Source organism: Halomonas beimenensis (assembly GCF_002549795.1).
Lineage (GTDB): Bacteria > Pseudomonadota > Gammaproteobacteria > Pseudomonadales > Halomonadaceae > Halomonas > Halomonas beimenensis.
Genome location: NZ_CP021435.1, coordinates 1,112,624 through 1,225,509, shown reverse-complemented (window position 1 = coordinate 1,225,509; position 112,886 = coordinate 1,112,624). Strand labels below are relative to the sequence as shown.

At 69.3% G+C, this 112,886-nt stretch carries 96 protein-coding genes, 6 tRNA genes and 1 riboswitch (1 of these 103 cut by a window edge); of the genes, 35 read left to right on the top strand and 67 right to left on the bottom strand.

The window, feature by feature from the left end; genetic code table 11:
• Window positions 1-217 precede the first annotated feature (217 nt).
• Window positions 218-1,255: a rod shape-determining protein gene (locus BEI_RS05800; RefSeq protein WP_016854442.1), complete on the bottom strand. Its 1,038-nt coding sequence runs from the start codon at window positions 1,253-1,255 to the stop codon at window positions 218-220.
• A gap of 170 nt (window positions 1,256-1,425) precedes the next feature.
• Between BEI_RS05800 and gatC the strand changes: the two genes are divergently transcribed.
• From gatC to BEI_RS05775, 5 genes are all read left to right on the top strand, one after another.
• On the top strand, window positions 1,426-1,713 hold the full coding sequence (gene gatC / locus BEI_RS05795) for an Asp-tRNA(Asn)/Glu-tRNA(Gln) amidotransferase subunit GatC (RefSeq protein WP_097788620.1): 288 nt from the start codon (window positions 1,426-1,428) through the stop codon (window positions 1,711-1,713).
• 46 nt (window positions 1,714-1,759) lie between these two features.
• Window positions 1,760-3,220 carry an Asp-tRNA(Asn)/Glu-tRNA(Gln) amidotransferase subunit GatA gene (gene gatA / locus BEI_RS05790; protein ID WP_097788619.1) on the top strand — a complete coding sequence of 487 codons (1,461 nt, stop codon included), beginning with the start codon at window positions 1,760-1,762 and terminating at the stop codon, window positions 3,218-3,220.
• On the top strand, window positions 3,220-4,674 hold the full coding sequence (gatB, locus tag BEI_RS05785) for an Asp-tRNA(Asn)/Glu-tRNA(Gln) amidotransferase subunit GatB (protein WP_097788618.1): 1,455 nt from the start codon (window positions 3,220-3,222) through the stop codon (window positions 4,672-4,674). Before gatA ends, gatB begins: the two co-directional genes overlap by 1 nt.
• A 52-nt stretch (window positions 4,675-4,726) precedes the next feature.
• Entirely contained in the window at window positions 4,727-5,278 is a 552-nt protein-coding gene (locus tag BEI_RS05780; RefSeq protein ID WP_097788617.1) for a cupin domain-containing protein, read from the top strand.
• 169 nt (window positions 5,279-5,447) lie between these two features.
• Complete coding sequence (locus tag BEI_RS05775; RefSeq protein ID WP_097788616.1) at window positions 5,448-5,993, top strand: hypothetical protein; 546 nt, start codon at window positions 5,448-5,450, stop codon at window positions 5,991-5,993.
• A gap of 78 nt (window positions 5,994-6,071) precedes the next feature.
• On the opposite strand, the gene BEI_RS05770 is transcribed toward BEI_RS05775, so the two are convergent.
• Entirely contained in the window at window positions 6,072-6,251 is a 180-nt protein-coding gene (locus tag BEI_RS05770; RefSeq protein WP_097788615.1) for a DUF6435 family protein, read from the bottom strand.
• Window positions 6,252-6,401: 150 nt separating this feature from the next.
• Here BEI_RS05770 and BEI_RS05765 point away from each other — a divergent pair, with 150 nt between their 5' ends.
• Both BEI_RS05765 and BEI_RS05760 read left to right on the top strand, forming a co-directional pair.
• The gene (locus tag BEI_RS05765; RefSeq protein ID WP_097788614.1) at window positions 6,402-6,602 is read left to right on the top strand and encodes a 2-hydroxymuconate tautomerase; all 201 of its coding nucleotides are present in this window, start codon (window positions 6,402-6,404) and stop codon (window positions 6,600-6,602) included.
• A 346-nt stretch (window positions 6,603-6,948) separates the two neighbouring features.
• Window positions 6,949-8,649: a methyl-accepting chemotaxis protein gene (locus BEI_RS05760; RefSeq protein ID WP_097788613.1), complete on the top strand. Its 1,701-nt coding sequence runs from the start codon at window positions 6,949-6,951 to the stop codon at window positions 8,647-8,649.
• Window positions 8,650-8,714: 65 nt separating this feature from the next.
• Here BEI_RS05760 and BEI_RS05755 read toward each other — a convergent pair whose 3' ends face one another.
• The 3 genes from BEI_RS05755 to BEI_RS05745 are packed head-to-tail and all read right to left on the bottom strand — an operon-like array spanning window position 8,715 to window position 12,422.
• Window positions 8,715-10,223, bottom strand: a complete 1,509-nt coding sequence (locus tag BEI_RS05755) for an aldehyde dehydrogenase (RefSeq protein WP_097788612.1) — start codon at window positions 10,221-10,223, stop codon at window positions 8,715-8,717.
• The gene (locus BEI_RS05750) at window positions 10,220-11,617 is read right to left on the bottom strand and encodes an aspartate aminotransferase family protein (protein ID WP_097788611.1); all 1,398 of its coding nucleotides are present in this window, start codon (window positions 11,615-11,617) and stop codon (window positions 10,220-10,222) included. The genes BEI_RS05755 and BEI_RS05750 overlap by 4 nt, the downstream gene beginning before the upstream one ends.
• Window positions 11,618-11,642: 25 nt before the next feature.
• Window positions 11,643-12,422 carry a gamma-glutamyl-gamma-aminobutyrate hydrolase family protein gene (locus BEI_RS05745; RefSeq protein WP_097788610.1) on the bottom strand — a complete coding sequence of 260 codons (780 nt, stop codon included), beginning with the start codon at window positions 12,420-12,422 and terminating at the stop codon, window positions 11,643-11,645.
• Between the two features lie 255 nt (window positions 12,423-12,677).
• Here BEI_RS05745 and BEI_RS05740 point away from each other — a divergent pair, with 255 nt between their 5' ends.
• Together BEI_RS05740 and BEI_RS05735 are read left to right on the top strand one after the other, a co-directional pair.
• Window positions 12,678-14,054, top strand: coding sequence for a glutamine synthetase family protein (locus BEI_RS05740; RefSeq protein ID WP_097788609.1), 1,377 nt, complete (start codon window positions 12,678-12,680; stop codon window positions 14,052-14,054).
• 161 nt (window positions 14,055-14,215) lie between these two features.
• Complete coding sequence (locus BEI_RS05735) at window positions 14,216-15,706, top strand: Na+/H+ antiporter NhaC family protein (protein WP_097788608.1); 1,491 nt, start codon at window positions 14,216-14,218, stop codon at window positions 15,704-15,706.
• Window positions 15,707-15,755: 49 nt separating this feature from the next.
• Here BEI_RS05735 and BEI_RS05730 read toward each other — a convergent pair whose 3' ends face one another.
• Window positions 15,756-16,817 (bottom strand): substrate-binding domain-containing protein, encoded by a 1,062-nt coding sequence (locus tag BEI_RS05730; protein WP_097788607.1) that lies wholly within the window; start codon window positions 16,815-16,817, stop codon window positions 15,756-15,758.
• 129 nt (window positions 16,818-16,946) lie between these two features.
• Here BEI_RS05730 and BEI_RS05725 point away from each other — a divergent pair, with 129 nt between their 5' ends.
• The 5 genes from BEI_RS05725 to BEI_RS05705 are packed head-to-tail and all read left to right on the top strand — an operon-like array spanning window position 16,947 to window position 22,989.
• Entirely contained in the window at window positions 16,947-17,441 is a 495-nt protein-coding gene (locus tag BEI_RS05725; protein ID WP_097788606.1) for a formate dehydrogenase subunit gamma, read from the top strand.
• Window positions 17,438-18,988, top strand: coding sequence for a formate dehydrogenase beta subunit (locus tag BEI_RS05720; RefSeq protein WP_097788605.1), 1,551 nt, complete (start codon window positions 17,438-17,440; stop codon window positions 18,986-18,988). Before BEI_RS05725 ends, BEI_RS05720 begins: the two co-directional genes overlap by 4 nt.
• Window positions 18,989-18,990: 2 nt before the next feature.
• A complete protein-coding gene (fdhF, locus tag BEI_RS05715) occupies window positions 18,991-21,879 on the top strand; it encodes a formate dehydrogenase subunit alpha (protein WP_097788604.1) in 2,889 nt (962 codons plus the stop codon).
• Entirely contained in the window at window positions 21,876-22,745 is an 870-nt protein-coding gene (fdhD, locus tag BEI_RS05710) for a formate dehydrogenase accessory sulfurtransferase FdhD (protein WP_097788603.1), read from the top strand. The genes fdhF and fdhD overlap by 4 nt, the downstream gene beginning before the upstream one ends.
• Window positions 22,746-22,755: 10 nt before the next feature.
• Window positions 22,756-22,989 carry a formate dehydrogenase subunit delta gene (locus tag BEI_RS05705; RefSeq protein WP_097788602.1) on the top strand — a complete coding sequence of 78 codons (234 nt, stop codon included), beginning with the start codon at window positions 22,756-22,758 and terminating at the stop codon, window positions 22,987-22,989.
• Between the two features lie 61 nt (window positions 22,990-23,050).
• Here BEI_RS05705 and BEI_RS05700 read toward each other — a convergent pair whose 3' ends face one another.
• Entirely contained in the window at window positions 23,051-23,599 is a 549-nt protein-coding gene (locus BEI_RS05700) for a glycine zipper 2TM domain-containing protein (RefSeq protein ID WP_097788601.1), read from the bottom strand.
• Window positions 23,600-24,055: 456 nt separating this feature from the next.
• On the opposite strand from BEI_RS05700, the gene BEI_RS05695 reads away from it, so the two are divergent.
• A complete protein-coding gene (locus tag BEI_RS05695) occupies window positions 24,056-26,623 on the top strand; it encodes a GcvT family protein (protein WP_097788600.1) in 2,568 nt (855 codons plus the stop codon).
• A gap of 21 nt (window positions 26,624-26,644) precedes the next feature.
• On the opposite strand, the gene BEI_RS05690 is transcribed toward BEI_RS05695, so the two are convergent.
• From BEI_RS05690 to BEI_RS05655, 8 genes are all read right to left on the bottom strand, one after another.
• Complete coding sequence (locus BEI_RS05690) at window positions 26,645-27,937, bottom strand: NAD(P)/FAD-dependent oxidoreductase (RefSeq protein WP_097788599.1); 1,293 nt, start codon at window positions 27,935-27,937, stop codon at window positions 26,645-26,647.
• Window positions 27,938-28,104: 167 nt separating this feature from the next.
• The gene (locus BEI_RS05685; protein WP_097788598.1) at window positions 28,105-29,472 is read right to left on the bottom strand and encodes a glutamine synthetase family protein; all 1,368 of its coding nucleotides are present in this window, start codon (window positions 29,470-29,472) and stop codon (window positions 28,105-28,107) included.
• 54 nt (window positions 29,473-29,526) lie between these two features.
• The gene (locus BEI_RS05680; RefSeq protein WP_097788597.1) at window positions 29,527-30,591 is read right to left on the bottom strand and encodes an ABC transporter substrate-binding protein; all 1,065 of its coding nucleotides are present in this window, start codon (window positions 30,589-30,591) and stop codon (window positions 29,527-29,529) included.
• A 41-nt stretch (window positions 30,592-30,632) separates the two neighbouring features.
• Window positions 30,633-31,430: an ABC transporter permease gene (locus BEI_RS05675; protein WP_097788596.1), complete on the bottom strand. Its 798-nt coding sequence runs from the start codon at window positions 31,428-31,430 to the stop codon at window positions 30,633-30,635.
• Window positions 31,427-32,350, bottom strand: a complete 924-nt coding sequence (locus BEI_RS05670) for an ABC transporter permease (RefSeq protein WP_097788595.1) — start codon at window positions 32,348-32,350, stop codon at window positions 31,427-31,429. The genes BEI_RS05675 and BEI_RS05670 overlap by 4 nt, the downstream gene beginning before the upstream one ends.
• Before the next feature lie 10 nt (window positions 32,351-32,360).
• Window positions 32,361-33,491: an ABC transporter ATP-binding protein gene (locus BEI_RS05665; protein ID WP_097788594.1), complete on the bottom strand. Its 1,131-nt coding sequence runs from the start codon at window positions 33,489-33,491 to the stop codon at window positions 32,361-32,363.
• Between the two features lie 32 nt (window positions 33,492-33,523).
• Window positions 33,524-34,813 carry an NAD(P)/FAD-dependent oxidoreductase gene (locus tag BEI_RS05660; RefSeq protein WP_097788593.1) on the bottom strand — a complete coding sequence of 430 codons (1,290 nt, stop codon included), beginning with the start codon at window positions 34,811-34,813 and terminating at the stop codon, window positions 33,524-33,526.
• Between the two features lie 501 nt (window positions 34,814-35,314).
• On the bottom strand, window positions 35,315-35,848 hold the full coding sequence (locus BEI_RS05655; protein ID WP_097788592.1) for an ester cyclase: 534 nt from the start codon (window positions 35,846-35,848) through the stop codon (window positions 35,315-35,317).
• Window positions 35,849-36,046: 198 nt separating this feature from the next.
• Between BEI_RS05655 and BEI_RS05650 the strand changes: the two genes are divergently transcribed.
• Entirely contained in the window at window positions 36,047-36,898 is an 852-nt protein-coding gene (locus BEI_RS05650) for a helix-turn-helix domain-containing protein (RefSeq protein ID WP_193765164.1), read from the top strand.
• Between the two features lie 25 nt (window positions 36,899-36,923).
• On the opposite strand, the gene BEI_RS05645 is transcribed toward BEI_RS05650, so the two are convergent.
• From BEI_RS05645 to tdh, 5 genes are all read right to left on the bottom strand, one after another.
• The gene (locus BEI_RS05645) at window positions 36,924-37,922 is read right to left on the bottom strand and encodes a nuclear transport factor 2 family protein (protein WP_097788591.1); all 999 of its coding nucleotides are present in this window, start codon (window positions 37,920-37,922) and stop codon (window positions 36,924-36,926) included.
• 217 nt (window positions 37,923-38,139) lie between these two features.
• Entirely contained in the window at window positions 38,140-38,949 is an 810-nt protein-coding gene (gene dkgB, locus BEI_RS05640) for a 2,5-didehydrogluconate reductase DkgB (protein WP_097788590.1), read from the bottom strand.
• 85 nt (window positions 38,950-39,034) lie between these two features.
• Window positions 39,035-40,042 (bottom strand): ester cyclase, encoded by a 1,008-nt coding sequence (locus BEI_RS05635; protein ID WP_193765163.1) that lies wholly within the window; start codon window positions 40,040-40,042, stop codon window positions 39,035-39,037.
• Window positions 40,043-40,346: 304 nt separating this feature from the next.
• Window positions 40,347-41,540: a glycine C-acetyltransferase gene (locus tag BEI_RS05630; RefSeq protein WP_097788588.1), complete on the bottom strand. Its 1,194-nt coding sequence runs from the start codon at window positions 41,538-41,540 to the stop codon at window positions 40,347-40,349.
• A 149-nt stretch (window positions 41,541-41,689) separates the two neighbouring features.
• Window positions 41,690-42,715: an L-threonine 3-dehydrogenase gene (gene tdh / locus BEI_RS05625; protein ID WP_097788587.1), complete on the bottom strand. Its 1,026-nt coding sequence runs from the start codon at window positions 42,713-42,715 to the stop codon at window positions 41,690-41,692.
• A gap of 145 nt (window positions 42,716-42,860) precedes the next feature.
• Here tdh and BEI_RS05620 point away from each other — a divergent pair, with 145 nt between their 5' ends.
• A complete protein-coding gene (locus tag BEI_RS05620; RefSeq protein WP_227644595.1) occupies window positions 42,861-43,442 on the top strand; it encodes a helix-turn-helix domain-containing protein in 582 nt (193 codons plus the stop codon).
• Here the strand turns inward: BEI_RS05620 and BEI_RS05615 are convergent.
• From BEI_RS05615 to hemA, 21 genes are all read right to left on the bottom strand, one after another.
• A complete protein-coding gene (locus tag BEI_RS05615) occupies window positions 43,433-44,449 on the bottom strand; it encodes a nuclear transport factor 2 family protein (RefSeq protein WP_097788586.1) in 1,017 nt (338 codons plus the stop codon). The two genes, BEI_RS05620 and BEI_RS05615, sit on opposite strands and share 10 nt — an antisense overlap.
• 113 nt (window positions 44,450-44,562) lie before the next feature.
• Window positions 44,563-45,639, bottom strand: coding sequence for a porin (locus BEI_RS05610; RefSeq protein ID WP_193765162.1), 1,077 nt, complete (start codon window positions 45,637-45,639; stop codon window positions 44,563-44,565).
• 179 nt (window positions 45,640-45,818) lie between these two features.
• Complete coding sequence (locus BEI_RS05605; protein ID WP_097788584.1) at window positions 45,819-46,520, bottom strand: RraA family protein; 702 nt, start codon at window positions 46,518-46,520, stop codon at window positions 45,819-45,821.
• A complete protein-coding gene (locus BEI_RS05600) occupies window positions 46,517-47,254 on the bottom strand; it encodes an alpha/beta fold hydrolase (RefSeq protein WP_097788583.1) in 738 nt (245 codons plus the stop codon). The genes BEI_RS05605 and BEI_RS05600 overlap by 4 nt, the downstream gene beginning before the upstream one ends.
• A 17-nt stretch (window positions 47,255-47,271) precedes the next feature.
• Window positions 47,272-48,285: a cupin domain-containing protein gene (locus BEI_RS05595; RefSeq protein ID WP_097788582.1), complete on the bottom strand. Its 1,014-nt coding sequence runs from the start codon at window positions 48,283-48,285 to the stop codon at window positions 47,272-47,274.
• A gap of 144 nt (window positions 48,286-48,429) precedes the next feature.
• On the bottom strand, window positions 48,430-49,485 hold the full coding sequence (locus BEI_RS05590) for an ester cyclase (protein ID WP_227644593.1): 1,056 nt from the start codon (window positions 49,483-49,485) through the stop codon (window positions 48,430-48,432).
• A 132-nt stretch (window positions 49,486-49,617) separates the two neighbouring features.
• Window positions 49,618-50,538 (bottom strand): carbohydrate ABC transporter permease, encoded by a 921-nt coding sequence (locus tag BEI_RS05585; RefSeq protein WP_097788581.1) that lies wholly within the window; start codon window positions 50,536-50,538, stop codon window positions 49,618-49,620.
• 10 nt (window positions 50,539-50,548) lie between these two features.
• Window positions 50,549-51,580, bottom strand: coding sequence for a carbohydrate ABC transporter permease (locus BEI_RS05580; RefSeq protein WP_097788580.1), 1,032 nt, complete (start codon window positions 51,578-51,580; stop codon window positions 50,549-50,551).
• 70 nt (window positions 51,581-51,650) lie between these two features.
• Complete coding sequence (locus BEI_RS05575) at window positions 51,651-52,889, bottom strand: ABC transporter substrate-binding protein (protein ID WP_097788579.1); 1,239 nt, start codon at window positions 52,887-52,889, stop codon at window positions 51,651-51,653.
• Between the two features lie 44 nt (window positions 52,890-52,933).
• Window positions 52,934-54,034: an ABC transporter ATP-binding protein gene (locus BEI_RS05570; RefSeq protein ID WP_097788578.1), complete on the bottom strand. Its 1,101-nt coding sequence runs from the start codon at window positions 54,032-54,034 to the stop codon at window positions 52,934-52,936.
• 452 nt (window positions 54,035-54,486) lie between these two features.
• Window positions 54,487-55,449 carry a nuclear transport factor 2 family protein gene (locus BEI_RS05565; RefSeq protein ID WP_097788577.1) on the bottom strand — a complete coding sequence of 321 codons (963 nt, stop codon included), beginning with the start codon at window positions 55,447-55,449 and terminating at the stop codon, window positions 54,487-54,489.
• 18 nt (window positions 55,450-55,467) lie between these two features.
• The gene (locus BEI_RS05560) at window positions 55,468-56,220 is read right to left on the bottom strand and encodes an SDR family NAD(P)-dependent oxidoreductase (RefSeq protein WP_097788576.1); all 753 of its coding nucleotides are present in this window, start codon (window positions 56,218-56,220) and stop codon (window positions 55,468-55,470) included.
• A 24-nt stretch (window positions 56,221-56,244) separates the two neighbouring features.
• Window positions 56,245-57,555, bottom strand: coding sequence for a histidinol dehydrogenase (gene hisD / locus BEI_RS05555; protein ID WP_097788575.1), 1,311 nt, complete (start codon window positions 57,553-57,555; stop codon window positions 56,245-56,247).
• A 165-nt stretch (window positions 57,556-57,720) separates the two neighbouring features.
• Window positions 57,721-59,328 carry a sodium:solute symporter family transporter gene (locus BEI_RS05550; RefSeq protein ID WP_097788574.1) on the bottom strand — a complete coding sequence of 536 codons (1,608 nt, stop codon included), beginning with the start codon at window positions 59,326-59,328 and terminating at the stop codon, window positions 57,721-57,723.
• Window positions 59,329-59,545: 217 nt separating this feature from the next.
• Window positions 59,546-60,577 carry a LacI family DNA-binding transcriptional regulator gene (locus tag BEI_RS05545; RefSeq protein WP_097788573.1) on the bottom strand — a complete coding sequence of 344 codons (1,032 nt, stop codon included), beginning with the start codon at window positions 60,575-60,577 and terminating at the stop codon, window positions 59,546-59,548.
• Between the two features lie 61 nt (window positions 60,578-60,638).
• Window positions 60,639-61,553, bottom strand: coding sequence for a LysR family transcriptional regulator (locus BEI_RS05540; protein WP_097788572.1), 915 nt, complete (start codon window positions 61,551-61,553; stop codon window positions 60,639-60,641).
• Window positions 61,554-61,556: 3 nt separating this feature from the next.
• Entirely contained in the window at window positions 61,557-62,303 is a 747-nt protein-coding gene (locus BEI_RS05535) for a HesA/MoeB/ThiF family protein (protein WP_097788571.1), read from the bottom strand.
• A 5-nt stretch (window positions 62,304-62,308) separates the two neighbouring features.
• A complete protein-coding gene (locus BEI_RS05530; RefSeq protein WP_097788570.1) occupies window positions 62,309-62,809 on the bottom strand; it encodes an Lrp/AsnC ligand binding domain-containing protein in 501 nt (166 codons plus the stop codon).
• Window positions 62,810-63,015: 206 nt separating this feature from the next.
• Window positions 63,016-63,846: a peptide chain release factor N(5)-glutamine methyltransferase gene (gene prmC, locus BEI_RS05525; protein WP_097788569.1), complete on the bottom strand. Its 831-nt coding sequence runs from the start codon at window positions 63,844-63,846 to the stop codon at window positions 63,016-63,018.
• Entirely contained in the window at window positions 63,846-64,937 is a 1,092-nt protein-coding gene (gene prfA, locus BEI_RS05520) for a peptide chain release factor 1 (RefSeq protein ID WP_097788568.1), read from the bottom strand. The genes prmC and prfA overlap by 1 nt, the downstream gene beginning before the upstream one ends.
• Window positions 64,938-64,947: 10 nt before the next feature.
• Window positions 64,948-66,216: a glutamyl-tRNA reductase gene (hemA, locus tag BEI_RS05515; protein WP_097788567.1), complete on the bottom strand. Its 1,269-nt coding sequence runs from the start codon at window positions 66,214-66,216 to the stop codon at window positions 64,948-64,950.
• 192 nt (window positions 66,217-66,408) lie between these two features.
• Between hemA and BEI_RS05510 the strand changes: the two genes are divergently transcribed.
• The 9 genes from BEI_RS05510 (at window position 66,409) to BEI_RS05470 (ending at window position 73,862) form a co-directional block, all read left to right on the top strand.
• A complete protein-coding gene (locus BEI_RS05510; RefSeq protein WP_227644592.1) occupies window positions 66,409-68,127 on the top strand; it encodes a tetratricopeptide repeat protein in 1,719 nt (572 codons plus the stop codon).
• A 22-nt stretch (window positions 68,128-68,149) separates the two neighbouring features.
• Window positions 68,150-68,770: a lipoprotein insertase outer membrane protein LolB gene (gene lolB, locus BEI_RS05505; RefSeq protein WP_097788565.1), complete on the top strand. Its 621-nt coding sequence runs from the start codon at window positions 68,150-68,152 to the stop codon at window positions 68,768-68,770.
• On the top strand, window positions 68,763-69,620 hold the full coding sequence (gene ispE / locus BEI_RS05500) for a 4-(cytidine 5'-diphospho)-2-C-methyl-D-erythritol kinase (RefSeq protein ID WP_097788564.1): 858 nt from the start codon (window positions 68,763-68,765) through the stop codon (window positions 69,618-69,620). The genes lolB and ispE overlap by 8 nt, the downstream gene beginning before the upstream one ends.
• 48 nt (window positions 69,621-69,668) lie before the next feature.
• Window positions 69,669-69,743, top strand: a tRNA-Gln gene (locus BEI_RS05495).
• A 61-nt stretch (window positions 69,744-69,804) separates the two neighbouring features.
• Window positions 69,805-70,746, top strand: a complete 942-nt coding sequence (locus tag BEI_RS05490) for a ribose-phosphate pyrophosphokinase (RefSeq protein ID WP_193765161.1) — start codon at window positions 69,805-69,807, stop codon at window positions 70,744-70,746.
• A gap of 127 nt (window positions 70,747-70,873) precedes the next feature.
• Entirely contained in the window at window positions 70,874-71,527 is a 654-nt protein-coding gene (locus BEI_RS05485; RefSeq protein ID WP_097788562.1) for a 50S ribosomal protein L25/general stress protein Ctc, read from the top strand.
• 160 nt (window positions 71,528-71,687) lie between these two features.
• Window positions 71,688-72,272, top strand: a complete 585-nt coding sequence (pth, locus tag BEI_RS05480) for an aminoacyl-tRNA hydrolase (RefSeq protein WP_097788561.1) — start codon at window positions 71,688-71,690, stop codon at window positions 72,270-72,272.
• A 366-nt stretch (window positions 72,273-72,638) separates the two neighbouring features.
• Window positions 72,639-73,730, top strand: a complete 1,092-nt coding sequence (gene ychF / locus BEI_RS05475) for a redox-regulated ATPase YchF (RefSeq protein ID WP_097788560.1) — start codon at window positions 72,639-72,641, stop codon at window positions 73,728-73,730.
• A gap of 55 nt (window positions 73,731-73,785) precedes the next feature.
• Window positions 73,786-73,862: transfer RNA gene (locus BEI_RS05470), tRNA-Met, on the top strand.
• 195 nt (window positions 73,863-74,057) lie between these two features.
• Here BEI_RS05470 and BEI_RS05465 read toward each other — a convergent pair.
• A complete protein-coding gene (locus BEI_RS05465; RefSeq protein ID WP_097788559.1) occupies window positions 74,058-75,356 on the bottom strand; it encodes a M18 family aminopeptidase in 1,299 nt (432 codons plus the stop codon).
• Between the two features lie 139 nt (window positions 75,357-75,495).
• On the opposite strand from BEI_RS05465, the gene BEI_RS05460 reads away from it, so the two are divergent.
• Complete coding sequence (locus BEI_RS05460; RefSeq protein WP_097788558.1) at window positions 75,496-77,550, top strand: carboxy terminal-processing peptidase; 2,055 nt, start codon at window positions 75,496-75,498, stop codon at window positions 77,548-77,550.
• Between the two features lie 57 nt (window positions 77,551-77,607).
• Here BEI_RS05460 and mapR read toward each other — a convergent pair whose 3' ends face one another.
• On the bottom strand, window positions 77,608-79,020 hold the full coding sequence (gene mapR, locus BEI_RS05455) for a GntR family transcriptional regulator MpaR (RefSeq protein ID WP_097791009.1): 1,413 nt from the start codon (window positions 79,018-79,020) through the stop codon (window positions 77,608-77,610).
• Window positions 79,021-79,242: 222 nt separating this feature from the next.
• Between mapR and ccoG the strand changes: the two genes are divergently transcribed.
• Entirely contained in the window at window positions 79,243-80,664 is a 1,422-nt protein-coding gene (gene ccoG, locus BEI_RS05450; protein WP_097788557.1) for a cytochrome c oxidase accessory protein CcoG, read from the top strand.
• A gap of 245 nt (window positions 80,665-80,909) precedes the next feature.
• Here the strand turns inward: ccoG and BEI_RS05445 are convergent.
• The 5 genes from BEI_RS05445 to BEI_RS05425 all read right to left on the bottom strand — a co-directional run bounded on the left by BEI_RS05445 (window position 80,910) and on the right by BEI_RS05425 (window position 82,463).
• Window positions 80,910-80,985: transfer RNA gene (locus BEI_RS05445), tRNA-Asn, on the bottom strand.
• 36 nt (window positions 80,986-81,021) lie between these two features.
• Window positions 81,022-81,097, bottom strand: a tRNA-Asn gene (locus BEI_RS05440).
• 45 nt (window positions 81,098-81,142) lie between these two features.
• A tRNA-Asn gene (locus BEI_RS05435) sits at window positions 81,143-81,218 on the bottom strand.
• A 135-nt stretch (window positions 81,219-81,353) separates the two neighbouring features.
• Window positions 81,354-81,430: transfer RNA gene (locus tag BEI_RS05430), tRNA-Met, on the bottom strand.
• Between the two features lie 88 nt (window positions 81,431-81,518).
• Window positions 81,519-82,463 carry a choline ABC transporter substrate-binding protein gene (locus BEI_RS05425; protein ID WP_097788556.1) on the bottom strand — a complete coding sequence of 315 codons (945 nt, stop codon included), beginning with the start codon at window positions 82,461-82,463 and terminating at the stop codon, window positions 81,519-81,521.
• A gap of 168 nt (window positions 82,464-82,631) precedes the next feature.
• On the opposite strand from BEI_RS05425, the gene betI reads away from it, so the two are divergent.
• The 5 genes from betI to BEI_RS05400 all read left to right on the top strand — a co-directional run bounded on the left by betI (window position 82,632) and on the right by BEI_RS05400 (window position 90,571).
• Window positions 82,632-83,261: a transcriptional regulator BetI gene (betI, locus tag BEI_RS05420; RefSeq protein ID WP_193765160.1), complete on the top strand. Its 630-nt coding sequence runs from the start codon at window positions 82,632-82,634 to the stop codon at window positions 83,259-83,261.
• 11 nt (window positions 83,262-83,272) lie between these two features.
• On the top strand, window positions 83,273-84,739 hold the full coding sequence (gene betB / locus BEI_RS05415) for a betaine-aldehyde dehydrogenase (protein WP_097788554.1): 1,467 nt from the start codon (window positions 83,273-83,275) through the stop codon (window positions 84,737-84,739).
• 357 nt (window positions 84,740-85,096) lie between these two features.
• Window positions 85,097-86,788, top strand: a complete 1,692-nt coding sequence (betA, locus tag BEI_RS05410) for a choline dehydrogenase (protein WP_097788553.1) — start codon at window positions 85,097-85,099, stop codon at window positions 86,786-86,788.
• Between the two features lie 140 nt (window positions 86,789-86,928).
• Window positions 86,929-89,376, top strand: coding sequence for an acyl-CoA dehydrogenase (locus BEI_RS05405; RefSeq protein ID WP_097788552.1), 2,448 nt, complete (start codon window positions 86,929-86,931; stop codon window positions 89,374-89,376).
• A 175-nt stretch (window positions 89,377-89,551) separates the two neighbouring features.
• Complete coding sequence (locus BEI_RS05400; RefSeq protein ID WP_097788551.1) at window positions 89,552-90,571, top strand: C45 family autoproteolytic acyltransferase/hydrolase; 1,020 nt, start codon at window positions 89,552-89,554, stop codon at window positions 90,569-90,571.
• 69 nt (window positions 90,572-90,640) lie between these two features.
• Here the strand turns inward: BEI_RS05400 and BEI_RS05395 are convergent, their stop codons facing one another.
• The 4 genes from BEI_RS05395 to BEI_RS05380 form a co-directional block, all read right to left on the bottom strand.
• Window positions 90,641-92,488: an SLC13 family permease gene (locus BEI_RS05395; protein WP_097788550.1), complete on the bottom strand. Its 1,848-nt coding sequence runs from the start codon at window positions 92,486-92,488 to the stop codon at window positions 90,641-90,643.
• Window positions 92,489-92,613: 125 nt separating this feature from the next.
• Window positions 92,614-93,420: an enoyl-CoA hydratase-related protein gene (locus BEI_RS05390; protein ID WP_097788549.1), complete on the bottom strand. Its 807-nt coding sequence runs from the start codon at window positions 93,418-93,420 to the stop codon at window positions 92,614-92,616.
• On the bottom strand, window positions 93,417-95,603 hold the full coding sequence (locus BEI_RS05385) for an acetate--CoA ligase family protein (RefSeq protein WP_097788548.1): 2,187 nt from the start codon (window positions 95,601-95,603) through the stop codon (window positions 93,417-93,419). Before BEI_RS05385 ends, BEI_RS05390 begins: the two co-directional genes overlap by 4 nt.
• Window positions 95,604-95,654: 51 nt before the next feature.
• Window positions 95,655-96,461 (bottom strand): enoyl-CoA hydratase/isomerase family protein, encoded by an 807-nt coding sequence (locus BEI_RS05380; RefSeq protein WP_097788547.1) that lies wholly within the window; start codon window positions 96,459-96,461, stop codon window positions 95,655-95,657.
• Window positions 96,462-96,681: 220 nt separating this feature from the next.
• Here BEI_RS05380 and BEI_RS05375 point away from each other — a divergent pair, with 220 nt between their 5' ends.
• Window positions 96,682-97,599, top strand: coding sequence for a MurR/RpiR family transcriptional regulator (locus BEI_RS05375; protein ID WP_227644591.1), 918 nt, complete (start codon window positions 96,682-96,684; stop codon window positions 97,597-97,599).
• 177 nt (window positions 97,600-97,776) lie between these two features.
• Here the strand turns inward: BEI_RS05375 and BEI_RS05365 are convergent, their stop codons facing one another.
• From BEI_RS05365 to BEI_RS05355, 3 genes are all read right to left on the bottom strand, one after another.
• Entirely contained in the window at window positions 97,777-98,763 is a 987-nt protein-coding gene (locus BEI_RS05365) for an NADPH:quinone reductase (RefSeq protein WP_097788544.1), read from the bottom strand.
• Window positions 98,764-98,935: 172 nt separating this feature from the next.
• Window positions 98,936-99,508, bottom strand: a complete 573-nt coding sequence (locus BEI_RS05360) for a hypothetical protein (protein ID WP_097788543.1) — start codon at window positions 99,506-99,508, stop codon at window positions 98,936-98,938.
• A 68-nt stretch (window positions 99,509-99,576) separates the two neighbouring features.
• A complete protein-coding gene (locus tag BEI_RS05355) occupies window positions 99,577-100,386 on the bottom strand; it encodes a C40 family peptidase (protein ID WP_097788542.1) in 810 nt (269 codons plus the stop codon).
• Between the two features lie 175 nt (window positions 100,387-100,561).
• On the opposite strand from BEI_RS05355, the gene BEI_RS05350 reads away from it, so the two are divergent.
• Entirely contained in the window at window positions 100,562-101,332 is a 771-nt protein-coding gene (locus tag BEI_RS05350) for a glycerophosphodiester phosphodiesterase family protein (protein WP_097788541.1), read from the top strand.
• 162 nt (window positions 101,333-101,494) lie between these two features.
• Here BEI_RS05350 and panP read toward each other — a convergent pair whose 3' ends face one another.
• The 12 genes from panP to cobD all read right to left on the bottom strand — a co-directional run.
• A complete protein-coding gene (gene panP / locus BEI_RS05345; RefSeq protein WP_227644589.1) occupies window positions 101,495-103,315 on the bottom strand; it encodes a pyridoxal-dependent aspartate 1-decarboxylase PanP in 1,821 nt (606 codons plus the stop codon).
• Between the two features lie 314 nt (window positions 103,316-103,629).
• Window positions 103,630-105,069, bottom strand: coding sequence for a cobyric acid synthase (locus BEI_RS05340; protein WP_097791008.1), 1,440 nt, complete (start codon window positions 105,067-105,069; stop codon window positions 103,630-103,632).
• Between the two features lie 11 nt (window positions 105,070-105,080).
• The gene (gene cobO, locus BEI_RS05335) at window positions 105,081-105,695 is read right to left on the bottom strand and encodes a cob(I)yrinic acid a,c-diamide adenosyltransferase (RefSeq protein ID WP_097788540.1); all 615 of its coding nucleotides are present in this window, start codon (window positions 105,693-105,695) and stop codon (window positions 105,081-105,083) included.
• Window positions 105,696-105,724: 29 nt separating this feature from the next.
• Window positions 105,725-106,492: an ABC transporter ATP-binding protein gene (locus tag BEI_RS05330; RefSeq protein WP_097788539.1), complete on the bottom strand. Its 768-nt coding sequence runs from the start codon at window positions 106,490-106,492 to the stop codon at window positions 105,725-105,727.
• Window positions 106,489-107,478, bottom strand: a complete 990-nt coding sequence (locus tag BEI_RS05325) for a FecCD family ABC transporter permease (RefSeq protein WP_097788538.1) — start codon at window positions 107,476-107,478, stop codon at window positions 106,489-106,491. The genes BEI_RS05330 and BEI_RS05325 overlap by 4 nt, the downstream gene beginning before the upstream one ends.
• Complete coding sequence (locus BEI_RS05320; protein WP_097788537.1) at window positions 107,465-108,364, bottom strand: cobalamin-binding protein; 900 nt, start codon at window positions 108,362-108,364, stop codon at window positions 107,465-107,467. Before BEI_RS05320 ends, BEI_RS05325 begins: the two co-directional genes overlap by 14 nt.
• Window positions 108,361-110,205, bottom strand: coding sequence for a TonB-dependent receptor domain-containing protein (locus tag BEI_RS05315; protein ID WP_097788536.1), 1,845 nt, complete (start codon window positions 110,203-110,205; stop codon window positions 108,361-108,363). Before BEI_RS05315 ends, BEI_RS05320 begins: the two co-directional genes overlap by 4 nt.
• 125 nt (window positions 110,206-110,330) lie before the next feature.
• Window positions 110,331-110,549, bottom strand: a riboswitch (cobalamin riboswitch).
• Between the two features lie 20 nt (window positions 110,550-110,569).
• Window positions 110,570-111,022, bottom strand: a complete 453-nt coding sequence (locus tag BEI_RS05310) for a bifunctional adenosylcobinamide kinase/adenosylcobinamide-phosphate guanylyltransferase (RefSeq protein WP_097788535.1) — start codon at window positions 111,020-111,022, stop codon at window positions 110,570-110,572.
• Window positions 110,974-111,612, bottom strand: coding sequence for a histidine phosphatase family protein (locus tag BEI_RS05305; protein WP_097791007.1), 639 nt, complete (start codon window positions 111,610-111,612; stop codon window positions 110,974-110,976). Before BEI_RS05305 ends, BEI_RS05310 begins: the two co-directional genes overlap by 49 nt.
• Window positions 111,564-112,322 carry an adenosylcobinamide-GDP ribazoletransferase gene (gene cobS, locus BEI_RS05300; RefSeq protein WP_097788534.1) on the bottom strand — a complete coding sequence of 253 codons (759 nt, stop codon included), beginning with the start codon at window positions 112,320-112,322 and terminating at the stop codon, window positions 111,564-111,566. The genes BEI_RS05305 and cobS overlap by 49 nt, the downstream gene beginning before the upstream one ends.
• The gene (locus tag BEI_RS05295) at window positions 112,319-112,855 is read right to left on the bottom strand and encodes a bifunctional adenosylcobinamide kinase/adenosylcobinamide-phosphate guanylyltransferase (protein ID WP_097788533.1); all 537 of its coding nucleotides are present in this window, start codon (window positions 112,853-112,855) and stop codon (window positions 112,319-112,321) included. Before BEI_RS05295 ends, cobS begins: the two co-directional genes overlap by 4 nt.
• A protein-coding gene (cobD, locus tag BEI_RS05290; RefSeq protein ID WP_097788532.1) for a threonine-phosphate decarboxylase CobD crosses the window boundary here: on the bottom strand, window positions 112,852-112,886 show its final stretch. Its footprint extends 1,048 nt past the window's final position; 35 of the gene's 1,083 nt are visible here — the last part of the coding sequence; the start codon falls outside the window, past its right edge; its stop codon occupies window positions 112,852-112,854. Before cobD ends, BEI_RS05295 begins: the two co-directional genes overlap by 4 nt.

The window sequence follows — 112,886 nt, the reverse complement described above, 5'->3', positions numbered from 1 at the left end:
GTGCGAGAACAGCGGCTTGATAGCGTTCTCCCCCTCAATTCTCCTTCCGTGCCCCCGCCGACGGAGCCACGCACACCCCAACCATCGCCCCGCCTTTCAGCGTTGGGCGCATGCGGACACCGGCCCCACCGGGCAATGATCGAGGATGCCATGGGATGGGAGACCGAACGCGACATGTCCCAGAGATGTCCCCGCGCCGGCAGAGTTCCGTACCTGACTAGTCGCTGGAGAGCAGTTCGAAGGTATGCTGATCGATCATCTCCAGCGCCTTGCCGCCGCCACGGGCCACGCAGGTCAGCGGATCCTCGGCGACCACCACGGGCAGGCCGGTCTCCTCGGCGATCAGCTTGTCCAGGTCGCGCAGCAGGGCCCCGCCGCCGGTCAGCACCAGGCCGCGCTCGGCGATGTCGGAGGCCAGCTCGGGCGGGGACTGTTCCAGGGCGCTCTTCACCGCCGCGACGATGGAGCCCAGGGTTTCCTGGAGGGCGTCGAGGATCTCGTGGGAGTTCAGGGTGAAGCTGCGCGGGATGCCCTCGGCCAGGTTGCGGCCACGCACGTCGATCTCGCGCAGCTCGCCGCCGGGGTAGGCACAGCCGATCTCTTCCTTGATGCGCTCGGCGGTCGACTCGCCGATCAGGCTGCCGTAGTGACGCCGCACATAGGCGATGATGGCCTCGTCGAAGCGGTCGCCGCCGACGCGGATGGACTCGGAGTAGACCACGCCGTTGAGCGAGATGATGGCGATCTCGCTGGTGCCACCGCCGATGTCGACGACCATGGAGCCCTGGGCCTCCTCCACGGGCAGGCCGGCGCCGATGGCGGCGGCCATGGGCTCCTCGATCAGGAAGACCTCCCGGGCCCCGGCGCCCTCGGCGGATTCCTTGATGGCGCGGCGCTCCACCTGGGTCGACATGCAGGGCACGCAGACCAGCACCCGCGGGCTCGGGGTCAGGAAGGTGCTCTGATGGACCTTGCGGATGAAGTACTGCAGCATCTGCTCGGTCACGGTGAAGTCGGCGATGACGCCGTCCTTCATCGGCCGGATGGCGGTGATGTTGCCGGGCGTTCGTCCCAGCATGCGCTTGGCGTCGGCGCCCACGGCGGCCACGCTGCGCATGTTGCCGGACTGGCGAATCGCCACCACCGACGGCTCGTCGAGCACGATGCCGCGCCCGCGGACGTAGATCAGCGTATTGGCCGTCCCCAGGTCGATCGACAGATCGCTGGAAAACAGCCCCCTCAAACGTTTGAACATGAAGTCGTTACCTAGTGCGGACCGGGAACCCTGTGCGGGGCAAACGGTATCACTGCACCCCCCGCCCGGCAAGCGCAACCCCCTTCCGTCACCGCCTCGATACTGCCCGCCGGGACGCGCTTATGGTAGGATTTTCCGTCTTTTCCCCACCCTTTCGAGGACACCGGATCATGGCGCTTGAACACGCAGACGTTCTCAGGGCCGCCCACCTGGCCCGACTCGGCCTGGACGAGGGTGAAGCCGACCGCTACCTGGGCGACCTGGGGCGCATCCTGGAGATGGTCGACCAGCTCCAGGCGCTCGACACCGACGGCGTCGCCCCCCTGGCCCATCCGCTGGATGCCACCCAGCGCCTGCGCGCCGACGAGGTCACCGAGGCCGACCAGCGCGAAACCTTCCAGCGCTGCGCGCCGGCGGTGGAGAACGGCCTCTACCTGGTGCCGCGCGTCGTCGAATGAGCGCGCCCTCATCGTTACTGGCAAGTCTTCACGGAGCCCCGGGCCCATGCACGACAAGACACTGACCGAGCTCGCCGCCGCGCTGTCCGCCGGCGAGTTTTCCAGCCGCGAGCTCACCGAGCACCTGCTCGCGCGCATCGAGCGCCACGATGGCGCCCTCAACAGCTTTATCACCGTCACCGCCGAGCAGGCCTTGGCGGCGGCAGACGCGGCCGACGCCGCCCGCGCCAGGGGCGAGGCCGGCCCGTTGCCGGGCCTGCCCCTGGCGCTGAAGGACATCTTCTGCACGCGAGGCGTGAAGACCAGCTGCGGCTCGAGGATGCTCGACAACTTCACCGCGCCCTACGACGCCGGCGTGGTGGAAAAGCTCGCCGACGCCGGCACCGTCAGCCTCGGCAAGACCAACATGGACGAGTTCGCCATGGGGTCGTCCAACGAGAACAGCTTCTTTGGGCCGGTGAAAAACCCCTGGGATCTCGGCGCCGTGCCCGGCGGCTCCTCCGGCGGCAGTGCCGCCGCGGTCGCCGCGGGCCTGGTCCCGGCGGCACTCGGCACCGACACCGGCGGCTCGATCCGGCAGCCGGCCGCCTTCTGCGGCATCACCGGCCTCAAGCCCACCTACGGCCGGGTCTCCCGCTACGGCATGATCGCCTACGCCTCGAGCCTCGACCAGGCCGGCCCCATGGCGCGTTCGGCCGCCGACTGCGCCCACCTGCTCGGCGTGCTCGCCGGCCACGACCTGCGCGACTCCACCTCCGTGGCCCGCGGCGTGCCGGACTATGCCGCCGACCTCGACGCCCCCCTCTCGGGGCTCAAGATCGGCCTGCCCAGGGAGTACTTCGGCGACGGCCTCTCCCCCGAAGTGGAAGGCGCGGTGCGCGAGGCGGTCAAGGTCTACGAGTCGCTGGGCGCCTCGGTTCGCGAGGTGAGCCTGCCCCACACCCACTACGCCATCCCGGCCTACTACGTGATCGCCCCCGCCGAGGCCTCCTCCAACCTGTCGCGCTACGACGGCGTGCGCTTCGGCCATCGCTGCGAGGATCCCGCCGACCTCATGGACCTCTACAAGCGCACCCGCGCCGAGGGCTTCGGGGAGGAGGTCAAGCGGCGCATCCTGATCGGCACCCATACCCTGTCCGAGGGCTTCTTCGATGCCTACTACAAGAAGGCCCAGAAGGTCCGCCGGCTGATCCGCCAGGACTTCCTGGACGCCTTCGACGAGGTGGACGTGCTGATGGGCCCCGCCTCGCCGACCCCGGCCTTCGACCTGGGCGCGAAGAAGGATCCGGTGTCCATGTACCTGCAGGACATCTACACCATCGCCATCAACCTGGCGGGCATCCCCGGCATCAGCGTGCCGGCCGGCTTCGCGAACGGCCGCCCGGTGGGGCTGCAGATACTGGGCACCCATTTCGCCGAGGCCCGGCTGCTCAACGTCGCCCACCAGTTCCAGCAGGCCACCGACTGGCACCTGCGCCGTCCCGCCCTCGCCGAGGAGACCGCCTGATGCAATGGGAAACCGTGATCGGCCTGGAAGTCCACGTCCAGCTCGCCACCCGTTCCAAGATCTTCTCCGGCGCCTCCACCGCCTTCGGCGCCGAGCCCAACACCCAGGCCTGCGCCGTGGACCTGGGCCTGCCCGGGGTGCTGCCGGTGCTCAACGAGCAGGCCGTAGCCATGGCCGTGCAGTTCGGCCTGGGCATTCATGCCGAGATCCCCGAGGTCTCGGTGTTCGACCGCAAGAACTACTTCTATCCGGACCTGCCCAAGGGCTACCAGACCAGCCAGATGTATCACCCCATCGTGGGGCCGGGCGAGGTCGAGATCACCCTGGAGGATGGCAGCACCAAGGCCGTGCGCGTCCACCATGCCCACCTCGAGGAGGACGCCGGCAAGTCGCTCCACGAGGACTTCCACGGCATGACCGGCATCGACCTGAACCGGGCCGGCACCCCGCTGCTGGAGATCGTCTCCGAGCCGGACATGCGCTCGGCCAAGGAGGCGGCGGCCTACCTCAAGGCGATCCACTCCATCGTCACCTACCTGGGAATCTCGGACGGCAACATGGCCGAGGGCTCCATGCGCTGCGACGTCAACGTCTCGGTGCGCCCCAGGGGCGAGACGACCTTCGGCACCCGCGCCGAGATCAAGAACGTCAACTCCTTCCGCTTCGTCGAGCGCGCCATCGAGTACGAGGTGGAACGCCAGATCGAGCTGCTCGAGGCCGGTGGCGAGGTGGTCCAGGAGACCCGCCTCTATGACCCGGAGGCCGACGAGACCCGCAGCATGCGCACCAAGGAGGAGGCCAACGACTACCGGTACTTCCCCTGCCCCGACCTGCTGCCGGTGGTCCTCGACCAGGCCTACGTCGACCACCTGCGCGACAACCTGCCGGAGCTGCCCGCCGCCAAGCGCGCCCGCTTCCAGGACGAGCTGGGCCTGTCGGCCTACGACGCCGGGGTGCTCTCGGCGAGCCGCGCCATGGCCGAGTACTTCGAGCGGGTCAAGGCCGTCTGCGGCGACGCCAAGCAGGCCGCCAACTGGGTCCAGGGTGAGCTCTCCGGCGCCCTCAACCGCGAGGGTCTGGCCATCGCCGACAGTCCCGTCTCGGCGGACCAGCTGGGCGAGCTGATCGCTCGGGTCAAGGACGACACCATCAGCGGCAAGGCCGCCAAGCAGGTGTTCCAGGCCCTGTGGCACGGCGAGGGCGAGTCCGCCGACGCCATCATCGAGACCAAGGGCCTCAAGCAGGTCACCGACACCGGCGCCATCGAGGCCATGATCGACCAGGTCATCGCCGACAGCCCCGCCCAGGTGGCCCAGTACCGCGACGCCGAGCCGGAGAAACGCGGCAAGATGATCGGCTACTTCGTCGGCCAGGTGATGAAGGCCTCCCGGGGCACCGCCAACCCCCAGCAGGTCAACGCCCTGCTCAAGGAAAAGCTCGACGCCCTGTGCTGAGCACCGGGGGCGGGCCTTGCCGGCCCGCCCCGTGGATTTCAGAGGACGACCCATGGCAGACGATGTCGGCGCGCGGCTGCGCGCCCTGCGTAACCTGAGAGGCATCTCCCAGCGCGAGCTGGCCAAGCGTTGCGGGGTGACCCATTCCAGCCTGTCGCTCATCGAGCAGGGCAAGGTGAGCCCCTCGGTGAGCTCGCTGAAGAAGATCCTCGACGCCATCCCGATGAGCGTCGGCGACTTCTTCACCATGGACCTGGAAAGTCGCGACCAGGTGTTCTACGCCGCCGAGGACCTGGCCGACGTGGGCGCCGGCGACGTCATCTACAAGCTGGTGGGCGGCAACCGGGCCAGCCGGGCGCTGAACTTCATGGTCGAGACCTACCCCCCCGGCGCCGACACCGGCCGCGAGATGATCGCCCACCAGGGCGAGGAGGCCGGCGTGGTGCTGGAGGGCGAGATCGAGATCACCATCGGCGCCGAGACCCGGGTGCTCGGCCCCGGCGAGGCCTACTACTTCGACACCAACGTGCCCCACCGCTTCCGCAACGTCGGCGAGGCCCCCTGCCGGCTGGTCAGCTGCGCCACCCCCGCGCGCAGCTTCTGAGTTCCCGACGGCAACTGTCGGCGCCTCGAGACAAGGCCTCCCGCTCGGCGTCGCCGCCGGGCGACGCTTTGTCGACGCCTCGTGTTTGGGCCAGGATGAGCACCACGACTCTAGTCCAATCGCATCAGATCGGATGCGACGCCGATCATCCCCCACTCGAGGAGACCCCATGCGCTTACGACTGATCCCTCTCGCCCTCGCCACCAGCCTGATCGCCCTGCCGGCCTTCGCCCAGGAGGACGACGTCGACTCGACCGAGCCTACCGTCGAGGAAAGCCAGCCGGCCGAGATCGAGATCGAGATCGAGATCGAGACCGAAGCCGAGACCGAGACCGAAGCCGAGACCGAGGCCGATAGCACCGGGGACGAGATCGCCGTGGAGGAAAGCGAGGCCGCCACGACCCTGGAAGGCCACCTGGCCGACGTGGAGACTGGAGACATGCCGGCGGCTGCCCAGCCCGGCCTCGAGACCGCCCATGAGGCGGTCACGAGCGGCGGCGTCGGGGTCCACGGCGACACCGTCAGCGACGAGGCCCGTGCCTCGCAGGGCGGCGGCGTCAACGCCAACGCCAGCGCCGGTGAGCGCGGCGCCGCCAGCGCGGCGGGGGGCGATCATGGCGGCGGAGCTGCCGGTAGCGGCGGTGGCAACGGCGGCGGCAGCGGCGGTGGCGCCGGGGGCGGTAATGGAGGAGGCAACGGCGGCGGACGCCGCTGAGACACGCCTTCCTCCATCGTGACCGTCCCGCCGGCCAGTCCGGCTTCCGCGCCCCGGCCCTCGGCGGGGGCGCGGTCGTTACCGCTTGGCTCGCGCCCGGTGTCGCTCGATCTCCCCCCGAATCGCCTCGGCCTGCTCGGTGAGGGCCGCGTTGGCGCGCATGTCACCGTTACGCGCCGCTTCCATGGCTTGTTCCAGCTTGCGTTCGTAGTCCCGCTGCAGGCGTCGCCTGGGGTCCCGCTTCAGCCAGCTCAGCATGAGGATGGCTCCCTTTCGTGGGCGAACCCATAATGTACAATGCCTGCATCGGTTATGTACAAGTCTCATGACGTCGAGGGCTTTGACAGCCCGACCCCGAGCTGGAACCATCATGGACTCAGAAAATATTTCCACATGATGGAGAAAGCCATGCCGATCGTGAACATCCAGCTGATCGAGGGCCGCACTGCCGAGCAGAAGGAAGCCCTGATCGAGAAGGTCACCGCCGCCTGCGTCGAGAGCATCGACTGCACGCCGGAGAGCGTGCGGGTGGTGCTCTCCGACGTGGCCATCCAGGACTTCGGCCTCGCCGGGGAATCCGTGAAGCGGCGTCGCCAATCCCAGGACTGAACCAGCCGCCCCGACCCTCCCGGGTCGGGGCCCTCGCCCCCTTCCCCACCGACCAGGTCGCCAGCCGGCGGATGAGCCGCGACACGCGAGCCGGGCTTGCCTAGCCCCAGATGGCGCGCGACGGAAGCATTCCTGTACAAGGATTTCACGAACGCCCTGAGCGCGTGCGCCCGACCCTCCCGTTCCCCCGCCTTCCTGTCGCAGGCGAGGCAGGAGGCGGGGAAATCCTGGACGTCATAAAATTATTTGTACAAATAATGTACAAATATTAGTCTGGGCTAACGAACGGGAAGCATCCATTCATTTCATGCCCCCTCCCTGCCGCCCCCAACAGGAATGCCATACGATGAACATCTTCAAGGACCGAGTGGCCCGCCTCGGCATCCGCGCCCGCCTCCTCGGCGGCATCTCCGCCGTCCTCTCGCTGATCGTCGTGCTCACCGCCGTCGGCATCGACCAGGTCAACCGCATCGACCGCAACCTCACCACCATCAATGACATCAATGGCGTCAAGATGCGTCATGCCATCGACTGGCGAGGCAGCGTGCACGATCGCGCCATCCTGCTACGCGACCTGACGCTGGTCACCCGACCCGACGAATTGCAGCGCATCCAGGCTCACTTTCGACGCCTGGTCGACGACTACCGGAACGCCAGCCAAGGCATGAGAGAGGTCATCGCCGCCAACGGCGCCAATGAGCAGGAGAATCGCCTGCTCGCCACCATCGAACGCCAGGCGGAGCGGACCGATGCACTGGCAAGCGACATCATCGCCGAACGTGACCGCGGCAACATCGAGGCTGCGCGGCGGATCCTGCTCGCCGAGGCCGGCCCGGCGTTCTTTCAATGGCTCGACGACATCAACGCCTTCATCGACTATCAGGAAGCCGAGACCGCCCGGGACACCGCCGGTGCCCGCGACACCGCCTCGGGCTTCCAGGCGCTGATGCTCGGCCTGTGCCTCGCCGCGCTGCTGATCGGCGGCCTGATCGCTATCTTGCTGTCCCGTCAGCTGCTGCGCGAGCTGGGTGCCGAGCCCCACGAGGTCAAGGCCTTCGCCGAAGCCATCGGTCGCGGCGAGCTTGCCGTCGAAGGGAAGCAGCGCCACGGCGATCGTCACAGCATCATGGCCGCCCAGGTCGCCATGGCTCGCCAGTTGCAGGGCATCGTCGCCCAGGTCCGCGCCGCGGCCGATTCGGTCGCCGGCAACAGCGAGCAGATCGCGGCTGGCAACGGCCACCTCGCCTCACGCACCGAGCAGCAAGCCAGCGCGCTGTCGCAGACCGCCTCGGCCATGGAGGAGCTCAACACGACGGTGGCCCAGAACGCCGACAACGCCGACCGGACCAGCCGCGAGGCCGAAGAGGCGGCGACCACCGCCATCCAGGGCGGCCAGGCCGTCCAGCAGGTGACCCAGACCATGCGCGAGCTGGAGGAAAGCGCCGGCGAGATCGCCGACATCATCTCCACCATCGACGACATCGCCTTCCAGACCAATATCCTGGCGCTCAATGCCTCGGTGGAGGCGGCCCGTGCCGGCGAACACGGCCGCGGCTTCGCCGTCGTGGCCGCCGAGGTACGCACCCTGGCTCAGAACAGCGCCACGGCGGCGCGAGAGGTCAGCGACCGGATCAATCGCAATGCGGAGCGCGTCAAGCACGGCAACGCCCGAGCGGCGGAGGCCAACCAGGCCGCCGAGGAGGTCGTCGCCAGCATCCGCCGGGTCAGCCGGTTCATGCAGGCGGTGAACGAGGCCAGCATGGAGCAGCGTGCAGGGGTCCAGGAAGCGGGGACCGCCGTGACCCAGATGGACCGAGTCACCCAGCAGAATGCTGCCCTGGTGCAGGAAAGCGCCACTGCGGCCGACAACCTGCGCCAGCATGCCGAGCGGCTGATGGCCGCCATGTCGGCCTTCCGGCTACCCGACGCCTCGCACCGCAGCCAGGTGACGGCCCACGACGGGACAGCGCGTCCGGCCGAGCCCTCACCTGCCGTACCGAGTCTTCCGCCCCGCTCACCGCGGGCATCGACACCGGCCTGTGTCTGACCCCCGGTCGCATACCAACGGCGCCCGCTGCTGGAGCGGGCGCCGTCGTCGAGTCAAGCGAGAGGCTAGGGCGCGAGCGTCATCCACACGGTCTTGAGCTCGGAGTACTCCTCCAGCGAGTGGTGGGACTTGTCGCGGCCGTTGCCCGACTGCTTGACGCCGCCGAAGGGCACCGTCTGGTCCATGGCCGCCCAGTTGTTGACGAACACCTGCCCCGACTGCAGCCGCCGGCTCACCCGCATGACGCGGTCGATGTCCTGGCTCCACAGCCCGGCCGCCAGGCCGTAGTCACTGTCGTTGGCGAGACGGATCGCCTCCTCCTCGGTGTCGAAGCCGAACACCGCCAGCACCGGGCCGAAGATCTCCTCGCGGCCGATGGCCATGGCCTCGGTGACGCCGTCGAACACCGTCGGCGGGATGAACAGCCCCTTGCCATCGACCTCGGTGGCCTCGCCGCCGGCGCGCAGGACCGCGCCCTCCTCCACGCCCTGGCGGATATAGGCCAGCACCCGCTCGTACTGGGCCCGGTCGACCATGGCGCCCATGAAACTCTCGGGGTCCAGCGGGTCGCCGGGCTGCATGCGCTCGGCGGCCGCCAGCACCTTCTCGACGAAGGCCTCGCGGATGGCGTCCTCCACCAGCAGCCGCGAGCCGGCGATGCACACCTCGCCCTGGTTGTGGAAGATCGCCGCGGCGGCATGCTCGGCCACCTTGTCCAGGTCCTTGCAGTCGGCGAACACCAGGTTGGGGCTCTTGCCCCCGCACTCCAGGTAGACCCGCTTGAGGTTCGACTGGCCGGCGTACTGCATCAGCTGCTTGCCCACGCCGGTGGAGCCGGTGAAGGCCAGGCAGTCGACGTCCATGGACAGCGCCAGGGCGCGGCCCACGGTGTGCCCGTAGCCCGGCAGCACCTGGAAGACGCCGCGGGGCAGGCCGGCCTCCCGGGCCAGGCTCGCCAGGCGCAGCGCCGACAGCGGCGACTTCTCGGAGGGCTTGAGGATGACGCTGTTGCCGGCGGCCAGGGCCGGGGCGATCTTCCAGGCGGTCATCATCAGCGGGAAGTTCCAGGGCACGATGGAGGCCACCACGCCCAGCGGCTCGCGCAGCACCAGGCCCAGGGCGTCCTCGCCGGTGGGCGCCACCTCGCCGTAGAGCTTGTCGATGGACTCGGCGTGGTGGCGCAGGCAGGCGATGGCCCCGGCCATGTCGCCCAGCGAGCTCGCGATGGGCTTGCCCATGTCCAGGGTGTCGAGCAGCGCCAGCTCGTGCTTGTGCGCTTCCATCAGGTCGGCCAGCCTGAGCAGTGTGCGCTTGCGCCGGCCCGGGGCCAGCCGCGACCAGTCGCCGCCGTCGAAGGCGGCCCGGGCCACCGCCACCGCGCGCTCGGCGTCGGCGTCATCGCAGCTCGCCACCTCGGCGAGCGTCTCGCCGGTGGCCGGGTTGATCGTGGTCAGGGTGGCCCCGCCCTCGGCATCGACGAAGGCATCGTCGATATAGGCACGGGTCTCGAGGGTCAGCGAGGCGGCCAGCGCCTGCCAGTCGGCGCGGGTCGTCGGGCGGCTTGCGCGGCTCATGCGCGAATCTCCTCTCGTTGGGCGGCGTCGGTGGCCGCATGCTTGGCCAGGCGAACGGCGGTCTCGTCCAGGGCCCGGCGCGCCAGGCGCACCAGCTCGTCGATCTCCTGGCGGGTGATCACCAGCGGGGGAGCGATGATCATGGTATCGCCCACCGAGCGCATCACCAGGCCGGCGTCGAAACAGATGTCCCGGCACAGGTTGCCGGCGGCGAGCGACTTGTCGAAGCGGCTGCCGGTAGCCTTGTCGGCGACCAGCTCCAGCGCCCCCATCAGGCCCAGGGAGCGAGCCTCGCCGACCAGGGGATGGTCGGCCAGCTCGGCCCAGCGGCGGGCCAGGTAGGGCCCGACGTCGTCGCGGACGCGTTCCACCACGCCCTCGGCCTCGAGCAGCTCCAGGTTCTTCAGCGCCACCGCGGCACAGGCGGGATGTCCCGAGTAGGTGAAGCCGTGGAAGAACTCGCCGCCCTCCTCGATCAGGGTGTCGGCCACCCGGTCGCCGACGAGGACGCCACCGATGGGCAGGTAGCCGGAGGAGAGCCCCTTGGCGATGGGCATCAGGTCGGGCTCGAGGCCGAAGTGCTGGCTGCCGAACCACTCGCCGAGACGGCCGAAGCCGCAGATCACCTCGTCGGCCACCAGCAGGATGTCATGCTTCGCCAGCACCGCCTTGATCGCCGGCCAGTAGCTCGCCGGCGGCATGATGGCCCCGCCGGCGCCCTGCACCGGCTCGGCGATAAAGGCCGCGACGTTCTCCTCGCCCAGCTCCAGGATCTTCGCCTCCAGGGCCTCGGCACAGGCGCGACCGAAGGCTTCCGGCGACTGGTCACGCCCCTCGCCGAACCAGTAGGGCTGGCGGATGTGAGCGATCTCCGGCACGCAGGGCCCGCCCTGGTCATGCATGGGCGCCATTCCGCCCAGGCTCATCCCCGCCACCGTGGAGCCGTGATAGCCGTTCTCGCGGCCGATGATCCAGCGCTTGCCCGGCTTGCCCTGGAGCGCCCAGTAGCGGCGCACCATGCGCAACACCGTGTCGTTGGCCTCGGAGCCCGAGCCGGTGAAGAAGACGTGGTTCATGTGCGCCGGCGCCAGCTCGCAGAGCTTCTCGGCCAGGCGCACCGCCGGCGGATGGGTGGTCTTGAAGAAGGTGTTGTAGTAGGGCAGTTGCTCGAGCTGCTCCCGCGCGGCCTCCACCAGTTCCTGGCGCCCGTAGCCCAGGTTCACGCACCACAGCCCCGCCATGCCGTCGAGGATGCGGTGGCCCCGGCTGTCGTGGATGTACACGCCCTCGGCCCGGGTGATCACCCGGCTGCCCTCCTCCCCCAGGGCCTTGAAATCGGTGAAGGGGTGGAGGTGGTGGGCACGGTCGCGGGCCTGGCATTCCTGTGTCTGCATGATGGATCTCCGGTGGGGCGGGACGTCAGGCCAGGGCCTGGCGAGAGGCGGTCGCGCCATCGGCCTGGCGGGCGGCACAGGCCTGGGCGAAGGCGGTGAAGAGGGCGTCGTAGAGGGGGTGCTGCCGCGGGCGCCACTCGGGATGCCATTGCACGGCCAGGGTGAAGGCCGGGGCGTCGGTGACCGAGACGGCCTCGATCAGGCCATCCGGCGCCACCGCCTCGGCGGTCAGCCCCTCGCCGAGGCGGTCGATGCCCTGCTGATGCAGGGAATTCACCCGCGCATGGCGCTCGGGATAGAGCGCCGCCAGGCGACCGCCGGGCAGGATCTCCAGGTCATGGCTGGGGGCGTACTGGGTCTCCTTGTCACCGGGCGGCTCGCGATGGTCGAGCCGGCCCGGCACGTTCTGCACCGCCTGGTGGAGGCTGCCGCCGAAGGCCACGTTCAGTTCCTGGAAGCCGCGACAGATCCCCAGCAGGGGCAGCTCGAGGTCCAGGGCCACGGGTATCCAGGCCATCGAAGCGGCGTCGCGATCGCGATCGTCCCGGGTGTTCTCGGGGGCCCGCTCGGCGCCATAGCGATGCGGGGCCACGTTGGTATAGCTGCCGGTGAGCACCAGGCCGTCCAGCCGGGCCAGCAGGCCGGCCACCTCCCGTCCCGTACTCCCTTCCCAGACCGGCAGGATCACCGGATCCAGCCCGTATTCGCGCAGGGCGCTCAGGTACTTGTCGGTGACCATGTGGGCAGGATGCCCCTCCACCTCACGGCGGCAGGCGATTACCCCCACCAGGGGTCGGGTCTGCATGGCAGCCTCCTCGAAAAGCGTGATGACGGGGTTGTTATGCTTTGCTCAACATAGCGCGGTTGATTAATCTTGCCAACCCCGGGCATCGAAGCCGTACACAGTACGATAATATCTTTCTGTTTTTATTGGTTTTAATTTCAAATTCCCAGAAACGGGCTCGCCAAGAGGCGCACCAAATTCGTAAAGGATTTGACAACAAGGCTCGATGATTCAAAGATGACCGACATGTCAATGTCCAAGGAAACAGGTGCCACCATGCCGCCCCTCCCCGTCGACGAAGCCCGAGACTTCCTGGAACGCCACCCGGACATCGCCAGCATCGACCTGCTGATCAGCGACCTCAACGGCGTGATGCGCGGCAAGCGCATCCCGCGGACCAACCTGGAGAAGGTCTATCGTGACGGCGTCAATCTGCCCGCCTCGGTCTTCGCCCTGGATATCCTCGGCAACACGGTGGAGGCGACCGGACTGGGGCTCGAGACCGGCGACGGGGACCGGGTCTGCCGCCCCGTGCCGGGCACCCTGATGCCGAGCCCCTGGCTCCGCAATGGCCGCCAGGCCCAGCTGCTGATGACCATGGAGGACGGCGACGGCTCGCCCTATTTCGCCGATCCGCGCCAGGTGCTGGCCAGGGTGCTCGGACGCCTGGGCCGGACCGGCCTGACCCCGGTGGTCGCCGTGGAGCTGGAGTTCTACCTGGTCGACCGCCAGCGGGACGCGCTGGGGATGGTGCAACCGCCCTGCTCCCCGGCGAGCGGCGAGCGTGCGTCCCAGAGCCAGCTCTACTCGATCAACGAGCTCGACGAATACGCGGACTTCCTCGAGGACATCCATGCCGCGGCCCGCATTCAGGACCTGCCCCTGGACACCGCACTGAAGGAATGCGCCCCGGGGCAGTTCGAGATCAACCTGCTCCACACCGACGATGCGCTGGGGGCCTGCGACAGCGCCGTGCTGCTCAAGCGGCTGATCAAGGGCGTGGCCCTGCAGCATGGCTTCGAGGCCACCTTCATGGCCAAGCCCTACGGCGACGAGGCCGGCAACGGGACCCATGTGCATATCAGCCTGCTCGACGAGGCCGGCCGCAACGTCTTCGCCGCCGAGGACGGCGCCCCCCTGGGGACGCCCGAGCTCCAGCAGGCGGTAGCCGGCCTGCTGGAGATGATGCCCGCCTCCATGGCGCTGTTCGCCCCCAACCTCAACTCCTTCCGCCGCTTCCAGCCGGGGCTCTATGTGCCCATGGCCCCGACCTGGGGCTACGACAACCGCTCGGTGGCGGTACGCATCCCTTCCGGTCCCAACGAGGCCCGTCGCCTCGAGCATCGGGTCGCCGGCGCCGACGCCAACCCCTACCTGCTGGTCGCCAGCCTGCTGGCGGCCATCGACCACGGCCTGCGGCAGCGGCTGACGCCCCCGCCGGCGGTCACCGGCAACGCCTACGACCAGGTCGCCCCCAGCCTGACCAACAGCTGGTGCCAGGCCCTGGACCTGCTCGCGGACAGCGAGGCATTGATCGAGGCCCTGGGGCCGGAGTTCGTGCGGGTCTTCCTCGCCAACCGTCGCGCCGAGCGCGACCAGGCCATGCAGGCCGTCAGCAAGCTGGAGTACGACTGGTACCTGCGCCACGTCTAGGCGCCGGCAGGGCATTCCCCCTCAGCACATAGCGTTCATCGACCGCGGATGGCCCAGGGGCCATCCGCCGGGCCCCGGCGTGCCGGCGCCGCCAACGACAATCACGCCCCGAGGCCCCGTCGGGCCGGCCGCACCTCACAACACCACCAACGGAGGTCGCCATGAGTGCTCCCCACCCCTCGCCCCACCCCTTCGCGCCCTCGTTGCCCGCTCGCGACGGCACCGGCCGCACCCTGCTGCTGGTGCTCGCCGTGCTGGCCACGGTCACGGGCCTGACACTGACCCACGAACCAGGCAGCGACTTCGGCTGGGCCAGCCTGGTCCCCTCGCTGATCGTGCTGGTGGTGGCCATCGCCACCCACCGCACCCTGGAGGCGCTGGCCATCGGGGCCCTGTCCGGACTGATCATGCTGCAGCCGGAGGACTTCGTCGGCGAGCTGGCCGACATCTCGCTGTCGGTGATGATGGACGAGACCATCGCCTGGCTGATCCTGGTCTGCGGCCTGATGGGCGGCTTCATCGCCATGCTGGAGAAGTCCGGCTGCACCCTGAGCTTCAGCCACTTCATGACGCGTCTGGTCAAGACCCGTCGCCAGTCCCTGCTCAGCACCGCGGCGCTGGGCGTGCTGATCTTCATCGACGATTACCTCAATGCCCTGGCCACCTCGGCGGCCATGAAGCGCCTCACCGACCGCTTCGGCGTCTCCCGCGAGAAGCTGGCCTACATCGTCGACTCCACGGCGGCACCGATCTGCATCCTGGTCCCCCTTTCCACCTGGGCGGTGTACTTCGCCGAGCTGCTGGAAACCAACGGCGCCACCGAGGGGCCGGGCATGGGCCTCTACATCGCGTCGATTCCCTTCATGCTCTACGGCTGGGTGGCCATGGGCCTGCTGCTGCTGGTGGCCAGCGGCAAGCTGCCCGACCTGGGCCCGATGAAGGCCGCCGAGGCCCGCGCCCGGGCCGGCCAGCCGATCCCCGACGGCGCCCCGGATGCGTCGCTGGACGAGACGACCCCGAGCCAGTCCCCGTGGCGCGGCGTGTTCAACTTCCTGGCTCCCATGGCGGTGCTGATCGGCGCCAGCGCCTGGTTCGAGATCGACCTGCTCAAGGGCGTCATCGTCGCCACCCTCTTCACCCTGGCGCTCTACCTCGTCCAGCGCCTGGCCACCTTCGCCAGCCTGATGGACGGCATCATGGACGGCTTCCGCACCATGATGCTGCCGCTGGCCATCGTCGCCGTGGGCTTCGTGCTGCGCGAGGTCAACGACCAGCTGGGCATGACGAGCTTCATGATCGACGCTCTCGGCCCCTACCTGACGCCGGCGCTGCTGCCCGCCCTGGTATTCGCGTCCATGGCCGTGGTGGTCTTCGCCACCGGCTCCTCCTGGGGGGTGTTCGTGATCTCGATCCCCATCGTGGTACCCATGGCCCAGCACCTGGGGGCCCCGATGCCGCTGGTGGTGGGGGCCCTGCTGTCGGCCTCGAGCTTCGGCAGCCATGCCTGCTTCTTCTCCGATTCCTCGGTGCTGTCCTCCCAGGGCAGCGGCTGCCTGCCGATGCAGCACGGCCTGACCCAGCTCCCCTATGCGCTGCTCGGCGCCGTGGTCACCGCCGGCGGTTTCCTGGCGCTGGGCTTCGCCCTGACCTGAGGCCTCGTCTCTCCCGCTTCGCGGCGCCGTCGGGCGCCGCGCTTTTTGCTCAGTCAGGCAAGAGCGCCTCCACCCCCTCCACCTCGCCGCAGCGATCGGGCGTATAGCCCGGCAGCGCCGCCACCGCGGACTGGAAGGCCGCGCCTCCCAACACCTCGAGCAGGCGCTGGAGCCTGGGCTCGCCCAGGCTGCGTTGATGGCAGACCAGCAGGTAGTCCTCCAGCGCCAGCGGCACGAAGTCGAGCCCGAAGCGCCGCGCGGCGGCCTCCACCCCGAAGCCCGCGTCCGCCATGCCGGCGGCCACGTAGGCGGCCACCGCCGAGTGGGTGTATTCCTCGAGCTCGTAGCCATGGATCCGCCCGGGCGAAAGGCCGGCCTCGGCCAGCAGGCCGTCCAGCAGGGCTCGGGTGCCCGAGGCCGCCTGGCGATTGATGAAACGGACCTCGCCTCCCGCCAGATCCTCCAGCCCCGAGATGCCCAGCGGATTGCCCGGCGCCACCATCAGCCCCTGGCGACGGGTGATGAAACGCACCACCCGGTGGCTGCGGGGCTTGAGCAGATCGCGGTAGTCCCCGCTCACCCCCCGACCGACCTCGCCATGGGGCAAATGGAAGCCGGCCACGTCGCAGGCCCCGCGGTGCAGCGCCGCCAGGGCCTCCCGGGGGCTGCAGTACTGCAGGTCGAGGCGCAGTTCGTCCAGATGCGCCGGCAGCAGTTCCACGGCATAGCCGTGACTGGCATGCAGCCGCAGCACCGGCTTGACGCCCTCCAGGGTCTGCTGGATGGCCAGGTTGAGCTCCGAGCCCAGGCTCTCCAGCTGGGGCCCCAGGCGGGCGATCACCCGCTGTTCGGCCCACAGCAGCTTCTCGCCCAGCGGCGACAGGCGGGCCCCCCGGCCCCGCTCGAGCTCGACCAGGGCGATGCCGAAGAACTCCCCCCACTTGTTGAGCAGGTTCCAGGCGTGGCGATAGGAGACGCCGACGGTCTCGGCGGCCCGGGTGAGCTTGCCGTACCGATGGACCGCCTCGAGCAGCGCGAAGAGCTTGGGGTCGAGCTGGTTGCCGGCCTCGTCACTGAAGTACCAGGCCGGCGTGATCCGGATCCTTTTCATATGAAGCAAGTTTCATATTTTGCCATCGAGACACCGATGCTAGCGTTACCGCGACCGTGACGCACGCCTCTTCTTTAATATGAACTAGCGTGCATATTTAGCCAGCACCATGACGACCAGGGGGACTCGATGAGCGATTCCCGTGAGTGGACGCCCCAGGCGATCCAGGCCGAGATCGACGCCCTGAAGCACAAGCCCGGCGCCCTGCTGCCGATCCTGCACGCCATCCAGAACCGCTTCGGCTTCGTCCCCGAGGGGGCGGTGCCGATCATCGCCGAGTCCCTGGGCCAGACCCGGGCCGAGGTGCACGGGGTGATCAGCTTCTACCACCATTTTCGCACCACGCCCCCGGGGCGCCACGTGGTCCAGGTCTGCCGTGCCGAGGCCTGCCAGGCGGTGGGCGCTCGCTCACTGGAGAGACACGCCAAGGCCCGCCTGGGCATCGACTACCATCGGACCACCCCCGACCGGGAGATCACCCTGGAGGCGGTCTACTGCCTGGGCAACTGCGCCTGCGGCCCCTCGGTGCGGGTGGACGACCGGGTGCTGGGCCGGGTGACTCCCGAGGCCTTCGACGCCCTGGTCGACGAACTGGGCACCCAGCCCCTGGAGGTGCTCGGATGAGCGTTCGTGTCTATGTGCCCCGTGACACCACCGCCCTCTCCCTGGGGGCCGACGACGTCGCCGAACGGCTCACGCGCGAGGCCGCCGACCGCGGCCTCGCGCTGAGCCTGGTCCGCAACGGCTCCCGTGGCCTGGCCTGGCTCGAGCCCCTGGTCGAGGTCGAGACCGACAACGGTCGGGTCGCCTACGGCCCCGTCGCGCCCGGTGACGTCCCGGCGCTGCTCGATGCCGGCCTGCTCGAGGGCCACGACGGCCACCCGCTGTCCCTGGGCCCGACCGAGGCGATCCCCTACCTGGAACGCCAGCAGCGCCTGACCTTCGCCCGCATCGGGGTCACCGATCCGCTCTGTCTCGACGACTACCGAGCCCACGACGGCTTCCGCGGCCTGGAACGGGCGCTCGACCTGGCGGCTCAGGACATCGTCGAGGAGGTCAAGGCCTCGGGCCTGCGCGGCCGGGGCGGCGCGGCCTTCCCCACCGGCATCAAGTGGCAGACGGTGCTCGACGCCCCGGCGGACCAGAAGTACATCGTCTGCAACGCCGACGAGGGCGACTCCGGCACCTTCGCGGATCGCCTGGCCATGGAGTGCGACCCCTACATGCTGATCGAGGGCATGACGATCGCCGGGCTCGGCGTGGGCGCCACCCAGGGCTACATCTACCTGCGCTCGGAATACCCCCTGGCCCACGAGGTGCTGGAGACGGCCATCGCCCGCGCCGAAGCCGCCGGCTACCTGGGCGACGACATTCGCGGCAGCGGCCGCACCTTCCACCTGGAGGTTCGCCTGGGCGCCGGGGCCTACATCTGCGGCGAGGAGACTTCGCTGCTGGAGAGCCTCGAGGGCAAGCGCGGCCTGGTGCGCTTCAAGCCGCCGCTGCCGGCCATCGAGGGGCTCTTCGGCCGGCCCACGGTGGTCAACAACGTGCTGTCGCTGGCCGCCGTGCCCTTCATCCTCGCCGAGGGCGGCCAGGCCTACGCCGACCATGGCATGGGCCGCTCCCGCGGCACCCTGGCGCTGCAGCTGGCCGGCAACGTCAAGCGCGGCGGCCTGGTGGAGCTGGCCTTCGGCACCACCCTGCGCACGCTGATGGAGGAGTTCGGCGGCGGCACCCTCACCGGGCGCCCGCTGCGCGCGGTGCAGGTCGGCGGCCCGCTGTGTGCCTACCTGCCCGAAAGCCAGTGGGACCTGCCGCTGGACTACGAGGCCTTCGCCGGCGTCGGTGCGGGGGTCGGCCACGGCGGCGTGGTGATGTTCGACGACACCGTCGACATGGCCGAGCAGGCTCGCTTCTCGATGGAGTTCTGCAAGGTGGAGTCCTGCGGCAAGTGCACGCCCTGCCGCATCGGCTCGACCCGCGGCGTCGAGGTCATCGACCGCATCCGCGCGGGCGAGAACCGCGAGGCCAACCTCGCGCTGCTCGGCGAGCTCTGCGAGACCATGGAGGACGGCTCGCTGTGCGCCATGGGCGGCATGACCCCCTTCCCGGTGCAGAGCGCCCTGACCCACTTCCCCGACGACTTCCGGCGCCCGGCGGACGGAGACTGACCATGATCGAACATTTCGACCCCCGACAGCACGGCCGGGACCTCGGCACCCCGGCGCCCGCCGCAGACGGCGCCCCGGTGCGCCTGGAGATCGACGGCGTGGCCATCACCGTGCCCGCGGGCACCTCGGTGCTGCGCGCCGCGGCGCTCGCCGACATCAACATCCCGAAGCTGTGCGCCACCGACAGCCTCGAGGCCTTCGGCTCCTGCCGGCTGTGCGCCGTCCAGGTGGAGGGCCGGCGCGGCACCCCGGCGGCCTGCACCACCCCGGTCGCCGAGGGCATGAGGGTCACCACCCAGAGCGAGCGCCTGGCCCGGCTGCGCCGCAACGTCATGGAGCTCTACATCTCCGACCACCCGCTGGACTGCCTGACCTGCCCGGCCAACGGCGACTGCGAGCTGCAGGACATGGCCGGCGCCGTGGGCCTGCGGGAGGTGCGCTACGGCTTCGAGGGCGAGAACCACCTGGCCGCCGAGTCGGATGATTCCAACCCCTACTTCAGCTTCGACCCCAGCAAGTGCATCGTCTGTTCCCGCTGCGTGCGCGCCTGCGAGGAGGTGCAGGGCACCTTCGCCCTGACCATCGACGGCCGCGGCTTCGACTCGAAAGTCGCAGCAGGACAGGACCAGGCCTTTATGGACTCCGAGTGCGTCTCCTGCGGCGCCTGCGTCCAGGCCTGCCCGACCTCCACGCTGATGGAGAAGAGCGTCATCGAGGCCGGCCAGCCCGAGCACAGCGTGATCACCACCTGCGCCTACTGCGGCGTGGGCTGCTCCTTCGAGGCCCAGATGAAGGGCGACCAGCTGGTGCGCATGGTCCCCTGGAAGGGCGGCGACGCCAACCACGGCCATTCCTGCGTCAAGGGCCGCTTCGCCTTCGGCTATGCCACCCACCCGGACCGCATCACCACGCCGATGATCCGCGAGTCCATCGACCAGCCCTGGCGCGAGGTCGGCTGGGAGGAGGCCATCGCCTTCGCCGCCGAGCGCCTCCGGGCGATCCAGGCCGAGCACGGCCGCGAGAGCGTCGGCGGCATCACCTCCTCGCGCTGCACCAACGAGGAGACCTACCTGGTGCAGAAGCTGATCCGCGCCGCCTTCGGCAACAACAACACCGACACCTGTGCGCGGGTCTGCCACTCGCCCACCGGCTACGGGCTCAAGACCACCCTCGGCGAGTCCGCCGGCACCCAGACCTTCGACTCGGTGATGCAGGCCGACGCCATCATCGTCATCGGCGCCAACCCCACCGATGCCCACCCGGTGTTCGGCTCGCTGATGCGCAAGCGGCTGCGCCAGGGCGCGTCGCTGATCGTCGCCGACCCGCGGCGCATCGACCTGCTCAAGACCCCGCACCTGGCCGATGCCCAGCACCTGCCGCTGCGCCCGGGCACCAACGTGGCGCTGATCAACGCCCTGGCGCATGTCGTCATCGCGGAGGGGTTGGAAGACCAGGACTTCATCGCGGCCCGCTGTGACACCGAGGCCTATCGCGCCTGGCGCGACTTCATCATCGAGGAGCGCCACTCCCCCGAGGCCAGCGAGGCGATCACCGGGGTGCCCGCCGAGGCGGTGCGCCGCGCCGCCCGCACCTATGCGACGGCCGGCAACGGCGCCATCTACTACGGCCTGGGCGTCACCGAGCACAGCCAGGGCTCGACCATGGTGATGGGCATCGCCAACCTGGCCCTGGCCACCGGCAACATCGGCCGCGAGGGCGTGGGGGTGAATCCCCTGCGCGGCCAGAACAACGTCCAGGGCTCCTGCGACATGGGGTCCTTCCCCCACGAGCTCCCGGGCTACCAGCACGTCGCCGACGCCACGGCCCGCGGCCGCTTCGAGGCCGCCTGGGGGGTGACGCTGGACGACGAGCCGGGGCTGCGCATCCCCAACATGTTCGACGCCGCCATCGAGGGCAGCTTCAAGGCGCTCTACGTGCAGGGCGAGGACATCGCCCAGTCCGACCCCAACACCCAGCACGTGGAGGCGGCCCTGTCCTCGCTGGAGTGCCTGATCGTCCAGGACATCTTCCTCAACGAGACCGCCAAGTACGCCCATGTGCTGTTGCCGGGCTCGAGCTTCCTGGAGAAGGACGGCACCTTCACCAACGCCGAGCGGCGCATCAACCGGGTGCGCCGGGTGATGCCGCCGCTGGCCGGCAAGGCCGACTGGGAGGTCACCATCGACCTGGCCCGCGCCCTGGGCTACCCGATGGACTACGCCCATCCGTCCGAGATCATGGACGAGATCGCCCGGCTCACCCCGACCTTCGCCGGGGTCAGCTATGACAAGCTCGAGGAACGCGGCAGCCTGCAGTGGCCCTGTGACGCCGAGCATCCCGACGGCACCCCGACCATGCACGAGGTCGACTTCCCGATCGGTCGCGGGCGCTTCGCCATCACCGAGTACGTGGCCACCGAGGAGCGCGCCAGCCGCCGCTTCCCGCTGCTGCTGACCACCGGGCGCATCCTCTCCCAGTACAACGTCGGCGCCCAGACCCGGCGCACCGACAACCAGGTGTGGCACGACGAGGACGTGCTGGAGCTGCACCCCTCCGACGCCGAGGTGCGCGGCATCCGCGACGGCGACTGGCTGGGCATCACCAGCCGCGCCGGCCAGACGGTGCTGCGCGCCCGGCTCAGCGAGCGCATGCAGCCCGGGGTGGTCTACACCACCTTCCATCACCCAGGCAGCGGCGCCAACGTCATCACCACCGACAGCTCCGACTGGGCCACCAACTGCCCCGAGTACAAGGTCACGGCGGTGCAGGTGGAGAAGGTCAGCCGGCCGTCCGAATGGCAGCGGCGCTTCGACGACTTCGACCGCCGACAGCGACAGCACCTGGCCCAGGCCCGCGACGCGGCGCTCCAGGCGACGGAGGTCGGGACATGAGCCGCCGGCGAGGGACCTCGCGGCAGGACGCGGCCTACGCGACGAAGGGCGCCGCCCTGGCTCGCCGCCCCGTGGAGGTCCGGCGCGGGCCGTCGGGCTGGTACGCCGACGAGGTCGAGGACGTGCTGGCGAGGGAAGTGCCGGTGGCGCTGGTCTACAACGGCATCTCCCATGCGGTGATGATGGCCACGCCCGAGGATCTCGAGGACTTCGCCCTGGGCTTCAGCCTCTCCGAGGGCATCCTCGCGCACCCTCACGAGTGCTATGACCTGGAGGTTCGCGAGCAGGCCCGGGGCCTGGCCGTGCACCTGACGGTCGCCAGCCGGCGGCTGGCGGAGCTCAAGGCCCGCCGCCGCAGCCTCGCGGGACGCACCGGCTGCGGGCTGTGCGGCACCGAGGCCCTGGAGCAGGCGATTCGCCCCATCGCCCGGGTGCGGGCCCCGGCGCTGGCCGACGTCGCCATCCAGCGCGCCCTGGCGGCGCTGGCCGACCATCAGGCGCTGCAGGCGGCCACCGGCGCCACCCATGGGGCCGCCTGGTGCGACGGCGTGGGACGCATCCGCCTGGTCCGCGAGGACGTGGGGCGCCACAACGCCCTGGACAAGCTGATCGGCGCCCTGGCCCGGGAGGGCGGGCCGAGCGAGAGCGGGTTCGCCCTGGTCTCGAGCCGCGCCAGCTACGAGATGGTGCACAAGAGCGCCAGCGCCGGCATCGGTGCCCTGGTGGCCGTCTCCGCGGCCACGGCGCTGGCGGTGGAGCAGGCCCGGGAGGCCGGGCTGCTGCTGGTCGGCTTCGCCCGCCCCGGTCGCCACCTGATCTATCATCGCCCCGACGCCGCACCGCTGGCGGCGCAGGCTCATGCGTGAGGAATCGAGGATGACACTGGATCAAGACGCGCAGCTGGTGCGCATGGTCAACCAGATCGCCGCCAACCTGGGCGGGGGACGCGAGCCGGACGAGGCCGCGGACGGCGTCTGCGACCATCTGGAGAAGTTCTGGGCCCGCCCCATGAAGCGACGGGTGATCGCCTGCCTGGACGAGGCCGACAATGGCCTGGCGCCGCTGGCCCGGCAGGCCGTGGAACCCCTCGCCGAGCGCCAGGCGGGCTGACCCGAGGCAGGAAGGGCCGGCCCGGAGGCCGGCCCTTCGTCATGAGCCCGGTCGAGGGCATTCAGCCCTGGGAGGGCGGCGCCCCCCACTGCGGCTGCCCGTCCACCATCTGCACCCGCTCTCCCTGCGGCCGCTCGTCCAGGCGGGTGGTGTGCACCTGACCGTCGTAACGCCAGCTGACCTCATAGCCCACCGTCTCCTGGTGGCTGTCGGTCACGGTATGACAGCGCCGCTCGGTGGTGGAGACGGTCTGGCCCGCCTCGATGCGCTCCTGGACCTCGCGGCCGGCGAAGCCGCCGCCCACGGCCCCGGCCAGGGTGGCGATCTTCCGGCCGCTGCCGCCGCCGACCTGGTTGCCCAGCAGCCCGCCGACGATGGCACCGGCCGCCGTGCCGACCACCCGATGGGGATCCCGCGTGGGGGCCTGGCGCTGCACCACCACGTCCTCGCAGACCTCGCGGGGGGTCTCCACGGTACGGGTCAGGGGCTCCACTCCGGTGATATCGGCATACTGCGGCTGGCGGCTCTCCTGGATCTGCCAGGCCCCGAAGGCCATGCCACCGAGCCCCAGCACGGCCAGGGCGCCACCTACCACGATCGACTTGCTCATCTGTCACCTCTCCCAGGGCGCCCGGGCGCCCTCGCTGGAATCCATGGGGTCGCCCCAGCCGGCGTGACCCGAGGATGCGACGCGCCGCCCCGGCACCTCCTGTGCCGGGACGAGTGCGGCACAGTATAGGCCGTCACTCCGGGCGCTCCATGCCCGCGCCCCGTGGTTTCACACTTTCTGCGCGGCTGTCGCCGAATCCCAACGCCCTGCCCGAGTCCCCCTCCGCCGCCGGGCCATCCAGCGAAGGCGTCCGACGCCATCCATGGCGTAACCCCCTCTGTGACCTGTCCCCGGCGCCCCTCGCCAGACCCAACTGCGATTTCCCTGATCCGACGCACATGCCCACTGTCGCCATGGCGCATGTCGGGGTCGTCGTCGAGCAGTCCGGGCCCTCGAGGTGCATTACGTTGACAGGAGGGCGACGCGAAACGGGCGCATCGGCGAAGGAGAACGGCCATGGCGACATTCCCCAGGCAAGCGGACGCGGTGATCATCGGCCAGGGCGGCATCGTCGGTGCCTCCGTGGCACACCACCTGATCGAACTGGGCTGGGACAACCTGGTGGGACTCGACAAGTCCTCCATTCCCTCGGACATCGGCTCCACGGCCCATGCCTCGGACTTCTGCTTCATGACCGCCCACGACAGGCTGTCGTGCTACACCACCACCTACAGCCAGCGCTTCTACGAGGCCCTGGGCCATTACGCGCGGATCGGCGGGCTGGAGGTGGCCCGGGTCGACGACGATGCGCGCATGGCGGAGCTGGCCCGCAAGGTCGCCTCGGGCAAGGCCTTCGGCACCCGGGCCCGGCTGATCGGCCCGGACGAGGCCGCCGAGCGCTTCCCCTTGCTGGACAAGACGCTCATCCAGGGCGCCCTCTGGGACCCGGACGCCGGCCTGGTGGTGCCCCGCTCCCAGCAGGTCGCCGGCGAGCTGATCGAGCGGGCCAAGGCCACCGGCAAGCTCGCCACCTTCGCCGACACCCCGGCGATCGACATCGACGTGCGCGACGGCCGGGTCCGGGGCGTCGAGACCCCCAAGGGGTATATCGAGACCCCGGTGGTCATCGTCACCTCGGGCATCTGGGGCCCCCTCCCCGCCGCCCTGGGCGGCGCCGCCCTGCCGTTGATGCCCGTCGAGCACCCGCTGCTGTTCTTCGGCCCCTTCGACACCTTCGCCGGCACCGGCCGGGAGATCGGCTATCCGCTGCTGCGCGACCAGGGCAACTCGGCCTACCTGCGCGACACCGGCGATCCCGCCACCACCGAGGGCGGCCAGCTCGAGTGGGGCTACTACGAGACCACCGAGCCCCGGCTGGTGCGTCCCGCCGAGATCCTGGAGCGCCATCAGGCCCGGCTCTCGCCCTCCATGCGCGACCTGGAACTCGACCAGGTCATGCACGCCTTCGAGCGGGCCATCGGGCTCACCCCGGTGCTCGGCGAGCTGGGCTGGGACGAGAAGCATTCCTTCAATGGCCTGCTCTCGGTCACCAACGACGGCAGCTCCCTGGTCGGGGAAGCTCCCGAGACCCGCGGCCTGTGGTTCTGCGAGGCCGTCTGGGTCAAGGACGGACCGGGCATGGGCAAGGTGCTGGCCGACTGGCTGACCACCGGGCGCACCGAGGTCGACACGCACGGCATCGACATCGCCCGCTTCTACCCGGTGCAGAAGACGCCGGACTACGTCTACGGCCGCTGCCGGGAGATCGCCCGCAAGATCTACGACCCAGCGGTGCACCCGCGCGAACCCTTCGAGTCCGGGCGCAACCTTCGCCGCGGCCCCTTCTGGCCCCGGGAGGTGGAGCTCGGCGGCCACTTCATGGAGACGGCGGGCTGGGAGCGCGCCCACGGCTATGCCGCCAACGAGCACCTCCTGGAGCGCTACGGCGACCGGGTGCCCGAGCGACCGGACGAGTGGGACGCGCGGCACTTCTGGCGGGTCTCCAATGCCGAGCATCTCGCCCTGAGCGAGGACGTGGGCATGATCAACCTGTCCCACTTCGCCATCTATGATCTGATCGGCCCCGATGCCGAGGCGCTGCTGGAGTATCTCTCCGTGGCCAGGGTCGGGGGTGGGACCCCGGTCGGCAAGGGGGTCTATACGCACTTCCTCGACGACGCCGGCGGCGTGCATTCCGACCTGACCATCATCCGCCTGGCCGACGACGCCTTCCGGGTGGTGTGCGGTGGCGACACCGGCCCCCGTGATCGGGTCTGGATCACCCGCATGGCCGAGACCCGCGGGCTGACCCGCTATCGGCTGGAGGACCGCTCCGACGGCCTGGCCACCCTGGGCGTCTGGGGACCCAACGCCCGGCGTGCCCTGCAGCGAGTGGCCGACGACCCCCAGGCACTGGACGCGGAGCGTTTCCCCTTCGCCACGGCCCGGGAGATCCGCCTGCGCGGTCTGCCGGTCTGGGCCTTCCGCATCTCCTACGTGGGGGAGCAGGGCTGGGAGCTCTACGTGCCCTTCAGCTACGGCCTGGCCCTCTGGGACCTGCTCTACGAGCAGGGCGTCACCCCGGTGGGGATCGAGACCTACGCCAACAGCCGCCGCCTGGAGAAGAGCCTGCGGCTGCAGAACGCCGACCTGCTCACCGAGTACAACCTCTACGAGGCGGGCCTCGCCCGGCCCAAGGTCAAGGCCGAGGACTTCCATGGCAAGGCGGCCTACCTGGAGCAGCGCGAGCGCGAGCGACAGCCGGCCTACCTCTGCACCCTGACCCTGGAGGACAACCGGGATGCCCGGGGCCTTCCCCGCTACCCGGTGGGCCATGCGCCGCTCCTCGACCCGGAGAGCGGCGAGGTGCTGGTGGATGCCCTGGGGCGGCGCTCCTACGTGACCAGCATCGCCTACGGCCCCTCGCTGGGGAAGACCATCGCCCTGGGCTACCTGCCGGCGGAGGCCGCCCGGGAAGGGGGGCGGCTGCTGATGGAGTACTTCGGCGAGCAGTATCCACTGCGCATCGAGGCGGTGGGCTACCGGCCGTTGTACGATCCCGAGAACCGGCGACCCAAGAGCTGAGCCGATATCCCCGGGGGCCGCTCAGATCCCCAGCCGGTCGCGGGTCTCGTAGTACCAGGCGCCCAGCGCCGAGAGCGGCACCCGCAGCATCCGCCCCCCGGGGAACGGCAGGTGCGGCAGGCCGGCGAAGGCGTCGAAGCGCGCCTCACGGCCGGCCATGGCCTCGGCGATCAGCCGTCCCGCCAGGTGGGTGCAGGTCACGCCGTGACCGGAGTAGCCCTGGGCGTAGTAGACGTTGTCGTTGAGCACCCCGAACTGGGGCAGCCGGTTGAGCGTCATCAGGAAGGTGCCGCTCCAGGCGTAGTCGACCCGCACGTCCGCCAGGCCCGGGAAGGTCTTCTCCATCTTGGGCCGGATCACCGCCTCGATGTCGGCCGGGTCCTGGCCGCCGTAGTTGACCCCGCCCCCGTAGAGCAGCCGGTTGTCGGCGGTGAGGCGGTAATAGTCCAGCAGGTAGTTGCAGTCCTCCACCGCCAGGCCGCCCGGCAACAGCGCCCGGGCGCGCTCGGCCTCCAGCGGCTCGGTGGTGATGATCTGGGTGCCGCAGGGCATGGACTTGCCCTCCAGCGCCGGCAGGATGCCCTGATGGTAGGCGTTGCCGGCCATCACCACCCGCTCGGCATGGACCCGCCCGCGGGGCGTGGTGAGGCGCACCGGCTGGCCGTGCTCGAGGGCCGTGACCGGGGTCTGCTCGTGGATGATCCCGCCCAGGGACTCCACGGCCGCAGCCTGCCCCAGCACCAGGTTGAGCGGATGCAGGTGCCCCCCCGAATGGTCCACCAGGGCCCCCACGTAACGCTCGGAGGCGACCTCGCGCTTGACCGCCTCCCCCTCCAGCAGCTCCAGGTCCCGATGGCCGTAGCGCTCCCACAGCGCCTTGTGCTCGACCAGCCCCTTCAGCTGCCTGGCGTTGCAGGCGGCGAAGAGATTGCCGTCGCGCAGGTCGCACTCGATGCCGTAGCGTTCGATGCGCTCGCGGATGATGCGATTCCCCTCGAAGGCCATGTCGCCCAGGGCACGCGCCGTCTCGTCGCCGTACTTGGCCTCGATGACGTCCATGTCCCGGCTGTAGCTGTTGACGATCTGGCCGCCGTTGCGCCCCGAGGCACCGAAGCCCACCCGGGCGGCCTCCAGCACGACGACCCTGTGCCCCTGCTCGGCCAGGTGCAGGGCGGCGGAAATGCCGGTGAACCCCGCCCCCACCACGCAGACGTCACACTGGATCTCCCCTTCCAGGGGCGGTCGGGAGGGCGCCGGGTTGGCGGTGGCCGCGTACCAGGACCCGACATGTTCCGTTTCGTTCGAGACGCTCATGAGGCCTCCGTAGTGGTTATTTTATTTAACACCATGTGCCCAATGATACGGTGACTTCCGGGAAAATTCCAAGCCAAAAGACATGCTTTTCTTTCCACATGTTCGGCTCTTCAATGAAAAGGGCGCCGGCATGGCCGGCGCCCTCGAAGAGCGGATCGGGGGATCCCCTAGACCCGCAGCAGCAGGTGCTCGCGCTCCCAGGAGCTGATCACCTGGAAGTACTCCCGGTGCTCGGCCCGCTTGACCGCCAGGTAGCTGTTGGTGAACCGCTCGCCGAGGATGTCGGCCAGGGGCTTGCACTCCCGCAGCAGGTCCAGGGCCGGCCCGATGTCGTCGGGCAGCCGGTGGCCGCTGTCCCAGGCCGAGCCCACCATGGGCGGGCGTGGCTCCAGCTGGCCGAGCATGCCCAGGTAGCCGCAGGCCAGCGAGGCCGCCATCACCAGGTAGGGATTGGCGTCGGCCCCGGCCAGGCGGTTCTCCACCCGGGTCGCCTCGGGGGGCGAGACCGGCACCCGCAGGCCCACGGTGCGGTTGTCGGTCCCCCACTCCACGTTGATCGGTGCCGAGCCGCTGGTCTCGGTGCGCATCAGGCGCCGATAGGAGTTGACGTTGGGCGCGAGCAGCGGCATGGCGGCCGGCAGGTAGCGCTGCAGTCCGCCGATGAACTGCTGGAAGAGTCGGCTGGGCTGGTCGTCCTCGCCGGCGAAGAGGTTGTTGCCCTCCTCGGCGTCCACCAGGCTCTGGTGGATGTGCATCGAGCTGCCCGGCTCCCCCGCCATCGGCTTGGCCATGAAGGTGGCGTACATGCCGTGGCGCAGCGCCGTCTCGCGCAGGGTGCGCTTGAACATCACCACCTGGTCGGCCAGCTTGAGCGGGTCGCCGTGCTGGAAGTTGACCTCCATCTGGCCCGCCCCTTCCTCATGGATCAGGGTGTCCAGGTCCAGGTTCATGGCCTCGCAGTAGTCGTACATCTCCTCGAACAGCGGGTCGAACTCGTTGACGGCGTCGATGGAGAAGGACTGCCGGCTGCTCTCCTGGCGGCCGGTGCGGCCGATGGGCGGCTCCAGGGGATAGTCGGAATCGGTGTTGGTCTTGACCAGGAAGAACTCGACCTCGGGCGCCACCACCGGCTTCCAGCCCCGGGCCTCGTAGAGCGACAACACCCGCTTGAGCACGTGTCGCGGGGCCAGCTCCACCGGCTCGCCGGTCAGGTAGTGGCAATCGTGGATGATCTGGGCGGTGGGATCCTCGGCCCAGGGCACCAGGTAGATGGCACTGGGATCCGGCACCAGCTCCATGTCCCGCTCGGCGGGGTTCCAGAAGTGAATGTCCTCGTCATCGGGATAGCCGCCGGTGACGGTCTGGATGAAGATCGAGTCCGGCAGCCGCGGGCGCCCTCCGCCCAGGTACTTGTTGGCGGGCATGATCTTGCCCTTGAGGATGCCGGTGAGGTCGGTGACCAGGCACTCGACCTCGGTGATGCCGCGGGTCTGGAACCAGTCGTGGAAGAGCGGCTGCTCCTGGCGGTTACTCATGGGGATATCCTTGCTCTGGGGATGGGGCCCCGGCGACGGCCGGGGCCCGTCGTCTCACCGCGCCTGTACCTCGGACCACAGCTGCTGGAAGGTCTGCAGCTGGTCGCCCTCGAGGCTCGGCGTGAAGCGCAGCCGCTCCATGTCCGCGTCGCTGGGCTGGATCGGTGGCTGGGTCAGCACCTCGTCGAGGTGAGGCTCGGCCGCGGCGTTGGGGCTGGCGTAGTAGTTGTAGTTGGAGAGCTGGGCGCCGATTTCGGCGTCGAGAATGAAGTCGATGAACTTGTGGGCCAGGTCCGGGTTAGGGGCCTCGGCGGGGATCATCATGGCATCGACCCACATCTCGGCCCCCTCGTCGGGGATCATGTACTCCAGGTTGGCGAAGGACTCGGGGTTCTCGTCCTTGTAGAAGAAGAAGTCGCCGTTGTAGGAAAGGCCGGCGTGGATCACGCCCCGAGCCAGCTGCTGCAAGGCCGGGGTGCCGTCGGAGAAGCCGCTGAAGGTGCCGCGGTTCTTGGTCTCGATCAGCAGCCGGGCCGCCTCGCGCCAGGCGTCCATGCCGGTGCAGTCGTAGCCGTGCCCCAGGTAGGCGCAGGCCCCGCCCATGCTGACCTGGCCGTCGCCCATCAGGGCGAAGGGATGGCTCGGGTTGACCTCGGGGTCGAACAGCAGCGACCAGCTCTTGGGCGCCTCCGGGAAGGTCTCGGCGTTGTAGATGATGCCGGTGGTGCCCCACTGGTAGGGCGCGCTGTAGCGACCGCCGGGATCGTAGGACGGGTCCTGGAACTGGGCCATGACGTTGTCGAGGTTGTCGAGCTTGTCGCGGTCGAGTTCCTGCACCAGGCCGGTCTTGATCAGCCGCGGGATGTAGTAGTTGGACGGCACGATGATGTCGTACTGGGAGACGCCGCCGGCATTGAGCTTGGCGAACATCTCGGGCAGCGAGTTGAAGTAGTTCTGCACCACCTCGACGTCGTATTCCGCCTCGAAGGCCTCGATGATGGCCGGGTCCATGTACTCCGTCCAGTTGAAGAGGTACAGCTTGTCCTCCGCAGCCTGGGCGTGGCCGGCGAGCGCGAGCCCGCCGAGCGAAATGGCCATGGCGATCTTGTTGAACTTCATGGATGGCTCTCCTCGTATCCCCTCGGGATGGTGGTGCCGGCTCAGGTCAGCCGACGGCGACTGAACGCAAGACTGATGGCGGCGGCGACGGCCACGGCGGCGATCATCAGCGCGGCGATGGCGTTGATCTCCGGCGAGACTCCCTTCTTGATGGCGCCCCAGATGTAGATCGGCAGGGTCGCGCTCTCCGGTCCTGCGGTGAAGAAGCTGATGACGAAGTCATCGATGGACAGGGTAAAGGAGAGGAAGAAGGCGGAAATCAACGCGGGCTTGATGGTGGGCAGCATGAAGTGGACCACCCGCTTGACCGGCGTCGCATAGAGATCCTTGGCGGCCTCGAACAGCGTCGGGTCCAGGCCCACGAAGCGCGAGTAGACGATCAGCGCCACGAAGGGGATCTGGAAGGTCACGTGGGCGATGATCATGGTGCCGAGTCCGGGCTGCAGCAGGCCGGTCAGGTCATGGATCTGCACGAAGAAGGCCATCTCCGAGATGCCGAAGACGATGTCCGGCAGCACGATCGGCAGGTAGATCAGCACGATCAGCCAGCCGAGCTTGCGGTGTCGGTGGCGATACATGCCGTAGCCGATCAGACAGCCGATCACCAGGGCCAGCACCGAGGAGGTGATGGCCAGGATCATGCTGTTGGCGAAGGCCGAGAGGATCTCCTCGTTGCCCATCAGGCGCTCGTACCAGCGCCAGGAGAAACCGGTGAAACTGGCCGCGCTGTTGGAGGCGTTGAAGGAGAACAGCACCACCACCGCCAGGGGCAGGTAGAGGAAGGCCAGGGTCAGCCACCAGAAGGCCGTCAGGCCACGATGCAGGGTGCGCTTTCTCATATCACCACCTCCTCGCCGCCACCCAGGCGCTTGCCGATGCGACGCATGGCGAACAGCCCCACGAAGGTGGCGATCAGCATCAGGATCGCGCCGGCCGCGCCCAGCGGCCAGTTGGCGCCGCCGGAGAACTGCGTGGCCACCAGGTTGCCGAGCATCATGCCCTTGCCCCCGCCGAGCAGCTCGGGGATGACGTACATGCCGAAGGCCGGGATGGCCACCAGCACGATGCCCGCCAGCAGGCCGGGCAGGGTCTGGGGGAAGACCGCGTGCCAGAAGGCCCGGGCCGGGCTGGCGTAGAGGTCCTGGGCGGCCTCCACCTGGGCGGTGTCGAGCTTCTCGAAGGCCGCATAGAGCGGCAGCACCATGAAGGGCAGGAAGTTGTAGACCAGGCCCAGGGTGACCGCGAAGTTGGAGGGATAGAGGCCCATGTTGGGGGCGATCAGGCCCAGGCTCTCGGCCAGGCCGGACAGCGGGGTGCCCGGGGCCAGCAGGTTCATCCAGCCGAAGGTGCGGATGACCTGGTTGGTCCAGGACGGCACCACCACCAGCAGCAGCATGATCGGCCGCCACTTCTCGCGACAGGTGGTGATGTAGTAGGCGATGGGATAGGCCACCAGTACCACCAGGCCGGTGGAGATCAGGGTCTGCCACAGCGAGCGCAGCAGGGTATAGAGGTTGCCCGGGCTCCAGCCCAGGAAGCCGAAGCCGGCCAGGCGCTTGAAGGACTCCAGCGACAGCGGCATCTCCGGCAGGCCATAGGGCCCGTTGGTCATGAAGGCCACGCCCATCAGGTAGGCGCTGGGCAGTACCAGGAAGACCACGATCCAGGCGGTGCCCGGGGCCACGGTGAACAGCAGGTGCCGCGCCTCCCGGACCATGGCCCGGCTGCGGGCGGGGGGAATCACGCCGGAATAGGACATCTGCGCCTCCTCACTCGCTCAGGGTGACCAGGTCTTCCGGCGCCACCACCACGGTGACCCGGTCGCCCACGTCGGGCAGGTGCCGTCCGCGGTTGTTGATCGTGGCCTGCAGGCTGGCATCGCCGATCTCCAGGCGGAACTCGGCGTGACTGCCGCGATAGAGCCGTTCGGCCACCCTTGCCTGGAGGTGGTTGGGGCCCTCGACCTCGCCGGGCAGCACGTCCAGGGTCTCCGGGCGGATCAGCAGCAGCTCGCCCTCCCCGGCCTCCTCGGCGGTCAGCGTGCCCAGGGCGGTGGTCAGGCGATCCCCCTGGCGGGCGCTGATCGCATAGAGGTTGTCGTGGCCCATGAAGCGCGCCACGAAGGCGTTGACCGGGCGCTCGTAGACCTCCCGCGGCGCGCCGACCTGCTGGATGTTGCCGCCGTTGAGCACGGCGATGCGGTCGGACATGACCATGGCCTCCTGCTGGTCGTGGGTGACGAACACGAAGGTCATGCCGAGGCGCTTCTGCACCCGCAGCAGCTCCACCTGGAGCTGACTTCTCAGGCCGGCGTCCAGCGCCGAGAGCGGCTCGTCGAGCAGCAGCACGTCAGGCTCGCAGACCAGGGCCCGGGCCAGGGCGATGCGCTGGCGCTGGCCGCCGGAGAGCTGGTCGACGCGCCGCTCGACCAGGTCGCCGAGCTGGATGAAGCCGGCGATCTCGTCGACCTTGGCGTCGCGCTCGGTGGCCGGCACGCCGCGCATCTTGAGGCCGAAGGCCAGGTTCTCGCGCACCGAAAGGTGCGGGAAGAGCGCATAGGACTGGAAGACGGTGTTGACGCTGCGGCGGTGCGGCGGCACCTCGGTGACGTTCTTTCCGCCCACCACCAGCGAGCCGTCGTCGGGCTCCTCGAGGCCGGCGAGGATGCGCAGCAGCGTGGTCTTGCCGCAGCCGGACGGCCCCAGCAGGGTGAAGAACTCGCCGGCCCGGATGTCCAGGTCGACGCCGTCGAGCGCCACGGTGTCGCGGCCGAAGCGCTTGTGCAGTCCCTGCATCTCGATGGAAGAGGCCTTGCGGCCCGCCGCCTCCCGCGGCGTCTCCTCGGCGGCCGGGGTGGCCCCGGGCCGGTCGGCGATATCCGCCGTGATGGTCTCGCTCATGAGGGTGCCCTCTTCGGTGATCGCGGCCTCGCTCAGAGCCGGTCGCGCAGTTTGTAGAAATGGGTGGCCAGGACCAGCAGCGGCTTGCGCAGGGCGCGACCGCCGGGGAACTGGCGATGCGGCATCGCCGCGAAGACATCGAAACGCTCGTTCTGGCCGGCGATGGCCTCGGCCAGCAGCTTGCCGGCGAGTCCCGCCAGCGCCATGCCATGGCCGGAATAGCCCTGGGCATAGAAGAGGTTGTCGCCGAGTCGGCCGAAATCGGGGGCCCGGTTGAGGGTGATGGCCACGTCGCCTCCCCAGCGGTACTCGATCGGCAGGCCGGCCAGCACCGGGAAGAGCCGGGCGATCTTGGCGTCCATGCGTTCCTGGAGGCGGGGCGGCTCCCGACCATCGTAGCTGACCTCGCCGCCGTAGATGAGGCGGCGATCCGCCGAGAGGCGATAGTAATCGAGCACGAAGTTGGCGTCGGACAGGGCGTCGTTGCGGGGCAGGACCCGGGCGGCCTGCTCCTCGGACATCGGGGCGGTGGCGATCATGTAGTTGGCGGCGCGCATGATGCGGCCGTCGAGTTCCGGCACCAGGCCGGCGTGATAGGCGTTGGTCGCCAGCACCAGGAAATCGGCGCTCACCCGGCCGCCGTCGGTGGTGACGGTCGCCGGCTTGCCCCGGCGGATCTCGCGGGCGGGGGTGCGAGGCAGCAGGCGGACGCCGGCCCGCTGGGCGGCCCGGGCCAGGCCCAGGGTATAGTTGAGGGGGTGGAGGTGGCCGCCTTCCCGGTCGTAGAGCGCCGCCGGGTAGGCATCGGTGACCACGTGCTCGCGCAGGGCATCGCCTTCCAGCCAGTCGAGGGCGTCATAGCCGTAGTCTCGCGCCAGCTGCTCGCGGAAGGCCTCCAGCTCGCGCACGTGGCGGGGTTTCACTGCCGCGTGGAGATAGCCCCAGGCCAGCTCGCAGGGAATCGCGTGTCGCTCGACCAGCTCGGCGGTGAGGCGCACCGCCTCGCGGCTCATCTCCCAGACCTCGCGGGCTCGCGCCCGACCCAGGACCCGCTCGACGGTGGTGATGTCGGTGCCCAGCCCCGGCAGGATCTGGCCGCCGCTGCGGCCCGAGGCCCCGTGGCCGATGTCCTCTGCCTCGAGCAGCACCACCGAATAGCCCCGCTCGGCGAGATGCAGGGCCGCCGAGCAGCCGGTGACCCCGCCCCCGATCACGCAGACGTCGGCACGCAGGTCCCCCTCCAGGGGGGCACAGGGCTCGAGCTCGACGCCGATGGAGGCGCGGTACCAGGAGGCCGGGCGATCCGTGGCGGAAGTAGCCATATGTCGCGTCCCGTTATTGTTGTTGAATACTTTAACCGCAAGCCATGAACATGAAGCCGCACCCCACGCCATCGACTCGTTCACCCCTAGTCTGACACCAGGGTGCGATATGCTGTCAAGTATTCAACACTATTTCGACAGGCGAAAAAATCAAGTCATTTATTTTCAACAACTTAACAAAAAATCTTGGTATTTTGCGTCAAGTATAAGCTGTCGAAAGGAGCCTACTGGAGCCGATCTTGCGCGGCCTCGATGCTATCGGCACCCGGCGCCATAACGTTGAATATCCCACAACCCCGGCGGCACCGCGGTAAGGAACACCGGGTGCAGGGCCTTGATGGCAATGGAAAAATCCCCTCAGAGCGATTCTCGGGGCTCGGGGAAGACTCGGCAAGGGCCGTCGACGCCGTCGCAGCAAGCAAGGCAGGAGGGAAGGAAAAGGCGCCGCCCGTCAGGCGGCGCGGGGGCATCAGAGACGGGGCGGAGTGGCCTGGCGAGCGCTCACGACCGGTCGCCATGGCGCAAGGGGGCCGATTCGGCATCGTGGACCTCCCAGCCGTGCCCGTCGAAGGGATCCACCCCCAGCTGCTGCATCACGGAAGGGAAATCGACCATGACCCAGTTGTCGACGATCTTGCCGTCCACAACCTTCCAGAAGTCCATGTAACGGATCACCACCCGCTTGCCGGTCGGGGCGATCCCCATGAAGGGGCCGGAGTGGGTGGCTTCCTGGCGGCCGAAGGCGGCACACCACTCGCCCTGCACGAGGCGGGCCTCGTCGATGCACACCTTGTCGGAGAAGGCTTCCTGGAAGGGCCGCTGCCAATTGTCCTGGAACTCCTCGAGCCCCTGCTTGAAGCCGCAGCCGGCATTGCCCATCCAGCGAAAGGACTCGCTGAAGAAGCGTCCCATGCCGTCGATGTCATGGTCGTTGAGGCCATCCACCATGGCGTCGATGGTGTCGAGGGTCTGCTGGGTCTTGCTGAGGTCGTTGTGCTGCGTGAGGACAGCCTGTTGCGGTCGTTCGCCTGCCATGGAGTCACCTGCTCGGTCGGAAGTGAAATGCGACGCCGTCAGCCTAGCGAGGCCCACCCTCGGGTCGCCATGTCCCGATGCCCCGACTTCATGTGTTTTTGCACCGCCTCGGGCTCGCACCCTGATACCCTGTCACGACCGAGCCGCATGACCGCCCCCCCATGGGGGGGCACATTCCCGACGCAACGAGGTCTCGCCGTGGCACTTTCCCAGGAGTGGTCCCCCACCCTCGCCGACGCCCTGAGCCATCGTATCGACTGGTCCGCCCATCACAGCAGTCACTGCGTGGACACCGGCTGGCGGGTGCTGCCCCACTGGGTGGTGCTGCACGTGGTGCACGGGGCCTATCACTGCACGCTGCTCGAGGAGGGGCGGCAACGGTCTGTCAGCGCGGCGCCGGGAGAGGTCCTGCTGGTACCGGCCGGCGCCCGGCATGCCCTGACCTTCGACACCGGCACGACGGCCGACGGGCTGCATATCCACTTCAGCCTGCATCATGCCATGGATGTGTTTTCCTGCTATGCGGTGCCAAGCGTCATCGCCGGCGAGGCCAGTGGGGTTGCTCAAGCCACTGAGGTGCTCACCGCGACCCTGGCCCGGCGAGACGGCACCACCCTGAGGGGCCTGGCGGCGCGACAAGCCGCCGCCTACCGCTTCCTCGATCGGGTGCTCGCGGTGTCACCGGAATTGCCGGAAAGGCAGCGGCGCCTCACCGCCCTCGAGCGCCTGGAAGGCGCCCTCGCGCTGATCGATGAGCGTCTCGACCAAACGCCGAGAGTCGAGGAACTCGCCGAGCGCTGCGCGCTGTCGCGCAACCGCTTCGGCGAGCTGTTCAAGGCGACCCTGGGCCAGACGCCCAAGCAGTATCTCGACCAGCAGCGCCTACGCCGCGCCATGTCGCTGCTGGTCCATAGCGACCGTTCCATCGCCGAGATCGCCGACGGCCTGGGATTCTGCGACCCCTTCCACTTCAGCAAGCGCTTCAAGGCCCTCACCGGCGAGAGTCCCAGCGACTACCGCCGCCAGATCCGCCGGACCCTGCTACGCTGATGTCGATCCACCGGTCGCCCTGCCCTCAGGCGCCCCGATCGGTGTCCCGGACGGCCTCGTAGGCGAGGAGCTGCTTCCAGACCGCCACCTCGTCGACGCTGATCCACTCCTGGGTGACCCGGCCATCGACCATATGGGCGTGGGACAGGCCCATGATGTAGACCGGCGCCCCGGCCGGCGCGCCGAAGTGGCCCCAGCCGGTGTGGGTGGCGCGAATCATCCAGCGCATGGCGAGGCGCACCGGCTGGCCCGGATCGCGGTTGACGATCAGGTGCTCGACCCGGAAGTCGGCGTCGGGGAAGGACGCCAGGTAGCCGAGGCAGAAGCGGTCGATATCGCCGTGGCCGTTGATGCCGTCGCCGCCGGGAATATTGAGCGTGGCCCCCGGGTGGTACAGCTCGAAGACCCCCGCCACCTCCTTGTCCGCCCAGATTCGCCGCCAGCCTTCGGCATAGCGCCGGGCCTCGTCACTGTCGTCGAACTGCGCCCGGTAAGGGCCGGGCACATCGGTCTCGGGGCTGAAGTAGCGGACCTCGCCGAACTGGCGCAGGTCGTTCTCCACCTGACGCCGAGCGAGCTCCCGGGGCTCGATGTCCAGACAGCGGGCGAAGGCGGCCTGATCGCGCACCAGCCACTCCTCGCGGACCTGGTTCTCGCGCACCACGCAGTCGGCGATGATCCGCGAGCGCACCACCTTGCCGGTGGCCTCGCCGTAGGCGCCGCTGCCGGTGTGGCGCATCACCGAGATCAGCCGATGGGAGGAGAAGTAGCCGCGCTCATCATCGCCGGTCCAGACCACGTCCTCCCCAACCAACTGCCGGTCCGGAAATTCGTGCAGGGTCTGCAGGGTGGCGGCCGTCACGCCGGTGTTGTCGGTGATGATCCCGCTCGGGGCGCGCACCAGCACATCGTCGGCGTAGTAGCGCTTGAGCTTGGGGCCGACTCCGCGATCCTCCCAGATCTCGCGGGTGATGCCATAGATATAGTCGGGGAAGTCCTTGAAGTGGTCGTCGAAGCCTCTCATGGGCCGTCTCCTGGGGGGTTCATGGCTCGGCCATGGCAAAAGCCAGGGCCCGTCGATGGCATGGCCGTCGGCTGCCCCGCGGCCACCCTGCTGTCCGCCTCGTTGCACGGCTTCACGGGTGCCGTGCCGAGGGGAGTTTCCGTGTCGGCGGCGCTCGCCGAAGGGGGCGTTCCCGCACCGCGTCACTGGCGCCCGCCGCGACGGGACCACCGGGGACTCAGTCCCAGTCGATTCCGAAGTCGGGATCGGCGAGGCGCTCGCCACGATCCAGCGCGGCGATGCGGCGCAGGTCCTCCTCGCCGAGGGTCAGCTCGAAGGCGGCCAGGTTGGCGCGGATATGCGCGTCCCGGGTGGACGAGGGAAAGGTGACGATGCCCCGGGCCTTGAGCCAGGCCAGGGCGACCTGGGCGGGACCGACCCCATGCGCGGCGGCGATGCGGGACAGGGTCTCGTCCCGCATGACCTTGCCCACGGCCAGCGGCATGTAGGCGCTGACCACGATGCCGTGCGCCCGGCACTTGTCGATCAGCGCGCGATTCTGCAGGAAGGGGTGAACCTCCACCTGGTTGGTCAGCAGGGCGCCCTCGCCGAGGATGTCCAGGGCTCGGTCCAGGTGCGCCCGGGTGAAGTTGGATACCCCGATATGGCGTGTCAGGCCTGCCCGCTGCACCGCCTGAAGGGCCGGCAGGTAGTCGGCCATCGCCACCTGGTCGTGGGGCGAGGGCCAGTGGATCAGCAGCAGGTCCAGGTAGTCGGTCCCCAGCCTCGCCAGGCTCTCCTCGACGCTGCGCTCGAGATCGCCCGGCACCAGCCGGTCGTGCCAGACCTTGGTGGTCAGGAAGACCTCCTCCCGGGGAACCGCGCTCTCCGCGAGCGCCTGGCCGACCTCGGTCTCGTTGCCGTAGACCTGGGCGGTGTCGATGTGGCGGTAGCCGGCCTCGAGGGCGGTCCGCAGGCTCTGGCGCAGGGTGTCGCCGTTCAGGCGGTAGGTGCCGAAACCGGGGTTCGGGATCGTCGTCTCGGGCATGGTGGCGTCCTCGTGTCGGGTGGAAGGGGCAAGGTCACATCGCGGCGCGGCATCGAGCGTCACGGGCGGCTGCGCGACCCGCGCCTCACAGCGAGGTCACCGGATGCCCGGTCAGGTGTCGCAGCCGCGCGAGGAGGTCGTTGCCCATCTGGGCCGCCATCCCGAGCACGTCCATGGGCAGCCAGTTCTCGGCGATCCGGTCGCCGTCGAGACGGTAGAAGTCCATCACCGGCACCGAGATCCGCCTGCCGGTCGCCGGCATGCCCATGTAGGTGTCGCGGTGCGTGCCCATCACGTTGCCGCCCGTCACGGCATAGTCGCCGTCGCTGATGCGGATGAAATGCCCCTCGGCGATGCGATCGGGAAAGGCCTTCAGGAACGGGATCTGGTGGTGGGCGCGAAAGCCCTGCAGCCCGCGGGTCATGCCGATGCCGGCAGCGGCGTAGTACATGAAGTTGTCGGTCCAGTACTGCCCGTGGGGCATCGAGTCGAGCGACTTTCCATCGAAGGAAAGCAGCGCCCGATGCATGGCGAAGATGGTTTCCAGCGCGGACGCCCCCGGCCTCGGCGGCTCGTCGGTCAGGCGCACGCCATCCAGGCTGGCGGGGCCCGGCCAGGTCCCCTCGGTGCCCAGGCTGGGCGGCAGCGGCCAGACGCCCGCCTGGCGCATGAGATCCAGCAGGTCGATCATCACTCGGCTGTGGCGAATCTTGCCGCCGTCCAGCCAGTGCGCTTCCGCATAGCGCAGGTGCACGACCCCGCCGGTGGCGGGAATGCCGAGGTAATCGGCGGCGAAGGTGGCCTGGTAATGTCCCAGGGCAGCCACCAGGTGCGGTGCCCGCCAGCCCGGCTTGCGCGGGTCATCGTGATTGTCGCCGCCGACGAAGATCAGGTCGCGCCGCTCCATGTCGGGAAAGGCGCCCCTCAACGCTCGCCAGAATCGGGAGATCGCGCCGACGCCCTCGAGCGTTCCGATGGGGTGCATCCCCTGCCAGCGGGCATCGGGATGATAGGCATGCGCCGGCTCCCGGCCCTCGGCCAGGCCGTGCAGGAGCGCGTGGAGTGACGCCTTGCTTGTCGTGTTGCCGTTCACGATCCATTGTCCTTGTTGTTGTTCTCGAGCCTGTCCCGGCCGCTCGTCCTCGCCGGCTGACAGCCTCCTCGACGGCGTGCCGGGGCGGGGCCGCGCCTGGTCACGCTGGGGAAGCGTCAGCTTGGCACGAAATGTATACGTATGCAAAACACGACCCTGGTCGTGACGGGCGGCCATCAGTCATGCGGGGAACGGGTGGAGGCGGTCATGACAGGGCTCGCCGCCCCCGGAGGGCGCCGGGGCGACGAGTCGTTGCGATATCGCCGGAGCGATCGGCGAGAGAAGCGCGGGGCGCCGGGAGCGCTCAGTCCAGTCCCAGGCGCGCCTTCACCCGAGCGAAGGCCGCCAGGGCGCTTTCCAGGTCGTCACGGGTCAGGGCCGCCGACATCTGGGTGCGGATGCGGGCCTTGCCCTGGGGCACCACCGGGTAGGAGAAGGCGATCACGTAGACGCCTTCGGCCAGCATCTCCTCGGCGAACCGGGCCGCCAGGGCGGCATCGTGCAGCATCACCGGCACGATGGGGTGCTCGCCGGGCAGCAGCTCGAAGCCGAGATCCTCCAGCCCCTGGCGGAAGAAGGCGGTGTTCGCCTCGAGGCGGTCGCGCAGCTCGCTGGACTCGGCGGCGAGCTCCAGGGCCTTGAGGGCGCCGGCGACCACCGGCGGCGCCACGGTATTGGAGAACAGGTAGGGCCGCGAACGCTGGCGCAGCAGCTCGACGATCTCCCGGCGGGCGCTGGTGTAACCGCCGCTGGCCCCGCCCAGCGCCTTGCCCAGGGTGCCGGTGAGGATGTCCACCCGCCCCATGCAGTCCCGGTATTCGTGGGTGCCGCGACCGCCCTGCCCCAGGAAGCCGGTGGCGTGGCAGTCGTCGACATGCACCAAGGCGCCGTAGCGCTCGGCCAGGTCGCAGATCTCGTCCAGCCGGGCGATGTAGCCGTCCATCGAGAAGACACCGTCGGTGGTGATCAGCTTGAAGCGCGCGCCCGCGGCGTCCGCGGCCTGGAGCTGGGCCTCCAGGTCGGCCATGTCGCTGTTGCGGTAGCGGTAGCGCCTGGCCTTGCACAGCCGCACCCCGTCGATGATGCTCGCATGGTTGAGCTCGTCGGAGATCACCGCGTCCTCGGGCCCCAGCAGGGTCTCGAACAGCCCGCCGTTGGCGTCGAAGCAGGAGGGATAGAGGATGGTGTCCTCGGTACCGAGAAACTCGCTGAGCTTCGCCTCGAGGGTCTTGTGCAGGGTCTGGGTGCCGCAGATGAAGCGCACCGAGGCCAGGCCGTAGCCCCACTCCTCCAGGCCGGCCATGGCGGCCGCCTTGACCTCGGGATGCTGGGCGAGCCCCAGGTAGTTGTTGGCGCACAGGTTCAGCATCTCGCCGTCGTTCGCCACCCCCACATGGGCGCCCTGGGCCGTGGCCAGCTCGCGCTCGCGCTTGGTCAGGCCGGCCGCCTCGATGGCCGCGAGCTCGTCGCGCAGGTGCTGTCGAAAATCGCCGTACATGATGTCGTATCCTTCTCGTTCCGTCGGTCCACCCTCAGGCGGAGCGGTTTCCAGACTCGATGAGCGCCGGGACAAGCCGGCGCGATGGCCCCGCACGCCGGGGCTTGACGCCGGCATGACTCATCGCTTCCTTCCAGCGAGGACGCCTCTCAATCCCAGTTGAGGATCACCTTGCTGGCCTCGCCGGCCAGCATGGCCTGGAAGCCCTGCTCGAAGTCGGTGTAGGGCAGGCGGTGGGTGATCACCGGGGAGATGTCCATGCCGGACTCCACCATCACCGACATCTTGTACCAGGTCTCGTACATCTCCCGGCCGTAGACGCCTTTGATGGTCAGCATGTTGAAGATCACGGTGTTCCAGTCGATGGCCAGTTCCTCGGTGGGAATGCCGAGCATCGCCACCTTGCCGCCGTGACACATGTTGGCAAGCATGTCCTGGAAGGCGGCGGGGCTGCCGGACATCTCCAGGCCCACGTCGAAGCCTTCGGTCATGCCCAGCGAGCGCTGCACCTCGGCCAGGCTCTCCTCGCGCACGTCGACGGTGCGCGTGGCGCCGAGGGTCCGGGCCATCTCCAGCCGGGCCGGGTTCAGGTCGGTGACCACCACATGGCGGGCGCCGGCATGGCGGCACACGGCGGCGGCCATGGCGCCGATCGGCCCCGCCCCGGTGATCAGCACGTCCTCGCCCAGCACGTCGAACTGCAGGGCGGTGTGCACGGCATTGCCCAGGGGGTCGAACAGCGCCGCCACGTCCAGGTCGATGCCGGGGCGGTGCTCCCAGACGTTGGACATCGGCAGGGCCACGTACTCGGCGAAGGCGCCGGGACGATTGACCCCGATCCCCCGGGTATGGGCGCACAGGTGGCGCCGCCCGGCCAGGCAATTGCGGCAGCGGCCGCAGACCACATGCCCCTCCCCCGAGACGATCTGGCCGGGGTGGAAGTCATTGACGTTGGAGCCCACCTCGACGATCTCGCCGACGAACTCATGGCCGACGACCATCGGCACCGGGATGGTCTGCTGCGCCCAGCTGTCCCAGTTGTAGATGTGCAGGTCGGTGCCGCAGATGGCGGTGCGCTTGACCCGCACCAGCACGTCGTTGATGCCGATCTCCGGCTCTGGCACCTCTTCCAGCCACAGCCCCTGGGCCGCCTCTCGCTTGACTAGCGCCTTCATTCGCGTCTCCTCGACTCCGTGAATGACCCTCATCGCTGGCAATCCCTGCCGGGATGGTTACCATGGAGGAATAAATTCCAGCATAGTGGAACCAATCCTCTATGCAAGAAAAAATTCCACGATCTTGGATTTTGAGGAGGCCAGGGTGACCACGACTCCCCCGACACCCCAGGAGAGCGGCGGCCAGCTGCTCTGCGACCGCGTCATCGAACTGCGCAAGAAGCGCGGCCTGACCCTCGACCAGCTGGCCTCCGCCTGCGGGGTCAGCCGCTCCATGCTCAGCCAGATCGAGCGCGGCCGGGCCAACCCCACCCTGGCGGTGACCCTGCGCATCGCCCAGGCCTTCGGATTGAGCATCGGCGACCTGGTCGACCAGCCCTGGACCGCCTCCAGCATCGAGGTGGTGCGTGGCGACGACGCCACCCACCTGTTCCGCGACGACCGCGAGTGCCGCATTCGCACCCTGTCGCCCCTGCACCTCGAGAAGCACGTCGAGTTCTACGAGCTGCGCATCGCCGCCCACGCCAGCCTGCGCAGCGCCCCCCACTTCGAAGGCACACGGGAATTATTGACCATTACCCAGGGCAGCGCCCGGGTGATCGCCGGCGACAACGAGTGCCACCTGGCCGCGGGCGACTCGGCGCACTATCACGCCGACCAGGAGCACGTCATCGAGAACGAGAGCGACGCGGAGTTGCTGGCCTTTCTGGTGGTGACCTACGAATAGTCGGCGCCCACCAGTCCCGCGGTGCGCTCCAGGATGTCCAGCCCCTGCTGCTTGAGCCAGTAGGGCAGGTCGATGAGTACCCAGTTCTCGGCCAGCTTGTCCCCCTCGCGGCGGTAGATGTCCACCACCCGCATGTCGGCGCGGACATCGCTGCCGGGCAGCCCGAGGAAACCACCCACGGGGGTGTTGGTCAGGTTCGGCCAGCCGAAGAAGCCGGCGAAGTTGCCCTCGGCGAAGCGTGCCACGTGACCATTGAAGACCTTGTCCTTCAGTCCCTGCCGGAAAGGGTACTGATGCTGTTCCTGGTAGCGCGGTATGGTGAAGGTGGTACCGATGCCGGCCGGGCCGTACCAGATCATGTCCTCGTGCCAGCTGCGTGCCAACAGCTCGGGAGGACAGCGATCATCACCGCTGCGGTTCAGGGCGGAGAGGTCCTCCACCATGCGGTTGACCAGCGCCAGGGTTCTTTCTCCTTCCCCGGGGTCCTGAGCCTCGAACAGGAGGCCGTCATGGTCGCGGGGCCCGGGAGGGAGGATACTGGCGCCGGTCTGTGGCGGCAGCGGCTCCAGGCCGGCCTGATGCATGACGCCGATCAGGTCGCAGAAGAAGCCGGAGCGGGTGATGCGCCCGTTCTCGATGCAGTGGAAGTCGGCGTAGCGCAAAAAGGTCATGCGGCCGGTGGCGGGAATGCCGAGCCAGGGACGGTCCCGCAGCCCGGTCAGATAGCCCATGCTGACCACCCAGTCGCTCCCGTCGGCGGCATTGGTGCCGGCGAAGAAGACGTCCTGGCGGCGCCGCACCGTCGACCAGGCGGCGCGGAAGGGACGCCAGAAGGTCTCGGCGACGGCCTCGGCACCCCACTGCTCCTCGAAGGGGTGGACGCCCCGCCAGTGGTAGTCGGCACTCGTATAGGCCGCCAGCACGCCGGCGATGCCATCGGCATCGGCGGCCTCCAGGTCGCGATAGAGGTCGAGGATCAGGGCCTTGTTGGCTTGATGGGAGCTCATGAGGATCTCCTAGCGTGAAAGGAAGATGTCCATGCCCGGCCCCGGGGGCGCCGGACACGGAGTGCCTCTCGCCAATGTACTACGTATGCATAAGGATCGGACAGGTCAACGGCTCAGAAGTAGTAACGGATCCCCAGGGTCCACTCGTCATCGGCATCCTCGTACCCCTGACCGTTCCAGCCATTGCCGTGGTTGTCCTGGTATTCGCTCCAGACCAGGAAACGGTCACGCTCGAAGTGATACTCCAGTCCGTAAATGTAGGTCAGGCGGCGGAATCCTTCGCTGTCCTCGCCGCTGTCGTCGAGCCAGTTGAAGTTGAAGTTGGGCCGCAGACCGTTGGCGAAGTGGTAGTAGGTGAAGGCCTGCACGCCCAGGGCATCGTAGAACTGGCCGTTGTCTGCGATCTCCCAGTCCTGGCTGTAGCCGACGTTGACGGCGGCATGCACGCTGTCGGTACGGTACTTGAGGCCGGCGAGCCATAACCGGGCCTCGTCGCCCTCCTCCACCCCGGCGCTCGGGGTCACCTCATCGTAGGTGTTCTGGTAGTAGGCGATCCCGGCCTCGAGGTTCTCGCCCACCGGCCGGCGCAGGGAGCCACCCATGCCATCGGTCAGATCGGCCTCGATGCCGTGCCCCAGGTTCTCGTCTGCGCGGCGCCCCTGGTACTGCAGACCCAGTTTCCAGTCGCCGAAGGCCTTGCGCCAGGCTACGGCCTGGTCGGCCCGGCCGGCACCGCTCACCTGGCCCCAGTCCCGGTAGTTGTAGACGCCGAAAGCACGGCTGCCGAACTTGCGGCCCATGTCGGTCCACCAGCCCACGTCGTAGATCACACCCCACAGCTTGCCGCCGGTCAGCTTCCCGTAGCGGTCGTGGTCGAGCCCGGCATAGAGCAGACGCTGGGTCACGTGCGGATCGTCGTCGTAGTCGTCCTCGGTGACGTAGAGGCCCCACTCGCCCTCGGCCAGGAAGTCGAGCTCATCGTTGATCGCCTGCTCGACCGCCAGGGACCAGCGGGTCGAGCCGGAGTCCCAGAGGTGGCTGTCGTCCTGGTAGGTGTTGTAGCGCGCCTCGACCCGGCCGTCGAAGGTCAGCGCGGTGTCTGCGTCGCGGTAGAGGTCGAAGGCCTGAGCGGACGACAGGCAGAAGGGGCTGAGCAGACCCAGTGCAAGAGCCGGTACTTTGAAATGCATTATGTGTCCCTTAATTTTTGATTGTGCATGCATCAGTGAGGGAGGAGCCGCAACGGCAAGCCATTGACGGCGATACACCGCCGGGCGGTGCCGCCTCGATGCCTCCCCGACATCGAGACGTGGATGCCGACCAGCTGGCCGGCTGGCGAGCCACCCCCTGAGCGCAAGGGGGGCAGCCCCTAGACGCGACGCTTCTCGAAGGCCTCCCAGGCCTCGAGCAGCTTGTCGAAATCGAAGCCGGGCGCCCGGGCGCTGGCCAGCAGCTCGCGCTCGGCGCCGACGATGCGCTCGATGGCCTCGGGCAGGGCCTGGGCCTCCTCCGGCGTCAGGCGCACCGCGCCGTGGCGGTCGGCATGCAGCAGGTCGCCGGGGGCCACGCGCATCCCGAACACCTCCACCGGCTCGTCCACGGCGGTGACCCGCACATAGGCATGGGAGGGACCGACGCGGCCGCCCAGCACGGTGAAGTCGGGCTCCAGGTCGTCGAGGTCGCGAATCACGCCGTTGGTCAGCACGCCGTTGACGCCGAGGCGCTTGTGCAGGCAGGTGTTGACCTCCCCCCAGTAGGCGCCCACGGCGTCCTCTCCGTCCTCGTCCTCGATCACCATCAGGCTGTCGGCAGGGCTCTCGGCCACGTAGCGGTAGTAGGCGAGGCGCCGCTCGCGAATCACCGCGGCGTCTTCCTCGGGCGGCGTCAGGGCGCGGATCCGGGCGCAGCGGGCATAGCCGACCAACGGCGCGGCCTGGGGATCGGCGGCCACCAGCGGCTGACGGGTGAAGCCCTCGGCGCTGCGCGTGCCACGCACCAGATCCAGGGCATTGGCCACCGTGGGGGTGTCGTAGCGGCGCAGCGTCTCGAGCAGTTCCGGGCTCAGGGTCATGGGTCTCTCCGGGTCGGGGAATTCGGTTCGCGGGCCAGCCAGCGAGCCAGCGCCTCGCTGACCGCCTCTGGCGCCTGCAGGGTGCTGAGGTGGCCGACGCCCTCGAGGATCATCAGTTCGGCATCGGGTATGTGCTCGGCCAGATAGGTGTGGCGCGCCGGCGGGCAGAGCCGGTCGCCATCGCCGCATAGCACCAGGGTCGGCTGGGTGATGTCGCCCAGCGCCGCGCTGCCGTCGGGCCGATCGCGCAGTGCCAGGGCCTGGCGGCGGAAGGTCTCGAGCCCTCCCCGCTCGGCCATGGCCACCACCAGCGCGGCATGCGCCGGATCGCTCGGGGCGCCCTCCGCGGGGTAGAGCGGCGCCAGCACCTCGCGGGCATAGCGGGCCATGCCCATGGCCTCGGCCTCGGCGATGTCGTCGATCCGCTGGGCCTGGCGCGCCAGCGCCTCGGCGAAGGGGTTGGTGTTGAGCAGCGCCAGGCGCGTGACCCGCTCCGGCGCCTGGCGCAGGATGGACAGCGCCAGGATGCCGCCCATGGACAGCCCCGCCAGGTTGAAGCGCGGCCAGGGGATCTGAGCGAGGATGTCCCGGGCCAGGGCATCCAGGTCATCGCAGCTGTCGATCCGCGGCACCAGGATCTCCGCCTGACGGCTCAGGGCCTCGATCTGCGGCGCCCAGAGCCGCTCGTCGCAGAGCGTGCCGGGAATCAACACCAGAGGAAGTCGCTCGGGCATGGTGACGTCTCCCCCGCTCAGGCCGCCAGACGCGGGCCGGCCGGCGCGTCGCCGCCCCGCACCACCACGATTTCGGTGTCGGCGTCGGCGATGACCCGGTGCTCCCAGCCCTGGGGCGAGGTGAAGGTGTCGCCGGTCTCCAGCGTCAGTTCACCGGCCTCGCTGACGACGCGCGCCTGGCCGGACTGCACGAACAGCACCTCCGGCTCCTCGCAGCGATAGTCGGGGGTCGCGGCGCCGGCCGTCAGGCGCAGCACGCGCAGCTGGAAGCCGTGGGGCCACCAGCCGGTGATCGGGCCGGGGCCGACGCCGTCGGCGCCGGCGGCCGGCGCGATCACCGGGCACTCCTCCACGCCCTCGCCGGCCAGCGGCGAGGCGGCGCTCGGCTGCAGGTCCTCATGGCGCACCAGGCACTGGGCCAGGCGCTCCGCGGACGGCGTGACCAGCCGCGCGATCTCGTCGGCGTCCGGCGCGGTCTCGAGCTCGGCGTCCTCGGGCAGGGTGTCGCCCCCCGCCAGGTCCACCAGCTGGCCGTTCTTGAGCAGCACCAGGCCGTGCTCCCGGGCCAGCTCGAAGACGCTGGGCGCCCAGCGCACCCGGCCGGGGTCGTCGCCGCCCAGCACCACCCACAGGAAGCCGGTGCCGGCATCCAGCTTCTCGAAGCCGCGGAACATGTGGATCGGCACGCTCACCACGTCGCCCGGGCCGATGTCGAGGGTGCCGTCCTCGCGCTCGGGCCCGAAGAACAGGCGCCAGCGCCCGGTGTGGACCACGAACACCTCGGCGCCCTCGTGGGAGTGCTGGGAGTTGAGGCAGCCGTCGGGCTGGCGGGCGCCGCCGACGTTGAAGCCGTGGGGCTCGGAGATGTGCACGTGCTGGTCGGCGCTTTCCGCCACGCCGGGCCCGATGATAGTGAAGTTCTCCTTGCGATCCGACCCCGGCGAGCGGGTGTCGACGAAGGCGTTGCGGCAGGGCACCAGGTCGGGGTAGCGCACGCGGCGCTCGGTCAGGGCATCCAGGGTCCAGGTCATGAGGCCTCCTGTGGGGGGTGTTGGGCAATCGGTGCTTGGATGGCGCGGTGCCGGTCGCGGGACGCCGAGGGGCGAGGCTCGCGACCGGCTTCCCGGCCGGTCCGGTGATGACGACACTTGGTGATACGGGAGCCAGGGGGCATGTCAGGCCTCGCCCACGGGGAAGGGAATCTCCCCCACCACGCGGGCCTTGTTGAATTCGCGCAGGCGCGCGAAGACGTCGACGCCCAGCTGGCGATAGACATCCAGCAGATCGACCGTCACCCAGTTCTCCCGGATCCTGCCGTTTTCCAGACGCCAGAAATCCAGCGAGCGCATGGTGATCCGCTGGCCCGCGGGGGCAATGCCCAGCCAGCCGTCGTGGGTCACCGTCTGCATCATGTTGGGCCAGCCGGTGACCGCCGCGTAATCGCCATCGCCGAAGAAGTGATGGGTGATCCCGTCCGGATGCTGGCCCCGGTCGGGCATGGCGCCCAGGAACGGAATCTGGTGCCAGTTGCGGAAGCCGGCGATGCCGCGGCCGGTGCCGATGCCGGCCGGCCCGTACCAGTTCATCCGCTCGTGCCAGAACCTCGGCATCTCCATCACTTCCGGCCCGCCCTGGCTGGGGTAACGGGTCAGGTGGTCGAGCATGTCGACGATATGGTCGCAGGAGGCCTGGGACCGGGCTTCGTCCCGGGGGCCCGGCACCAGGCCGTCAAGCGTCGCCGGCCCGGGGACGCAGAACTCCCGGCCCAGCGACGGCGCCATCGGCCAGGCCTTGGCCTGCATCATGACCTCGGGGATGTCCCAGATCGCCTGGATCTCGACCACCTTGCCCCCTTCGAAGCGGTAGAACTCGTGGTAACGCATGTGCGTCAGGTGGCCGGTCGGCGGGATGTCGAGCCAGGGCTTGACGAAGGTGCCGTAGTAGTGCCCGCCGCAGCCGACCCAGTCGTCGCCCTGTTCGGTGCGCCCGCCCATGACGATCCAGTCGCGGCGCTCCAGGTCCGGCATGGATTCGAGCAGGGGCGCATAACAGGCGTCGTAAAGCGCCTTCGGGCCGGTCAGGTCGCCGAAGGGGTGACACATGTGCACCACCGCGTCCGGGGCGATCAGCGCCTCCAGCGCGGCGGACACGCCCTGCTCGCTGAAGTCGCGCATGGCCTCCCTCATCGGGGCCATCAGCATCTTGTTCCGGGTATGGGTGTCCGTCGTCATTCTGCAACCTCTACCTTGCACATATTCTTGCCGCCGAGCCGGCGGTCGGGGATATCGCCTTGTCCAGCGGTGCCAATGAAACCTTCAATGATGCGGAGAACCGCCCCCGACATGGCCTGGGGGCGTGAACGATCATCCCTTCACCGCCCCGGCGGTCAGGCCGCTGACGATCTGCCGCTGGAAGAGCAGTATCAGCACGAACAGCGGAGCGGTGGCCGAGACCACGGCGGCGACGGCGTACATGACCTTGCCTTCGACCTGGGTCGTGCCCAGGAAGCTGTTGATCGCGGGAATGATGGTCTCGTTCTCCGAGCTCAACAGCATCGCGGTCACCGCGAAGTCGTTGTAGGCCAGCAGGAAGCTGAACAGGCCGGTGGTGATCACGCCGGGCCACATGACCGGGATGATCACGTGCCGGAAGGCCTGGAAACGGGTGCAGCCGTCGACCATGGCGCTTTCGTCCATGTCCTTGGGGATGTTGAGGAAGAACGAGTGCAGCATCCACAGGGTGAAGGGCTGGTTGATCGCCACCAGCACGATGATCGTGGTCGGCAGGATGCCCCAGATGTTCCACTCGAAGAACGGCAGCATATAGCCCGAGACCAGGGTGATATGCGGCATGGCGCGGAACGCCAGCGCGGCCATCAGCAGCCAGAAGGCATAGCGGCGCCCGGAGCGGGCCAGCGCATAGCCGCCGAGCGTGCCGATGGTCAGCGAGATGATCACCGTGAAGAACACGACGATCCCGGAGTTGATGACATTGCGCCAGAACGCTTCGTCCACCCAGGCGCCGTAGTAGCCTGCCAGGGTAAAGGGGCTGCCGGTCTCCTTGATCGTGTTGACCCCGTAGATGGCGTTCTGCCAGTCGACCTTGGAGAAGAAATCCGACTGCACCTTGAAACTGCCCCAGAAGGTCCAGAGGAAGGGGAAGGCCGCGACGATCAGCCAGAGCGCCACGAGAGCCAGGGAGATCACGGTGAACGGCGACAAGCGGAACCGGGCCTTGCCGCTCACCGCAGGGACGGCGATGCGAGATTGTGACTTGGTGGTCATGATCGTGCCCTCAGTGTGCTTTACGGTTGAAGTTGCGCCAGGTGCGGATCAATACCGGTGTCAGGAGGATGACCACGCCGACGATGGTCATCATCGAGGTCGCCCCGGCGGAACCGTAGAGCGGGTTGCCGCTTTCGCGCAGGTCGTTGTAGATGATCCAGCTGAGCGAAGTGGCGTGGGCCTCGGCCTTGAAGCTGACGATCGGCTCGAAGACCCGGAAGTTGTCCATCAGGAGCATCAGCGTCACGAAGGACATCAGCGGGGCCAGGTGCGGCACCACCACATGGATCATGCGCTGCCACTTCGACGCGCCGTCGATCTTGGCGGCCTCCATGGTGTCCTCGGGCACCGTCTGAAGCCCTGCGTAGAAGGTGATGAAGCTGAACGGCAGGGTGTGCCAGACCCCGTAGACGATCAGCATGGTCCAGGTGAGCGCCGTCGAGGCCTTCAGGCTGAGCGAGGGATCGTCGAAGATCCGCTGGATGGTGGCGCCGATGATGCCGTCGCTGTCGACCATCCAGAACAGGATCAACGCGCCCACCAGCGGCGTGACGAGAAACGGCAGCAGCGAGATGAAGATCGACGGCCCCTTGAGCAGCTTGGGCAGGTTGTTGACGCCCACCGCAATCGCCAGGCCCAGCACGATGACCACCGGGGTGACCACGGCCGTGTAGGTCAGCGTGAAAAACAGCGCGCGGTAGAAAGGCAGGTTGGAGACCTGGCCCCAGAATTCGCCCAGGGTGTCGGTGCTGCGCCAAGCCTCGCCGACTTCGGCAAAGGCCAGGTGCGAACGATTGACATAGGTGTCGAGGCCGTTGAACCGGCCCAGAGGCTGCTCTTCCTGCAGCCTGGCCGTCGCCTCGGCGTCAATCGTGGTGGTTTCTTTACAGCCGAACGGCCCACAACTTTCGGAGACCACCAGCACCTGCTCGTTCTCGACGAACAGCGACTGGATGGCAACCGAGACGATGGGCAGCGCGATGAACAGGACCATCGCGGAAAGCGTCGGCAGGATGAACCAGAAAAACGTGCGGTGCTTCATGGCGTGCGTCTCGGTGTTCGGTCCGGAATCAGCGAGGGGGGCCGGTGCCCCCCCCTCCAGTCGGGGAGGCTTAGTTGAGGAAGCCGGCTTCCTTGGCCGAGGTGCGGTAGGCGGTCTCGACATCTGCCAGCGCCTTCTCGGCGCTTTCGTTACCTTTCAGGAAGTCGGTCAGCTCCGAACCGAGCGCCGCGTGCAGCAGGGCGATCTGCGGGATCATCGGATAGGGCCGGGCCCCGCCCCGGATGGTGGCGGCCACGCCCGCGGCCGCGGGACCGGGCTCGAACCCATCGATCATCCAGACCGCGTCGTCGTTGTTTTCCGCGACCATCTCCGCGGTGAGCGCGCTGGTCAGCGCGGCGAATGTCGCCTCGGCGTCTGCATCCGGCACGTTGGCGGCAATGGAGATCCCGTCCCACCACAGGGTGGCGGCGGGGGTCGAGCCGCCGCCGACGGTGGGCGCCGCGGACAGGATCGTGTTCGAGGTCACCGCTTCGCTGGCGCCATCGTCATCCAGGATCGGCGACCCGCGCGAGCCCCACATGACGGCCAGCGCCGCCTGTCCGGATTCCCACAGGCCCTGGGTCTCGTTCGAGGCATGGGTCAGGTGGTCCGGATGGGCGTATTCGACCAGCGCCTTCATGGTTTCCAGCGTGGCGATGCCCTCCTCGCTGCTGACCGCGGGTTCGGCGGTGCCCGGCTCGAAGAACTCGCCGTCGTGGCCGAGATAGAGCATGTTGAACACTTCGGCCAGGTTCCAGCCGGTCTGGAGGTTCATCACCAGCGGGTACTCCATGATCCCTGCGGCGCGGATCTTTTCCGCCGCCGCCAGGACCTCTTCATAGGTCGCCGGGATGCTGTCCACGCCGGCCTGCTGCAGGATGTCCTGGCGCGAGAACAGGTGCTGCGAGTTGGCCATGAAGGCCACGGCCATCACGTCGCCGTCGACCGTGATCAGCAGGTGCTGCGGGATGTCGTACTTGTCGACCAGGTCGTTTAGCGGCCGCACCAGCCCGTCATTCATCACCTGAGTCAGCGTGGCGTTGGCCAGGATCACCGAGGTGTATTCCGCCGGGTTCGGCGTCAGCGCCGCGTTCATCACCTGGCGCGCCTCGGTGGTATGGTTGGCGGTGAATTCGGCCGCGGCGCCGCCGCAATTCGCTCGCGCCTGGTCCACGACGGCGCGGATCGCCGGGAAGTCGCTGGCCAGGATACGGATGGACTGCCCCTCCGGGCCGCAGTCGGCAGCAAACGCTGACGAACACATCAGGCCAGAGACAACCGAGGCGGCAGCGAGTCTTTTCAACAGCATGTCATTCTCCTTGTCTTGTTATTGGATCAGGCGCCATGCAGATTTCAGACAGGCGATGAACACCGAGAATCAGGACCATGAAAGGCGGGCGATCCCCCCTCGATTCGCACGCCTGTCTGACCGTCAAACAAGTGGCATATTTCCTGCGGAACCGAGATCGACACCATGTCGTCGATCTCGGCACGGAAATTCTTGTCTGCCTTGACCGAGACCAGCACACCGCCGACGCGCACCGAGATCATCGTCGCATCGCCCAGCAGTTCCAGCGTGTAGATCGGGGCGTTGATCTGGCCCTGTCCCGGCGCCGCGATGCCGGAATCCTCGGCGCGGAACCCCAGGGTCAAGGGGCCGTCCGGCACGCTCAAGCCGGGAATTTCCACATGCGATGCGCGGAAGGTGCCGTCCTGGACATGACCGTCGATCAGGTTCATCGCCGGGCTGCCGATGAAGCTGGCGACAAAGATATTGACGGGATTGTCATAGATTTCGGTCGGGCTGCCGATTTGCTGCACCACGCCGTTTTTCATCACCACGACCCGGTCGGCCAGGGTCATCGCCTCGATCTGGTCGTGGGTCACGTAGATCGTCGTCACCGCCAGCTCATGGCTGAGATTCTTGATCTGGGCGCGGGTGGACACGCGCAGCTTGGCATCGAGATTCGACAGCGGCTCGTCCATCAGGAAGACATTGGGCTCGCGAACGATCGCCCGAGCCAGGGCGACGCGCTGGCGCTGGCCGCCGGACAGCTCCGAAGGCTTGCGATGCAGGAAGTCGTCCAGCTCGACCATCGCCGAGGCGCGGCGAACCTTTTCGTCATGTGTCGAGGAATCGACGCCGCGAACCTTCAGCGGGAAGCGGATATTGTCGTAGACCGTCATGTTGGGGTAGAGCGCGTAGGACTGAAACACCATCGCCACATCCCGATCCTTGGGCTCCATGTCATTGACACGCTTCCCGCCGATCAGGATGTCGCCCTCGGAGGCATTTTCCAGCCCCGCGATCATCCGCATTGTCGTGGTCTTGCCGCATCCCGAAGGGCCGAGAAGTACCAGGAACTCCTTGTCGGCTATGGTGAGGTCGAAGTTGTCGACGCCGACAAAGGATCCCCAGCGCTTGCCAACATTCTTGAGTGTTACTTCAGCCATCAGATCCCCCCTATGGGTATCGTCTTATTTTTGTGTATACGTATGCAAACAGAATAGGCATAACCCTGTCACGCCCGCAAGGCCTTTTTCCATGCCATACGCCTGTTCTGGATGCCTCCCTGCAGCGACGCACGCTCGCCCGGAACAGCGCCTCAGCGCGCGGCACAGGCATGGAGCGCGACGTGATGCATGCCCGTCCGACCGGGCGCGCCTCCGCGGCCATCGCGATCCCGGCCGCCACAGGCGCTCGCCACACAGGGGGAGCGGCCCCTGGCCGAGGGCCTCCTGTTGCATTCGTAGCCACTCTGGCGCCCGCCTGGATGCCGACGGCGACCTCGGGGCGCCGCGACCCGCCCTGGCCAGCGGCAAGGGCGGCGGCGGCCGGCAGCGCCAGTTCACCGACCGCCCCCCCCCCCCCGGCGCTGGTGCAGCGAGCGCCGGGGGCCGGGTCATCAGGACGAGCGGTGCTGGGCGATCTGGGCGTGGATGGCGATCTCGTCGAGCTGGTGCCATTCGCGCACCACGACGTCGCCGCGCAGCTCGGCGTGGGTGATGCCCAGCAGCACCACCGGGGCGCCGCTGGCCGGGCCGAACACGCCACCGCCCTGGTGGGCGGTCTCCAGTGACCAGCGCAGGGCGATGCGGCGCGGGGAGCCGGCCTCCTCGCGGTCGATCCAGTGGTGGATCCGGAAGGTGCCGGCCGGGAAGGCGGCCTTGTAGCCGAACCAGAAGCGCTCCAGGTCGTCATGGCCGCGCAGCGTCCGGGCGCCGGGCACCTTGGCGTCGATGGCCCGGTCGTAGCCGGTGCGCAGCCGCTCCAGGCGGCCGTGCTGCCAGAGATCCCGGTAGCGCTCGGCGACCGGCCCCAGGGCCTCGATGTCGAGGTCCCCCTCGGGTCCGCGCCAGCGATCAACCAGCGCCTCACGGCCGGGCATCGGGGCCTTCTCGGCCAGGGCCTGGCCCATGGCCTCGGGGGAATGGCCCAGCTGCAGGGCCAGGCCGGCCTGGTCGCGCACCAGCCACTCGTCGACGATGCGGTCGCCGCGGCACAGGCAGTCGGCCACGGTCGGCAGCGCGGGCCGCACCCCGGTGGGCGCGCCGAAGGCGCCATGCCCCTGGTGGGTCATGTGGGAGAAGATGCGGTGGGAGGAATAGTAGGTGCCGGGAGCATCCTCGCTGTCGATCACGTCCTCGCCGAGCAGGGTGCGGTCCGGGAACTCCTGAAGGGTCTCCAGGGTGCCGCGAATCACGCCCTCCACGCCGCTGAAGGCCCCGGCCGGGGTCTTCACCGGGCAATCCTCGGCGTAGTAGTCGCGAATCAGGTCGATGCCACGCCCCTCCCAGATCCATTCGGTGATCTTGAGGATGTAGTCGCGCAGGTCGTCGAAGCGCTTGTCGAAGCCGGACAGGCTCATGGAATTCTCCTTGCAGGGTCAGTGGGCGGTCCAGCCGCCGTCTACCATCAGGGCGCCGCCGGTCACCAAGGCGGCGGCGTCCGAGGCGAGGAAGGCCACCGGCCCCATGATGTCCTCGATCTGCCCCAGGCGCCCCAGCGGAATCTTCGCCAGCACTTCCTCGCGGAAGCCCGGCTGGGCGAAGAACGGCCGGGTCATCGGCGTCTCGACGAAGGTCGGGCAGACGCTGTTGACGCGGATGCCGCGCGGACCGAGCTCCACGGCCAGCGAGCGGGTCATGCCCTCCACCGCCGCCTTGGAGGTGCAGTAGAGGGTGCGGTTGGCGGCCCCGACATGCCCCATCTGCGAGGACATGTTGATGATCGAGCCGCCTTCCGGCATGACCTCGGCCACGGCCTGGGCAAGGAAATAGGCGGCGCGGACATTGATGTCCATGACCGCCGCGTAGTCCGCCTCGTCGACTTCGCCCAGGGGCTTGGGCCGGTTGGTGCCGGCGTTGTTGACCAGCACGTCGATGCGACGGCCGGCCAGGGCCGCACGCACCGCGGCGGTGTCGGTGACGTCGAGGGCCAGGCCCTCGGCGTCGAGGCCGGCGGCGGTCATTGCCGCCACCGCTTCATCCAGCACCGCGGGGTCCCGGGCCACCAGGATCACATGGGCGCCGGCCTGGGCCAGGGCGCAGGCCGCCGCCAGCCCCAGGCCCTTGCTGGCCCCGGTGACTAGGGCCGTGCGCCCGTCGAGGCGCGAACTCGGTGTCTGAGGTAGCGTCATGGTTGCCTCCTTATCGGGCTCGCCTCAGGCTTCCACCTGACCGGCGTAGGGAACGTCACGCTTGCCGTAGCGGCGCACGCGCTCATTGGCCTGCTCGCCGTGGCCGGCGAAGCCCTCCAGGGCGCACAGCCGCGAGCAGTAGCTGCCGATGCGGGCGGAAGCCTCGTCGGTCAGCACCTTCTGGTAGGTGCAGGTCTTGAGGAACTTGCCGACCCACAGACCGCCGGTGTAGCGCGCCGCCTTCTTGGTCGGCAGGGTGTGGTTGGTGCCGATGACCTTGTCGCCGTAGGAAACGTTGGTGCGCGGCCCCAGGAAGAGGGCGCCGTAGTTGACCATGTTCTCCAGGTACCAGTCCGGGTTCTCGGTCATCACCTGGACATGCTCGTAGGCCATCTCGTTGGCGACCTGGAGCATCTCCTCGTGAGTATCGCAGACGATGATCTCGCCGTAATTCTCCCACGACTGGCGCGCGACCTCGGCGGTGGGCAGTTTCTCGAGCAGCTCGGCGATGGCGGCCTCGGTATCCTTGGCCAGCTGCTCGGAGGTGGTCAGCAGCGCGCAGGGGGAGTTGGTGCCGTGCTCGGCCTGGCCCAGCAGGTCGGTGGCGCACAGCAGGCCGTCGACGCTGTCGTCGGCGATCACCAGGGTCTCGGTGGGGCCGGCGAAGAGGTCGATGCCGACGCGACCGAACAGCTGGCGCTTGGCCTCGGCGACGAAGGCGTTGCCCGGACCGACCAGCATGTCCACCGGCGCGATGCTCTCGGTGCCGATGGCCATGCCGCCCACGGCCTGAACGCCGCCCAGCACCAGGATCTCGTCGGCGCCGGCCAGGTGCATGGCGGCGACGATGGCCGGGTGCGGCTTGCCCTTGTAGGGAGGCGCGGCGGCGACCACCCGCTTGACGCCGGCCACCTTGGCGGTCAGCACGCTCATGTGGGCCGAGGCCACCATCGGGTAGCCGCCGCCGGGGATGTAGCAGCCGACCGCCTCGATGGGCACGTGCTTGTGACCCAGGATGACGCCGGGGCTGTTCTCGATCTCGACCGGCTGCATGGAGGCCAGCTGGGCCTCGGCGAAGCGGCGCACCTGGGCCTGGGCGAAGCGGATATCCTCCAGGGACTGCGGGTCGACCTCGCTGATCGCCTGATCGATCTCTTCCTGGGTCAGGAAGAAGCTTTCCGGCGTCCAGCCATCGAAGCGCTCGGAGAGCTCGCGGACGGCCGCGTCGCCGCGGGCCTCGATGTCGGCCAGGGTGGTCTCGACCACTTCGCGAACCTTGCGATCGGCTTCGGCACGGGTGTCGGCGGGAGCGCCGGTCTTGAGATGACGAATCATGGGAGTGTCCTCACGGCTGTCGTTAATGGGTCTTGTCAGAGGGCCGGAGGTGGCGACCGAGGCCACACCGGCGGTGCATGGTGTCAATCTGGCACGCTTTGCATACGAATGCAATATGTGTCGATAAAAAGACCCGGCGCCTCACGGCGCGGGGTCAAGGGAGACTCAGATACCGGCGGTGAAGAGGTACAGGGCGATCATGGTGGCGAAGAAGAACACCACCAGCAGCCAGCTCACGTTGTCCACCTTGCCGGGCAGCCGCGACCAGCCGCCCTCCTCGGTGGGCAGCCCCTGCTCGCGGAACATCGCCTTCTGGCCCTTGATGGTGTACTCGGAGTACTCGGCCTGACGGCCGTCCAGCAGCAGGCTGGCCAGCCAGGAGACGCTGATGTTCACGCCGGCGCCGATGGCGCAGAACCAGGGCCAGGTGACCTCGGTGCTGGTGGCCACGAACCAGACCACCGCGAAGCCGGCCGCGACGCCCACCAGCAGGCCGCGCTCGGTGGTGTGCTTGGAGAAGAAGCCCAGGCCGTACATGCTCAGCTTGGCGCCGACGAAGTAGGAGCCGGCCTTGGTCAGCAGCTCGAGCACCGAGCCCTCGTTCTGGGCGAAGAGAATCGCCGGGACCACGATCAGCACGGCCCAGACCACGGTGAACCAGCGCGAGGCCTTGAGGTAGTGCTGGGAGCTGGCGTCCTTGCGGAAGTACTTCTCGTAGAAGTCGACCGTGGTCACGGTGGCCAGGGAGTTCAGCGCCGAGTCGAGGCTGGACATGGACGCGGCCACCACGGCGGCGGCGACAATCCCCAGCAGCCCCGGCAGGCCGTATTCGGCGGCGAACTGCAGCACGATGGTGTTGCTGTTCTCGAACTCGCGGCCATCGTAGTAATGGAAGAACAGCACGCCCATCAGCAGGAACAGGAAGTAGATGAAGAAGGCGGCGAAGCCCATGAACATGAAGGACTTCTTGGCGTCGCCGATATTCTTGGCGGCCAGCGCGCGCTGCACCACCATCTGGTTAGCGCCGTAGACGGTGACGTGGTAGAGGGTCATCGCGATGACGCCGGACCACACGGTGGCCGACACGCCGAGGTCGAAGGACCAGTCGAGGATATTCATCTTGCCCTTGGCCTGCAGCGCCTCCAGGGAAGCGCCCAGCGACTCGGGCATGCGATCGATCAGGGCGTAGAAGATGATCACCGCGCCGATCAGCAGGATGACCGCCTGCAGCACGTCGGTCCAGATCACCGCGGTGATGCCGCCCATCATGGTGTAGACCAGGGCGATCAGCGAGATCACCACGATGGCGGTGACCACGTCGACGCCGGTGATGTAAGCCATCACCAGGGCCGTCGCGTAGAGCACCGCCGCGGAAGACAGCGCCTGGGTCATCATGAAGATGATCGACATGACGCCGCGGGCCTTCTTGCCGAAGCGCCGCTCCTGATACTCGTAGATGGACACGACGCCGCTGTTGTAGAAGAACGGCAGGAACAGCGTGATCACCAGGAAGACCACCAGCGGGTAGTTGATCTGGATCATCATCACGCCCATGCCGCTCCCATAGGACCAGGCTGGACCGCCGAGGAAGGACATGGCGCTGACGTAGGTGGCCATCACCGAGAGGCCGATGGCCCACCAGGGAGTGGTCTTGTTGCCCAGGTAGTAGTCCTCGGCGCTGTGGACCTTCTTGCTCAGCACCGAACCCATCACCAGGTTCACGAGCAGATAGACGATCAGGATCGTCCAGTTGAGTACGCCGAAATTTTCCATCACAGGCTTCCGTTATCGTTATCGGAGTGTCGATCGAGGGGTGGAAGCCTAAAAATGGCACAGAATGAATACGTTTGCAAAACGCTCTGGAAAGCGCCAGGGGCCGACACCCTCCCCGGTCGCGACGCAAAAACTCATTACAGTCAGCTAGATAAAAAAGGCCTGCCGCCTGGCAGGCCAGCAGGTTTCGACCAAAGGATAATCCGGTGATGTCCGGCTAACCGTCCCCGGCACCCTGGGCGCCGGGGCGGCGCGCCGTATCGCGCAGGATGGGGGTCACCGGCAGTACCCGCCGCTCGGCGCTGATCACCCCGTCGCCGATCTGCTTGAGCAGCAGGGTCGTCGCCTCCTCGATCATCTGATCCACCGGTTGGCGGACCGTGGTCAGTCGATAGCTGGGCCAGGCGGCCACCGGGGTATCGTCGAAACCGATCACCGACACGTCTTCGGGAACGCGCAGCCCGAGCTCATGGCGCAGGGTCTCCAGCGCCGCCACCGCCATGTGGTCGCTGGCGGCGAACAGCGCATCGGGGCGGTCCGGGCTGTCGAAGAGCTCGCGGGTCGCCTGGCGGGCCTGCTCGAAATCGTAGTCGCCGTGCATGACGGTATCGCACTGCCGTCCGTGCGAGGCCAGGCCATCGCAGACGCCCCGATAGCGGTAGTGGCTGGTGGAGGACGACTCCAGCCCGGCCAGATAGGCGACCCGCCGGTGCCCGCCCATGGCGAGGTAGCTCCCCGCCCAGAAGCCACCGTGGTAGTTGTCGCTGGAGACCTGGCTGATGCCCTCCAGCTCCACGCTGCGATTGATCAGGACCACGGGAATGCCGGTATCAACGCACTCCCGGGCCAGGGATGAGGTCAGCAGGGCCGACATCATCAGGATGCCGTCCACCTGGCTCTGGAGGATGCGATCCAGCACGCCGGCGAAATCACCATCCTCGGGGACCACGAACAACAGCAGGTGGTAGCCCTCTTCCTGGAAGCGCAGCGAGGCCTTCTCCACGGCCATGGGGTAGAACATGTTGTTGAGGCTGGACAGTACCAGGGCGATGGTGCGCGACGAGCGCGTGATCAGCGAGCGGGCGATGCTGTTGGGGCGATAGCCAAGCTCCTTGGCCGCGGCCAGCACCTTGCGGCGAGTCTTCTCGGAGATGCTCGCCTTGGGAGAGAAGCAGCGGCTCACGGCCGACTGGGAGACCCCGGCGAGCTCAGCCACATCGCGGGAGGTGACAGCGGGTTTTCGCTTCATGACTCGGCTTTCCTGAAGAATACGTAGGCAATGGTAACAGCTCCCCGCTCCCCTCACCGCTTCAGGATGAGGCCAGCGCCTCCAGGAAGGTCTCGAGCACCCGGTTGGGGCGACGATCCCGGCGGGTGATGGCGACGAAGGGAGTCCGGAAATGGCACTCCTCGGGCCACAACGGCCGGAGCCGCCCCGCCGCCACCCAGGGCGCGGCCTGGTGGTCGGGCAGGAAGCCGAGATAGGCGCCGGTGAGGATCAGGAAGGCCGCCCCTTCCCGGTCCGAGGCGGTGGCGGTGCGGTTGAGCCGAGCCTGCTGCTGGCGGCCGGCCTCGGGCAGCGGATAGGACGGCACCACGGCGTCCCAGGCGTCGAGGCGCTCGGGGACCGCCGCCGGGGGCGCCTCGAACAGCGGATGGTCGCTGGCACAGTAGAGCCGCGACACTTCCTCGTAGAGCGGGCGGCTGTCCAGGGCGGGCGGCAGGTTGACCGCCGGCACCACGCCCAGGTGCAGGCGCCCGTCGAGCACCGCCCGGGCGATCTCGCCCGGGGGGTCCATGTGCATGTGCACCCGCACGTCCGGGCCCCGCGCCTTCAGCTCGGCGAGCGCGTGGGAGACCCGCATCTGGGGCAGGCTCACCAGGGTGTCGGTGACGCCGATGTCCAGCTCCCCCCGCAGGCTCTCGTGCAGGGCGTTGACCTCGGTCCGGAAGGCCTCGAGGCCGGCGAGCAGGCGCCGCGCCGCCTCCAGGACCTCGCGGCCCTCCTCGGTCAAGGCGAAGCCGCCTCGGCCCCGGCGGCACAGCTTCAGGCCGAGACGTCGTTCCAGGTCGTTCATGTGCAGGCTGATGGCCGACCGGCCGATGCCCAGGCGCCCCTCCGCGGCGGCGAAACCGCCGCACTCGGCGACGGCCTTGAAGACCCGCAACAGGCGGATGTCGAAGTCGGTGACGGGCCCGGACAGGGCCTGACGGGACCGCGGCACGGTTCAGTCGCCGCACACCGGACAGGCGGGATCGCGAGGCACGCGGAAGTGGCGCCACTGGCCGCTGAGGCCATCGAAGGCGGAGAGCCCTCGGTGCGGCTGGCCGGCCCCCGCGACCAGCTTCACGGCCTCCAGCGCCTGGAAACAGCCGATGAGACCGACCAGGGGTGCCACCACGCCGTTCTCGGCGCAGCGCAGCTCCTCGTCGCCGCCCTCCCCCGGCGGATAGAGGCAGGCATAACAGGGCGCCTCGGGGTCGCGGGGATCGAAGACGGCCAACTGGCCGGAGAAGCGGATCGCCGCCCCCGAGATCAGCGGCACGCGGGCCGCGCGGCAGGCGGCGTTGATGGCGTAGCGGCTGGAGAAGCGGTCGGTGCAGTCCAGCACCACGTCGGCCGCGGCGACCTCGGCCTCCAGGGCCTCGCCCGAGAGTCGGGCGGTGATCGCCCGGACCTCGACGTCCGGGTTGACCGCCAGGGCGGCCTCGCGAGCCGACTCGGCCTTGGGCCGATCGAGGTCGGCCGTGCCGTGGGCGATCTGGCGCTGCAGGTTGGACAGCTCCACGACGTCGTCGTCGACCAGGGTCAGGCGTCCCATGCCGGCCGCGGCCAGGTAGAGCGCCACCGGCGACCCCAGCCCCCCGGCCCCGATGACCAGGGCGTGACCGGCCAACAGGCGCTCCTGGCCGGCGATGTCGATCTGCTCGAGCATGATCTGGCGGCTGTAGCGCAGCAGCGCCTGGTCGTTCATCGCACTCACTTGTCCTCGAACTCCTCGATGTCGGGAATATGCAGGGAGAACTCCTCCTTGACCTCCTCCATCACCACGTAGCTCTTGGACTCCTTGACCCCGGGAAGGGTCAGCACCACTTCGCCGAGTAGCTGGCGATAGGCCGACATCTCGGGGATCCGGCACTTGAGGATATAGTCGAACTGGCCCGACACCAGGTGGCACTCCTGGATCTGGGGGAGCTTGGCCACGGCCCGGCGGAACTCGTCGAACACCGATGGCGACTGTGTCTCGAGGCTGATCTCGACGAACACCAGCAGGTTGGCCTTGAGCGCCCGGGGATCGAGCAGCGCCTTGTAGCCGCGTATCACGCCGGAGCGTTCCAGGCGCTTGACGCGTTCCAGGCAGGGCGTGGTGGACAGGCCGACCTGGGAGGCCAGGTCGACGTAGGAGATGCGGGCGTTCTCCTGCAGGCAGCGCAGGATCTTGAGGTCGATACGGTCGAGCGAGCGGGTCTTGGTTTTCATTGTGGTCCTGGCACGCCGGTCAGCGTTGTCGATCGGACCGCCGCCGAGCCTTCACCTGAAAATCACCGCAAAAACGACGACATCTGGTATTCATGCATGACATGGGGGCGACGGTTGGCGTTTTTTTCTGTTTTTAGGTGTAACACAGCCCGGGGGACCGCCTCCACCCCCGCGCTCAAGGAAGCGCTGATTTAGCTCGCCTTTCCTCAACGCCGTCCCAGGCTGACACGCTCCAGCCCGGCCAGGTCGCACCGACTCGCCACCTCCCGGTAGCCGGCCGCCGCCAGCGCCTCGCGCACCGCCGCGCCCTGCCCCGCCCCATGCTCCAGCAGCAACCAGCCCTCGGAAGCGAGATGCCGTCGGGAGGCCGTCACCAGGTGGCGCAGGTCGGCCAGGCCTGCCTCGGCCGCTACCAGGGCACTGCGAGGCTCGAAGCGCACATCCCCCCGCGCGAGGTGAGGATCGTCCTCGGCGATGTAGGGGGGGTTGGAGACGATCAGCTCGAAGCACTCGCCGGCCAGCGCGACGAACCAGTCGCTGGCCAGGAAGCGGACCCGCTCGAGCCCCAGCCGCGCGGCGTTGTCGCGGGCCAGGCTCACCGCCTCGGGTCGCAGGTCGACACCGGTTACCGTCCAGCTCGGTCGCTCGCTGGCGAAGGCCAGGGCCACGGCGCCGGTGCCGGTGCCCAGGTCCAGCAACCGTCCCGAGGGCCCGGCGCGCTCCAGCGCGGCCTCCACCAGGGTCTCGGTGTCCGGGCGGGGGATCAGGGTTGCCGGCGAGGTGGCCAGGGGCAACCCCCAGAATTCGCGCTCGCCGGTCAGGTGCGCGACCGGCCGTCCCTCGACGCGAGCCGCCACCAGGGCCTCGAAACGCGCCTCGGTCTCGGCGCCGGCCTCGCGGTCGCCCCAGGTATACAGCCAGGTGCGGTCGACGCCCAGCACGTGACAGAGCAGCACTTCGGCATCGAGGCGCGCGCTCGGCGAGCCGGCCGCCGCCAGCCGCTCGGTGGCACGGGCCAGCAGCAGGTCGAGACGCATCAGGCCTCCTGCTGCAGGGCCGCCAGCTGCTCGGCCTGGTACTCGTGGATCAACGGCTCGATCACCTCGTCGAGTCGTTCGCCGCCGATCACCTCGGACAGCTTGTAGAGGGTCAGGTTGATGCGATGGTCGGTGACCCGGCCCTGGGGAAAGTTGTAGGTCCGGATGCGCTCGCTGCGGTCCCCGGAGCCCACCAGGGAGCGGCGCTCGTCGGCCTGCTGCTGTCGCTGGCTGTCCTGGGCGGCCTGCTTGAGGCGCGCGGCGAGCAGCGACATGGCCTTGGCCCGGTTCTTGTGCTGGCTGCGCTCCTCCTGGCACTCCACCACCACCCCGGTGGGGAGGTGGGTGATGCGGATCGCCGAGTCCGTGGTATTGACGTGCTGGCCGCCGGCGCCGCTGGAGCGGAAGGTGTCGACCCGCAGGTCATTGGGATTGATGTCCACCTCGCCCACCTCGTCGGCCTCGGGCATCACCGCCACGGTGCAGGCCGAGGTATGGATGCGTCCCTGGGACTCCGTGGCGGGCACTCGCTGGACCCGATGGGCACCGGACTCGAACTTCAGTCGCGCATAGACCCCCTCGCCCTTGATCCGCGAGATGATCTCCTTGTAGCCGCCCTGGTCGCCGTGGCTGGCGCTGACCACCTCCACGCGCCAGCCGTGCTGCTCGGCATAGCGGGAATACATGCGAAACAGGTCACCGGCGAACAGCGCCGCCTCGTCGCCGCCGGTACCGGCGCGGATCTCCAGGAAGACGTTGCCGGCATCGTCCGGGTCGCGGGGGATCAGCAGCTGCTTGAGACGGGCCTCGAGCCCTTCCAGGCGCTCGCGGCCCTCGCCGAGGGCCGGCTCGGCCAGTTCGCGCATCTCGGCGTCGGCATCGTCGGCGAGGGCCTCGGCGGCCTCGATGTCGCCCTCCACGCCGCGATACTCGCGCCAGGCCTCCACCAGGGGTTCGAGTTCGGCATATTCGCGGGAGTAGTCACGGAAGCGGGCCTGGTCGGCGATCACCTCGGGCTCCGCCAGCAGGGCGGCGAGCTCCTCGAAGCGCTCGGTGAAGGCGTCGAGGCGCTGACGCAGGGAAGCTTTCATCAAGGATGTCCTATCGGGAAGTGTCGGAAGAATCGTCCAGCAACAGGGCCGCGGCCGCCTCCAGGAGCTCCTGGCGCTCGTCGGTGGCGGCCTCGCGCAGGGCCACCGTGGGGCGGTGCAGCAGGCGATTGGTCAGCTGGTGGGCCAGGCGACGGATCACCGCCTCGGGGTCCTCGCCGCGGGCCAGCCGCGCCAGGGCCTGATCCCGGGACAGGTCCCTCAGGGCCTCGCCCCGGGCACGCACGTCACGGATCAGCTCCCCGCCGCTGCGCAGGCGACGCTCGTGCTGCCAGCGACCCACGCCATGCTCGATCAACGACTCGGCCTGGTCGGCGGCCACCTGGCGATGGCGGCGGTTCTCCTCGATGACCTCCTCGAGGTCATCGACGGTATAGAGGAAGACGTCGGCCAGCTCGCCCACCTCGGGCTCGATGTCCCGCGGCACGGCGATGTCGACCATGAACACCGGCCGGTGACGGCGACGCTTGAGGGCCCGCTCGACCATGCCCTTGCCGAGGATCGGCAACGGCGCCGCGGTGGAGGCGATGACGATGTCGGCGTCGATCAGCGCCGCGGGGATCTCGTCCAGGGTGATGGCCTCGCCGCCCAGCGGGCCGGCGAGCTGCTCGGCCCGCTCCCGGGTGCGGTTGGCCACGGTCAGCCGGCGCACCCCGGCCTCGTGGAGATGGCGGGCCACCAGCTCGATCGTCTCGCCGGCGCCGATCAGCAGCGCCCGGGAGCGCGAGAAGTCGTCGAAGATGCGGCTGGCCAGGCTGACCGCGGCGTAGGCCACCGACACCGGGTTCCGGCCGATGTCGGTCTCGGTGCGCACCCGCTTGGCCACGGCGAAGGTCTGCTGGAAGAGGCACTCCAGCTCGCCGCCCATCCCGCGGGTCCGGCGCGCCACCTGATAGGCTTCCTTGAGCTGTCCCAGGATCTGGGGCTCGCCGAGCACCATGGAATCGAGCCCGACCGCGACCCGCATGAGATGGCGGGCGGCCTCGTCATCGAGGTAGTGATAGGCACAACGGCTCAGGTCCTCCACCTCGAGCCCGTGGAACCGTCCCAGCCACTCCAGGATCGCGCCCTCGCCGTCCCCCTCGGTGACGCAATACAGCTCGGTACGATTGCAGGTGGACAGCACGGCCGCCTCCCGCACCTCGGGCAGCACCCGCAACTCGTCCAGGGCGGCCTCGAGCTGAGCGGGGGTGAAGGCGACCTGCTCGCGCACCTCGATGGTCGCGGTCCGGTGGTTAATTCCCAGGGCAAGAAGCGTCATGCGTGTCGGCGTCTTCGCGAGAGTGTTTCGGCGGGTGAGCGGCGATCGCTACCCGATCCAAGGCGCTGCATTCTACCACAGGCCATCGCCGCGAGGCGCCCCGGCAAGGCCGCGCCTTTGCCCGGCGCGGTCAAGCCGTTATGCTGGCGGCTCGACCGACACCTCGAGACCGGCATGCCCCGCGGATCCCTGATGACGCTTCTCCGTCGCCCCCTCTTCGCCCCCCTCGGGCTGGCCCTCGCCCTCGGCGGTTGCCAAGCCCTGCCCGCCCCGTCCCAGGCCGAGGATCCGCTGGCCGATGCGCCGCCGGTCAGCCGCGGTCTCGACGCCGAGGGCCTGTCGACCCTACTGGTGGCAGAGCTCGCGGGGCAGCGCGGCGACTACCGTCGCGCCACCCGCGGCTTCCTGGCCACCGCGGAACGCTACGGGGCCCCCGAGCTCGCCCGGCGGGCCGCCCTGGCCGCGCGATTCGACGAGGATCCGGCGCTGCTCGAGGAAGCCGCCCGTCGCTGGCAGGCCCTGACCCCCGGCAGCGAGGCTCCCGCCCGCCTGCTGGCCAGCCTGGCCATGCAGCGCGGCGACTGGAGCACCGCCCTGGAACAGCGCCTGACGCTGGACGGGGAGGACACGGGCTCACTGCTGGACTTCGTCGAGGGAGCCCTGGAGGCCGGCGCCGACCCGACTCCGCTCAGGAGGCGCCTCGCCGAGCACCTGGCGGAGGCCGAGGCCGACGACCTGGAGGCCGGCCTCGCCATGACGCTGCTCGAGGCCGCCGAGGGCGACATCGAGGCGTCGCATCGGCGGCTCGAGCAGCTGATCGAACGCTTCCCCGAGCAGCCCGAGGCCTGGCGCGTCCGCGCGATGCTGGCCCTGGAGAGTGGCGCCCCGGAACGCGCCCGGGCCTCGGCCAGGGAAGGACTGGCTGTAGCGACCGGCGATCCCCGGCTGATGCTGTTGCTGGCCCAGGCCGAGATCCGCCTGGACAACCTGGCACGCGCCGAGGCCCACACCGATGCCCTGCTGGCCGACCACGGCGACCGTCCCGAACTGCGCCTGGCCCTGGCCCGCCTCTATCTCGAGGAAGGCCACCCGCGCCCGGCCCGCCGCCTGCTGCTGCCCTTGACCGGCGGCGACGACACCCCGCCCCTGGCCTTCCTGCTGCTCGGCGGGATCGCCGAGCAGGAGGGCGAGGTGGACAACGCCCTCCTCTATTACCGCCAGGTACCGGAAGGCGAGGAATTCCTGTTTTCCCGGGCCAGTGCGGCGCGCATGCTGATCGAGGACGACCGGCTGCTCGACGCCCGCGCCTTCCTGCGCATCGAGCGCCTGCGTCACCCCGAGGCCGCCTCCTCCCTGACCGCCCTGGAGGTCGAGCTGCTCGACGAGGCCGGGGCGAGGGCCCAGGCGGACGCCCTGCTCGACAGCCGCCTCGCCGCCGACCCCGACGATGCCCGGCTGCGTTACCAACGGGCCATGCGTGCCTACCAGGACGGGGACCTGGCGGCGATGGAAGCCGACCTGCGCGCCATCATCGCGCGCGATCCCGACAACGCCAACGCCCTGAACGCCCTGGGCTACACCCTGGCCGACGAGAACCTCGAGGGCCGCCTCGAGGAGGCCAGGGCGCTGATCGAGCGCGCCCTCGAGATCGAGCCGGACAACCCGGCCATCCTCGACAGCCGGGGATGGGTCGAATATCGGCTCGGCGACCCCGAGGCGGCCCTGCCGTGGCTGGAACGGGCCTGGGACGCCCTGCCCGACCAGGAGGTCGGCGCCCACCTGATCGAGGTGCTCTGGGCGCTCGACCGGCGGGAGCGGGCCCGCGAGCTGATGGCCACCGCCCTGGAACGCTTCGAGACGCGCCCGCGGATCGACGAGCTGCTCGAGCGCATACCCGCGCTTGCGCCCTGACCCACCCCTGACGGAATCGACCATGCGACGTCCCGCTCTCCTCTCCTTGTTCTGGCTGGTGCTCGCCTTCGGCCTGCTGGCCGGTTGCGCCAGCCGGCCGGCACCCACGGACGCGACGCGCAGCGCCGAGACCTGGGAGGCCCAGCGCGCACGACTGGCGACCCTCGACACCTGGGAGCTGACCGGCAAGGTCGGCCTGCGCACCCCCGATGACTCCACCAGCGCCAACCTGGACTGGCGCCAGACGCCCTACCACTTCCGCCTGCTGCTCAGCGGCCCCTTCGGCAGCGGTCGCAGCGTACTGGAGGGCCGGACGGGCCGCGTCTCCCTGACCACCGGGGAGGGGCGCTTCGAGGCCGAGAGCCCCGAGGCGCTGATGCGCCAGCGCCTCGGCTGGTCGCTGCCGGTGGCGGCACTGACCGACTGGGTGCGGGGGCTGCCGGCGGCGGCGCGCCCGCATCGCCTGGAACGCGATGGCCGGGGCTTCCCGGCCCGCCTCGAGCAGGACGGCTGGACCATCGACTATCGCGACTGGACCCGGGCCGACGGTCTCTGGCTTCCCCGACGCATGACGCTGACCTACGGCGACCTGGACGTCACCCTCGTGGTCACCCGCTGGCAGCCGGAGCTCCTCGATGTCTGACCTTCCGCCCCTGGTCCTGCCCGCCCCGGCCAAGCTCAACCGCATGCTGCACATCACCGGCCGGCGCGCCGACGGCTACCATGAGCTGCAGACACTGTTCCAGTTCCTCGATCACGGCGACACCCTGACCCTCGCCCCACGGGACGACGCCGAGCTGTCCCTGACGCCGGCCCTGGAAGGCGTCGCCGATGCGGACAACCTGATCCTGCGCGCGGCCCGACGGCTGCGCGAGGCCACCGGCTGTCGCCGCGGCGCCGACCTCCACCTGCTCAAGCGCCTGCCCATGGGCGGCGGCCTGGGCGGTGGCAGCAGCGATGCCGCCACCGCCCTGATCGGTCTCAACCGCCTCTGGGGGCTGGGCCTGTCCCTGGAGGCGCTCGCCGCGGTGGGCCTGGCCCTGGGCGCCGACGTGCCGGTGTTCGTGCACGGCCACGCCGCCTGGGCCGAAGGCGTGGGCGAGAGGCTCACGCCGGTGGACCTCGACACGCCCTGGTTCGTGGTGGTCCATCCCGGCGTGGCGGTGTCCACGCCGGCGGTGTTCCAGGCGCCGCAATTGACACGGGATACGGCCCCGATTACCATGGCGCGCGCACTTCAGGGGGGAACGGCGAGCTGGCGCAACGACTGCGAGGCCACGGTCCGGGAGCGCTATCCCGAGGTCGCAAGCGCGCTCGACTGGTTGAGCGACAGGGCACCCGCGATGCTGACCGGCACCGGCGCCTGTGTCTTCGCCCGGCTGGAACACGAGACGGATGCCGAGGCGCTGCTGGCCGAGATGCCGAAGCGCTGGCAGGCCTTCAAGGCCCGCGGATGCAATCGCTCTCCTCTCCATGATGCTCTGGATCGATGACCGCCCTCCACGGCGGCCCAAGGCTCGATCCGGCACGGTAAAGGTTGCTGGGGTATAGCCAAGCGGTAAGGCAGCGGTTTTTGGTATCGCCATGCGCAGGTTCGAATCCTGCTACCCCAGCCATTTCCCTTCCGGACGACCCGATCCAAACCCTGATGACCCAACACTGCAAAGGTGGCTGCGCGTGTCAAAATTGATGGTTTTCGCCGGGAACGCCAATCCCGAACTCGCCCAGAAGGTTGCCGAGAGCCTGGACAACCGGCTGGGCAACGCCACAGTCGGCCAGTTCAGTGACGGCGAAGTCGCGGTCGAGATCAACGAGAACGTGCGCGGCAAGGACGTGTTCGTCCTGCAGCCCACCTGTGCACCGACCAACGACAACCTGATGGAGATGATCCTGATGGTGGACGCCCTGCGCCGGGCCTCCGCCAGCCGGGTCACCGCCGTGGTCCCCTACTTCGGCTATGCCCGCCAGGACCGTCGCGTCCGCTCCGCGCGGGTACCGATCTCCGCCAAGATCGTCGCCGACATGATGGTCAAGGCCGGCGTCGACCGGGTCATGACCATGGACCTCCATGCCGACCAGATCCAGGGCTTCTTCGACGTCCCGGTGGACAACGTCTACGGCTCGCCGATCCTGCTCGACGACATCGAGCGCCAGAACTACGACGACCTGGTCGTGGTGTCGCCCGATGTCGGCGGCGTGGTCCGCGCCAGGGCGATCGCCAAGCAGCTCAATGCCGACCTGGCGATCATCGACAAGCGTCGCCCCCAGGCCAACCAGGCCCAGGTGATGCATATCATCGGCGAGATCCAGGATCGCACCTGCGTGGTGGTGGACGACATGATCGACACCGCCGGCACCCTGTGCAAGGCCGGCGAGGCACTCAAGGATCACGGCGCGCGCCGCGTGGTGGCCTACGCCACCCACCCGATCCTGTCGGGCCCCGCGGTGGACAACATCACCGGTTCGGTGCTCGACGAGGTGGTGGTCACCGACACCATCCCCCTCGCCGAGCCGGCCCGGCGCAGCGGCCGCATCCGTCAGCTCAGCGTGGCCGGCCTGATCGCCGAGGCGATCCGCCGCGTCAGCAACGAGGAATCCGTCAGCGCCATGTTCCACTGAGCGCGCGCCCGTCGCCGCCGCAGGACATCGCGCGGATAACGTGCTCCGGCTCGCCGGAGCGAATGGAACCACCGAGGCCTGGTCGCGGGCCTCGGTGGCTCCTTACTTCAAAGCAAGAGGCAATCCCATGTCCGACTACACTCTCACAGCCAGCGTTCGTAACGACCTGGGGAAAGGTGCGAGCCGCCGCCTGCGTCGTGCGAACGAGCAGGTGCCGGCCATCATCTATGGTGGCGAGCAGGCGCCGCAGCCCATCGCCGTCGACAAGACCAGCTTCTACAAGGCGATCGAGGAAGAGGCCTTCTTCTCTTCCGTGATCAACCTGAAGGTCGACGGCAAGGACCAGCAGGTCGTGGTGCGTGACCTCCAGCGTCACCCCTACAAGCCGCTGGTGACCCACGCCGACTTCATGCGCATCGACGCCACCCACGAGATCACCATGCGCGTCCCGCTGCACGTGGTGAACGCCGAGACCGCCAAGGGCGTCAAGGATGAGGGCGGCGAGCTGCACGTCCTGGCCAACGAGGTCGAGGTCAGCTGCCTGCCGAAGGACCTGCCGGACTACCTGGAAGTCGACATCGCCGATGTCGCCCTGGGTACCACCCTGCACCTGTCCGACCTGAGCGTGCCGGCCGGCGTGACCCTGGTGGCCCTGAGCCACGGCGAGGAGTATGACAACGCCGTGCTGAGCATCACCCAGGCCAAGGTCCGCGGCGAGGAAGCCGAGGAAGGCGAGGAAGCCGAGGGCGAAGGCGAAGAGGGCGAAGGCAGCGCCGAGTAACTCGGCGTCGCCCAGGGCCGCGCCGCAGGGCGCGGCTCGCGTCATCCCGATCAAGCGCTCCGGCGCTTGATTTTTTTTGTGGCCCACCGCCGCCGGCGGACCTCCCTCCGCCGGCGCGATGCCAGGAGTCGTTCCAGATGATTCGTTGGAGGCAGCGAAGATGAGTCAGGTCAAAGCCATCATCGGGCTGGCCAACCCCGGCACGGAATACGAAGCCACCCGGCACAACGCCGGTGCCTGGCTGCTCGAGGCCCTGGCACGGGACAGCGGCACCGAGCTGCGCCCGGACAAGAAGTTCCTGGGGCGCTACGCCCGCATCCGCCTGGGCGATCAGGATCTGCACCTGCTCGAGCCCACCACCTTCATGAATCGCAGCGGCGGGGCCGTGGCGGCGCTGGTGCAGTTCTTCAAGCTCGCCCCGGGGGAGCGGGTGGTGGCCCACGACGAGCTGGACCTGCCGCCCGGCACCGCCCGCTACAAGACCGGTGGCGGCCATGGCGGCCATAACGGGCTGCGCGACATCATCCGCGCGCTGGGCAACGACAAGTCCTTCCACCGCCTGCGCATCGGCATCGGGCACCCCGGCGACGCCCGGCTGGTCACCAACTACGTGCTGGGCCGACCGGGCAAGGCCGACCGCACCGCCATCGACGCGGCCATCGACGAGTGCCTGGCCACCCTGCCCCAGGCCGTGGCCGGCGACTGGACCCGCGCGATGCAGCGGCTGCACAGCTTTTCCGCCTGAGGCGGAAAAGCCAGCTGGAAGCTGGAAGCTGGAAGCTGGAAGCTGGAAGCTGGAAGCTGGAAGCTGGAAGCTGGAAGCTGGAAGCTGGAAGCTGGAAGCTGGAAGCTGGAAGGCAGCATATTGCCCCCAGAATCCTAGTCAAAGGGTTTCTTCCAGCTTCCAGGCACGCAGTGCCGCTCTTCCAGCTCCAATCTCCCGGACGGAATCCGGGCTCTTCCAGCTTCAAGCTTATTGCTTATCGCTCCGTGCGAAGCCCGGTAGGGGGCTTCTTCCAGCTTCCAGCTTCAGGCTTGTGGCTCGCGCCGAAGGCGTCCCGTAGAATACCGGCCAATCGCCACCATCGAACTCTCTTTCCAGGAAGATCCCATGGGTTTCAACTGCGGTATCGTCGGCCTGCCCAACGTGGGCAAGTCCACCCTCTTCAATGCCCTGACCAAGTCGGGCATCGACGCCGAGAACTTCCCCTTCTGCACCATCGAGCCCAACGTGGGCATCGTGCCGATGCCGGACCCCCGGCTCGACCGGCTGGCCGAGATCGTCAAGCCCGAGAAGGTCATCCCCACCACCATGGAGTTCGTCGACATCGCCGGCCTGGTGGCGGGCGCCTCCAAGGGCGAGGGCCTGGGCAACCAGTTCCTGGCCAACATCCGCGAGACCCAGGCCATCGCCCACGTGGTGCGCTGCTTCGACAACGACAACGTCATCCACGTGTCGAACCAGGTCGATCCCCGCGCCGACATCGAGACCATCAACCTGGAGCTGGCCCTGGCCGACCTGGACACGGTCGAGCGCGCCATCCAGCGCCTGGCCCGGGTGGTCAAGGGCGGCGACAAGGAGGCCATCGCCACCAAGGCCATCCTCGACCGCATCCAGCCCCACCTCGCCGAGGGCCAGCCGCTGCGCAGCTTCGGCCTGGACGACGACGAGAAGCGTCAGCTGAAGAGCTTCGGCTTCCTGACCCTCAAGCCCACCATGTACATCGCCAACGTCAACGAGGACGGCTTCGAGGACAATCCCTACCTGGCGGTGGTCAACGAGATCGCCGCCGAGGAAGGCGCGGTGGTGGTGCCGGTGTGCAACCAGATCGAGGCGGAGATCGCCGAGCTGGAGGACGAGGAACGCGCCATGTTCCTCGACGAGATGGGCATGGAGGAGCCGGGCCTGGATCGGGTGATCCGCGCCGGTTATGCCCTGCTCGGCCTGCAGACCTACTTCACCGCCGGGGTGAAGGAGGTCCGCGCCTGGACCGTCAAGCAGGGCGCCACCGCGCCGGAGGCCGCCGGCGTGATCCACACCGACTTCCAGAAGGGGTTCATCCGCGCGGAAGTGGTGAGCTACGAGGACTTTGTGGCGCTGGGCGGCGAGCAGGGCGCCAAGGACGCCGGCAAGTGGCGCCTGGAAGGCAAGGACTATGTCGTCCAGGATGGCGACGTCATCCACTTCCGCTTCAACGTCTGAGGCCCGAGTCCTTGACGGGCGGGGGCGGCACCGGTAATATTCGCCCCCGTTGCACGGCTACGTAGCTCAGTTGGTTAGAGCACATCACTCATAATGATGGGGTCCCCTGTTCGAGTCAGGGCGTAGCCACCAGATCCCGAAAAGCCCGCCTGGTTCGCCAGGCGGGCTTTTTTTGGCTTCGGGCTTCGGGCTTCGGGCTTCGGGCTTCGGGCTTCGGGCTTCGGGCTTCGGGCTTCGGGCTTCGGGCTTCGGGCTTCGGGCGACCAGTCTATCTTGCAACTCGCCGCCCGCAGCTCATAGCTCGCCGCCCGTGGCTCGCCCCTGGCCTCAGGGCAACTCGGCGCGATTGACGAAGGCGGTCAGCACCCGGGCCAGGTGCGCCACGTCCTGGCTACCGGCCGTCTCGCGGATCGAGTGCATGGCCCACTGCGGCACGCCCACGTCCAGGGTCGGCACCCCGAGCTCGGTGGCGGTGATCGGCCCGATGGTGCTGCCGCAGCCCATGTCGGCCCGGGTGACGAAGGTCTGGACCGGCACGTCGGCCTCCCGGCACAGCTCGCGGAACAGCGCCGCCGTGGCGCTGTTGGTGGCGTAGCGCTGGTTGGCGTTGACCTTGATCACCGGCCCGCCGTTGAGGGCCGGCCCATGGGCGGCGTCATGCTTGTCGCGGAAGTTGGGGTGCAGGGCGTGGGCGTTGTCGCAGGAGATCATCCGGGACGCCTGGATCAGGCGGATGTAGTCCTCCTCGCTCCCCTCGCCGAGCTGGGCGTTGACCCGGCGCAGCACGTCGCCCAGGAAGGGCCCCTGGGCCCCGCAGGCGCTGGCGCTGCCGACCTCCTCGTGGTCATTGGCCACCAGCAACGCCCCTTGCGTCCCGTCGGACTCCAGGAGGGCCTCCAGGCCGATGAAGCAGGACAGCAGGTTGTCCAGTCGTGCCGAGGCGATCAGCTCGCCCTCGACGCCGACCCGGGCCGGGGGCTGCATGTCGTGGAAGGCCAGCTCGAAGTCGATCACCTCGACCTCCTCGAGCCCGTGCTCGGCCGCCAGCCAGTCGCGCAGCAGCCGTTCCAGGTCGGCATTGCCGCCCCCCTGCAGCAGGACCGGGGCCATCTCGGTCTGGGCATTGATGGCCCGGCCGTTGTTGGCCTCGCGATCCAGGTGGATGGCCAGGCTGGGGATGATGGCCACCGCACGGTCGACGTGCAGTAGCAGGCCCTCCAGCCGGCCATCGGGATGGCGCACGTGGACCCGCCCGGCCAGCCCCAGGTCCCGGTCGAACCAGGGCGCCAGCAGGGCGCCGCCGTAGACCTCGACGCCGAGCTGCAGCCAGCCGGCGGCGGTCTGGGCGGCATGGGGCTTGAGCCGCAGGCCGGGACTGTCGGTATGGGCGCCGATCATGCGCAGCGCCGAGAGGCCCCCGGTGGGCAGTTGCATCGCGATGATCGAGGACTCGTTGCGGGTCACGTAGACCTTCTCGCCCGGCGTCAGCCGCCAGGGCCGGGTCTCGTCGAGGCGACGATAGCCCTCGGCCTCGAGCCGCTCGGCCATGTTGGCGGTGGCATGCCAGGGGGTGGGGGATCGGCGCAGGAAATCGAGCAGCCGCTCGAGACGGGCATCCTGGGGCATGAGGCTCCTCTGAAATTGCGGTTCCTGGGGTCTTGGGAGGTCGGTCGAACTGCTACAATGCCGGCTCGGTCCATGCAACTCGCGAGCCGATTCGCAGTCTGGACGTTAGAGTGTACATGAATCCGGGAGTGCTTCATCGATGAGCCTGATTGTGACCCTGGGGCGCGCGGCGACCCTGGCCCTGCTGCTGGGGACGGGGCCGGCCCTGGCGGCGCTCGCGCCCAGCGACGCCCAGCACCAGGCCGCCGTGGAGGTGGCCGAGTCGCTGCGCTACGGCCATTATGCGGACGTCAGCCTCGACGACGCCTGGTCGCGGCAGGCCTTCGACCGCTACCTGGACCTGCTGGACGGCCAGCGCGCCTACCTGCTGCGCCGCGACGTGACGGCCTTCGAGGACCTGGCGACGACCCTGGACGACGCCATCCTGGACGGCGATCTGTCGCGCCCCTTTGCCCTCTACCGCCGCTACCACGAGCGTGCCGAGGCCCGCCTCGAGTGGCTGGTCGCCCGGGTCGACGCCGGCCTCGATTTCCGCTTCGACGGCGACCAGCGCATGCTGCTCGACCGCGAGGACACTCCCTGGCCGGCCAGCGAGTCGGCCCTCGACGAACTCTGGACCAAGCGGCTGAAGAACGCCGCCCTGACCCTGACGATCAGCGACCAGGAGCCGGAGGCCATCGAGGAGACGCTGCGCGAGCGTTACGAGGGCCAACTGACCCGGCTGCGCCAGACCAACGCCGAGGACGTGTTCGGACTGATCATGGCCGCGGTGACCGGCAGCATCGATCCCCACAGCGAGTACCTCTCGCCGCGCCAGAGCGAGTCCTTCGACATCCAGATGCGGCTCTCGCTGGAAGGCATCGGCGCCCTGCTCCAGGCCGACGGCGAGTACGTCAAGGTCGCCAGCCTGGTGCCCGGCGGCCCCGCCGAACGGGCCGGCGTCCTCAAGCCCGCCGACCGCATCGTCGGCGTCGGCCAGGAAGGCGAGGAAATCGTCAACGTGGTGGGCATGCGTCTCGACGACGTGGTCGACATGATCCGCGGGCCCAAGGGCTCGGTGGTGCGTCTCGACGTGGTGCCCGCCCAGGCCGTGGACATGACCCGCTCCAAGGTGGTGGAGATCACCCGCGATACCGTCAACCTGGAAGACCAGGCCGCCCAGGGAGAGATCATCGAAGTCGAGCGTGCTGACGGCGTGCATCGCCTCGGGGTCATCGAGATTCCGACCTTCTATGTCGACTTCGACGCCTGGCAGGCCGGGGAGGAAGACTACCGCAGCACCACCCGGGACGTGGCCAAGGAGATCGAACGCCTGGTCGACGAGGTGGCCGAGGGCATCGTCCTGGACCTGCGCGACAACGGCGGTGGCGCCCTGCAGGAGGCCAATTCCCTGATCGGCCTGTTCATCGACCGTGGCCCCACCGTCCAGGTGCGCGACGCTCGCGGACGCATCAGCCTCTATGGTGACACCGAGAGCGGCACCCTCTACGACGGTCCCCTGGCGGTGCTCGTCAACCGCCTGTCGGCCTCCGCCTCCGAGATCCTCGCCGGCGCCATCCAGGACTATGGCCGCGGCCTGGTGGTGGGCAGCGACACCTTCGGCAAGGGCACCGTGCAGACCCTCAACGAGCTCAGCCACGGCCAGCTCAAGCTGACCCGGGCCAAGTTCTACCGCATCTCCGGCGAGAGCACCCAGCATCGCGGCGTCACGCCGGATGTCCGCTTCCCGAGCCTGGTGGACCCGGAGACCATCGGCGAGAGCAGCCTCGACAACGCCCTGGCCTGGGATCAGGTCCGCGAGGTCCAGTACCGGCGCTACGGCGAACCGGAGCGCTACCTCGAGACGCTGCGCGAGCGCCATCGCCAGCGGGCCGACGCCCATCCCAACTTCCACTACCTGGAACGCCAGGCCAAGCTCGCCGAGCGGCTGCGCGAGCAGCACACCAGCGTCAGCCTCAACCGGGAGCAGCGCCAGCGCGAGGCCGAGGCACAAGAGGCCGAACAGCTCGCCCTGGAGAACCAGCGCCGCGAGGCCCTGGGCCTGGAGCCCCTGGACGAGTGGATCGACGCCCGGGACGAAGAGGACAGCGACGAGGCCCAGCCCGTGGATCGCGCCCAGGTGGTGGAAGCCGCCGAGATCCTGCTCGACTACGCGCGCCTGGACGACGGCCTGCGCTTCGCCGAGTACGACTGAGCCCTCTCCCCGTCACCGACCGACGCCGGGCCTCGCGCCCGGCGTCTTGCTGTCTGTCTAGAAGGTGGCGAGCAACTCCCCCAACCGCGCCATGGCCCCCTCGCTGCGCGCCGTCCAGGGATGGCCGTAGCTCAGCCGGGCGCAGTGCCGATACCCCTGGGTGGCCGAGAAGATCGGTCCCGGCGCCAGGCTGACGCCCTCGGCCAGGGCGAGGCGCAGCAATCGCAGCGAGTCGACGCGCTCGGGGAACTCGAACCACAGGAAGTAGCCGCCCCCGGGCCGGGTGACCCGCGTCCCCGCGGGGAAGTGACGATCCGCCGCGGCCAGCATGGCCTGCTGCTGGGTCTCCAGCGCGCGGCGCAGTCGCCGCAGGTGGCGATCATAGCCGCCATGCTGCAGGTAGTCGGCGATGGCCGCCTGGGCGGGCACCGAGGGCGAGATGGTGGTCATCAGTTGCGACCGGGCCACGGCTCGTGCCTGACGGCCGGCCGCCGCCCAGCCCACCCGATATCCCGGCGCCAGGCACTTGGAGAAGGAGCCGCAATGCATGACCAATCCGGCCTCGTCGAGCGCCTTGACCGGCCGGGACGGCTGCGACCCGAAGTGGAGCTCCGCGTAGGCGTCGTCCTCCAGCAGGGGCACATCATGCTGCACCAGCAGGTCATACAGCGCCCGCTTGCGCGACGCGTCGAGGCTCGCGCCCAACGGGTTCTGGAGGTGGGACATGAACCAGCAGGCCTTGATCGGCCACCGCGCCAACCGGTCGGCCAGCACGTCCAGATCGACGCCATGCCGGGGATCCACCGGGATCTCCACGGCTCGAAGCTGCAGCCGCTCCAGCACCTGCAGGCTGGCGTAGAAGGCCGGCGACTCGATGGCCACCAGGTCGCCCGGGCGGGTGACGGCCTGGAGACAGAGGTTCAACGCCTCCATGGCGCCATTGGTGATGACCAGCTCCTCGACCGGCAGCCGCACGCCGCCGAGCAGGTAGCGCCGGGCGATCTGGTGCCGAAGCCCGGGATCGCCGCCGGTCATGCCGGTGACCACCGCCTCGTCGTCCATCTCGCGCAGGCTCTTCGCCATGCTGCGGGCGAGCCGAGGCAACGGGAAGAGGCCGGGACAGGGGAAGGCCGAACCGAAGGGCACGGTATCGGCATCCTGCAGGGAATCGAGGACCGAGAACACCAGCTCGCTGACCGCGGCCTCGGCCGTCTCGGCGCCGCGCACCGGGGCCACCTCCGGCGCCTCCAGGAGGCGGCGGGCCTGATCGCGAACGAAGTAGCCGGAACGGGGCCGTGCCAGGATCAGGCCGCGAGCCTCGAGCAGGTAATAGGCCTGGAAGACCGTGGAGGGGCTCACTCCCCGGGAGCGACTGGCCTGACGCACGGAGGGGAGGCGCTCCCCGGGGGCCAGCAACCCGCGACGGATCAGGCTGGCAACTTCCTCGGCAAGGCGTTCGTACCGCTTCATCATCACGGGCTCATGGAGTGGGCGCGCCGTGCACTATACCGCCTGGGCGATAGCCTGACGAGCCGCACGGCGCCTGCCCCGGGGCATCTGATACGCCGTTTTTCTCCCCAACTGATGCTGTGATGACGACCTCGGGGGCGGCATAGTCGAGCCTGCCGTTGGGGCCCGACGCGCCCCTCGCCCGCGGGGTCCCGGCCTCTTCATCCGACGCCGGGAAGCCGCATGACCCAGAGAATCCCCCTTCACGACCTGACGCCCGCCTCCGGGGTCGACCACCACACGCCCGCCGAGCCCCGGCAGGACGCCTACGCACCGCGCCGGCACCTTTACGTCCGCGAGATCCAGGGCCGCTTCCAGCGCCTCAGGCGCCATGCCAACTGGGCCCTCATGGCCCTGTACTTCGGCCTGCCCTGGCTGACCCTGGGCGGCCGCCCGGCCGTGTGGTTCGACCTGCCCTCCCGGGAGTTCCATGTCCTCGGGGCGACCTTCTACCCCCAGGAGTTCATCCTGCTCGCCTGGATCCTGAGCATCTGCGCCTTCGGGCTCTTCCTGATCACCGTCTTCGCCGGCCGGGTCTGGTGCGGCTATGCCTGCCCCCAGAGCGTCTGGACCTTCCTGTTCCTGTGGTTCGAGCATCGCCTGGAAGGCCCCCGACATCGCCGCATCCGGCGCGACGGCCGCCCGCCGAGCCTCGACACCCTGTGGCGCAAGACGGCCAAGCACGCGGCCTGGCTGATCGTCGCCGCCGCCACCGGCGTGACCTTCGTCGGCTACTTCACGCCGATCCACGACCTGGTGATCGCGCTCCCGCTCCTCGAGGCCCACGGCTGGGCCTACTTCTGGGTCGGCTTCTTCACCCTGTTCACCTACCTCAACGCCGGCTGGCTGCGCGAGCAGGTCTGCCTGCACATGTGCCCCTATGCCCGCTTCCAGGGCGTGATGTTCGATTCCGACACCCTGGTCGTCTCCTACGACGCCGCCCGAGGAGAGCCGCGCGGCAAGTCACGGGGCCAGGACGAGGCGAGCGGCGATTGCGTGGACTGCGACCTCTGCGTCCAGGTCTGCCCCACCGGCATCGATATCCGCGACGGCCTGCAGTACGAGTGCATCGGCTGCGCCGCCTGCATCGACGCCTGCGACGGTGTCATGGCACGCCTGAAGCGCCCGAAGGGACTGATCCGCTACACCACGGAGCATGCCCTGGCGGGACGGGCATCCCGGCTCTGGCGCCCCCGGCTGCTGGGCTATCTCGCCTGCCTGGTCGTCATGATCGGCGTGCTGGTCGCCAGCCTGCAGGGACGCACGCCGCTGGACCTGGAGCTCGAACGCGACCGCGACCGCCTCTACGGGCAATCGACGACCGGCGAGATCACCAATCGCTATCGACTGACGATCCGCAACCTCGACGACCGGCCTCACCGCTATCGCCTCACCGCATCCGGACTGCCCGGGCTGCGTCTGGAGGCCCCCGAGGTCATTCGGGTGGCGGCCCGGGACAGCCGGCGACTGCCGATCACCCTGCACGTCGCGAGCACGGCGCTGACCCTGCCGAGCCAGGCGGTGCGGGTGCGGGTCGAGGCCCTGGAGGCGCCGGCGCTGCGACGGGACGGCGAGACCCGCTTCCTGGGCCCCGTGCCCCGCTAGTCCGGCGGCGACAGCACGCCGCGGATGGCGCGAGCCCGTTCCCTCGAAGCCTCGGAGCCGAGCCGGGCCCGTGGGTCGGGCCAGGCGGTTCGCCCCGGCGCCGGGCGCCATGATCTGCGTCGGCTTCGGGGCCGCCCCGACGCACGTCCCTCACGATGGCGGCCTCACCGGCAGGATGCCGCGGACACGCCAAGACGCCACGCCGATGGCGAGGGGGGAAAAAAAACGACAGGAAAGCGGCACACTGGCTCCCCGAGCAGGACTCGAACCTGCGACCCAGTGATTAACAGTCACTTGCTCTACCAACTGAGCTATCGGGGAAGGACGTGCTGGCCCGTGTGGGCTAGGAAGGAAAGGTGGCTCCCCGAGCAGGACTCGAACCTGCGACCCAATGATTAACAGTCATTTGCTCTACCAACTGAGCTATCGGGGAATGACCTTTGCTGTTACTGCGGTGCTCGTTGCTCCTGAGGAAGGTTGGCTCCCCGAGCAGGACTCGAACCTGCGACCCAATGATTAACAGTCATTTGCTCTACCAACTGAGCTATCGGGGAATGGCCTCGAGCACGGGGCGTAGTATACGGATCGGCTTGTAAACGTCAAGGGCTCGACGGCTACCCGGGGAACCTCGGCCCGAAACGCGAGACGCCCGCCGGACCAAGCGGTCCGGCGGGCGTCGCGAGCTGTCCTGGTGGCTACGCCCTGACTCGAACAGGGGACCCCATCATTATGAGTGATGTGCTCTAACCAACTGAGCTACGTAGCCATTTTCCACGTCGCGGGCATCGGCCCGGGCGACGGGTGGGGATTATGCACGCCGGCCCGGCCCATGGCAAGCCCGGCATGCCCCCTATTCACCCCTCGATGGACAGCGCCTGCTTCACGGCCGGCAGCCCGGGCTCGCCGTCGCGGGTGGTCTCGCCCTCGAGCCAGCCCTCGAGCACCTGCGGATTGGCCTGCAGGTAGCCGCGAGCCGCCTCGCGGGGATCGGCGCCCTCGTCCATGATCTCGCCCATCAGCTGGTTCTCCATGGTCAGCGTGAACGCGAGATTGTTCAGCAGTTCACCCACGTTGGGACAGGCCTCGCTGTAACCGGCGCGGGTATTGGTGTAGACGGTGGCGCCGCCCAGGTTGGGACCGAAGTAGTCGTCGGCGCCCTCCAGGTAGGCCATGTCGAAGTTGGTGTTCATCGGATGCGGCTCCCAGCCGAGGAACACCATCCACTTCTCGTTCGGCACCCGGGCGCGCAGCTCGGCCAGCATGCCGGCCTCGCTGGAGTCGACCAGCTGCCAGTCGCCGAGCCCGAAGGCATCGTCGTCGATCATGTCCTGGATGAGCTGGTTGCCGTCGTTGCCGGCCTCGATGCCGTGGATCCGGGACTCGAAGCGCTCGGCATGCTCGGCCAGGTCGGCCACCGAGGTCACGCCGGCATCGTGGACGTACTGGGGCACGGCCAGGGTGTACTTGGCCCCTTCCAGGTTGGCCCCCAAGCGGTCGACCTGACCGCGCTCCACGTAGGGGTCGCTCATGGAGGCCATGGACGGCATCCAGTTGCCGAGGAAGACGTCGAAGTCACCGTTCTTCATGCCCGAGTAGGCGATGGGCACCGAGACGGTGTCGACGCGGGTCTCGTAGCCCAGGGCCTCGAGGACCTCGGTGGTCAAGGCGGTGGTGGCGGTGATGTCCGTCCAGCCGACTTCGGCGAAGCGGACCGGCTGGCAGGCCTCCTCGGCGGCGAACAGCGGCGAGGCGGACAGCGCCAGGGCGGTGGTGGCCAATCCCAGGGTCATCTTGTTCATCGGCATGTCTCCCTTGTGTGGGTCAGTGAGTATAGGCTGGTAAGAGAATCCGCTTGCCGCTCTTTTTATTGATTGAACGTTCAATAAAAAAATGGCAAGCTGGGGCTATGTTAACCATGCAAGCGGGCATGGTTGCAAGACGAACCACCCTTGAGAGGAGTCAGCAAGGTGCCCAAGGTCGGAATGGAACCCATCCGTCGCCAGCAGCTGATCAAGGCCACCATGGCAGCCATCGACGAGGTCGGCCTGGCCGACGCCACCGTGATGCGCATCGCCCACCATGCCGGCGTCTCGGCCGGCATCATCAGCCACTACTTCGGCGGCAAGGATGGCCTGCTGGAGGCCACGATGCGCCAGATCCTCAACGACCTGGGCGAGGCCGTGGCGGCGCGTCGGGCGGCACTGACCACCCAGGCCCCCGAGGCTCACCTGGCGGCGATCATCGACGGCAACTTCGATCGCTCCCAGGTCACCGGACCGGTGGCCAAGACCTGGCTGGCCTTCTGGGCCAGCAGCATGCACAAGCCCGCCCTGGCGCGGCTGCAGAACGTCAACGACCGTCGGCTGTACGCCAACCTCAGTCACCAGTTCCGCCGCTTGCTGCCCAAGGGCCAGGCCCGCGATGCCGCCCGCGCCCTGGTGGCGCAGATCGACGGCCTCTGGCTGCGCGGTGCCCTGACCCCCGAGGGGCTGGACACCGACCGCGCCCGCCGCCTGGCCCGGGAATACCTCGACCAGCTGCTGACGGCCCATGGCATCACCACGCGCCATCCCGCGACCCTCTCACTCGAATCCTGACTGGAGGCCCCATGACCCACGCTACCGAAACCCTCTATATCGACGGCCGCCGGGTGGACGCCACCTCGGGGGAAACCTTTGCGGTCGTGAATCCCTACGACGGCAGCACCCTGGCCCAGGTCCCACTGGCCAGCGAGGCCGACGTGGACGCCGCGGTCGCCGCCGCCCGCCGGGGCCAGAAGGTCTGGGCCGCCATGTCCGGGATGGAGCGCGGCCGGGTGCTGCAGCGGGCCGTGGCGCTGCTGAGGGAGCGCAACGACGAGCTGGCCGAGCTGGAGAGCCGCAACACCGGCAAGCCGATCAGCGAGACGGCCGCGGTGGACATCGTCACCGGCGCCGACGTCCTGGAGTACTATGCCGGCCTGGCCGCGGCCATCGAGGGCAGCCAGATCCCGCTGCGCGAGTCCTCCTTCGTCTACACTCGCCGCGAGCCGCTGGGCGTGATCGGTTCCATCGGCGCCTGGAACTATCCGATCCAGATCGCCTGCTGGAAGTCCGCCCCGGCACTCGCCGCCGGCAACGCCGTGGTCTTCAAGCCCAGCGAGGTGACCCCGCTGACCGCCATGCGCCTGGCCGAGATCCTCACCGAGGCCGGCCTGCCCGACGGCGTCTTCAACGTCGTCCATGGCGACGCCCGGGTCGGCCAGTTGATCACCGGCCATGACGACATCGACAAGGTGTCCTTCACCGGCGAGGTGGGCACCGGCAAGAAGGTCATGTCGGCTTCTGCCGCCTCCACCCTCAAGGACGTGACCATGGAACTCGGCGGCAAGTCCCCGCTGATCGTCTTCGCCGACGCCGACCTGGAGCGCGCCGCCGACGCCGCCATGATGGCCAACTTCTACTCCAGCGGGCAGATCTGCACCAACGGCACCCGGGTGTTCGTGGAGCGCAGCGTCAAGGAGGCCTTCGAGGGCAAGATCGCCGAGCGGGTGGCGCGCATCAAGGCCGGCGATCCGCTGGATCCGGCGGTCAACTTCGGCCCCCTGGTGAGCTTCGAGCACCAGGCGAAGGTGCTGTCCTACATCGCCATCGGCAAGCAGGAAGGCGCCCGGGTACTGGCCGGCGGCGACGCCTGGGACCAGGGCGACTACGCCCGCGGCGCCTGGGCGGCCCCCACGGTGTTCACCGACTGTACCGACGAGATGCGCATCGTGCGCGAGGAGATCTTCGGGCCGGTGATGTCGATCCTGGCCTTCGACGACGAGGAAGAGGTCATCCGCCGCGCCAACGACACCACCTATGGCCTGGCCGCCGGCGTCTTCACCGAGGGGCTCAACCGCGCCCACCGGGTGATCCACCGCCTCGAGGCCGGCATCTGCTGGGTCAACACCTGGGGCGAGTCCCCGGCCGAGATGCCGGTGGGCGGCTACAAGCAGTCCGGCGTCGGCCGCGAGAACGGCGTCGAGACCCTGGCCCACTACACCCAGACCAAGTCGGTGCAGGTCGAGATGGGCCCCTTCGAATCAGTGTTCTAAGACCGGCGTAAGGCCCGGGGAAGTGAGGCGCTTCCCCGGGGACGGCTCTGCGAGGAGGCGCTGTGAACCCTTCCCTGGGCGCTACCGACGCCCTGCTTCGCTCTCGCGTCCTGCTTCGCTTGCAGGACCGGTCCTGGCCATCCATGGCCAGTCCGTTCGAAGCAGTGCTTCTCACCCCTGGCGTAGGACCTCCTCTTCGAGCCGCCCCCGGCGCGCCTCACGCCCGGCATCGGAGACGTCCCCTCCGACATCCTTTCAAGACCATGACCGGAGCGCAGGGCCCTTCGCGTTCCCGACCGGTGAGCGGCTCTCGTTCCGCTCGCCACGAGACCCTTTTGACTGTTTCAGGGAGGCTCCATGTCGCAGTCCCGTGAATTCGATTACGTCATCATCGGCGCCGGTTCCGCCGGCAACGTCCTGGCCACCCGCCTGACCGAGGATCCCGACGTCAGCGTGCTGCTGCTCGAGGCCGGCGGTCCGGACCACCGCTTCGACTTCCGCACCCAGATGCCCGCCGCCCTGGCCTATCCGCTGCAGGGCAAGCGCTACAACTGGGCCTTCGAGACCGATCCCGAGCCGCACATGGACGGCCGGCGCATGGAGTGCGGCCGCGGCAAGGGCCTGGGCGGCTCCTCGCTGATCAACGGCATGTGCTACATCCGCGGCAATGCCCTCGACTACGACAACTGGGCCAAGCGGGACGGCCTCGAGGACTGGACCTACGCCGACTGCCTGCCCTACTTCCGCAAGGCCGAGACCCGCGACATCGGGCCCGACGACTACCATGGCGGCGATGGTCCGGTGAGCGTGACCACCCCGAAGGAGGGCAACAACCCCCTGTATCACGCCTTCATCGAGGCGGGACAGCAGGCCGGCTACCCGGCCACCGAGGACGTCAACGGCTACCAGCAGGAGGGCTTCGGCCCCATGGACCGCTTCGTGACGCCCAGCGGACGCCGGGCCTCCACCGCGCGGGGGTACCTGGACCAGGCCAAGGGCCGGCCGAACCTGACCATCGAGACCCGCGCCACCACCGACGTCATCACCTTCGAGGGCAGGCGGGCCACCGGCGTGCGCTACGAGCGCCGCGGCCAGCAACAAGAGGTCCGGGCACGCCGCGAGGTGCTGTTGTGCGCCGGGGCCATCGCCTCGCCGCAGATCCTGCAGCGCTCCGGCGTGGGCCCGAAGGACGTGCTCGACGAGCTCGGCATCACCCCGGTGCAGGTCAACGAGAACGTGGGACAGCACCTCCAGGATCACCTGGAGATGTACATCCAGTACGAGTGCAAGAAGCCGATCTCGCTGTATCCCGCGCTGAAGTGGTGGAACCAGCCGAAGATCGGTGCCGAGTGGCTGCTGTTCGGCAAGGGCGTCGGTGCCAGCAACCAGTTCGAGGCCGCCGGCTTCATCCGTAGCCGGGACGAGGAAGAGTGGCCCAACCTCCAGTACCACTTCCTGCCCATCGCCATCAGCTACAACGGCAAGAGCGCGGTCCAGGCCCACGGCTTCCAGGCCCACGTCGGCTCCATGCGCTCCGAGAGCGAAGGCCGGGTGCGCCTGACCTCCCGGGACCCCAAGGCGGCGCCGTCGATCCTGTTCAACTACATGTCCACCGAGAAGGACTGGCAGGAGTTCCGCGACGCCATCCGCCTGACCCGGGAGATCATCGCCCAGCCGGCCATGGACGAGTACCGGGGCCGCGAGATCTCCCCGGGGCCGGACGTACGGAGCGATGCCGAGCTGGATGCCTTCGTGCGCCAGCACGCCGAGACCGCCTATCACCCCTGCGGAAGCTGCCGCATGGGCGAGGGTGACGATGCCGTGGTCGATGGCGCCGGTCGGGTCCATGGCGTGGAGGCCCTGCGGGTGGTCGACGCCTCGCTGTTCCCGGTGATCCCCACCGGCAACCTCAACGCCCCGACGATCATGCTGGCCGAGAAGATGGCCGACAAGATCCGTGGCCGTGATCCCCTGCCGAGAAGCGACGCCCCCTACTACGTGGCGGACGGCGCCCCCGCCCAGCGCGAGCCGATGCGCCGCCTGGCCTGACCGCCTCCCGCTTCCCGCCATACGCCCCGCCCCTGTGCGGGGCGTTTTCGGTTGGTAGGCGGATCGGGGTTGGCCAAGCCGCCCCGGATGGGCTAGGCTGAAGAAATTCAAACAAGTGTTCGAATGCCTTGGAGCCGCCCATGCTGACCCTGATCCTGATCGTGCTCGCCATCGCCGGCCTGCTCGTCGTCATGCGCCGCGAGGCGGGGGCCCTTCCCGCCCTGGCCGTCACCGCCGCCCTCGGCCTGGTCGGGGTGGTGGCCGGCGCCACCGTGATCGGCGTGCTGCTGCTCGCCGGCGCCGCCGCCATCGCCGCCGGCGGCCTGCCCGAGCTGCGCCGGCGCTGGCTGAGCCCCCGCCTCTTCGAACGCTTCAAGCGGGTCGCCCCCAAGGTCTCGGCCACCGAGCGCATCGCCCTCGAGGCCGGCAGCGTCGCCTGGGAAGGCGAGCTGTTCACCGGTCGCCCCGACTGGCGCAAGCTGTTCGCCTACACGGATGACGGCCTGTCGGCGGAGGAGCGCGCCTTCCTCGACCGGCAATGCAGCGTGGCCGCCGGCATGTGCAACGACTGGGACATCGCCAAGGAGCGCGCCGACCTGCCCCAGGAACTCTGGGACTACCTCAAGCGCGAGGGCTTCTTCGGCATGATCATCCCGAAGGAATACGGGGGCCTGGGCTTCTCCGCCAAGGCCCAGTCCATGGTCCTGCAGAAGCTTTCGCTCAACGAGACCCTGATGGTCACGGTGGGCGTGCCCAACTCCCTGGGCCCGGGCGAGCTGCTGCTCAAGTACGGCACCCAGGAACAGAAGGATCACTACCTGCCCCGCCTGGCCGACGGTCGCGAGATCCCCTGCTTCGCCCTCACCGGCCCCCGGGCCGGCAGCGACGCCACCGCCCTGCCCGACACCGGCGTGGTCTGCAAGCGGGTGATCGACGGCGAGGAGGTCCTGGGACTTCGCCTCGACTTCGAGAAGCGCTGGATCACCCTGGCCCCCATCGCCAGCGTGGTGGGCCTGGCCTTCCGGCTGTTCGACCCGGATCACCTGCTCGGCGACGAGGCCGACCGCGGAATCACCCTGGCCTTGATCCCCCGGGACACCGAGGGCCTGGAGATCGGCCGCCGCCACCACCCCATCGGCAGCCCCTTCCTCAACGGGCCGATCAAGGGGCGCGACGTCTTCGTGCCGCTGTCCACCATCATCGGCGGCGAGGCCATGATCGGCCAGGGCTGGCGGATGCTGGTGGAGTGCCTCTCCGTGGGACGCTGTATCACGCTGCCCTCCGGCGCCACCGGCACCGCCCGCTATGCCCTGGGCTGGACCGGAGGCTTCGCCCGCATCCGGCGCCAGTTCGAGGTCCCGGTGGCCGAGATGGAGGGCGTCCAGGAGCCGCTGGCCCGGATGGCGGCCCTGGGCTACATCGCCCAGGCGGCGGTCTATCAGACCGCCAACACCATCGATCACGGCGAGCAGCCGGCGGTGCCCTCGGCGATCCTCAAGAGCCAGCTCACCGAGTTCCAGCGGTCCATCCTCGCCGACGCCATGGACGTCCACGGCGGCAAGGCGGTCACCCTCGGCCCGCGCAACTACCTCGGCATCGGCTACAGCGCCAACCCGGTGGCGATCACCGTCGAGGGCGCCAACATCATGACCCGCAACCTGATGATCTTCGGCCAGGGGGCGATCCGCTGCCATCCCTATGTGCTCGAGGAGCTGGCCGCCCAGGAGGCCGACGATCTCGAGGCCTTCGATGCCGCCATCTTCGGCCACGCCGGCCTGGTACTGGGCAACGCCGCCCGAGCGCTCACGCTGGGACTGGGCCTGGGCCGGGATGCGGTGCCCTTCGATGCCGTGGCCACCCCCTATGCCCGGGAGCTCGCGCGCCTCTCCGCCGGCTTCGGCCTCACCGCCGACGCCGCCATGGCGAGCCTCGGCTCGCAGCTCAAGCAGCGCGAGATGCTCTCGGCCCGCCTCGGCGACGTGCTGTCCAACCTCTACCTGGCCAGCATGCTGCTCAAGCAGTGGCAGGAAGGCGACCGGGTGGAAGGCGAGGTGGAGTTGCTGCACTACGCCGCCCGCTTCCTGCTGGGGCGCGCCGAACAGGCCTTCGTCGAACTCTTCGACAACCTGCCCAACCGTGCCCTGGCCCGGTCGCTGCGCCTGGTGGTGATGCCCCGGGGGCGGCGCTGGTCGCGACCGAAGGATGACCTGACTCGCGCCATCGCCCAGGCCGTCAGCCGGGACACGGCCCTGCGCCGCAAGCTGCTGGTCGGGGCCTGGGATGGCGACGACGGGCCGCAGGACAATCCCCTGGCCCGCTACAACGCCCTGCTGGCCACCCAGGAACGCGCCGAAGGGATCTACCGCACCCTGCGCAAGGCCAGCGCCAAGGGCGAGCTCCCCGCCGAGGCCCTGCACCCGGAGCAGCGGCTGGAGGCGGCCGTCGAGCGAGGCCTGGTCGCGGAGGACGATGCCGCCTTCATGCGCCAGCGCGAGGCCGAGGTGCTGGACATGCTGACCGTGGACGACTTCGACTACGACGCCTTCGTCACCGACAAGTCCAAGGTGCTGCGCCACCACCCCGCCTGACGGCTGGCCGATCCGCCCCGCACGACGATGCCCCGGCTCCCCTGCCGGGGCGTCGTCGTGGGGGACCCGGACAGCCCCGGCACTGGACCCGGCGCCATGCCATGCGATACTCGGGGCAGTCGGGCGGGCGCCAGCCTGTTCTCCGCCTCCTTTCCCTTCGCTCGGGCCGTCAAGCATGCACCATCTCGATATCGCGGGTAGCCCCTACGCCATCGGCCACGCCATGGGCGAGCGGGGCCGCACGGCCTTCGCCGACCGGATCCTGCCCAGCGCGGACTTCCGGCGCCTCACCCCGGCCCTGGCCAACGGCTGGCTGACCGCCGTGGCGGCTCGGGTGCGGCGCCACTTCCCCGGGGTGCACGAGGAATTGCGCGGCCTGGCCGACGGCCTGGCCCAGCCCTTCGAGCACGTCCTGCTGTGGAACTGTCGCGGGGACCTCTCGCCCACCGGGCCCGAGGGATGTTCCTCGGTGGCGGTCGCTCAGGGTGACGAGGCCTGGCTGGCCCACAACGAGGACGGCCAGCCCTCGCTGCGCGACGCCTGCTTCCTGCTCGAGGCCCGACCCGATCAAGGGCCGGCCTACCTGGCCTTCTGCTATCCCGGCTCGCTGGCGGGGCACACCCTCGGGGTCAATGCCGCGGGCCTCGCCTATACCGTCAACAACATCCGGCTGACCGAGACCCGCGAGGGCATCCCGCGCATGGTCACGGCTCGCGCCCTGCTCGACTGCCGCGATGTCGGCGAGGCGCTCTCGCTGCTGCGACATACCCATCGCAGCGGCGGCTTCCACTTCATGATGGCCGATACCCGCCACCGCACCGCCTGGAGCGTGGAAGCTCCCTGGCAGGGCGTCTCGGCACCGGCCGTCGAGGACCGGGCGGTGCATGCCAACCATCTGGTCCATCCCCCCTTCTCCTCGGTGGCGCAGCGCATCACCGACTCCTCCGCGGCACGCCAGCGCCGCCTGGAGGCGTGGCGGCGCACGACCTCCGGCGCCGTCTCCCCCGAGGAACTGCTGGCACTGCTGGGGGATCGCTCGCATCCCCGGCTGCCCCTCTACCGGCTCGCTCCCGACGATCCCGACGACGAGAACACCCTGGCCACGGTGCTGTTTCGCGTCACCTCCCGTGGCGTCTGGGTGCAGTTGCGGCCCGGCCCGGACCGGCCTCCCGTCCTCGAGCGCTGGTTCGGATGATCCCCGGCCGATCGGGTCGACCCCGGGGCAGGACGGCGAGGTCCCGGGGCCCCGACTGCGGCAAGCGCCCTACAGGGGCCAGACCAGCAGGATCATCGGGATGGCCACCACCATCACCGACAGGGAGAGCGGCAGGCCCAGCTTCCAGTAGTCGCCGAAGCGGTACCCGCCCGGCCCCATGACCAGGGTGTTGGACTGGTGCCCGATGGGCGTCAGGAAGGCGCAGGAGGCGCTGATCGCCACCACCATCAGGAAGGGATCCAGGGACGCCTCGAAACCTTCGGCGAGGCTCGCGGCGATGGGGGCCATCAGCAGTGCCGCGGCGGCGTTGTTGACCACGTTGGACAGCGCCATGCAGATGAGGAAGAGGCCCGCCAGGGTGAGGACCACCGGCCACGCGCTGCCGAGGGTCAGCAGGGCATCGGCGATCAGGGCGGCCCCCCCGCTGGTGTCCAGGGCCTGGCCCACCGGGATCATGGCCCCGAGCAGCACGATCACCGGCCCGTCGATGGCCTGGTAGGCCTCGCGCAGGCTCAGGACGCCAACCAGCAACGACACCAGGGCCGCCCCGCTCAGCGCCACCGCCGCGGGCAGCAGGTCGAGCACCATGGCGAGCACCGCCGCGGCGAAGATCGCCACCGACATCAGCAGCATGCGCGGCTGCCCCAGGGTCAGGTTACGACTGGCCAGCGGCAGGCAGCCCAGGGTGGTGAGGCTCTCGGTGATGTCCCCCTCGCCGCCCTGCAGCAGCAGGACGTCGCCGGCCCGGAAGCGGATGTCGCGCAGCCGCTGGTTGAGCCGGCCGCCGTCCCGGGCCACCGCCACCAGGTGCAGGCCGAACTGGTTGTGCAATCGCAGCTGGGTGACGGTGCGCTGGATCATCAGCGAGTCGTTGCGCACCACGGCCTCGACCAGCTGCAGTCCCTCGGTATCCACCGGGGGACGCTTGTCCTTGCGCTTTTCCTTGCCCTGGGACCCTGCCTCCGAGGATTCCTCCACCTCCTCGCCCTCGAGGGCTTCCTCGGGGGGCGGCTCGGGGCCGACCTCCAGCCCGGCCTTGTCCTCGAGCAGCTTCATCTCCTCGGGCCCAGCCTCCACCATGAGGATATCGTCCTCCTGCAGGACGCCATGGAAGGCATGCCCGGCATGGCGCTTGTCGCCCCGGATCACCGCCAGCACGGGGATCGGCTCCTCCACGGCCCGGCGCAGGTCGCGCAGCGACCAGCCCGCCGCCTTGCCGTCCTCGGGCACCCGCAGCTCCACCAGGTAGTGAGCGGTGTCGAACATCGCATCGAGGGAGGCCGTCCCGGCGCGCCGGGGCACGAGGTGGCGCCCCACCAGCACGATGAAGGCCAGACCGGCCAGGGCCACGGTGGCCCCGACCGGGAAGAAGGAGAACATGCCGAAGCTCTCGCCACTCACCGAGCCTCGGTAGCTGGAGATGATGATGTTCGGAGGGGTGCCGATCAGGGTCGTCAACCCGCCCAGGAGCGAACCGAAGGCCAGCGGCATCAGCAGCAGCGACGGGGGAGTGTCGTGCTCCCGGGCCATGCGGATCGCCACCGGCAGCATCAGCGCCAGGGCCCCGACGTTGTTCATGACCCCGGAGAGCACCAGGACGGTGCCGGTCAGCACCAGCATCTGCAGGATCAGCCGGTCGCCGACCCGCAGCGCCTGCTCGGCGATCACGTCGACCAGGCCCGATCGCTCGAAGCCCCGGCTGAGCACCAGCACCGCCACCACGGTGATCACGGCGGGATGACCGAAGCCGAGGAAGGCCCGCTCGGCCGGGACCAGTCCCAGCAGCACCGAGCCCAGCAGCGCCGCCAGCGCCACCAGATCGTAGCGGAAGCGTCCCCAGACGAAGGCCGCAAGGGTCGCGGCGAGGATCACGAACACCTGGGTGCTGTCGGCCATCCGGTGCCCTCCCTGTCCGGCACGATGTCTCAAGCACAACAGGCGGGCGGCGGAAAATCCAGTCCTTCCGTATCCGTCTGCCCCGGCGTCCGCCCGGCACCGGGGCACAGGAGTTCAGGCGGCGCTCACTTCCTGGCCATCTTCTCCAGCATGGCCTGGACGGCCTCCAGGTGCTCGGGCTCGTTGTGGCTCATGCCCTGGAAGACCGCGCAGAGGTCGAGGAAGTCCGGCAGTTCCATGCGGCTGCCCATCTTCAGCAACCGCTTGGTCAAGCGGGTGGCCTTGGGCGGTTGGGCGGCGATGCGGGCGGCGAGTTCGGCGGTCCGCTGGGCGAGCGCCTCGGGCTCGACCACTTCCAGCACGATGCCCAGCTCTCGGGCCTCCTCGGCCTCGACCACCCGGCCGGTGAAGGCCAGCTCGCAGGCCCGCTGGTAGCCCACCAGGCGCGGCAGGAACCAGGCCCCGCCGTCGCCGGGGATGATGCCCAGGTTGAGGAAGGTCTCGCCGAACTTCGCCTTGCGCGAGGCCAGGCGGAGATCGGCCATGTTGGCCAGGTCGAAGCCGGAGCCGATGGCCGGGCCGTTCACCGCGGCGATCACCGGCACCTCGACGCCCTGGAGCGCCAGGGGCATGCGCTGGATGCCCTGCCGGTAGCGGTCGGCCACCTCGGCGACGCCGCCGGCGAAGTCGCCGCCCCGGCTGGCCATGTCCTTGACGTTGCCGCCGGCGGAGAAGGCCGAGCCGGCCCCGGTGATCACCAGCACCGAGACGGCCTCGCAGCGATTGACCCAGTCGCAGGTGGCGAGGATGTCGTCCACCAGCCTGGTGCCGGTCAGGGCGTTGCGCACGTCGTGGCGATCCAGGGTCAGGGTGGCCACGCCCTCCTCCAGGTCGAGGCGGGCGTCGGTCAGGGTCGGCAGGGTCTCGCTCATGCGGGAGATTCCTCGTGAAGGGGTTCGCGCTCGACGATAACCCGGGCATCGACCACCGCATAGCCGTCGGCGTTGACGATCACCGGGTTGAGGTCCAGCTCCTTGAGATCGGGATAGGCCTCGACGATCCGAGAGACCGACACCAGCAGGTCGACCAGGGCCTCCTGGTCCACCGCCGGCTCGCCGCGCACGCCGTCGAGGATCCTGCGGGCCTTGATCTGCGCGACCATGCCCCGGGCGTCCTGGCGGGACAGCGGGATGGCACGGAAGGCCACGTCCTCGAGGATCTCGACGAAGATGCCGCCGAGGCCGAACATCAGGACCGGGCCGAAGATGGGGTCCCGGATCACGCCGACGATGACCTCGACGCCCTTCTTCGCCATGGGAGTGACCAGTACCCCTTCGATGTCGGCGTCGGGGTCATACGCCCGACAGGAGGCGAGGATGGCCTCCCGGGCCTCCTCCAGGGCCGCTCGACCGACCAGATCGAGCCGCACGCCGCCGGCATCGGACTTGTGCAGGATGTCCCGGGAGACCACCTTCATGGCCAGGGGCGCGTCGCCGAAGGTCGCCGCCACCTCGGCGAGCTCTCCGGCCTCGCGCACCACCCGTTCCTCGGGCACCGCGATGCCGTGCTCGCGAAGCAACCGCTTGGCCTCGTACTCGAAGAGGTCGCGTCCCTCGCGTCTCGCCCGGGCGAAGGTCGCCTCCAGCTCGGGATGGGCATCGACCGAGACCTCCCGAGCCTGGGGACGCGCCTGGGCGAGATACTGGCCCCGCTCGCCGAGCGCCGACAGCACGCGCACCGAGTGCTCGATGGAGGCATAGACCGGCAACCCCGCCTCGTGGAGACGACGCAGGGCCGGCGGCTGGATCGGCGCATAGAGGCTGTAGATCACCAGCGGCTTGTCGGTGGCATGGGCCAGGTCGACCATGGCCTCGGCCCCGCGCATCTCGTCGCCCAGCAGCGACTCGGCGAAGCGGATGCTGTAGCCGCCGAACATCCCCACCAGGAAGACGCTGTCCACCCCGGGATCGGCGGCGACGATCTCCATGCAGGTGGCGAGCAGCGAGGGGTGGGCGTCGGTGGAGCCGGCCACGTCCACCGGATTGACGGTGGAGGCCTGGGGCAGCAGCACCTCGCGCAGCCGGGCCCGGGTGGCCTCGGACAGCTCGGCGAGCTCCAGCCCGGCCTCGGCCAGGCGGTCGGAGGCGATGGTGGCCTGGCCGCCGCCGTCGGCCACCACCGCGACCCGCTTGCCCGCGGCCTTCTGCAACAGCCCCAAGCCCTCGGCCACGGGGAGGATCTCGTCGGAGTGCTGGACCACGCTGACGCCGGACTGCTTGAGCAGGTCGACGGTCATGGCGTAGCTGCCGGCCAGCGCCCCGGTGTGGGAGCTGGCCGCCTTCTGCCCCTGCTCGGTGGAACCCGACTTGTAGACCACCACCGGCTTCATGGCGGCCACCTCCCGCGCCACCTCGAGGAACCTGCGCCCGTCGCGGAAGCCCTCCACGTAGAGGGTGGCCACCCGGGTATGACGATCCTCGCCCAGGTAGCGCAGGTAGTCGTTGAAGCCGATATCGCTCTGGTTGCCCGGCCCGACATAGGTGGAGAAGCCCACATGGCCGTTGTGCTGGGCTTCCAGCGCCAGCGACAGCAGCATGTTGCCCGACTGGGAGACGATGCCCACGCCGCCGGGCTTGACGTTGTCCAGCGCCAGCAGGTTCAGCTGGTGATGGAGGTTGAACACCCCGGAGGTGTTGGGCCCGATGATGCGCACGCCATGGGCCCGGGCGGCTTCCATCATCTGCCGCTCGAGGGCGGCCCCTTCGCCGCCGACCTCGGCGAAGCCGCTGGCCAGGATCACCGCGCCCTGGATCCCGCGTCGGCCGCACTCGCGGATGAGGCCGGGTACGCTGGGCGCCGGGGTGCAGATCAGGGCCAGTTCGGGAGAACCGGGAATCTCGGCCACGGAGGGCCAGGCGCGGACGCCGAGAATCATGTCCGCCTTGGGGTTGACCGGATAGACATCGCCCCGGAAGCCGTCCTTGATCAGCCCCACCATGGCCTTGTAGCCGCGCTTGGTGGGGTCCGCGGAGGCACCGATCACGGCGATGCCGGTGGGCGCCAGGATATCGTGCAGGGGGCTGCGGGTACTGAGGTGTCCTTCGATGGGGTTCATGGCGTGCGCCTGGGCCTCTGAAGAATCGGGGAAAGGGTGGGCGTGGTCGGGCTACTGGCCGCGGAAGTTCGGCTCGCGCTTCTCGGCGAAGGCGTCGACGCCCTCCTGCCAGTCCTCCGTGGTGGAACAGGTGAAGACGGCATCCAGCTCCTGCTGCAGCTGGCCATCCAGGTCGGTATGGGCGCCCTGGTTGACCAGGCGCTTGAGCATGGCGAGGGAGACCGGCGCCTGGCGGGCCAGCTCATTGGCCAGCCGACGCGCCTCGTCGAGCAGCGCCTCCCCCGACCAGCAGTCGCCGGCCAGGCCGATCCGGGCCGCCTCCTCGCCGGTGATGCGCTGCCCCGTATAGAGCAGGCGTCGGGCCTGGGCCAGGCCCACGAGCTGCGGCAGCAGCTTGGAGACACCGCCCCCCACGCTGGTACCGATGCCGGTCTCGGGGAAACCGATCTGGGCCTCCTCGGCCATCAGCAGGAAGTCGCAGGCCACCGCCATCTCGGCGCCGGCGCCCAGGGCGTAGCCGTTCACCGCGGCGATCACCGGCACCCTCGCCCGCAGGATGGCCTCGCAGACGTCATTGCCCAGCTGCAGGTACTGGCGGCGCTGATAGAGGGTGCGCCGGGCCGCGCCGTGCTCCTTCAGGTCGGCCCCCACGCAGAAGGCCCGCCCCTCGCCGGTGAGGATCACCGCCCGGATGTCGGGATCCGCCTCGGCGGCGGCCAGCGCCTGGAGGAGTTCGGTGTAGAGGGCCTCGACCACCGCATTGAGGCGGTGGGGACGGTTGAAGCGGATCTCCATCACCGGGCCATGGCGCTGGGTGATCAGGGTCTCGTGGCGGGGGGACTGGCTGGCGTGGCTCATGCGGTCGCTCGCTGGAACAGGGGGATCGAGGTCGACACAAACGTTTCGCAAACTTCGATACGTGGGAACGTTCGTGATGTGGCGCATCCTAGGGGAGGCCGGCGCCCGAGGTCAACACATACGTGCCAGTTTTACACCATCCAGACACATTCGTGTCACTAGCGAGGGCGCCATGGGTTACAATGGGCCCGCATCATCGATAACCCTTGAGGAGACGCGCGTGCCGGAACAGGATTTTCGAGACCAGGCGGCGCCCATGGAGGCCCCCGCCGGGCTGGATGCGGTCAATCAGCAGCTGGCCGAGATCTACCCGGACCTCAGCCCCCAGCTCAAGGTGGCAGCGGGCTACGTGCTGGAGCATTCCGTGGAGATCGCCCTGCAGTCGATCCGCAAGACGGCCGCCGCCGCCGAGGTCACGCCCTCGACGCTGATGCGCCTGGCCAAGCGGCTGGGGTTCGAGAGCTACGAGCAGTTCCGGGAGGTGTTCCAGGCCGCGGTCCAGGCCGGGCCGGTGGAGCTCTCGGGGCGCGCCAGCCAGTTGCGGACCCTGGCCAGCCAGACGGACGACCAGGTGTTCCTGGACGTCGGCGATGCCGCCTTCGACAACATCGGCCGGCTGTTCACCGCCGACAACCAGGCCCGGGTGCGGCAGGCCGCCCAGCGCATCCTGGCCGCCGAGAAGGTGGCGGTGGTGGGCTTCCGGGATACCTTCGCCTGCGCCTACCACTTCGCCTACGTGGGACGCATCGCCATGCCCAACATCCAGCTGGTGCGCGGCCTGGAGGGTGGCCTGCTCACCGAGCTGGCGGCCTTCGGCGAGCGGGACGTGGTGGTGCTGTTCGGCTTCGAGCCCTACTGCGCCGAGACCATGCGCGCGCTGGAGATCGCCCGGGCCGCCGGCGTCTCGCCCATCGTCATCACCGACACCATGCGCTCCCCGCTGGTCCCGGGGGCGGAGATCACCTTCACCGTGGCCAACGCCACCCCGCACTTCTTCCCGTCGATCCTCTCGGCGATCACCCTGATCGAGGCGATCCTCGCCGAATGCGTGGCCTTCGGCCCCGACGACCTGGTTGGCAACGTGGCCCGCTTCGAGTCGCTGATGCGGGAGATGGGGGCCTACGTCGAGTACGAGTAGCTGGAAGCTGGAAGCTGGAAGCTGGAAGCTGGAAGCTGGAAGCTGGAAGCTGGAAGCTGGAAGCTGGAAGCTGGAAGCTGGAAGGCAGCTTGAGCCTGATGGCTGCGGGGTCAAGGGGGTTCTTCCAGCTTCCAGGCGCGGAGCGTCGCTCTTCAAGCTTCAAGCTCCCTGACCCGGCTACGCCGGGTCAGGGATCAGGATCGTCGACCCGGTAGTGCGGCGGGAGGCCAGCGCCTCCTGGGCCTTCGCGGCCTCGGCGAGGGGGTAGCGCTGGCCGATATCGACCGTCACCTCGCCGCTCTCCAGCACGGCGAACAGGTCGGCGGCCATGGCCTCGAGCCGTTCCCGGGTGTCCGCGTAGCCGTTGAGGCTCGGTCGGGTCACGAAGAGCGAGCCCTTCTGGTTGAGGATGCCGATGTTGACGCCCTCCACCGGCCCGGAGGCGTTGCCGAAGCTGACCATCAGGCCGCGCTTCTTCAGGCAGTCCAGGGAGGTCTCCCAGGTGTCCTTGCCCACCGAGTCGTAGACCACGTCGCACATGGCCCCGCCGGTCAGCTCGCGCACCCGCTCGACCACGTCTTCCTTCGTGTAGTCGATGGTCGCCCAGGCGCCGTTGCGCTCGGCCAGGGCCGCCTTCTCGGGGGAGCTCACGGTACCGATCAGCCGGACGCCGAGCGCCCGGGCCCACTGGCAGGCGATGGACCCCACCCCGCCGGCGGCGGCGTGCCAGAGGATGGTTTCGCCGCCCTTGAGCGGATAGGTCTGGCGCAGCAGGTACTGGACGGTGAGTCCCTTGAGCATCGAGGCCGCGGCGGTCTCGACGTCGAGGGTGTCGGGCAGCGCCACCACCTTGTCCGCCGGCAGGGTGTGCAGCTCGGCGTAGGCGCCCAGCGGCCCCTGGGCATAGGCCACGCGGTCGCCCACGGCCAGCCCCTCGACGCCCTCCCCCAGGGCGTCGACCACGCCGGCCCCCTCGGTGCCCAGCCCGGACGGCAGGGCAGGCGCCGGATAGAGGCCGGTGCGGAAGTAGATGTCGATGAAGTTGAGTCCCACCGCCTGGTTGCGGACCCGCACCTCGCCGGCCCCCGCCTCGGCGGGGGCGACGTCGACGAGTTCGAGGACCTCGGGACCGCCGGTGCGGGCGAACTGGATGCGCTTGGCCATCGGGGAATTCCTTATGCCGCTAATGGGTGAGCGACCAGTCAAGCGCTCCTCCCGCGCGGGGTCAAGCCGCCAGGCTCGGAGGGCAGAACTATCGGAGTCATGGACCTGGTCCCCCCCCCCCTTCGCCCCGTCCCCGGCGCCGCTCGTCTCGCCAACGGCGACAGGCCCTGGCTCAGAGAGTCTCGGGGAAGGCCTTCAGGCCCTCCACGAAGAGCCGCTTGTAGTCGTCGAACAGGGCGCGGTCCTGCTTGAACGACTGCACGATGCTGCGCTCGTCCACGGTCAGGGTGCGGGGGAGGTCGCCGAGCCCGGTGGCCGGGTGGCGGGACGACAGGCCGATGCGCACCCCGCCCTTGCCGCTGAACCAGCGATCGATGCCGGCCTCGCGGAAGCGTCGCTCCTGTTCCGCGCTCGCCGCATCGACCCGCAGCGGCGCCCGCAGCGCCAGCTCGCTCACCAGGCGTAGTCCGGGCGCCTTCACGGGCTGCTGGGAGAGATCGGCCAGTTGCATGACGTTCATGCCCTCGCCCGCCTCGTCAAGTGCCAGCAGGGCCAGGGCCAGGGGCCGCGATTCCTCGTCGACCAGCGCCAGCAGCCGCGCCGCTTCCTGCTCGAACAGCACGCCCAGGACCCCGGCGAAGGTCACCAGGGGGGCCAGGGCGACGTGGTGGCCGTAGACCTCGGCGCACAGCCGGGCCAGACAGGCCTCACGCTGTGCCTCGTTCTTGATATGCACGACTCTCATGGGGGTCTGGTCTCCTTCGGGCCTGAGGCCCTTCTCGCGCGGGACGGAAACCGCGCAGCCTAGCATACTCAGGCGCCGCTGGCCCCGTCGCCCGGGATGGCCCCGTTGGACGCCTGGGTGGCGGACGTGTCGGGCGGCTCGCCCCAGATCAGCCGGCGATGGTCGAAGTGGCGATCCAGGGTGGGCTTGATGACCTGGAAATAGGGCGAGACGTCGAAATCCCGCGGCACGAAGTGGCTGTAGTGACGCGGGTAGAGCACCCGGATCTCGCAGCCCCGACAGGCCGGGTCCAGGGACTGGGCCGAGGTCACGCGCGGCAGGATCGGATAGCCGATGGACTGGAAGGCCTGGGCGATCAGGGTGGAGCAGATCGCCCGGGTGGGATCCCCGCTGCCGAGGCCCAGCAGGGGGCGGCGCCACCGCGACGGCACCGGCGGCGTCGGCAACAGGTAGCGTGCCAGGTCGATGACGTTGCTCAGGTCGTAGCGATGGCCCAGTCGCGCCCCGACGAAGTCGATCAGCCGCTCGACCTCCTCGTCCGACAGGCCCACCGGACGGCAGATACGGCTGTGCAGGCCGGCCAGTGTCTCGAGGCCGACCCGACGCACGCCGGCACGCACATCGGCCTCGATCAGCCCCCGGGGGCCGCCGCCCGCCTCCTGGTAGGCCTCACCCACGTAGAGGGCGGCATGGGACCAGGTGGACTGGGTGAGGTACTTGATCGCCGTGCCGATGCGCGTATTGCCCTCGACCACCAGGACGTCGCCGGGACGCAGGCAGGCCGCCAGTTGCCCGGTTTCCACCGGCTCGAGGGTCGCGAGCCCCGGCAGGGGCTTGGTCAGGTAGCGGCTCAGCCAGTCGCCAATGCGTTCGCGCATGACATCACCTCGACTCGAGGGCCATCCTTCCCATCATACCCCTCCTCGGGGACGCGAGGCGCCGTGGCCGGGTATGCTGGGGCCCGTCGCCCCCGATCCTCCCTCAACTCGGGGGGACGGCGGCCATACCATTCCTGTCGACTCGCCCCGGCCTCGCCTTTCAGGAGCCATCGCCATGCCTTTCGGTGCCCTCGACCTCCTCGCCCCGGACCTGCCGCGCCTGATCGCCCATCGCGGCCTGTCCGCCACGGCGCCGGAGAATACCCTGGCCGCGGTGCGTGCCGCCCATGCGGCCGGAATCTCCTGGGTCGAGCTCGACGTCCAGCTGCTCGGCGACGGCACCCCGGTGATCTGGCACGACCGGGACGTGAAGCGCTGCTCCAACGGCCGCGGCCGGCTGGCCGAGATGACGGTCGCCGAAGCGAGGCGGCTGGATGCGGGAGGCTGGTTCGCCCCGGGCTATGCCGGCGAGGGCATGGCCGGCCTCGAGGAGATGCTCGCCCTGCTGGTGGAACGCGAGATGGGGGTCAACCTCGAGCTCAAGGTCAACCGCGGCCATGATCCGGAGCGGCTGGCCGAGGCCGCGGTCCCGGCGGTAATGGCCGCCCTGCCCCCCCACCGGTGCCTGCTCTCGTCCTTCGATGCCCGGGCGCTGGCCCGCTGCCGGGCACTGGCCGGTCCCGAGCGGCTGGCCCTGGGCGCGCTCTTCAAGCGCCTGCCGGGGGACTGGGCGGCGCAGGCCCGGGCCGTGAAGGCCTGGAGCGTGCACGCCGACTGGCGACGACTCGACGAGGCCCGGGCCCGGGCCGTGAAGGCCGCCGGCCACGCCCTGGTCTGCTACACCGCCAACGACCCGAGCGCCTTCGCCCCGCGCTGGGCCTGGGGCGTGGACGCGGTGATCAGCGACGACCCGCGGGTCTTCGACGGCGTCGACGGGAGCCGCTAAGCCGGGCCTCCATGGCGGCCATGTCCGGGGTCGCCGCCAGGCCGTCGGCCAGGCGCTCGCACGCCCGCTCCCGGTGAGTGGGGGGGTCCACAGCGGCATCGACCGCGTCGAGGCCATATCGGTGCCGGAGGGCGGCGCGATCATCACGGTACCCGGCGCGGCCTACCCGGGGCGCTTCGTACCATGATAACGCCGCTCATCCGACCAGGCCTCGCCGCTCCCGGTGTCCAGAAGCTGCTTCAATTCGGCGAAGTCGTCCCGATCCAGATTCTCCCCGGCGATCTGCTGCTGCTCCTCGACGAGTTCCCGCAGCACCTGGTCGGTGGTCAGGGGGTTGGCCAGCACGACCCGGAAGACCGTGATGGCCTGGCCCCCGTAGTGCTCAGGCGTCAGTCGGGTTCGCGACACGAAGGCCTTGCCCCGCTCGCGCTGGACCTTCTGGATGGACTGCGTCATGCGGTTCAGGAGGTCGTTGATCCGCTGGCGCAGCGCGCTGTCGGCCTCGCCCAGCAGCGCCTGAACGTCGGCGGGAGCCCAGCGATAGGTGAGGATATTGAGTTCCGGTTCGGTAATCAGCTCGAAGTCATCGAGCGCCATGAGCCGGTCGGCGAAGCGTCGCGCCAGCTGGATGCCGTTGTCGATCAGCATCGCATAGCCCTGACGGCCGATGATCTTCAGCGCCGACTGCACCAGCATCGCCATGCCGGGACGAGAGCCTTCCAGGGTGGTGCTGCCCAGATCCTTCGACCCCTGCCGAATGATGTACTGGGCATGATGCTCGATGCTGCCGAGCGCGGACGGCTCGCGGAACAGCACCATGCCCGCCCCCATCGGCACATAGAGCTGCTTATGCGCGTCGATGGTGACGGAGTCGGCCCGCTCGATGCCGGCGAGACGGGGGCGGTAGCGGTCGGAGAACAGCGTCGGCCCCCCCCAGGCGGCATCCACGTGGAAGTGAATCCCCCGCTCGGCGGCGATGTCGGCGAGGCTCTCCAGCGGATCGATGTTGCCGGTCTCGGTCGTTCCGGCGATACCGACCAGGGCGAAGGGGCGTATCCGCTGCCGCTCGAGCCGTTTCAGCTTGGCGATCAGGGCATCGGGCCGGACACGGTTGTGACCGTCCGTCTCGACCGCGACCATCTGATCGCGTCCGATACCCAGCACATCGGCCGCCTTCGAGAGCGAGTAGTGGCCGCGCTCCGAGACCAGGACCGCGGCGCCCTCGCAGTCATAGTGACGCATCGCCGCGAAGACCCCGCCGCGGCCGATGCCCGGAAACTCGCCGTCGGGACCGAAGGCCCGGTTCCGCGCCGCCCAGAGCGCGGTGATATTGGCGACGGTGCCCCCGGAGCAGAAGGCGCCGAGGCGTTCGCCACTGTGATGCAGCCAGTGGTCGTAAAACGCGTCGGACCGCCCGTAGATCAGGCGATGCAGCATGCCCAGCACCTGACGCTCCAGCGGCGTGAAGGCCTTGGAGGTCTCGGTCTTCACCAGGTTCTGGTTCAGTGCGATCATGATCTTCGACAGCGGGATCATGAAGTAGGGCAGCGCCGACGTCATGTGGCCGACAAAGCTGGGCGACGCGGTATGCACCGATTGCGCCACCACCTTGTCGAGCAAAAACCGGGTCTGATCCGAGACGAAGACGGGTGCCTCGGGGATCTCGGTATCGTTGAAGTCCCGCTCGATCCTGACCAGATCGTTCTCTTCCGCGACGATATGCTCCTGCAGGAAGCCGGCGAGATTCGCCGAAATATCCCGGTCCAGACGATTCAGCGTCGACCCGGGGGCTTCCGGAACGGTGAAGATCCGCAGCAAATTCTCCCAGCTGCTTTCGGCGACCTTTGATTGCTTATCCATGGGCCCCTGTTGCCTTTGGAGGACGAAAACGCGGAGGACCGAAGGGCTCCGCAGCCGACCGGAGCATGGCCGAGCGCGCGATGTTATCCAACGACCATGCCCATCTCCCGCACGTCGCGCCATTGGGAGAAGCCCCGAGTGGGACGACCACGCCTCTGGGCGAGGATCGAGGTCACGTCATTGGCTGCCTTGTGACGTCCGGCATGGTGCCACCGCCTCTTCCGGGTTAAGAAGAACGCGATCGGCCCCGTCAGCCGCGACGCGGCCACCGGACCATGGAGTTAATCATGCATGAGGGACGGAGGTAGCCACAATCCCGTCGATCTCTCGACGTCCCCGGAATGGCCGCCACTCGCTACCTCGCTACCCTGGCAGCGATCCCCCGGCGCCATTTCCTGTGCCTGACCCTTTCGCTCAGAATCGCCCGGGCGTTGGTGTCAACTTCCCAGCAGAGACCGGACGGCGGCCATGTCCAGGCTCGCCTCCAGGGCATCGGCCAGGCGATCGAGCTGTCGCTCCCGGTGGGCGGCCAGATCCACGGCGGCGTCCTCGCCCTCGAGGCCGAGGCGTCGCAGCAGGGCCGCACAAGCCGGCGCCTCGTCGAACAGGCCGTGCAGGTAGGTGCCGAGCACCTGGCCGTCGTCGCTCACCGCCCCGTCCGGTCGCCCTTCCAGGGTCATCAGGGGGCGAGACAGCGCCGGGCCTTCGGTGACGCCGTGATGGATCTCGTAGCCGCGCACGGCGACGGCCTCCGGCTCGAGTCGGCCGTGCGCGTTGCGCAGCTGCTTGCCGGCCACCATGCGGGTGCGCATGGGCAGCAGGCCCAGCCCCGGCACGCTGCCCCCCGCCCCCTCCAGGCCGTCCGGGTCCTCGATGGCCTCGCCGAGCATCTGGAAGCCACCGCAGATCCCCAGCACCTTCCCTCCGTAACGCAGGTGTCGGTGGATCGCCGCCTCCCAGCCCTGGCGGCGCAGCCAGGCCAGATCGCAGGCCGTCGCCTTGCTGCCGGGCAGCAGGATGACGTCGGCGGCCGGGATCGGCCGATCCGGTCCCGCGATGGTGAGCGAGACGCCCGGGTGCAGCCGCAGCGGATCCAGGTCGGTGTGGTTGCTGATCCGCGGCAGGGCCGGCACCACCACCCGCAGCGCCGGCGACTCCGGCTCGTGACCGTCCAGGCCGAGGCCGTCCTCGGCGTCGAGCAGCAGCCCGTTCAGGTGAGGCAGCACACCCAGCACCGGCTTGCCGGTGTGGTCGGCGAGCCAGTCGAGGCCCGGCTCGAGCAGGGCGAGATCGCCCCGGAAGCGGTTGATCAGAAGCCCCGTGGTGCGTGCGCGCTCGGACTCGCTCAGCAGCGCGAGGGTGCCCACCAGCTGGGCGAAGACGCCGCCACGATCGATGTCGGCGACCAGCCACACCGGGCAATCCACCGCCTCGGCGAAGCCCATGTTGGCGATGTCGCCCTCGCGCAGGTTGATCTCGGCGGGGCTGCCGGCGCCCTCGGCGATGATCAGATCGAAGCGTCCCGACAGCCGCTCCCAGGCCGCCAGCACGGTCTCGCGGGCCTGACGCTTGAAGGCGTGGTAGTCCAGCGCGTCCATATGACCGTGGACCCGGCCGTCGAGGATCACCTGGGCGCCGCGGTCGGTCTCCGGCTTGAGCAGCACCGGGTTCATGTCGGCGTGGGGGGCGAGGCCGCAGGCCGCCGCCTGGAGCGCCGTGGAGCGGCCGATCTCGCCGCCCTCCGTCGTCACCGCGCTGTTGAGCGCCATGTTCTGGGGCTTGAAGGGCGCCACCGAGACGCCGCGCCGGGCCAGCAGCCGGCACAGCCCCGCCACCACCGTGCTCTTGCCGGCGTCCGAGGTGGTGCCCTGGATCATCAGGGTCCGGCTCACAGTTCGATGCCCTTCTGGGCCTTGACCCCCTGATCCTTGAAGGCGTGCTTGACCACCTTCATCTCGGTCACGGTGTCGGCCAGTTCGATCAGCGGCTCCGGGGCGTGGCGCCCGGTGACCACCACGTGCTGCATGGGCGGGCGCGCCTGGAGGTCGTCGAGCACCCGGTCCAGGTCCAGGTAGCCGTGGCGCAGGGCGATGTTGAGCTCGTCGAGCAGCACCAGGGCGTAGTCGGGGTCGCCGAGCAGGCGGCGGGCCTCGTCCCAGGCCGCCTCGGCGGCACGGATGTCGCGCGCACGATCCTGGGTATCCCAGGTGTAGCCCTCCCCCATCACGTGGTAGTCCACGCCGGGCAAGGCCCGGAAGAAGGCGTCCTCGCCGGTGCTGAAGGCGCCCTTGATGAACTGCACCACGCCCACCTTCATGCCGTGGCCCAGGGCCCGGGCCAGCATGCCGAAGCCGGAGCTGCTCTTGCCCTTGCCGGGGCCGGTGAGCACCAGCAGCAGGCCCTGTTCCTTGTCGGCGGCGGCGATCCTTTCGCGCATGATCTTCTGCTTGGCGGCCATGCGGGCGGCGTGGCGCTCGGGGTCGATCTCGGGGCGACGGCTCATGTCGGGTCTCCTCGGGTCTCGGGAAGTCGTCAGCGGCGTGGCACGAAGACGGGGGCGCCGTCCACCTCCACGCAGGTCAGCGGCTGGTCGTAGAGCCGCTCCAGGGCGGCAGGCACCAGCATGGCCTCGGCGGGCCCCCAGCAGGCCTCGCCGTCGGGAAAGAGCAACAGCAGGTGGCTGCACCAGCGGGCCGCCAGGTTCAGGTCGTGCAGGCACATGACCAGGCTCCGGCCCTGGTCGGCCTGCTCGGCGAGCAGTCCCATGACCGCCACCTGGTGATGGAGGTCCAGGTGGTTGGTGGGCTCGTCGGCCAGCCAGACGCCCGGCGCCTGGGTCAGTACCGTGGCCAGGCTGACCCGCTGACGCTCGCCGCCGGACAGTGTCGCGAGCTCCCGCTCGGCGAGATGGGCCAGCTCGAGCCGCTCCAGGGCCGCCTCGGCCCGAGCATGATCCTCCGGCCCCTCCTGCTGCCAGGGCGCGAGGTAGGGGTGACGGCCGATCAGCGCGGTCTCCCGGACCGTGGCCGGGAAGTCGTCGTGGCGCTCCTGGAAGACCACCCCCAGCCGGCGGGCCAGGTCACGCCGGCGCAGGCGCGCCAGCGGCCGGCCGTCGAGGCGGACCTCGCCGGTCCGCGGCGCGCGCAGCCCGGCCAGGGTGTGCATCAGGGTGGTCTTGCCCGCGCCGTTGGGGCCCAGCACTCCCCAGCGCTGGCCGGGGGCGATGTCCAGGTCGAGCGGCCGTCCGGCCGACCGCCCCGGCACGTCGATCACCAGGCCGCGCGTCTCGAGCCCGCTCATCGCCGGCTCCGGTGCAGCAGGTAGAGGAAGGTCGGGACCCCGAGCAAGGCGGTGATCACCCCTACCGGCAGTTGCTGGGGCGCGATCAGGGTGCGCGCCAGGGAGTCCGCCAGCGTCAGCAGGGTCCCTCCGGCCAGCAGGCTGGCCGGCAGGATCACGCGCTGGTCGTTGCCCAGGCGCAGCCGCAGCATGTGCGGCACCATCAGGCCGACGAACCCCACGCTGCCGGCGGTGGTCACCGCCACGGCGGTGACCAGGCTGGCCAGCAGGTAGAGGGTCCACTCCAGCGGCCGCACCGCCACCCCCAGGGCGGCGGCCTGGAGCCCGCCCCGGGCCAGCACGTTGAGGGTGCGGCCCAGGGGCAGCACGACGACCAGGCCGGTCGCCGCCACCGCCAGCACCGGCCAGGGACTCCCCGCATAGGCCAGGTCGCCCATCAGCCAGTAGAGCATGCCGGGCAGGCGTTCCACGGGACTCACCGCCAGCAGGAAGGTGATCAGCGCCCCCCAGCCGGCGGCCATCACCACCCCGGTCAACAGCAGCCGGGTGGGCGTCCAGCTGCCCCCGCCGTGGGCCAGGCCGAAGACGATCAGCGTCGAGGCGAGCGCCCCGGCGAAGGCCGCCCCCGCCACCAGGGTCGCGGCCAGGCCGGCGAGCATCGCGGCCAGGGCGGCCACCGAGGCGCCGCCGGAGAGCCCCAGGACGTAGGGATCGGCCAGGGGATTGCGCAGCAGGATCTGCATCAGGGCCCCGGCCAGGGCCAGCAGGGCCCCGGTGCCGAAGGCCGCCAGGGCCCGGGGCAGGCGCAGCTCGAGCACCAGGGTGCGATGCAGGGCCTCGCCGTCGCCGGCCAGCACCGCAAGCAGCTCGCCGGGAGCCAGGGCGACGCTGCCGAGCGCCAGCGCCAGCCCCTGGGCGAACAGCCCGGCCAGAGCCAGCCAGGCCAGCGGTGCCAAGGAGGCACGGGATGCCCTAGCGCCGGCCACGGGCCGTCTCCAGGTGGGCGCAGAGGGCCCGGGTCCCCTCCACCAGCCGCGGGGTGGCGCGCTGGACCAGGTCGGGGTCGACGAAGAAGAGGTTGTCGCGGCGCACCGCGATCATCTCGGGGAAGTCGCGCCAGGCCTCGAGCCAGGTCGAATCCGCCTTGCCCATGCCGCCGGTGATGATGACCTCGGGATCCCGGGCCAGCACCGCCTCGCGACCGATGCGGGGCACCAGCGGCGCCTCCTCGGCGAAGAGGTTGTCGCCGCCGCACAGCGACAGGGCCTCGCTGATCCAGTGCTCGCCGTTGACGGTCATCAGCGGCTGCTCCCAGACCTGGTAGAAGACCGGCACCGGCGTGGCGTCGGCGTAGCGTTCGCGCAGCGCGGCCACCTCCTGGCGCAGTTCCTCGGCCGCCTCCCTCGCCTCTTCCGGGGTGCCGGCCAGGACGCCGAAGCGCGCCAGGCTCGCGGCGATGTCCGGGAAGTCGTCGGCATCGGAGAAGAACACCGGCACCCCGAGGCCCGGCAGGCGATCGATCTGCTCCCGGGGGTTGCCGCCGGCCCAGGCCACCACCAGGTCGGGCGCCAGGGCCAGCAGGGCCTCCAGGTCGATGCGGTCGTAGCTCCCCACCCGAGGCAATTCGGCGGCGGCGGCGGGATGGTCGCTGAAGCTGACCGCCCCCACCACCCGCTCGCCGGCCCCGGCGGCGAAGAGCAGTTCGGTGACCCCGGGCGAGAGCGCCACGATGCGCTGTGCCGGCGCCGCCAGGCAGACCTCCCGGTCGGCGTCGTCGGTGACGCAGACCTCGGCGGCGGCGGGGCCAGACAGGCCGGCCCCGAGCCACAGGGCCAGGGCCGCCAGCGGAGACGACAGGCGCCGGGCGGTCATCCTTCGCCGAAGCTCACGCTCAGGAAGGCCGCGCGACCGGCGTCCTCGAAGTCGCGTCCACCGAAGGTCCGGGCGGTGACCACGTCCTGGTCGAGGACGTTCTCGAGGGTCAGCCGCGCCGACCAGAGGGGAGCGAAGCGCCAGCCGGCGCGCAGGTCGACGGTGCCGAAGCCGGACAGCCGCGTCTCGTTGGCCGCATCGTTGTAGCGATGGTCCTGGGCGACGAGCGAGCCGCCCAGGGTCCAGTCCCCGAGCTCCCGGTCGGCATCGAAGCGCAGGCTCCGGCTGGCACGACGCACCAGGCGCTTGCCGGTCTCGCGGTTCTCGGGGTCCGTGTAGGTCAGGGCCGCCCGCAGCGTCCAGTCGTCGAACTCGGCGCCGGTGCCCAGCTCGACGCCGCGGATACGCGCCCGCTCGACGTTCTCCGTGCTGTCGACGAAGCCGTCGCCATCGGTGTCGACATTCACGATGAGGTTATCGACGTCGTTCCGAAACAGCGCCAGATCCCAGAAGACACGGTCGAACTGTCCCCGAATGCCCACTTCGAGCCCCTGGGATTCCTCCGCCTCGAGGTCGGGGTTGCCATTGAAAAAGGCCGAACGGTAGTAGAGTTCGTTGAAGGTGGGCGCCCGGAAAGCCGTGCCATAGCTGGCGCGCAGGCTGTGATGGTCGTCCAGGGCATACCCCAGCGCCAGCTGGCCGGTGAGTTCCTCGCCGAAGGCCTCGTTGTCGTCGTGACGCAGGCCGGCCTGAACGCTGAACGGCGAGAAATCCATCAATGCCTGGGCGAAGACGGCGCCGTTGTCGCGGCGGTCCTCCTCGTAGTCGACGGTGCCGTCGACCTCGTCGCGGCTGGCCTCGGCGCCGGCGACCAGTTCGTGGCTTCCCAGCGTGACGGTATTCTCCCAGCGAACGGTGTGGGTCAGGGTATCGATGACCGAATTGCCGAAGTCATCGTGGTTGTCGCTCTCGTCCCGGGCCTCGCTCAGCGTCAGGCGACTGGTCCAGGCCTCGCTCAGCGGCAGCGCGACATAGCCCCCGGCCACCTGCTGGACGTAATCGGTGTCGCCGCCGACGAACTCGGTATTGCCGCGGGCGCGCAGGACCAGCACGCCGAGCTCGGCGCCACCGTCCAGGGCATGGGAGAGCCGCACGAAGCCGGAGGTGTTGTCGTAGCCCTTCTCCCCCTCGCCGTCGACGATCTCGTAGCCGTCGGTATCGAGGCGGCTGGCGGCGACGTGGTAGCGCGTGCCGCCCTCCCGGCCTGACAGCGAGGCACTGCCCCGGCGGGTATCGAAGCTGCCGCCTCCCAGCGCGATGCGCGGGGTCGGCTCGCCTTCCCCTTCCGGCGTGAACAGCTGCACCACGCCGCCCACGGCGTCGGCCCCGTAGAGGCTGCCCCGGGGGCCACGCACGATCTCGACCCGCTGGAACATCCGCGGATCGAGGAACTGCCAGGCCGGTGCCCCGGTGGTGGCCGAGCGCAGCCGGATGCCGTCGATCATCATCACGGTGGCGTTGTTGCCGGTACCGCGAAGGTAGACGCTGGTGTTCTTGCCGAAAGCGCCGTTGGAGGAAACGTCGACGCCGGGCTGGGCGCGTAGCAGGTCAGTGATATCCGTGGGGTCCTGGCGGCGCAGGTCGGCCTCGTCGATGACGGTGACCGAGGCGAGGCTCTCGTCGGCGGTACGGGGCGCCAGCGTCGCGGTGATCACCATGGGGTTGAGGCGTTGCTCGATTTCCTCGTTGCCGTCCTCGCTGTCGGCGGCGGCGGCGGCCAGGGGGGCCACCCCCAGGCAGAAGGCGGCCAGCGCCCGGCGGCGGAAGAGAGATGCTGTCATGGTCGTTTTCCCAGGGCCGCACTCACCCGTGCGGCATCGAACCCTTGAAAGGCCAGGCGCGGGAGACGGAAGGGAACGGCGGCGCGGAGTGGCGACTCGCCCTGCCCTCGGATCGCCCGCCGCGTCCTGGCATGCGCTCACAGGCCGGTCTCCGGGCTGACGAGCGAGGCATGCACGCATGCCTCGGGGCCGCCGCCTTCCCGTGCGTGGCACAGTGGCGTTCCTGGCGGTCCTTGACTCGATCACCGTTGCGGGGGCAGCGTCGGACTGGCTGGACAGCGTCACCGACTTCCCGTTTAACCGGCGGCATGGGCTCCGCCGGCACCTGAGAGTGCGCGTAAGCTAGCAACCGGGCACGGGGGCGTCAACGCGCATCCGCCGCCGGGTTGACCTGGCTCAGCCGCCGCGCCAGGCCATGGCGCACGTACCAGACGGCGTCGACCCGGGCCGCGGCGTCCTGGGCCAACCAGCCGGCCAGGTCGCGCAGGCGCCGATCCCGGGCCTCGAGGGGCACGATTCCCCGCCCCATCTCCGGCAGGATCAGCACCGTCTCGGCGCCCCGGTCCCGCTCGGCGCGCGTCAGGGCATCGAGCGCTGCGACCAGCCGTCGGCGCAGGCGGTCGTCGTCGGGCTCCTGGCCCAGAACGCCCGCCAGCCAATCGGCCCAGCCGGTCAGCACCAGGGGGACCTCCCGGCTCAGGCCATCCCGCCAGCCCTCCGGGCCTCGCTCGCTCACCGAGATCCAGCAGGCGCCGGGGAAACGGGCCGCTACCTGCTCGCGCTTGCCGGCACAGGCACCGCCGATGAACAGCTGCATCGCCAGCCCTCCTCGCCATGGGTGAAGATGAACCGCCGGCCCCGGGCCTGGCCGACCACGCCGTCCCAGAAGTCGGCCCCCTCGAGGCGCCGGCGCAGCTCGCGGATGGCGCCGCCGTGGCTCACCGCCAGCACGCGCCGATGCCCCGAGGTCAGCGCCTGCGCCAGCACCTCGTCCAGCCAGGCCTCCAGGCGCGCCCAGAGGGCATCCGCGGACTCGCCGTTCGGCGGCGCCTGGATCCCGGTGCTGTCGACCCAGGCCCGGTAGCCGGGGTCGTCCTTGAGCGTGGCGTAGGTGCGGCCTTCGTAGTCGCCGAAGTCCAGCTCCCGCAGGCGGGCATCCAGCCGTGCCTCGGGGGTGGCCAGCCCCTCCCGGACCGCGGCCAGGGTCTGGCGGCAGCGGATCAGGTCGCTGCAGTGCACGGCGTCGAAGGCCTCCTCGGCCAGGTGATCGCGCAGGCGGGCGATGTCGGCCAGCGCCTCGGGCATCAGCAGCGGGATGTCGCGATGGCCCTGGTAGCGACGTTCCTTGTTCCAGGCCGTCAGGCCATGGCGAACGACCACCAGCTCCAAGCGATCAACAGCAACCATAGTTCTCCTCCTTCGATGGCGGCGCCGACGATGTCGCCGTTGATGCCGCCGAAGGCCCGGCGCGCCGCCAGGCCGTAGAACGTGATGAAGGCGACCAGCCCCAGCAGCGGCCAGAGCCCGCCGGGGGTCCAGGCCGCAAGCGCCAGGGGCACCACGGCGGCCAGGGCCAGGTCGCCCCGGGTCAGGCTCTGCTGCCAGGCGTGGGCCAGGCCCTCGGCGCGGGCCGCGGGCACCACCACCAGCAGGCCTACGGCGCCGAACCGGCCCAGGGCGGCCACGGGAACCAACCACCAGGGACTCGCCCCGGCCGCCAGCAGGGCCCACAGCAGGGCGCCCTTCCAGGCCAGGTGGAACACCAGGGCCAGCACCGCGAAGCTGCCCACCTGGGCGTCCTTCATGATCGCCCAGCGCCGCTCCAGGGGGGCATTGCTGCCCAGGGCATCGGCCAGGTCCATCAGGCCGTCCAGGTGCAGGCCGCCGGTCAGCGCCACCCAGGCGCTGAGCAACAGGAGCGCCAGCAGCGGCGTCGGCAGGACTCCCTCGAGCGCCGTGCCCAGGGCGGCCACCAGGGCCCCCAGCAGCAGCCCCACCAGCGGGTAGGCCCGGGCCGCCCAGCGGCGGGTGGCGGGCGTCCAGGGACAGGCCAGCGGCACCGGCAGCCGGGTCAGGAACTGGAGGGCCAGCAAGGCGCCGAACGCCGCATCCTTCATGGGGTCGCTCCTTTCCAGTCGATGGCCCGGCCGGCCACCACCTCGATGACCCGGTCCGCCTCGGCGGCCAGGTCGCGGTGCAGGCGCTGCAGGAAGGCCAGGTAGCGCCACACCAGGGGATCCCGGGGCGGCAGGTCCTCGTTGAGGTCGTTGGAGACCACCACCAGGTCGAGGTCGCGTTCGCGGGCCGTCTCGACGAGCCCCGCCAGCCGGGCCCGCCCGGCCGCCTCGTCGAGGCCCGCCTCGAACAGCACCCGGCTGGCCCAGAGGGTCAGGCAATCCAGCAGCACCGCGTCGCCGGCGGCGAGGTCCGACAACGCCCCCGGCAGGTCCAGGGGCGCCTCCAGGGTCCGCCAGCCCTCGCCTCGCTGGCGGCGATGACGGGCGATCCGCCGGGCCATCTCGTCATCGCTCGCCCGGGCGGTGGCCAGATAGACGCGTCCCCCGCCGCGCGCCGCCTGGCAACGCCGCACCAGGGCCTCGGCCACGGCGCTCTTGCCCGACCGCGCCCCGCCGGCGACGAAGGCGATCATGGCCCCCTCCAGGCGGCCAGGGCATCGAGCA

Excerpts from the sequence above, each read along its gene's own strand:
- BEI_RS05800 (WP_016854442.1), bottom strand. The coding sequence starts at position 1,255 with ATGTTCAAACGTTTGAGGGGGCTGTTTTCCAGCGATCTGTCGATCGAC.
- gatC (WP_097788620.1), top strand. The coding sequence starts at position 1,426 with ATGGCGCTTGAACACGCAGACGTTCTCAGGGCCGCCCACCTGGCCCGA.
- gatA (WP_097788619.1), top strand. The coding sequence starts at position 1,760 with ATGCACGACAAGACACTGACCGAGCTCGCCGCCGCGCTGTCCGCCGGC.
- gatB (WP_097788618.1), top strand. The coding sequence starts at position 3,220 with ATGCAATGGGAAACCGTGATCGGCCTGGAAGTCCACGTCCAGCTCGCC.
- BEI_RS05780 (WP_097788617.1), top strand. The coding sequence starts at position 4,727 with ATGGCAGACGATGTCGGCGCGCGGCTGCGCGCCCTGCGTAACCTGAGA.
- BEI_RS05775 (WP_097788616.1), top strand. The coding sequence starts at position 5,448 with ATGCGCTTACGACTGATCCCTCTCGCCCTCGCCACCAGCCTGATCGCC.
- BEI_RS05770 (WP_097788615.1), bottom strand. The coding sequence starts at position 6,251 with ATGCTGAGCTGGCTGAAGCGGGACCCCAGGCGACGCCTGCAGCGGGAC.
- BEI_RS05765 (WP_097788614.1), top strand. The coding sequence starts at position 6,402 with ATGCCGATCGTGAACATCCAGCTGATCGAGGGCCGCACTGCCGAGCAG.
- BEI_RS05760 (WP_097788613.1), top strand. The coding sequence starts at position 6,949 with ATGAACATCTTCAAGGACCGAGTGGCCCGCCTCGGCATCCGCGCCCGC.
- BEI_RS05755 (WP_097788612.1), bottom strand. The coding sequence starts at position 10,223 with ATGAGCCGCGCAAGCCGCCCGACGACCCGCGCCGACTGGCAGGCGCTG.
- BEI_RS05750 (WP_097788611.1), bottom strand. The coding sequence starts at position 11,617 with ATGCAGACACAGGAATGCCAGGCCCGCGACCGTGCCCACCACCTCCAC.
- BEI_RS05745 (WP_097788610.1), bottom strand. The coding sequence starts at position 12,422 with ATGCAGACCCGACCCCTGGTGGGGGTAATCGCCTGCCGCCGTGAGGTG.
- BEI_RS05740 (WP_097788609.1), top strand. The coding sequence starts at position 12,678 with ATGCCGCCCCTCCCCGTCGACGAAGCCCGAGACTTCCTGGAACGCCAC.
- BEI_RS05735 (WP_097788608.1), top strand. The coding sequence starts at position 14,216 with ATGAGTGCTCCCCACCCCTCGCCCCACCCCTTCGCGCCCTCGTTGCCC.
- BEI_RS05730 (WP_097788607.1), bottom strand. The coding sequence starts at position 16,817 with ATGAAAAGGATCCGGATCACGCCGGCCTGGTACTTCAGTGACGAGGCC.
- BEI_RS05725 (WP_097788606.1), top strand. The coding sequence starts at position 16,947 with ATGAGCGATTCCCGTGAGTGGACGCCCCAGGCGATCCAGGCCGAGATC.
- BEI_RS05720 (WP_097788605.1), top strand. The coding sequence starts at position 17,438 with ATGAGCGTTCGTGTCTATGTGCCCCGTGACACCACCGCCCTCTCCCTG.
- fdhF (WP_097788604.1), top strand. The coding sequence starts at position 18,991 with ATGATCGAACATTTCGACCCCCGACAGCACGGCCGGGACCTCGGCACC.
- fdhD (WP_097788603.1), top strand. The coding sequence starts at position 21,876 with ATGAGCCGCCGGCGAGGGACCTCGCGGCAGGACGCGGCCTACGCGACG.
- BEI_RS05705 (WP_097788602.1), top strand. The coding sequence starts at position 22,756 with ATGACACTGGATCAAGACGCGCAGCTGGTGCGCATGGTCAACCAGATC.
- BEI_RS05700 (WP_097788601.1), bottom strand. The coding sequence starts at position 23,599 with ATGAGCAAGTCGATCGTGGTAGGTGGCGCCCTGGCCGTGCTGGGGCTC.
- BEI_RS05695 (WP_097788600.1), top strand. The coding sequence starts at position 24,056 with ATGGCGACATTCCCCAGGCAAGCGGACGCGGTGATCATCGGCCAGGGC.
- BEI_RS05690 (WP_097788599.1), bottom strand. The coding sequence starts at position 27,937 with ATGAGCGTCTCGAACGAAACGGAACATGTCGGGTCCTGGTACGCGGCC.
- BEI_RS05685 (WP_097788598.1), bottom strand. The coding sequence starts at position 29,472 with ATGAGTAACCGCCAGGAGCAGCCGCTCTTCCACGACTGGTTCCAGACC.
- BEI_RS05680 (WP_097788597.1), bottom strand. The coding sequence starts at position 30,591 with ATGAAGTTCAACAAGATCGCCATGGCCATTTCGCTCGGCGGGCTCGCG.
- BEI_RS05675 (WP_097788596.1), bottom strand. The coding sequence starts at position 31,430 with ATGAGAAAGCGCACCCTGCATCGTGGCCTGACGGCCTTCTGGTGGCTG.
- BEI_RS05670 (WP_097788595.1), bottom strand. The coding sequence starts at position 32,350 with ATGTCCTATTCCGGCGTGATTCCCCCCGCCCGCAGCCGGGCCATGGTC.
- BEI_RS05665 (WP_097788594.1), bottom strand. The coding sequence starts at position 33,491 with ATGAGCGAGACCATCACGGCGGATATCGCCGACCGGCCCGGGGCCACC.
- BEI_RS05660 (WP_097788593.1), bottom strand. The coding sequence starts at position 34,813 with ATGGCTACTTCCGCCACGGATCGCCCGGCCTCCTGGTACCGCGCCTCC.
- BEI_RS05655 (WP_097788592.1), bottom strand. The coding sequence starts at position 35,848 with ATGGCAGGCGAACGACCGCAACAGGCTGTCCTCACGCAGCACAACGAC.
- BEI_RS05645 (WP_097788591.1), bottom strand. The coding sequence starts at position 37,922 with ATGAGAGGCTTCGACGACCACTTCAAGGACTTCCCCGACTATATCTAT.
- dkgB (WP_097788590.1), bottom strand. The coding sequence starts at position 38,949 with ATGCCCGAGACGACGATCCCGAACCCCGGTTTCGGCACCTACCGCCTG.
- BEI_RS05630 (WP_097788588.1), bottom strand. The coding sequence starts at position 41,540 with ATGTACGGCGATTTTCGACAGCACCTGCGCGACGAGCTCGCGGCCATC.
- tdh (WP_097788587.1), bottom strand. The coding sequence starts at position 42,715 with ATGAAGGCGCTAGTCAAGCGAGAGGCGGCCCAGGGGCTGTGGCTGGAA.
- BEI_RS05615 (WP_097788586.1), bottom strand. The coding sequence starts at position 44,449 with ATGAGCTCCCATCAAGCCAACAAGGCCCTGATCCTCGACCTCTATCGC.
- BEI_RS05610 (WP_193765162.1), bottom strand. The coding sequence starts at position 45,639 with ATGCATTTCAAAGTACCGGCTCTTGCACTGGGTCTGCTCAGCCCCTTC.
- BEI_RS05605 (WP_097788584.1), bottom strand. The coding sequence starts at position 46,520 with ATGACCCTGAGCCCGGAACTGCTCGAGACGCTGCGCCGCTACGACACC.
- BEI_RS05600 (WP_097788583.1), bottom strand. The coding sequence starts at position 47,254 with ATGCCCGAGCGACTTCCTCTGGTGTTGATTCCCGGCACGCTCTGCGAC.
- BEI_RS05595 (WP_097788582.1), bottom strand. The coding sequence starts at position 48,285 with ATGACCTGGACCCTGGATGCCCTGACCGAGCGCCGCGTGCGCTACCCC.
- BEI_RS05590 (WP_227644593.1), bottom strand. The coding sequence starts at position 49,485 with ATGACGACGGACACCCATACCCGGAACAAGATGCTGATGGCCCCGATG.
- BEI_RS05585 (WP_097788581.1), bottom strand. The coding sequence starts at position 50,538 with ATGACCACCAAGTCACAATCTCGCATCGCCGTCCCTGCGGTGAGCGGC.
- BEI_RS05580 (WP_097788580.1), bottom strand. The coding sequence starts at position 51,580 with ATGAAGCACCGCACGTTTTTCTGGTTCATCCTGCCGACGCTTTCCGCG.
- BEI_RS05575 (WP_097788579.1), bottom strand. The coding sequence starts at position 52,889 with ATGCTGTTGAAAAGACTCGCTGCCGCCTCGGTTGTCTCTGGCCTGATG.
- BEI_RS05570 (WP_097788578.1), bottom strand. The coding sequence starts at position 54,034 with ATGGCTGAAGTAACACTCAAGAATGTTGGCAAGCGCTGGGGATCCTTT.
- BEI_RS05565 (WP_097788577.1), bottom strand. The coding sequence starts at position 55,449 with ATGAGCCTGTCCGGCTTCGACAAGCGCTTCGACGACCTGCGCGACTAC.
- BEI_RS05560 (WP_097788576.1), bottom strand. The coding sequence starts at position 56,220 with ATGACGCTACCTCAGACACCGAGTTCGCGCCTCGACGGGCGCACGGCC.
- hisD (WP_097788575.1), bottom strand. The coding sequence starts at position 57,555 with ATGATTCGTCATCTCAAGACCGGCGCTCCCGCCGACACCCGTGCCGAA.
- BEI_RS05550 (WP_097788574.1), bottom strand. The coding sequence starts at position 59,328 with ATGGAAAATTTCGGCGTACTCAACTGGACGATCCTGATCGTCTATCTG.
- BEI_RS05545 (WP_097788573.1), bottom strand. The coding sequence starts at position 60,577 with ATGAAGCGAAAACCCGCTGTCACCTCCCGCGATGTGGCTGAGCTCGCC.
- BEI_RS05535 (WP_097788571.1), bottom strand. The coding sequence starts at position 62,303 with ATGAACGACCAGGCGCTGCTGCGCTACAGCCGCCAGATCATGCTCGAG.
- BEI_RS05530 (WP_097788570.1), bottom strand. The coding sequence starts at position 62,809 with ATGAAAACCAAGACCCGCTCGCTCGACCGTATCGACCTCAAGATCCTG.
- prmC (WP_097788569.1), bottom strand. The coding sequence starts at position 63,846 with ATGCGTCTCGACCTGCTGCTGGCCCGTGCCACCGAGCGGCTGGCGGCG.
- prfA (WP_097788568.1), bottom strand. The coding sequence starts at position 64,937 with ATGAAAGCTTCCCTGCGTCAGCGCCTCGACGCCTTCACCGAGCGCTTC.
- hemA (WP_097788567.1), bottom strand. The coding sequence starts at position 66,216 with ATGACGCTTCTTGCCCTGGGAATTAACCACCGGACCGCGACCATCGAG.
- BEI_RS05510 (WP_227644592.1), top strand. The coding sequence starts at position 66,409 with ATGACGCTTCTCCGTCGCCCCCTCTTCGCCCCCCTCGGGCTGGCCCTC.
- lolB (WP_097788565.1), top strand. The coding sequence starts at position 68,150 with ATGCGACGTCCCGCTCTCCTCTCCTTGTTCTGGCTGGTGCTCGCCTTC.
- ispE (WP_097788564.1), top strand. The coding sequence starts at position 68,763 with ATGTCTGACCTTCCGCCCCTGGTCCTGCCCGCCCCGGCCAAGCTCAAC.
- BEI_RS05485 (WP_097788562.1), top strand. The coding sequence starts at position 70,874 with ATGTCCGACTACACTCTCACAGCCAGCGTTCGTAACGACCTGGGGAAA.
- pth (WP_097788561.1), top strand. The coding sequence starts at position 71,688 with ATGAGTCAGGTCAAAGCCATCATCGGGCTGGCCAACCCCGGCACGGAA.
- ychF (WP_097788560.1), top strand. The coding sequence starts at position 72,639 with ATGGGTTTCAACTGCGGTATCGTCGGCCTGCCCAACGTGGGCAAGTCC.
- BEI_RS05465 (WP_097788559.1), bottom strand. The coding sequence starts at position 75,356 with ATGCCCCAGGATGCCCGTCTCGAGCGGCTGCTCGATTTCCTGCGCCGA.
- BEI_RS05460 (WP_097788558.1), top strand. The coding sequence starts at position 75,496 with ATGAGCCTGATTGTGACCCTGGGGCGCGCGGCGACCCTGGCCCTGCTG.
- mapR (WP_097791009.1), bottom strand. The coding sequence starts at position 79,020 with ATGAAGCGGTACGAACGCCTTGCCGAGGAAGTTGCCAGCCTGATCCGT.
- ccoG (WP_097788557.1), top strand. The coding sequence starts at position 79,243 with ATGACCCAGAGAATCCCCCTTCACGACCTGACGCCCGCCTCCGGGGTC.
- BEI_RS05425 (WP_097788556.1), bottom strand. The coding sequence starts at position 82,463 with ATGAACAAGATGACCCTGGGATTGGCCACCACCGCCCTGGCGCTGTCC.
- betB (WP_097788554.1), top strand. The coding sequence starts at position 83,273 with ATGACCCACGCTACCGAAACCCTCTATATCGACGGCCGCCGGGTGGAC.
- betA (WP_097788553.1), top strand. The coding sequence starts at position 85,097 with ATGTCGCAGTCCCGTGAATTCGATTACGTCATCATCGGCGCCGGTTCC.
- BEI_RS05405 (WP_097788552.1), top strand. The coding sequence starts at position 86,929 with ATGCTGACCCTGATCCTGATCGTGCTCGCCATCGCCGGCCTGCTCGTC.
- BEI_RS05400 (WP_097788551.1), top strand. The coding sequence starts at position 89,552 with ATGCACCATCTCGATATCGCGGGTAGCCCCTACGCCATCGGCCACGCC.
- BEI_RS05395 (WP_097788550.1), bottom strand. The coding sequence starts at position 92,488 with ATGGCCGACAGCACCCAGGTGTTCGTGATCCTCGCCGCGACCCTTGCG.
- BEI_RS05390 (WP_097788549.1), bottom strand. The coding sequence starts at position 93,420 with ATGAGCGAGACCCTGCCGACCCTGACCGACGCCCGCCTCGACCTGGAG.
- BEI_RS05385 (WP_097788548.1), bottom strand. The coding sequence starts at position 95,603 with ATGAACCCCATCGAAGGACACCTCAGTACCCGCAGCCCCCTGCACGAT.
- BEI_RS05380 (WP_097788547.1), bottom strand. The coding sequence starts at position 96,461 with ATGAGCCACGCCAGCCAGTCCCCCCGCCACGAGACCCTGATCACCCAG.
- BEI_RS05365 (WP_097788544.1), bottom strand. The coding sequence starts at position 98,763 with ATGGCCAAGCGCATCCAGTTCGCCCGCACCGGCGGTCCCGAGGTCCTC.
- BEI_RS05360 (WP_097788543.1), bottom strand. The coding sequence starts at position 99,508 with ATGAGAGTCGTGCATATCAAGAACGAGGCACAGCGTGAGGCCTGTCTG.
- BEI_RS05355 (WP_097788542.1), bottom strand. The coding sequence starts at position 100,386 with ATGCGCGAACGCATTGGCGACTGGCTGAGCCGCTACCTGACCAAGCCC.
- BEI_RS05350 (WP_097788541.1), top strand. The coding sequence starts at position 100,562 with ATGCCTTTCGGTGCCCTCGACCTCCTCGCCCCGGACCTGCCGCGCCTG.
- panP (WP_227644589.1), bottom strand. The coding sequence starts at position 103,315 with ATGGCGCGACGTGCGGGAGATGGGCATGGTCGTTGGATAACATCGCGC.
- BEI_RS05340 (WP_097791008.1), bottom strand. The coding sequence starts at position 105,069 with ATGATCCAGGGCACCACCTCGGACGCCGGCAAGAGCACGGTGGTGGCG.
- cobO (WP_097788540.1), bottom strand. The coding sequence starts at position 105,695 with ATGAGCCGTCGCCCCGAGATCGACCCCGAGCGCCACGCCGCCCGCATG.
- BEI_RS05330 (WP_097788539.1), bottom strand. The coding sequence starts at position 106,492 with ATGAGCGGGCTCGAGACGCGCGGCCTGGTGATCGACGTGCCGGGGCGG.
- BEI_RS05320 (WP_097788537.1), bottom strand. The coding sequence starts at position 108,364 with ATGACCGCCCGGCGCCTGTCGTCTCCGCTGGCGGCCCTGGCCCTGTGG.
- BEI_RS05315 (WP_097788536.1), bottom strand. The coding sequence starts at position 110,205 with ATGACAGCATCTCTCTTCCGCCGCCGGGCGCTGGCCGCCTTCTGCCTG.
- BEI_RS05310 (WP_097788535.1), bottom strand. The coding sequence starts at position 111,022 with ATGCAGCTGTTCATCGGCGGTGCCTGTGCCGGCAAGCGCGAGCAGGTA.
- BEI_RS05305 (WP_097791007.1), bottom strand. The coding sequence starts at position 111,612 with ATGGTTGCTGTTGATCGCTTGGAGCTGGTGGTCGTTCGCCATGGCCTG.
- cobS (WP_097788534.1), bottom strand. The coding sequence starts at position 112,322 with ATGAAGGATGCGGCGTTCGGCGCCTTGCTGGCCCTCCAGTTCCTGACC.
- BEI_RS05295 (WP_097788533.1), bottom strand. The coding sequence starts at position 112,855 with ATGATCGCCTTCGTCGCCGGCGGGGCGCGGTCGGGCAAGAGCGCCGTG.